A 112,548-nucleotide genomic window follows, 5' to 3' on the forward strand; every position below is an offset into this window, starting at 1 on the left:
CGGAACCTGGTTCAGGTCGACGGAGTACGGGCCGCTGACCGCCGGGGTGCCGTCGGGCGGGGTGACCTCGAAGATCTCGATGGCTGGGTAACCGGGCCGCAGATCGCTGTCCGCGACCAGCCCTTCGATCGGTTCGGGGCTGTCGTCTTCACCGAAGTGGGCGACTCGCTTGATCCCCGGCGAGCCTTCGACCGCCTGGTGCACGAGTATCGGTCTGGCCGAGCGCGACGTTTCGCCGTCGAGGTCGTTGCGCATCACCAGGTAGTGGATGCCCTGCCCCAGCAAGGTCTGTGCGAGGCCGTCCGACGGACGTCCGTCGGCGATGAGACGTTGCACCGAATCGAGCGCTCGGATGGCGCCGGGAGGGGTCAGCGGGACCGAGTCACGTACTGCCCACGGCGTACTCGCCAACGCCTGAAGCGGTTCGTCACGCGTCAGACCCCACACCTGGCTGCCGAAGGGCGCTCCCGGGACGACCAGGGCACGTTCGGCTTCCGATCCGGGGGAGGTGTTGTCCTCGAGCCACTGCGCCGCCTCGTTCCAGTACGAGGGGACGTCCGGATACGCACCGCGGGGAGCGAGCTTTCCCGTCCAGGCCAAGGCGGTCGAGAGGGTGAGGGCAACGAGGATCAGGCTGGTCAGTGCGACCATCGGTTCGCGCTCGGGATGGGCGAACGCGCGGCGCCATCGGGCGAGTGGAACCGATCCCGGCAGTGGCACTTTGGCCAGCAGGTGTGCGAGTCCGAGCACCAGCGGCAGACGGACCAACGGCTCGAGCTTGTGGACGTTGCGCAGCGGCGCGCCTGCCGAGTCGAGGAACAGGCGCACCGACTCCGACACCGGCGAGCTGAGTTCACCCAAGTAACCCGCGGCCAGGCCGGTGATACCGACGAACAGGATGAGCGTCAGCCGGCCGCGAGCAGGCATGGACCGCATGCAGAGCCCGGCGAGGCCGGCGGCGGCAACCAGGCCGGTGGCGACGACTGCTGCGGGTTGGGTGACCAGGACGGCGCCGGCAATGCGTTCGGGGGAGACGAACGGGGTCCAACTGTCCGTGCCGCGAAGTATCTCGGCGAGCGATGCCCACTGAGTGGTGACACCGGCGGACTCGATGTAGTCGAGAAACGGTGGGCTGATCTTGCCGAGCAGAAGTAGCGGCACGATCCACCAGAGGGTGCCGAGAGCGACGAACAGCGCCCACCACGCGGTGAACGTCAGCCATGTTCGGTTGGGTTTGTGCGAGAGCCACCAGATGATCGCGACCAGGCAGGCCGCGGCGGTGGCGACGGCGTTGATCGAACCCATGAGTGCGACGGCAAGTGCGGATTGTGCGGCCAACCGCCTCAACCCCCGTGAGTGGTCAGGGAGTCCAGGGACTCCTTTTCCACGCACAGGGCCGAAGGCCAAAACCACCGGCAACAACACCCACGGCGCCAACATCATCGGAAGGGTTTCCGAGGAAATCGAACCGAGCGTGGTCAGCACGCGGGGAGAAAGAACAAAGGCAACCGCTGCAATCACGCGCGAACTACGGCTGCCGATGCCGAGAGCCTCGGCAACTCGGATGATGCCCCAGAAACCTGCGATCAGAAGCAGCGCCCACCAGATGCGCTGGGTGACCCACGGCGGAACGTTCGCCAACTCGCCGAGCGCGAAGAACGGCCCGTGCGGAAAGAAATATCCGTAGGCCTGGTTTTGAACCTGGCCGAGCGGGGCCTGACTACTCCACTGATGCGAGGCGCGTTCGAGAAAACCGAACGGATTCTGCGTCAGGTCGTACTTGGTGTCAGCGGTGATCAGACCCGGCGATTGCAGAAAAGTGAGAAGAAACGCTACGACGGCGGCGCCGAACAGCCACCGCTTCGACAGGGGCTCTGCCGACGGGGCGGTGTCTACCGAAGACACCGCTGCGTCGGCGGAAGAACGGGAACTCGCGAGGCCTGCGCTCTCAGCGGCTGCCGTACTCAACCTGGTTCAGCACGGAAGAATCTGCGTTTCCGCTGCGGTCGATCTCGGGACGAGTGTTGTCCGACGCGGCGGCCGTGACACCGAAGATGACGCCGGCACCCAGAACGGCACCGATGACAGCGCTGGCCACACCGGGGACAAGGAACTTCGTCATCGCGGATCTCCCAATTGGTCGTTAGTCGGTCGTTCGCGGTCGGACGGACTTACCGGCCCGTACGAACTGCTCGGGTCAAGGTATCACCCGCACTCGAGAATCCGGACGATTACCCTCGTGACGTGCTGGTCAGTCGAGGGTTTCGGCACCAAGCGCGGTCAACAGAGTGCGCAGTTTCGTGGACGTCTCGTCGAGTTCGTCCTGCGGATCCGATTCGGCGACGATTCCGCCACCCGCGCTGGCCCAGGCAGTGAAGCCGTCTGCACCGATCTCGGCGCAGCGGATGGCAACCACCCAATCGCCGTCACCGGCCTCGTCGCACCATCCCACGGCGCCGCCGTAGAAACGCCGAGGTTCCTCGGTCTCGCGGATGACCTTCAGTGCCGTGTCAGTGGGTGTTCCGCACAGCGCGGGCGTCGGATGCAGCGCGATGGCGAGGTCGAGCGCAGTAGTGTCGTTTCGCAGCGTGCCGCGGATCGGGCTGGCCAAGTGCCAGACCTCGTGAGTATTGGTCAGTTCGGGAGTTGCCGGCACCGACAGATCACTGCACATCGGTTGCAGGACCTGGCGGATCCACGACGTCACGAAGGCGTGCTCGGCCAGATTCTTCGTCGAATGCAGAAGGCTTTCGCCTGCCTCGCGGTCTTGATCGGCGTCGGCGGATCGCTTGGTGGTCCCGGCCAACGGGCGACACGTCACGACGCGCCCGCGTCGACTGACCAATACTTCGGGCGTCGCGCCGACCAGGCTGTGGCCCTCGAATTCGGCTCCCGCAGCAGAGAGGTCGACGGCAAAGGTGTTGGCGACGGGATTGAGCGCCGCCATGCGTGCGGCGAGCGCGGTTGGGGAGATCGGGGTCTGCGTGCGAAGTTCCACAGTGCGAGCCGCGACAACCTTGTCGATCTCTCCACTGCGGAGGCGTCCGATCAACTTTTCCACTCGACGAAGATGCTCCGACGACGACGGGATCTCCCGGTCAACCCGGGTCGTGGGCAGGGCCTGGGGATCGCGCGGTTGCCACGGCCGCGACGCGATCGTCGCCTCGGCGGGTTCGTACAACGCCGTTGCGGCAGCGGGGTCGAAGGGGAGCGCTCCGACGATCAGCTTTGTCGTACCTGCCGACAGAGCGTTGGTGGCCGCGTCGGAGCTGTCGAAGCTGCGTCGTACGCCGCGGGTGACCACGCTGTGATCGGGGCGCGAGAGAACAAAACCGTCCATGGTGCTTTCGACACTAGTCGGCCACGGATCAGGAATGCGCGAAGGTCACTTCCCCGGAGGGACGATCAACACCGGCCGATGACTGTGACGCAGAACATGATCCGCGACGCTGCTCTGCAGTAGCGACCGCAAACCCGTGGTGCCACGGGTGCCGGTCACGATGATGTCGACGTCCAATTCGTCTGCGGTTTCGCAGATTGCAGACCAGATCGCGGATCGGCACTCGGCGCTTCTGCCTTCGACGGTCAGGCCGGCGGCCTCGGCCAATGCGACGCCCTCGGCGAGGGTGACTTTGGCGTCGGTGTACGCGATGTCCTCGACGTCGTCGTCGGGAACCCACTCCGGTTGCATCACCCCGGACAGGCCGGACATGCGAGCGGCCTGGCGAACCATGGGCTCCCAGGCAGTGACGAGAACAGCACGATTGGCGGAGAGGAAACGCCCCGCATAGTCGACTGCACGCTTGGCGTTGTCGGAACCGTCGTACGCGATGAGCATCAGACCTTGTGGCATCACGACCTCCTCGTCAGCGGGGGAATCGGTTCTCTTCCAGGCTACCGTCCCGATGTGCCCGTGAGGGAGTGTATGGGTACCGGGTCCGTTACGGTCGAGGTATGCGGATCAAGTTTCTGAAGGCTGCAACGACCATTGCATTGTGCGGAGGGTTGGTTGCGGGATGCTCGGGCGAAAACGGGACCGCCGATCCGGTTTCGAGCGCCCCGACCAGCACCAGCACCGAGATCACGTCGACGCCTGCGGCATCGAGCTCCGCACCCGTCGCCGCATCGTGCGGTAGCGACCTTCTAGCCTCGCTGTCCTTGCGTCAGAAACTTGCCCAGCTGCTCAACGTCGGCGTCACCGGGACCGACGACGCGTTGTCGATAGTGCAGAACGAGGAGATCGGCGGTATCTTCGTCGGAAGTTGGACCGATCAGTCGATGCTCACCAATCGCGAAGTGCCGCAGGTTGCTTCGGCGTCGAAGTTGCCGTTGATGGTGACGATCGACGAAGAAGGTGGACGGGTTTCGCGCGTCGCGGACATCCTCGGGCCCGATCCGTCGGCCAGGGAAACGGCGCAGACCATGACAGTGGAACAGACGTACCAGATGGCACTCGAGCGTGGACGCGGTTTGAAGGATCTCGGGATCACCGTCAACTACGCCCCCGACGTCGACGTCAGCAGCCAACCCGACGACTCCGTGATCGGGGACCGCTCGTACTCCGACGACCCCCAGACCGTGGTTGCCTACGCCGGTGCGTACGCGCAGGGGATGCGCGACGCCGGAATCTTCCCGGTGATCAAGCACTTTCCCGGGCATGGCAGCGCGTCGGGTGACTCGCACCGGGGTGAGGTGACAACGCCGCCGCTACAGGATCTGATCGCGTCGGACCTGATTCCCTTCCGTGAGCTGTCGGGAACCGGAGTCGGCGTCATGATGGGTCACCTCGAGGTTCCCGGTCTGACCGAGCCCGGTACCCCTGCCAGCATCAGCCCCGCAGCCGTTGCGTTGCTTCGCGACGGAGTGGGTTACGGCGCAGCGCCGTTCACCGGCCCGGTATTCACCGACGACCTCAGCGGAATGCAGGCGATCACCGACCGATACGATATTGCCGACGCGGTTCAGGCTGCGCTGGTGGCTGGAGTCGATCAGGCATTGTGGCTGACCACCGACGACGTTCCGCGGGTTCTCGATCATCTCGAGCAGGCCGTCGCGTCGGGTGAGCTTCCGCAGACGCGGGTCGATCAGGCTGTGGTCACAGTTGCCGCTGCCAAAGGTGCCGTGACCTGCTGAGTCGAAGTCAGGATTCGACGCGCAATCTTACCGTAGAGTAAGATCGACATTTACCCTGTGGTTGGAGGAAGCATGGCCGGCGGTACCAAGCGACTGCCACGCGCAGTGCGTGAGCAGCAGATGCTCGACGCGGCTGTGGACGTGTTCTCCGACAGGGGGTTTCACGAAACTTCGATGGACACCATCGCAGCCAAAGCCGAGATCTCGAAGCCGATGCTGTACCTGTACTACGGCTCGAAGGAAGAGTTGTTCGCGGCGTGCATTCATCGTGAAGGGCTCCGCTTCCTCGAGGCCCTCGCCCCGGCCGGCGCGCCGAACCTGACTCCGCGTGAACAATTGCGCGCCGCTCTCGAGGGCTTCCTCGGGTTCGTGGGCGCAAACCGCAAGTCGTGGATGGTGCTCTACCGTCAGGCCGTCGGGCAGCAGGCTTTTGCGGGAACCGTGCAGTCCAGCCGCGATCGGTTGATCGAGTTGACCGCGCATCTGCTCGAGTCCAGCACCAAGGATCCTGATGCCGCGCATGATTACGGGATCATCGCCATCGCGCTCGTCGGCGCCGGTGAGGCGGTAGCCGACCGGGTCGCGGGTGGGGAAATCGAAGTGGATGCCGCAGCGGATCTACTCGAATCCCTCGCGTGGCGCGGTCTGTCGGGCAAGAAGAAGTCCGAATAGCTCTCAAACCAATCTGAGCGAACGTACCTTTCAGCGCATCCAAGGCGCCGAAAGGTACGTTCGCTCAATTGGGGAGGGTGGGAACCCGACAAAACTCAGGTCAGCGCAGCGTCGCAGTGACGTGCGGGTAACCCTTCTTCGGGTGGCGCAGTGACAGATCCCAGCCGTCGTCGGTGCGATCAGCGTAGGCATTCAGCGTCGCCGGTAGCAGAATCGGCTTCCCGAAACGCACGCGGTAGGTGACCTTGTCCGCGACGGACCCCTCGACGGTCCGCAGAACTGCCGCGGCACTCCACATTCCGTGAGCAATGGTCTTCGGGAAACCGAAAGCCTTCGCGCCCAGAGACGAGACGTGAATCGGATTACGGTCGCCGGAGACAGCGGCGTACTTGCTGATCGTGGTCTGGTCGACGCGGATGGTGCTCATCGGCATCGGGGGGACCTCGTCGGCCTTGGGCTCCGGACCGGGCTGGCCGGACAGGGAGGTCTTCTGCTGGTTCAGGAAGCTCGAGGTCTGTCGCCAGACCAGTTCCCGTCCCACCCGAATTTCGGTGATCACGTCGATCAGCAGGCCCTTGCGGTGCTCACGCAGGTTCTCGGCATGCACCGAGAGGTCAAGCGGTTCGCTGACGGAGATGGGCCGCAGTGATTCGATGACGTTCTCGGCGTGAACGGAGCCGACGGCGGCGAAGGGGAAGTCCTTCGACACCATCAGCTTCATCACGGTAGGGAAGGCCAAGGTGAAGGGGTACGTGATCGGCAGAGTGTCGCCGAACCGCAGTCCGGTCACGCGGCAGTACGCCGCCAGATTGTCGGTGTCGACCTTCAATCCGGTGAGGGTGAAGGTCTGCTGTGGCACCGAGCGCGAGTTGGACTTGTTCCACGGCAACAATCCCAGTACCGCGCGGGAGTAGATGTCGAGGGTCTTCGGCTGCTCGGTGAGCGCGACGGTCTTTGTTGCCATCATGCGCCCAGGAGGCTCTGGCCGCAGACGCGAACGACCTGTCCCGTAACGGCATTGGAGGCCGGGCTGGCGAAGTATGCGACGGTCTCGGCGACGTCGACGGTCTCGCCGCCCTGCAGGAGCGAGCTCATGCGGCGGCCGGCTTCGCGGGTGGCGAAGGGGATGGCTGCGGTCATGGCGGTCTCGATGAAGCCCGGTGCGACGGCGTTGATGGTGATGTTCTTCTTCGCCAGGACGGGAGCTTCGGCGTGTACGAGGCCGATGACGCCGGCCTTGGAGGTGCCGTAGTTGGTCTGGCCGCGGTTGCCCGCGATGCCGGCGATGGAGGAGACGTCGACGACGCGGCCGCCTTCCTTGAGGGCGCCCTTCTCGACGAGGTGCTCGGTGATCTTCTGCGGTGCAAGAAGATTGACGTTCATGACCATGTTCCAGCGGCCCTCGTCCATGTTGGCGAGGGTCTTGTCGCGGGTGATGCCGGCGTTGTGGACGATGATGTCCGCTCCACCGTGACGCTCGAGGAGGTGAGCTGCGAGGACCTCGGCTGCGTCGGCTGCCGTGACGTCGAGGGCGAGGGACGTGCCGCCGACCTTGTTCGCGGTCTCGGACAGCGCTTCGCCGGCGGCCGGGATGTCAGCGCAGACGACGTGCGCGCCGTCGCGGGCCAGGACCTCGGCGATGGTGGCGCCGATACCGCGGGCTGCGCCGGTGACGACGGCAACCTTGCCTTCGAGCGGCTTGTCCCAGCTTGCGGGCGCGACGGAATCTTCAGCGCCGACGACGATGACCTGGCCGTCGACGAAGGCGGACTTTGCCGAAAGGAGAAAGCGCAGAGTCGATTCCACGCCGGAGAGTCCGGTGGATGCCTTGGGGGAGACGTAGACCAGCTGAGCGGTGGAGCCGCGCTTGATCTCCTTGCCGACGCTGCGGGTGAAGCCTTCCAGAGCGCGCTGCGCGACATGCTCGTCGACGCTCGACGTTTCTTCCGGCGTCGTGCCGAGAACGACGACGCGAGCCGACGGTGCGAGGTTGCGGATCACGGGCTGGAAGAACTCGAACAGCTGCTCGAGCTCGCTGACCTGAGTGATTCCGGTGGCGTCGAACACGAGTCCACCGAAGCTGCTGTCGTGTGCCTGAGCCGCCGGGTAGTCGGAGAGCAGTACGCGAAGTGGTTCTGCGAGCCGACCCTTGCCGCCGATGAGGACAGGTCCGGCGAGTGCGGGTTCCCCTGCTTTGTAGCGACGCAGGTTCTCGGGCCTGGGCAGGCCGGCCTTCGACGCGATGAATGCGCCGGGGGCGGACGAGAGGAACTGTGAATAGAGGTCGGGAGCTCCCTTGCTGGCTGCCACGGTCCTACCTTCTGTTGTGTTTCGGGTTGTCTCTCACCGGGCAATCGAAAGAATGCGGCGATAGACAAGTAACTTACTACTGAGTAAGAATAGTCTTCAACAGGTAATCGCACCATCCTTGGAGACGCAAGTGACAAGCAAAGCCCGTTCAAATGCAAAGCCCGCCGCACCGCGCACTGCACCGGCCGCAGCCGCTGCAAATTCTGCAGGTCAGCGCCGTCCGGTTGCGATCGTCGGCGGAAATCGCATTCCGTTCGCACGCTCGGACAAGGCGTACGCACAGGCGTCCAACCAGGACATGTTCACTGCGACGCTCGACGGTCTGGTGAGCCGATTCAATCTGCAGGGCGAGAAGCTCGGCATGGTCGTCGGCGGTGCGGTGCTCAAGCACAGCCGTGATTTCAATCTCATTCGCGAGTCCGTTCTCGGCAGCGCGCTGAGCCCGTACACGTCGGCGTACGACCTTCAGCAGGCGTGCGGCACGGGACTGCAGTCGATCATCGCCGTCGGCGACGCCATTTCGGCCGGCCGCATCGATTCCGGCATCGGCGGCGGCACGGACACCACGTCCGACGCTCCGATCGGCGTCAACGATCAGGCACGCGAGTTCCTGCTCTCCCTCAATCGCGCGAAGTCCACGGGCGACCGCATCAAGCTGCTCGGCAACGTCCGTGCGGGCATGCTCGGCCTGGAGATTCCGCGCAACGGCGAGCCTCGCACCGGCAAGTCGATGGGTGACCACGCTGCGATCACTGCCAAGGAATTCGGCATCAAGCGCGAGGACCAGGACGAACTTGCCGCTGCCAGCCACAAGAACATGGCAGCTGCCTACGACCGCGGCTTCTTCGACGACCTCGTCACCCCGTTCCTCGGCCTGACCCGCGACGACAACCTCCGTCCCGGTTCGACCGTCGAGAAGCTGTCGACGCTCAAGCCCGTCTTCGGTACCAAGCTCGGCGACGCGACGATGACGGCAGGCAACTCGACGCCGCTCACCGACGGCGCTTCTGCAGTGCTCCTCTCCACCGACGGTTGGGCAGCCGAGCGCAATCTTCCGGTTCTGGCGCACCTCGTCGATTCCGAAACCGCTGCCGTCGACTACGTCCACGGCAAAGACGGGTTGCTCATGGCTCCTACGTACGCGATCCCGCGTTTGCTGGCCCGCAACGGTCTGACCTTGCAGGACTTCGATTACTACGAGATCCACGAAGCCTTCGCTTCGGTGGTTCTGGCAACCCTGCAGGCCTTCGAGTCGGACGAGTACTGCAAGGAACGCCTCGGCCTCGACGGCGCATTGGGATCGATCGACCGAAGCAAGCTCAATGTCAACGGATCGTCCTTGGCTGCAGGTCACCCGTTCGCGGCGACCGGCGGACGTATTGTGGCTTCCCTCGCAAAGATGCTCGCGGAGAAGGGTTCGGGCCGCGGCCTGATCTCGATCTGTGCGGCCGGTGGCCAGGGTGTCACGGCGATCATCGAGCGGTAACCGCTCCACAATCTCCCCATGCGACTGAAAACTGCGCTCACCTGCAGTGATCGTCGCGAGGGGATGCGTAATCGGGGATCCGGCCACGAGGGGTGGCCGGATCCCCGAACTCTTTGCAAACTTTTTCGCGCAGGCGTGTAACGCTGCAGAATAGCTACCGATATTCATGACAGCCCCGTGTTGCTGCCTGACCCCCGACCTGGCAGCAGCGCGGGGCTCTCGTATGTCCGGATATCCTGTATTGAGTTGTCGGTGAGCGCCGCAGCGACGGTTGATGCAGCGAGGAGCCAACAGGTGAGTGACGAAGAGGGTCCGTCCGTCGAGAAGACGAACAGCGAGGACTCGTCCCTCCCGGAACAGGAACTCGAGTCGGTCGAGGAACCTCAGGCGGTCGAAGAGACCGAGTCGGTCGAGGAACCCCAGTCGGTCGAGGAACCCCAGTCGGTCGAGGAACCCCAGTCGGTCGAGGAACCCGAGGCCCCTGAGGACACTGAGGCCGTTGTCGAGGCTGAATCAGTAGAACCTGAACCAGCCGAAGCACCAAGACCTGTCGACGAAGAAGCAAGCGATTCCACGGAAGCGACAGTCGACGAATCGGCAAACGAGGTCACCACCGTCATCCCTGTCGTCCCAGCGGAGGACGCACCGTCGACGGAAGTAGTCAACTCGGCTCCGGCGACAGAAGCCATCGACGAGCAGACAGAGCAGTTCGAGCCCCCGGCAGTGGTGGTTCCCCCGAAGCCGCCGCGTCCCGAGTTCGTGCAGCAGTACGACACCCAGCAACTCGAACCCATCCAGCAGCAGTACGAGCCTGTTGTCCGAGAACCAGAGGTAGTTGCACCCCCGGCGCCGCAACAACCGGTGGCGCCCGCTTCGCAGTCTTCCCGCAAGTGGGTCAAACCGGCGATAGCAGTCGGCGCCATCTTTGCCGTCGCAGCGATTGCCTACGGAGTGGACATCTTCACCTCGTCCGGGAAGACACCACGCGGCACTCAGGTCGCCGGGGTGGACATCGGTGATCTCACGCCCGCCGACGCGGAAGCCACGCTGCGCGCCCAACTCGGCCCGAGGCTCGTCGAACCGGTAGCGGTACATGCAGGCGGCGTCGACTCCGAGATCGTTCCCGCGTCTGCGGGTGTGGACGTCGACTGGTCGGCGACGCTGTCGGGCGTGAACGCTCAGCCCATCAACCCGATCACCCGCATCACGTCGTTCTTCGGCTCCCGCGAGGTGCCCGTGGTGTCGGCAATCGACCAGGGTGCGTTGGATGCGTCGATGGCGCAGCTCGCGGCGAACAGCGATCGTGCGCCCGTCGAAGGTGCAGTCGTGTTCGAGAACGGGAAGGCGACTGGTGTTTCGCCCGCTGCCGGTCAGGCGCTCGAAACGCAGCAGGCGGGTTCGACCTTCGCCGCTGAATGGTCCGATGGTGGCGTCGTCGATCTTCCGGTCGACGAGGTTCCGGTGACGGTCACTCAGGCCGGTGTCGATCGTGCGCTGCAGGAGATCGCTATTCCAGCTGTCTCGGGTGACGTCGTGGTCAACGGCCGTGACGGCAAGGTCGCGACACTCGGCGTCGATCAGATCGGCGAGTTTCTGACCTTCACACCCGACGGCTCGGGTGGGCTGACTCCGCAGTACAACACGGATGCTGCGATCAAGATTCTGACTCCGCAGTTGGCGTCGACGGAAGTACAACCCAAGGACGCGTCGTTCACCTTCGCCGGTGGCAAACCGTCGGTTGTGCCCGGTGTCGTCGGTGATCTGATCAACTGGCCGGACACGGTCAAGGAACTTCCGGTTCTGTTGGGCAGCACGGCTTCTCGGGCAACGCCCGCCGTTTACGGACCGGTCCCGCCGGCGTTGACCACCGAAGCCGCGGAGGCCCTCGGCATCAATGAGGTGATCGGCGAATTCACTACCGGTGGTTTCGAATACGCGTCTGGTGTGAACATCGGCCTGGCCGCGTCGGAGATCGACGGGGCCGTGATCAAGCCCGGTGACACGTTCTCGCTCAACGAGTACACGGGCCCGCGCGGTGCGGCGCAGGGATACATCGAGTCGGGGATCATCAACAACGGTCGCCCGGACAAGGCTGTCGGCGGCGGTATCAGCCAGCTCGCGACGACGCTCTACAACGCGACGTATTTCGCAGGTATGGAGGACGTCGCGCACACCGAGCACAGTTACTACATCTCGCGGTACCCCGAGGCTCGTGAGGCGACCATCTTCGATGGTGCGATCGACCTGCAGTTCCGTAATCCGGCGAAGACCGGCGTGATGATCGAGACGATTGCGACGTCGTCGAACATCACCGTTCGGATCTGGGGAACCAAAACTGTCGATGTCACGTCGACGACCGGCCCGCGGACGTCGCCGACGTCGCCGAACACCGTGACCTTGCCGGAGGGGCCTGGCTGTGTGGCTTCGAGCGGTGCGCCCGGGTTCACGGTCAGCGACACTCGCGTGATCACCGACCACGCGAGTGGCGCCGAGATTTCCTCGAACACCCGGACCGTCAAGTACGACCCGGTGCCGATCGTGAAGTGCGAGTAGGGAACTACTTGCCGACGAGTGGGGCGAGGGTGCGGCCCGCGAGGTCGACGATGCCTGGCTCTTCGCCGTTCGTGATCAGGTTGATCACGACGCCGTCGATGCCGTGGTCGAGGATGCGCGTCTGGACCTGCTCGGCTACGTCGTCCGGGCTGCCGACGAAATGGCGTTCGGTGGCCTTGGCGACCACGTCTTCCGGCGCGGTGGTGATGTCGAGGCCACGCTCCGCGAGAAATGTTCGCTGATGCGCGCGAGCCTTGTCGCCGTCCTCGTCGATCATCATGAACGTCAGGAAGCTGGTTTCGAGGGTTGCGGGATCGCGACCGGCTTCGTCGCAGCGTGCCGCAAGTGCTTCCATCTTGCGGGGCAGTTCCGACGGGTCGCAGATGATGTTGAGGTGATCCGCGAAGCGAGCGGCGAGGCCGAACGTTTTCTTCTCACCGCCACCGCCGAGCAGGATCGGTAGGTCGTCGCGGACGCGAGGCTCGTTGATGGCGTCCTCGACGTGGTACCACTTGCCGTCGAAGGTGGGGCGATCACCGCGGAGCATCGGCGCGATGATCTGCAGGGCTTCGTCGAGTTTCTGGAAGCGCTCGGTGAAAGTGCCGAACTCGTATCCGAACGAATTGTGTTCGAGTTCGAACCAGCCGGCGCCGATGCCCAGGATGGCCCGACCGCCGCTCACCACGTCGAGGGTGGTGACGGTCTTGGCGAGCATGGGCGGATTGCGGTAGGTGTTTCCCGTGACCAGTGCAGACAACTGGATGGTCTCGGTGGCCGTCGCCAGCGCGGAGAGCGCGGAGTAGGCCTCGAGCATCGGGGCGTCCGGCGCTCCGATTCCGGGGAGTTGGTAGAAGTGATCCATCACGAATGCAGTGTCGAAGCCTGCGGCTTCGGCTTCGCGGGCCTGCGCTATGACGGTGGGGAAGAGGTCCTTGACCGGACCGCCGTAGCTGAAGTTGGGCATCTGGTATCCGAGGCGAGTGCTCACCGTTTCGACGTTACTCGCGATCGGTTGACCTGGCACGATTTTACCAACTCTATGGATTCCGTTGTGCTGGGCAGACTTCCGGAATTCAGAGAAGTTCTTCGGCCGCTTCGCGTCGCTTGGCGCGCTGCTGGTGAAGTTTGACGATTGCGATTGCGACGCCACCGCCGATGATGGCGCCTACCAGCGCGCCGACCCAGGTTGACGATTCTTCGTACGAATCGAATTCGAGACGGGCCATGATTCCGACAGCGGCCACGAGGTAGAGCGCGATGCTGATCACCACGCGAGGACGGCCGTAGGTGGACAACACGTACACATCGACGTCGCGACGCTTCGCATAGATGATCGTGATCAACGAGCCGAACAACGCAACGATCAGCAGCGCGAGCGAGATCCACGCCCCTGTTCGGCCGGCGACCCAGGGCAGAATCGCCGAGCTGACGAATATTGCCCAGAAGACACTCTGGAGTCCCACCGCCGAGGCTTCGTTCCAGACGTCGCGCTGACGCTCGTCCTTGTAGAAGTCGTCGTCCAGATCGCCGACGAACCGCATTGCCTTCATCATGGTGCTCATGCCGTCTCCTCTGGAATTTCTGTGGTGAGTTCCGATTCGGGTAGGGGAAAGAGCGCTTCGACGGTGGTCCCCAGTGCCAGTGCCAGGCGTAGTGCCAGGTAGACACTCGGTGCATAGTCGCCGCGTTCGACGGAGACGATGCTCTGTCTGCTCACCTGACCTGCCGTGGCCAGTTGCGCCTGGGTGAGGCCGGCGAGGCGTCGGTGCTCCCGCACGTTGTTGTCGCCGGCCTTTCCAGTCATGCAAAAAGTAAAGAATACTTGTCACTAGATGTCAAGTTTGCTTGTCATATGAGAGGCTGAAGAGCATGCGTGAACGATTTCTCGAGATCGCCCTGGCCAATCCGGTGGTCGCAACGATCGTGGATCGGGCACCGAAGCTGGGATTGCCGGAGTGGTACCTGACGGCGGGTGGGCTCTTCCAAACCGTCTGGAATCACATCGACGGCCGTGACCTCGGCGCCGGAATCAAGGACTACGACCTCTTCTACTTCGACGCCGGCGATCTGAGCTACGACGCGGAGGACCGTGTGATTCGTTCGGCGGCAGAACTGTTCGCCGATGTCGATGCCGATGTCGAAGTACGCAACGAAGCCCGCGTGCACCTGTGGTACGAGCAACATTTCGGGATTCCCGGCGTTCCGTTCACCAGTTGCCGCGACGCTATCGACCACTTCGCTTCCACAACTTGCTGTTTCGGGATCACCAAGGGATCAGACGGCACCGTCGACGTGTATGCCCCGCATGGCTACGACGACCTTTTCGACATGATCGTCCGCCCCAACCCGGTACTGGCGCCGAGAGAGGTGTACGAGGCCAAGGCGGCACGGTGGCGCAGGGAATGGCCCGCGCTGACCGTGGAGCCTTGGCCGGAGAACCTGACCTAGACTTCGATCGGCGGATGCAGCCTGTCCATGGTCCATTGCCGATTTCGGCGTGAGAGGCGTGTCTTCCCTGGTCGCAGTGCGTCCGCCACGGCCACGAACTGTGGCCGATCCGTGTCGACCCTGCTGTCTCGTCCGTCCGTGCATGGAGACAACCGGCCGGATTCAACGCATCCAGCTGTAGTTCTGGTAGTTGAACCCCCGCAAGACCTTGCGCCTTTCGGAATCGTCTGCGCTAATTTCACGAACTTTCAGTGTGCTGCGACGTTCATCCATGATTGTCTGGGTCCCCTCATGGTGAAAATCTCTTCCGATATTTGGTGGATTGTTTCTAATACTTTACGTCTAATTCTTTAGTGCTAATAAGGTTTCTCCAATGTGAATAGCAATCATCACTAACAAATGAACATTCTACGGTGAAAGTGTGGTTTGTCTATGTGACTTTTCGTGCAACGTGCGATATATCGGAATATTTTCTGCTCGACGACTGTCGTGGCTTTTCAAACTTCTCGACTATTTGGATTGTCGGTTTAAACGCTTTGCATTCGATGCTCGAAATTTCATTGAGAAAAATATCGAGGTTGGACGAAAAATTTCTAGAACCTGTTCCCGGATGGACGAAATGTGAGTACAGTGACTCACGTCACCAGAGCTTCGGGTCCTGTTCAATGCGAGCTCTCACCAGGGCATTCCCTTTTAGGGAAAGCTGTAGCCCTGCGAGCAGGGCCATAAATGCGAAGTTGGCGATAACCCCGAAGATAGCAGGTCGGTTGGTGATAAGAGATGGTCAGAACAGATCGGGTTGGAGCGTTAAGGACTCCGCGCTCTCGCCTATGAATTGAACGCCTGGGGTCTATCAATTCAACCGAAGGAAGAACTCGTGAAGTTGACTGCCAAGAATTCCGTCAGAGGTGTCCTGCTCGGTACCGCAGCCGGTGCGATGGTGCTCGCCGGAACCGGTATTGCATCCGCTGCCACCGTCGGCGCTGCTGGCTCCGCCGTAACTCTTTCCGCATCCTCTGCGTATCAGGTATGTGGCAATTTCTACGTCGGCCCGGACGCCCACGTGGCGGGCGTGCCTTCTGGTGCCAAAGCGGTAGTGGGCGCCCAGGTCACTGGCAAGCTATACAGCTCATCCTCCAGCACGACTCCGATCACGACCTTCACCGCCACAACGAATGCCGCGGGTGGATGGTGCATGCAGGGTGACTCGGCGATGGCTAGCACCGTGACGAGCGGTGGTGAGGTCAGGATGTCCACCGACACTCCGACCGTGTTGGACGGCACAACAACTCGCACAGGGCAGTGGTCGGGCGGCGGGGCGGACGCCGTCATCGATGCAGGGGAGTTCCTCCTCCATGGCAATGCGTTCATCTTTTCGGATAGGGCCTCGAAGGTGAACTTCTACTACCAGTAAGTCGATCGGCTGCAAGGTTGATCGTAAGAACCTGGACGGGTTGGAGTGCGGGTCTCCGTGCTCCAACCCGTTCGCCGTATGACGCCGTGTTGCGAGTTCGGGTGTGTGTTTCGGCAATTGTGACAATGGGCGCGGGTGTCGCCAGGGAGATGGCGAATGCTGCTTCGGCTGTGACGAATGCAGGCCTGTCTCTGCGGCTTTGTCTCGCAGCCTGCTCGATGTAATTCGGTCGTCCGGCACGGATTGGACGGCATCGGTATCGTCTCGAAGTCATGGCTTATGGGCAATCGCCGTAAGGTTGGCTCGCAATCAATTCTTGTGCCACTGAATAGTGTTCGTGAAGCCGTGATCGGGAAGTTGGCTGCGCGACCTGAATCCGTGATTCGGGTGGCTTTCTGATCCTGCAAGCGGTTCCATCTCGCTTTCGGTGCAAAATTTCTAGTCCTAAAGATTTAATGAACCGAACTATAGTACTAGGACTTTAGTGCTAACTAAATGAATTCCATCTATGGCAAGAAAAATTCCTAGAACGAGTTCCTAATTTGCAAATTTTGGGTACAGTTGTCGGCACCACGAGGAGTTGCGGGCTTCCCCAAAACCTCGCTTGGCAACCACTGTTGTGCCGGATAAACCGACCTGGCCCCGCGCCACAGTCAGAGCAATTACCTACTGGAAACGGAGTAACAAATGTTAGGTCAGTTCATGGCCCTCCTGCGGGCATTTATCCCGTCCTTTGCAACATCGTTAGGCGACGGGCTTGATGGATTGAACGCCATCTCGCTCGACATGTCCGCGAGTGGAGGAGAGGGCTGATGGGATCCGTGCAGCAAGGTACCGCGTCGCTGGGGCAGACCGTAGAACAGATGCTTCCGATGTTATTTACATATCTGATGGATATCCCGCTCCAACTGTCATTCGGTTACCCCCGGTGACCCTGTTCAATCTGAGGAGAAACTAGATGTCGCTCAACGCAATGAGCACGGACCTGGCTGAACTTGCAACCATGACGTTCTACGCCCTTAGGTTTCCGCTTCAACAATTCCTTGTCGGACTCTCGTAAAGAAGGGTGAACTCATGTCGTCTGATTTCTGGACCGGAAGTGTCAAGAACACGCTAGCGTTTTACGGGCTGACGTTGGTCGGGTTGTGGACCGCATCAATGGAAGGCGGCGGGTGGGCAAGCCTCGATCGATGAGCGCGAAATAGAATATTCGACGTGAGCTGATCGGCAGCTCCGACGATATCTGAGATAGCCGAATGCAGACCCTGTCGTAAAGGTTCCTGGCAGGGTCTGCATCACGTGCGAGGCAGCTTCAAAACATGATCGTCCGCCCCTCCCGGTGCTGGCGCCGAGAGAGGTTTACGAGGCCAAGGCAGCACGGTGGCGCAGGGAATGGCCTGCGCTGACCGTGGAGCCTTGGCCGGAGACCCTCGCCTAGACTTCGATCGGCGGATGCAGCCTGTCCATGGTCCATTGCCGATTTCGGCGTGCAGCAAGTGAACTGGCGCCGAGTGAGGCGACGAGAAGGCCGCCGAGGACGGCGATCGAGACCCACAGTCTCGAGTCGATACCGCCGACGGTGAGTTGTCGTAGCCCGTTCACCGCGTAGGTCATCGGGTCGAAGGGGTGGATGATCTGGAACGGTTTCGCGGTGGTTTCGACGGGATAGATGCCGCCGGCCGAAACCAGTTGCAGCATCAGGAACGCCAGGGTGATGACGCGTCCGACGGAGACTCCGAAGATGGCGTTGAATGCCTGGATCAACGCCATATACGTGGCAGTGATGAGCATCAGGAATCCGACGGTGCCGAGGGCGTGTGTGGGGTGCAGGCCGACGGCGAAGTGCACGACCAGGTACATCACGATCACCTGGCAGATGCCGATGAGCAATGCCGGCCAGTACGAGGCGAGGACCACTCGCAGCGCGCCGAGTCCGTTTGCGATGGGCCGGTTCTGGAGCGGCTTGAGCAGCATCCAGGTGATGATGCCGCCCACGAACAGCGCGAGGGGCAGGAAGAACGGAGCAAAACCGGTACCGAACGTGCTTGCCCGGTTCTCGTACGTCTCCTGTAGTTCGACCGGGCTGGAGAGGGTTTGAGCGGTTGCGGTTCGCTGCTGATCGCTCCAACTGGGGACCTGACCGGCGCCCTCGGTGAGTTTGGTCGCGAGTTCGGCAGACCCGGCACGGAGTTGCTCGGTGCCGTCTGCGAGTTTGGCTGCACCATCGGAGAGTTGAACGCTTCCGTCGGTGAGTTGAACCAGTCCACTACTGAGGGTTTGAGCGCCGTCGTTGACTTGCTGACCGCCGTCACGCAGCTGTACCAGGCCGTTGCGGAGTTCACCACCGCCGTTGGCCGCGGCGCTGAGCCCGGCTCGGAAGGTGCTCGACGGATCGTCGAGTTGGTAGGCGAGTTGTTGTGCACCGCTCTTGAGTTCGCCCAGTTGGCCCATGGTCGCTTCACCGAAACCCTGAGTGCGCAGCATGTCCTGGGCAGGCGCGAGGGCATTGGCGATCTGTTGGCTGACGGGATCCGGGTTCAGTCGAAGGCTGGCCACTGCCTGCCCGACCAGCTGTGCGACGTCTGCTTGTGTGTTCCCGAGGACACTCAGTTGGTCGACGACCTGGGTGACGCCACCACTGAGTTGGCTTGCACCGTCGCCAAGTTGGACGGCTCCGAGATCGAGCTGCCCCAGACCGTCGGTCAGTGCGAGGACGCCGTCCGTGGCGGTGTTGATACCGGTCGAGAGTTGCGCTGTACCGCCGGCAAGAGTGGCTGCACCGTCACGTGCGGTAACCATGTTGTCGGCCAGAGTTTTCGAGCCCGACGCCAATTCGCCGGCTCCGGCGTTGGCAGTGTTCACTCCGGCCGAGAGCTGGAGCGCTCCGTCGGCGGCCTGCTTCAAACCAGCACCCGCATCGGTCAATCCGACCAGAACTGTTTCGACGGACTGCGCGCCGATCTTGTCGCTGACCTGACTGAGGACCTGCTGGGCGGCGTTTTGGCCGATGATGGTGCCGAGGTAGTTGTTGACGTCGTTGAAGGTGAACTGCAACTGAGCTTTGTGGGGGTCCTTGGTCGTCGGGGAGGCGACGGCCTCGCTGAAATTCTCAGGCAATGTGAGAGAGAAGTAGTACGTGCCGTCCGAGACTCCCTGAGCGGCTTCCTGCTGCGAGACCAGGTGGAGATCGAGCTCACCGGAATCGAGCAGCGCTTGGCTTACCTCGTCGCCCGCGTTGAGCTCCTGACCCTGCACCATCGCGCCGCGGTCGGTGTTGACCAGCGCGACGGGGACCTTGTTGACCTCACCGAACGGATTCCAGAATGCCCACAGGTACATCGCGCCGTACAGCAGTGGCATCAAGATGATGGTGACGAGTGCGATCCTGGGCATCGCGCCGCGGGAGAACCGCTTGAGTTCGGTTCCGAGAGACATTCCAGCGAGCATCGCGGTTACCTCGCCCCTTCTTGGTCGGGATTGGTGACTTCTTGGAGCAGGGTGACGGCATCGATGGGTGATCCGTCTGGCAGCGGGTTGACGGTCGACGCGATGATGGTCTGGTAGCTCCCCATCTCGACGAGTCGCTCGACGAGGTATGCGCGTTCGGAGTCGCGCCGCACCTGTTCGAGATCGTCGACGACAAGCAGGGCCGGCTTTTTCGTGTTCGCGACGGCGATACGCAGCAGGATCGCCTCGAGTTCCCCGAGATCGCTGACGTACCGGCCGAGCGCAGGTAACGGATGATCGCCGAAGACGGGAGCGCACACCGCTTCGAGTTCGCGGTCTCCGGCGCGTCCGATGAGCTTGTACCAGGGCGCATCCCAGCGAATTTGTTCGGTGATCAGATCGCGGACGGTGACGGATTCGGCAAGCTCGTCGATGTCCTCGAACCCGGCGACCCCGGCGATCTCGAAGATCTCGCGGGGACGCGTTCGACCGAAGACGGACAGTGAGCCGGAACTGGCTTTCATTCGTCCGCTGAGTGTCAGAAGTAAGGACGTACGTCCTGAACCGGCCGAGCCTTCGAGGATGGTCACACCGCCCGCACGAATCTCGAGATTGACGGGTCCGAACACCGGCCCCCATGGGCCGTCGAGCGCCAAGTCCGTGGCGGTCAATGCCAGGTCAGGGGCGTAATCGGGTTGTGCGTGCTCTGGTGCGACCACGATGATCACCTGTCTGTTGATCTACTCGGCCTGCGAAAGAACCGAGTGCTGGTTCAGTGGACGTTCGTGCTCACCCAATCACATCGGTAGCGGGCGAGCGGTCCCATGAATGGGATGTGTCGGACACGTTCGACAACTTGAAGACCGAACGGTATGTATTCTGTTGGAAACGGAACGGGGGAGTCGAGGTGCCGGTTCGTAGACGCGGTATGTGTGCGTTACTGGTCATGGCCACCCTGTCGGTTGTCTCCTGTGCCGGCGAGCGCGAGTCGCCCCCGTTCGTGTCGAGCGAGAGGCTTTTCGAGTTCACCGGTCGCAATGTCGGACCCGTGACCGTTCCGCCCTTGCCTTCCGATCGGCACGAGTCCGAAGCAGCGCCGTACGGAGCCATCACCCTGTCCGGTGGGTGGAGCGGCGCAGCCAATGTCTCGCTGCCCGGATCCGTCACGTGTTTCGAGCACAACTGGGCGGATTCGCTGCCCGCCGGTCACCGCCAGTGGGCCTACGAGGTGCACACCAGTTCCTTTTACGAGTACGACGGCGGCGGCGAGTATCCGGGACGTGATTTCCAGTTGCAGGTCTACGTGAACGAAAAACCGGAACCAGGTCAGCACGGGTCGGCGATCATGAAGTTCTCGGATCAGAGCGGACAGTTCGTGTCCTTCGGGGGCGGTGACGACAAGTCCATCGAAATCGTCAGTTCTCCGGACCGCAGGCGCGTGGCGCTTTCCCTGGTGGGAAGGGCGGCACGGCCCGGCGAACAACCGACGACGTCCGTACTGTCCGCACAGATCAGTTGTCCGACCGTCGAGCGCAGATGACCTCGGATTCCATGGACTGCTGAGCATGAAAATGCCGGCCCCGAAACGTTCTCGGGACCGGCACTTTTCATGAATCAGGAACGAATCAGAATGCTGCTTCGTCGATCTCCATGATGTCGTTCTCGGTGTTCGCGATGATCTCGCGTGAAGCGGTGAGCTCGGGCAGGACGTTCTTGGCGAAGAAGGAAGCGATGGCGACCTTGCCCTCGTAGAAGCCCTTGTCCTTGTCGGAAGCGCCGTTGTCGAGTGCTGCGAGAGCGATCTCGGACTGGCGGAGCAGCTGCCAGCCGATGAGCAGGTCGCCGACGGACATCAGGAAGCGGACGGAGCCGAGGCCGACCTTGTACAGCTCGGTGGGCTGCTCCTGAGCTCCCATGAGGAAGCCGGTGAGCGTGGCGGCCATGGCCTGGACGTCTTCGAGTGCGGTGGCGAGCAGTGCGCGCTCCGCCTTCAGACGACCGTTGCCGGCTTCGCTGTCGATGAAGGTCTTGATCTGTCCGGCAACGTGAGCGAGCGCGACGCCGCGGTCACGAGCGATCTTGCGGAAGAAGAAGTCCTGAGCCTGGATGGCCGTCGTGCCTTCGTACAGCGAGTCGATCTTGGAGTCGCGGATGTACTGCTCGATCGGGTAGTCCTGCAGGAAGCCGGAGCCACCGAGGGTCTGCAGGCTGTCCGTCAGGTACTGGTACGCACGCTCGGAGCCGACGCCCTTGACGATCGGGAGCAGCAGGTCGTTGACGCGGAACGCGGTGTCCTTGTCTGCGCCCGAGACGAGCTGGGCGACAACCTCGTCCTGGTGAGCTGCGGTGTAGAGGTACACCGCGCGCAGGCCTTCGGCGTATGCCTTCTGCATTGCCAGGCTACGACGCACGTCGGGGTGGTGCGTGATGGTCACGCGCGGTGCTGCCTTGTTGGTCATCTGGGTCAGGTCTGCGCCCTGCACGCGCTGCTTGGCGTAATCGAGAGCGTTGAGGTAACCGGTGGAGAGGGTGGCGATTGCCTTGGTGCCGACCATCATTCGAGCGTGCTCGATGACGTCGAACATCTGGGCGATGCCGTTGTGGACCTCGCCGACCAGCCAGCCCTGTGCGGGGATGCCGTGGCCGCCGAAGGTGACCTCACACGTGGCGGAGACCTTCAGGCCCATCTTGTGCTCGACGTTGGTGACGAAGACACCGTTACGCTCGCCGAACTCTTCGGTCTCGAAGTTGAAGTGCGTCTTCGGGACGAAGAACAGGCTCAGGCCCTTGGTGCCCGGTCCGGCGCCTTCGGGGCGAGCGAGAACGAGGTGGAAGATGTTCTCGAACAGGTCGTCCGAGTCGGCCGAGGTGATGAAGCGCTTGACGCCCTCGATGTGCCAGGAGCCGTCGTCCTGCTTGATCGCCTTGGTGCGTCCGGCACCGACGTCGGAGCCGGCGTCGGGCTCGGTGAGGACCATCGTGGCGCCCCATCCGCGTTCGACGATGGTGGCTGCCCACTTCTTCTGCTCTTCGGTGCCGTTGTTGAACAGCACGTCCGCGAAGGCGGGTCCGGCCTGGTACATGTGCGCTGCAGGCTGTGCGCCCAGGATCAGCTCACCGATGGCCCACACGACGGAGCGGGGAACCGGCACGCCGCCGACCTCTTCGCTCAATCCCATGCGGTACCACTCGGCATCCCACAGAGCCTTGAACGACTTCTTGAAGGATTCCGGAAGTGCAACGGTGTGCGTCTCGGGATCGAAGACAGGGGGGTTGCGGTCCGCATCGGCGAAAGATTCGCCAAGCGGTCCCTCGGCCAGGCGTGCGACCTCTGCCAGCATGTTGCGGACAGTGTCGGCATCCAGGTCGCCCCAAGCGCCTTCGCTCAGTGGCTTCTCCAGTCCGAGAACCTCGAAGAGGTTGAACTCCAGGTCCCGAACGTTGCTCTTGTAATGGCCCATGTCTTCTGCTTCTCCCAGTGAGGTGGTGCGGTCCAGCACTCCTAGTACCGCCCGAAGTTTATTACTCGTCGGTAACTTAATACATGTTACTAGCCGTTCTTTGCATTGCCAACACCGGATTTGCGTCCGATGACAAGCGCGTCGACCGCGATTCCCGTTTCGGTGTGCCTGTGGGGATTTCCGGCGATCTCGAACTCGAGCTTTCCGTGGAACTCCTGCATCAATTCTTCTGGTGTGTAAAGGATTTCGGGATCTTGCGGCCCACCGACGCCGTAGTCGATGTTGCTTCGGTCGTGACCCAAAATCATGAGGATTCCGTCAGGTTTCAGAGAATTTATGGCACGGTTCACAACCAGGGTGCGTTGTGGTGCGGGCAGATGAAGGTAAAGAAGCAGGGCCAAGTCGTATCCCTGCCCGTTCCTCGAGGCGTAATCCGCGACGGTGACGTCGCCGCATCGGTAGTCGAGCCGGTCGAGAACCGATCGGGGCGAGCGGGCCGCGATCGTGCGGGCTTTCTCGATCGCGACGGCCGAGTAGTCGATCCCGGTGACCTCCCAACCGCGGGTCGCGAGCCACAACGCGTTACGGCCCTCGCCGCACGCCAGGTCCAGTGTCTGGCCGTGGGGGAGGGCCGTCGCGTATTCCACCAGCAGTTCGTTGGGAGGAGCGCCCCAGACGAGCTCGGTTTCTTCGTACTTCTTGTCCCAGGCCGCCGCATCCATAGATGACGACGGTAGTGCCACTCAGTGGTTACGCACTCCGTCCATCGGGTTCTTGCGTAGAGCGGCGCGCGTCGGGATCGCGATGGAGACAAATCCCAGAACAGCGGTCACCGCGACGATGGAACCGTAGATCGCCGGTGAAATCGCCGGGATCGGCTGCCCGGACACCGCTACGGCAATGCCCATCAGAGGCGGCAGGGCGATCAGTGATCCGACCACGATGGCGATTCCCACCACCATCAACGACTCGATGCGCATCATTGCTCGGACCTGCCTCGTCCGCGAGCCCACCAGTTGAAGGAGCGCGAACTCGCGGGAACGCTCGGCAGTGGCGGCGACCAGGGTGTTCACGACTGCGACTGCGAGATAGCCGAGCAGGACGAGGACGGCGAGGATGCTGACCCACGACTGCATACGACGCTGATCTTCGCCCGCGGCCCCGAACTGGTCCTGGTTCATCGCGGCGATCGAGGGGAACGAGCGCAACGACTGCTGGACTTCGGCCGACCGTCCGGGTTCGGCAACAACCAGAACGGTGTCGATCAGAGCGTCGGTGGAGTGCTGACGCAAAGTCTCGATCGGCATGGTCACGTCCCCGAATCCGAGGCCGCGACCATATTTTGCGACGACCATGGGATGTACCAGTGTTCCGTCACCCAGATAGAGGTCGACGCGCTGGCCTACCTTGGCTCCGAGGGTGAAGGCGCCGTCTTCGCTCACGGCAACGGTATCGCCGGTCAGAGCGCTGAGGTCGCCCTCGGTCACCGCGAGATCGAGGGTCGCGTCGGCGCTGGCGGCGTCGATGCCCTGGGCCGCGATCGCGCTGTCGGCTGAGCCGCCTTCCTCTCCGCTGGGTACCGGGAGGACTTGACTGCGGACCACCGGGTTTGCCGCACTCACTCCGGGCACCGATGCGATCGACTCGAGGAGCGAGGGAGCGATACCGGCTGGTGCGCCGACGATCAGGTCGGCGGTGACGCCCTTGATCGACTGGTTGGTCGCCTCGGCGGCGACGGTGCTCTGGCTGAAGAACTGCACCGAGCCGAGCGCGATTGCGAGAGCCAACGGAACAACCGCCGACGAGAGCCGTCTCGAATTGGATTCGGCGTTGGCGGCAGCGAGAACTTTGGACGCCGACCCACTGCGGCGCAGCGGACCGCCGATCACCTTGATGATGCCGCGCACCAACATGGGGCCGAGCAGCGCGACCGAGAAGATCAACAACAGTGCGCTCGAACCGGCTCCAGCGGCCGCCACGCTGCCGGGCAGGAAAGCAGGGAGGACGCAGGCGCTGAGGCCGGCGGCGCCGAAGATCAGCCCGGTGACGATGCGTCCGCGGCTCAGTTTCGCCGGGCCGCTTTCGGATTCGCGAAGCGCTTCGACGGGGTCGAGCTTCGCCGGTCGTCGTGCCGCGATCGCCGCTGCCGCGCGGGCAGTGAGTACGCAGATCACGAAAGCTGCGATCGCCGGAAGCGGGCTGTAGGCCAGCGCGAAATCGGTGGGCATGACCCCGGCGTCGGCGAACTGTGCGCCCAGCACTCGGGCGAGCAGGTATCCGGGCACCGCGCCGAGAGCTGCCGCCGCAGCAGCAACGAGCAGCACTTCACGTCCGATCATGACGTGCACTTGCCGCGTGGTGGCTCCGATTGCCCGCAACAGAGCGAACTCTCGGCGTCTGGCGTTGATCGAGAGCGACAGCGTGCTGGAAACGACGAACATACTGACCATCAACGCGAGACCGGCAAACGACGCGCAGAGCACGATCAACTGCGTCCGCGCAGCACCGGCGTCGAGGAATTCGATGCCTCCGCGTGCAGTGCCGGTCGAGACCTCCGCACCGTTTCCGGCGAGTGCATCGCGGGCGAGAGCGGCAGCATCCACGCCTTCGGGAGCGATCAATCCGACTGCGGTGACAGCGTTCTGGTGCGGCCACAACCGTTCGGCCTCTGCGTCGTCGAGGAAGACGAGTGCCGGACGGTCGGGTGACGGCACCGAAGCCGAATCAGCTGTGCCGACGACGGTGTACTCGTCCGTTACCGCGCCGTGAGCCAGCGTGATTCGCTCGCCGAGCGCGGCGCCCGTGGTCGAGACCACCTCGTCGCGGCTCTGCGGAGCGCGCCCCTCGATGAGCGAGTACGGCGCCAATTGTGCTGTTTCCCAAGGATGTGCATCGAGTACGACGCCCTCGGCGGTGCTGACGGGGACGGAGATGTCGGGAACCACGGTGACATCGAGTGCGTCGAGCTTGCGGACCGTATCGCCGGCGAGGAGAACTCGCTCGGCAAAGGGCTGATCGGCGTCTTCCTTGACCTCGAGCGCCTGTGGCGCACTCACGATGGCGTCGGCACCGGCGTAGAGATGTGGTGAGACACCGCCTCGCACTCCCGATTCCAGCAGCACACCCAGACCGCAGGTGAGGAGCGCTGCGCAGAATACGGAGACGAACACGGCGACGAAACCGGAGCGATGCGCTTTCAGGTGCGCAAAGGTGTGCGCTTTCATCATCACCAGTCCCCGAGGTGTGTCATGCGCTCGGCGATCTGCTGCGGGGTCGGGCGGTCGATGTGCCCGACAAGTTTCCCGTCGGCGAGGAACAGCACACGATCGGCGTACGACGCGGCCACCGGGTCGTGCGTGACCATGACGATGGTCTGGTCGAACTCGGCGGCTGTCCGGCGCAACAACTCCAGAACCTGCTTGGCGCTACGGGAGTCGAGGGCGCCGGTCGGTTCGTCGGCAAAGAGTGCGTCGGGGTGGGTGACGAGGGCGCGTGCGATGGCGACGCGTTGCTGCTGACCGCCGGACAACTCGGAGGGTTTGCGCTTGCGGTGCGATCCGAGTCCGACGGATTCGAGGACGAAGGTCAGGTACTGCTTGTCGGCTCGTCGCCCGGCGAGGAGTAGGGGGAGCGTGACGTTCTGCTCGACGTCGAGAGCGCCGAGCAGGTTGTAGGCCTGGAAGACGAAACCGATGTGATCGCGACGGAAGATGCTGCGGGCCTTCGGCTTCAGTTGTGAAATTTCGGTGTCGCCCAGCCACACCGATCCGCTGCTCGGTCGGTCGAGGCCCGCGGCGCAGTGCAGGAAAGTGCTCTTACCTGATCCGGACGGGCCCATCACTGCGGTGAAGGTGCTGCGCGGCAGAGTGAGGCTGACGTTGTCGAGGGCGGTCACGGCGCCGCGGCCGTTGCCGTAGACCTTGCTGACCCCTTCGAGTCGCACGGCAGATGTTCGAGCTCCCGTGGCACCAGGAGCCGGCGGGGCGAGGACCGAGTGTCGATTCTTCATGGGAAGAACGCTATGGAGATTCGCCATTCGTCGACATCCAGCAGAGTCCCGAATCAATGGTGTAGCCAGCTGTAGTGGATCGTGCGGTGTGGTGCGGCATGCTGGGGCAGTGAAGAAGAGAACCAGGGCTGCGGTGTACGTGCTCGTCGAGGGCGCGGCAGCTGTGGTTTCCCTGTTCTTGCTGATGGTCGGTCTCATTCTGTTGTCGCTCTCGATTCTGATCGTCGGCTGGTTGCTGTTGCCGTCGTACGTGCGAGTGCTCCGGTGGTGGGCCGGCCTGGCTCGCAAACGCACCGCTGCGTACACCGGACGCCCTGTTCTGCAGCGATACCCACCGATGCCCAGCAATCCGACATTCGGGGACTGGAGCCGGTTCCTCACCGATCAGTCGACGAGGCGCGACGCGGCCTGGTTGTCGATTCATGGTCTGGGTGCTTTCGTCGCGGCGATGCTGACCATTGCTCTGCCACTCGGTGCGCTCAATGCGATTGCCGTCCCGCTGTACTGGCAGCAGATGCCCGCGGGCGAACCCGTCAACAACCCGTACCCCGTGACGTCGTGGCTGGGCGCTGCCGGAATGCCGTTGATCGGCATCCTGTACTTCCTGATCGCGTGGTGGTTGATCCCCGCGATGGCGAAATGGATCAGCTGGTCGACCACGACTTTGCTTGCGCCGGATACGCGTTCGGACCTCTCGAAGCGCGTCACCGCCCTGACGGCCAGCCGCGCTGCGGCGCTCGACGCGCATTCGGCCGAACTCAAGCGCATCGAGCGGGATCTGCACGACGGAGCGCAGAACCGTCTGGTCGCGGTGGTGATGATGTTGGGGATGGCCGAGCGGTCGTTGCAGAACAATCCGGACCAGGCTCTGCCACAACTGCATCGGGCCCAGGATGCGGCCACCGAGGCGTTGAGCGAACTCCGGACGTTGGTGCACGACATCTACCCGCCGATCCTCGACGAGTTGGGTCTGGAGGGCGCGATCTCGGCGCTCGCCGGGCGCTCCGCCGTGCCCTGCGTACTCGAGATCGACGAGCTCCGCCGTGCCCCGGCTGCCGTCGAGGCTGCTGCGTACTTCGTCGTCGCCGAGGCCTTGACCAACGTCGCAAAACACAGCGGAGCGCGCAGGGTCACCGTCACGGCACGGACGGAGACGTCGGACGACCCGTCGGGTGAGACGATGCTCATCGACGTGATCGACGACGGTCACGGCGGCGCGAACGAACGCCCGGGCGGCGGCGTGGCGGGTATTCGACGCCGGGTCGAGGCTTTCGAAGGAACCGCAGTATTGGAGAGCCCGGAGGGTGGACCGACAACGATGAGGGTGGAACTACCGTGCGGATTCTGATTGCCGAGGACGACGCTCTCCTGCGAGAGGGGCTGGCCCTGCTGCTCCGCGGAGAGGGCTTCGAGGTGTCTGCTGTCTCCGACGCCGCGCAGTTCCTCACGGTGTTCGAGGAGACAACCCCCGACGCCGCGGTGCTCGACGTCCGGATGCCTCCTACTTTCACCAACGAAGGACTTCGAGCGGCGATCGAGGTGCGCAAGCTTCGCCCGGGCTTTCCCGTCCTGGTCCTTTCCGCTTACGTCGAGGATCGCTACGCCGGTGAATTGTTGGCAGGAGGCGCTGGCGGGGTCGGGTACCTGCTCAAGGAACGAGTCGGGAAGGTAGCCGAGTTCGTCGACGCATTGAACCGGGTCGTCGACGGTGGAACGGTGATGGATCCCGAGGTCGTATCCCAACTGATGAGCCGTCGACGCGCCGACGATCCGATCAGATCGCTGACTCCACGCGAGTCCGAAGTTCTCGGACTGATGGCGGAGGGGTTGGGAAATCAGGAAATCGCCAGGAAACTGGTCGTCAGCGACACTGCTGTGAGCAAGCACATAGGAAATATCTTCGCAAAACTCGGCCTGTCGGCTTCCGAAAGCGGGCATCGTCGTGTTTTGGCAGTTCTAGCTCATTTGCGCGCCTGATCATGGATCTGGACTACATACCTGACCGAAGCGTAATGTGAGCCAGCCTCATGTTGTTGCCGTGATCGAACGGTGACCTGAGAGGCAGGGGCTTATGTCCTGTACGTAACGTGTGATGTCGAATGCGCGTCATCACCAGAAACCAACGAGGAGATCGATCAATGGGTAAGCCGATTGCCAGTGTGGCCGGAGGTCGGCAGTCCGTCCTTCTCGGGCTCGGCGTTCACCGCCCGGAGCGAGTCGTGACCAACGACGAGATCTGTGAGCTGATCGATTCCACCGACGAGTGGATCCAGACGCGATCGGGTATCAAGTCGCGCCGGTTCTCCGGCGAGGGTGAAGGCATCCTCGCGATGTCGATCAGCGCGGCCCGTAAAGCACTGGACGTCAGCGGCATTGCCCCTGAGCAGATCGGCGCCGTGATCATCGCGACGTCGACGTGGGACCTGCAGACTCCCCAGGCTGCGTCCATCGTCGCCCACGAGCTCGGCATCAAGGGTCCGGCTGCTTTCGACGTCGCGGCAGGCTGCGCCGGTTTCTGTACCGCTCTTGCAGTGGCCAGCGACCTCGTTCGCGGTGGCACGGTTGATCACGTACTCGTCGTCGGCGTCGAGTTGATGAGCGAGGCCACCGAGCCCACCGATCGCAGCGTGCGCTTCATCTTCGGTGACGGCGCAGGCGCAGTTGTCGTCGGCCCGAGCGACACCGTCGGAATCGGCCCGGTCGAGTGGGGTTCGGACGGCAGCCAGTCCGACGCCATCGTTCAGGAGCCCAGCTGGCTCGACTACACCAAGAACCCGACCGGACCTCGGCCGTGGATCAAGATGGCCGGCACCGCGGTGTTCCGCTGGGCTGCCTTCGAGATGGGCAAGGTCGCCACTCGCACCCTGGAGAAGTCGGGGCTGGGTATCGAAGACATCGACGCTTTTGTGCCGCACCAGGCAAACCAGCGCATCAACGAGGTCATCGCTCGCAGCATGAAGCTGCCCGAGGGCTTCCCCGTCTCCAACGACATCGCCGAGACGGGCAACACATCCGCGGCCTCGATCCCGCTCGCCATGGAGCAGATGCTGCGCGACGGCCAGTGCAAGCCGGGCGACAAGGCATTGCTTCTCGCCTTCGGTGCGGGCCTGTCCTTCGCCGGTCAGGTTGTCGTCATGCCGCCGTTGGCTGGAGCAGAATCCGCCTGATTGTTCCTTTCGCAAGGGCGCCTCGAACCCACGGTTCGGGGCGCCCTTCCGTTTCCGTCCGGATCGTCGAACGTCTGCGATGTGGCACTCTGGCGAGATGGTCGAGAGTGTGGGGGAGTCCGAACGCAAGTCCGAACGTTCAGCTGAGACGGGCGGCAGCTTGGCAAAGATGGGTGGGCAAGTGGCGCTCGCCAGCACGGTCAGTCGGATCACCGGCTTCGTCCGCACCCTTGCCCTTGCCGCGGTCCTGGGCATTGCCCTCGTCAGTGATGCGTACAACGCGGCCAACAGCTTCCCGAACATGGTCTATCAGCTCCTCCTCGGCGGGATTCTCGCCAGCGTCCTGCTTCCGTATCTGACGCGGCAACGGAGCCGTGGGCGGACGCTCGAACGAGAGCAGACGCAGCGCGTTCTCACCGTCGGAGCGCTGGCTCTTGCGCTCGTGACGGTAGTGGCCGTGGTGTGCGCGCCGCCTCTGGTCTCGGCCGTGATCGATGATCCGGCTCAACGAGAGCTCACGACGCTCTTCGCGTACTTGCTTCTTCCGGAGATCTTCTTCTACGGCGTCACGGCAATGATGACGGCTGTGCTCAGCGTTCGATCGGTGTTCGGCGCGCCGGCCTGGGCACCGGTGATCAACAACGTCGTCCTTCTGGTGACGGTCGCTGTCTTCCTGTGTATCCCGGGACCGGTGGCTCTGACTCCCGAGTCGATGACCACCGCGCAGGTTCTGGTGATCGGTATCGGCACTCTGCTCGGGATCGTGGCGCAAACCGCCGTCGTTGCTCGAGCGCTGCACCGCAACGGGTTTCGGTGGCGCCTTCGCGTGCGCGTCGTACCGCACACCTGGCGCCCGGTGCGCGTCGGGGCGCCGTTGCTCGGCTGGGTACTTGTGTACGTCGTTGCCGGCCAGATCGGTGTGTGGGTGACGATGAAGGTCACTCTCTCCCGTCACGTCTACTCGATGTACACGCACGCGGATCTGCTGTTTCAAGTGGCGTACGGCATTCTCGGTGTGTCGTTGTTGACGGTGCTGATGCCGCGGATCGCCAGGTCGGTTGCTGCGGGTGACGACGTCGGCGTCGTATCCGATCTCGGCCGGGGAGCCCGGTATTCAGTGGTGGCGCTGATCCCGGTGACTGTGGCGCTCATGGTGTTCGGCCCCTCGTTGACCACCTTGATCTTCTTCGGCCGGGTCGACGGCAGCAGTGCCCGGTTGATCGGGACGGCCGTTGCGGTCAGTGCATTCGGGCTGGTGCCCTTTGCGATGGTCATGCTTCAGCTGCGAGTGTTCTACGCCGACAACAACACCCGAACTCCCGCGGTGATCGCCCTGGTGATGGTGGTCGCCAAGACTGCGCTCGTCCTTCTTGCGTCACTGTCGGCTAGTGACGAAAGGCTGGTCCTGGCCGTCTGTGCCGCCGGCTCGTTCTCCTACGTGTGTGGAGCGGTACTCGGCCACATCCTTCTTCGAAAGCGATACGGGCTGTTGGGATTCCGTCGCGTGCAGGCCACCGTCGGAAGGATTTCGGCGGCGGCAATTCTGGCAGGTGGTTGTGCGCTCGCTTTGGTGGTGGCGGTTCAGAACCGAGTTCCCGAGCCCAGGCTTGCTGCTGTTATTTCATTGTCGGCGGGTGCGGCCGTCGGTGCCGTCGTCCTGTTGGGTGCATGCAAGGTCGTCGGTGTTCCCGAGATTCGCCGGGCGCGAACCCTACTGCTGTCCTGAGGACAAGAGCGGTACCAGCAGTTCGTCCGGAGTGAGTGCGCCGTGCTGTCCACGGAGTCCGGACAGTCCCGATTCGACAGATCGACGTACGACGGCCACGTCCCCGGACGCAATGGCGATGACATCACCGATCCGGCCGTGATACTCGGAATGCACTGCAGGCCCGAACAATCCTGCGACTATGCCCTCGGACCTCGTCCCGATCCACATGCGGTCACCCAGTTCGGCGCGCCAGCGGTCCGCAACATCTTGTGCAGCGCCTTCTCGGGTGTGGATGTGACGACATCTAGGTTCACCGGCAAGAGCGAGTACATCTTTGGACAGAATCGGAGTGTTGTCGAAGTCGATCTTGTTCTCGTCCGACACGTCGACCATTCCGTGGTCTGCCGTCACCAGCAATCTCACGTCCGGACCGAGAGCCGCGGCGAGTTGCTCGACCAGTCGATCGACCAGCATCAGTTGGAAAATCCACGGCTCGGACTCGGGTCCGTAGACGTGGCCGAGTGCATCGATCTCGCTGATGTAGCAGTACGTGAACGTGCGGTCGGCAGATTTCGACGCCGCCACGGTGCGAGCGAGGAGGTCTCCGTATGCCTGGATTCCGGCGAACTGGGCACCGCGCATCCCGGCACGGGTGAGGCCGCTGCCGTCGAACTTCGACGGTACGACGGTTGTAACGGTGATGCCGGCTGCTGCGGCGCGATCGAACGTCGTGGCCTGCGGCTGCAGGGTTTCCGGGACGATGGAGTCGGTCTGAGATTCCTTCTTGCCCGCGCTGTGCCAACCCAGCCAGTTGAACACCGAATCGGCTTCTTCGACGTAGGACTGGTAGCCGGTGATGCCGTGCGCTCCCGAAGGCAGACCGGTCCCCAGTGAGACGATGCTGGTGGCCGTCGTCGTGGGGAAGCCTGCCCGGATGGGCGTTCCGACGAGTGAATTCAGGAATGGTGCGTGTTCGGCGTTGCGGGCGAGCAAGTTCGCGCCCATCCCGTCTACCAGCAGAATTACGGTCTTCTTGCTGGGCTGTAGATCGAGACGGTTCGCTTCGCCGCTCACTCCGAGAGAAGCGAGTACCGACGGCGCAAGCGTCGACAGCGTCGGCTGCGAGTACACATCGAGGAGAGGGGCGGGGGCGGGCATCCCATGAGATTAGGCGTTGGACGCAGAAAACTGCATACCTTCTGGGCGAGTGTTCAAATCTGTGCGGTCAAATCCGGACTTTCCAGATGATCAGCGCGCAGAGACCGCGGACCGGTGCGGCCTCCGCGCGGAGATTCATTCCATGATCGTGGAGATCTGGAACTTGGCACCTAGTGGATCGGCCACCGACGCGAGACGGCCGAAGGGCGTGTCCTCGGGATCGCGCAAGACGCTGCCGCCGAATTCGACGACCTTGGCGACGGCCGCATCGGTGTCGTCCGCCCCGAAGTACACCTGCCAGAACGACGGCGCCTCTGCCGGGAGGAACGAGCTGGCATCCATCAAACCGGCGACGACGGTGTCGCCCTGCTTGGCCTGTGAGTACCGGAACTCGTCGCTGTCACCGATCGACTCGTAAGTCCAGCCGAACACGTCGGTGTAGAACGGCAGGACCGCGGCGTAGTCCTTGGACAAGGTCTCGTGCCAGACCGGCGCTCCGGCCTCGCCGACCAAACCGAAGCCGTGGTGCTGATCTGCCTGCCAGATGCCGACGACGGCACCGGCCGGATCGCCCACGATCGCCATGCTGCCCTGAGGACCGACCTGCATCGACGGCATCATGATCATTCCGCCCGCGGCTTGGGCCTTGGACGCCGACGCTGCCGCATCAGTCGAGGAGATGTAGGTGGTCCACACGTTGCAGTAGGGGTTTCCCTCCTGCTGGGGTCCGAGCCCGGCGATGGGCTGCCCGTCTTTGCTGAAGATCGCGTAGCCGCCGTACTGCGGGTCGTCGTTTGTGTCAGCTTGCCAGCCGAACACGTTGGTGTAGAAGGATTTGGCAACCTCGGTGTCGGAGCTGGTGAGGTCGATCCAACAGGGTGTTCCGTCGAGCGCTGTGCGTGCGGGCATCTGAAAACTCTCCTTAACCGAAACGGATACACAAGCAGGGGACGCGGAAATGCTTGGCCGAGGAAGGCCTGAATCTCAAACTACGCGCGTACCCCGACACATTCCCAGGGTTCGAGAGCTTTGGGGTATGTGTCCGTTTCGCGTTCCCCGGTGGGCCGGACCTGCCAACGTAGACGACCGCCGAATCGTTCTTGCTACTCCGAAGTTGATGGGGCACTTGCTCGATCGGCAAGGGCGTTCCACCGGGGAGTGTTGGTACGTGTCAGCTCCTGATCAGCCCCGTGCGATCGAGCCACGCGAGCGCATGACGGGTGAACTCGTCCGGAATCTCCAATTGTGGGGTGTGGCCGGTGTCGCCGAGAATGATGGTGGTCCAGTGTGGATGTGCAGCAGCGGCTGCCCGTGCGGCCTCGACCGGGACAAGCCGATCGCGATCGCCGTGCATCAGGAGCGTCGGAGTCGTGATCTCTCGCAATGTCTTTCGATAGGAGGCAGGACGGGCGAGGGTCATCAGCAGTGACCGTGCCGCCTGAAGGAATTCGGCATCCTGGGTAGGTTCGTTGCGGCGAATCGCCGTCAAGGCAGCGCCCGCGTCGAGGACCGCGGGGTCGGCTCGCGTCGGATCGGCAAAACACAATCTGGTCATCTGAGCGGCCAACTGCCGGTCTGACATCTTTCGGCGTCCGAAGCCGAGAACCTGCTCACCGACGTACGGCATCGAGTAGAGCGCGAATTGGGCGGCGACGGTCAGATCGGGAAGTTGGACGGGCAGGGGGAGCGCCGGATCCACCAGCACCAGGCCGGCGACTGATTCGGGACTGGCATGGGTCGACATTGCCGAGACCATTCCGCCCATGGAATTGCCGAACAGGACGGCGGGCTCACCCACCACTGCGTCGAGAAAGCGATTCAGAAGTACTGCGTTGGCGTCGACGCCGGTGTGTCGCCCACGGGCAGAGGTGAGTCCGAATCCGGCGAGGTCAAGTGCGTACACGCGCGTGCGCGCCGCCAGCGCCGGTGCCACCCGCACCCAGTTCAGGTGCGAGCCGCCCAGACCGTGAACGAGCACGATGGGCGGCGCTCCGCTGGGACCGCCGAAGTCGATCCAGTGAACGTCACCGCCGAGATCGGTGATGTTGCTTGTCCCGCCCCACGGGTGTGTGAGGGTGCTTCCGTCGGTGAGTTGGGCCGAAACAGCGGATTCCATACCTGCCAGGATGCACCGAGGTGTCGTCGTAGTCACGCACTCGTTCCGGTTCGGGATCCGAATATGTGTCATCGATCACGGCTTCTCAAGAAGCTCAGGAAACGGGCAAAACGGAATTTGACTGGTGTTCAGCACTTTTCGAGGCTGTCGCCGCTTTCCGGCGGCCGTGGCGCGCGTCCGGCGGAGGTCGGTTCGGGCATACTGAAAACCATGTGGTGGATGGTCGGGCTCATTGTTCTGGCCGCCTTGGTTTTGGCATCCGTTCTGGTCGGTTTCGTTTTCCGCCGCCCGATCGCCGAAGCCAAGTCGGCGGTGCTTGCCTTCGACGACGCCAGCTCTCAGCCCCAGCGCGACTGACCACCGTCGAGCGGAATTGTTGCTCCAGTCAGATACGCGGCATCCGGGCCGACCAGGAAAGCCACCGCGGTTCCGATGTCCGTTTCGCAGTCGCCGATCCTCCGTAGCGGAATCCCGGCAACAAAGGCGGCAGCCTCCTCCGGGCGTGCATCTGCCCACCGCTGCAGCCCCGGCGACGACGCGTGGGGAGCAACCGCGTTGACCCGGATCCCGTCGACGCCCCATTCGCATGCTGCCGCGCGACTGAGGGCTCGGACGGATTCCTTCACGGCCGCGTAGCCGCCGTAGCCGGCAGCGTCCCAGCGGACGGCCACGGAGCTGACCATGTTGATGATTGCCCCGCCGCCGCGCTCCTTCATGAACGGGTAACAGGCTTGCATGGTTCGCAGAGTCGCGACGGGGCCGGACGTCAATCCGTCGGCAAGGCGCTCCGGAGTGAGGTCGAGGACGTTGCCGAGCGGGTTGAGGCTGGCGTTGTTGATCAGAATGTCGACGCCGCCGAACAGTTCCACCGTTCGCGCCACGGCTCCGGTGATGGAATCCGCGTCGGCGATATCCATGAGCACCGGTTCGGCACGGCCTCCGCGTTCGGCGATCTCGTTACATGTGACGACGAGTTTCGACTCAGTGCGGCCCGCGACCGCGACGGAAGCGCCCTCCTTGGCGAGCGCAAACGCAACTCCCTGGCCGACGCCTTGCCCTGCGCCAGTGATCAGGGCCACTTTTCCATCCAACTTGCCCACTGCTGTTCTCCTGCTCGTCATTCAACGGTTCCCGAAGCGTTGTCCGAATCGCGCATTGTTACTCGTGGGTTCCCGCTGGATGAGATGTGAGTTACGTCCCACTCAGCGGCACCGCTTCAAATTTCGGTCGTCTTACGTATATTGTGAGCGCCGTTACATACCGGGCGCGCGGACCGCGTACACATTCCATGATGAGGAGCTAGACATGGCATTCACCACTGGCAGCAGCAAGACGGACCTCGCAACTCTCGGCGACTTCCAGAAGATCATTGCAGGCCTGGGCGGCGTTCTCGTCGGCATCGGCGCAGTTGCAGGTCTTCTCGGCGCAATTGGTGGCGCAGGAAGCTCGCAGCCGAAGGCTTGATTGCTTCGCTGAACCGGATTTACGGCCCCCGGCCCGCATTCTGAAGGTATTGCCTTCGTGGATGCGGGCCGGAGGTTTGTCTGCAGATGAATACCTGTGTCTTGCAGGCACATTCATTTTTGTGATACGTCGATCTTTGCCGGCACATCCGCACCTTCTTCGTGGACCTGGGGTCCGAAGTTCGGCAGCGGAGTGTAGTCGAGCATCGCCTCCGAACCGCGGTAGTGGCGGAAGTAGTAGAGCGATCTGTCCGGTCGTATGAGGGTGTCGGGTCCTGTTGTCTTCCAGGCCCAGTGGACGTCTGCTCGCAAAATCTCCGACAGCCTGACGATGTTCTTGCAGCCGTGGCTTTGCAGTCCAAGGCATTTCAATTCCTCGACGTCTCGCAATTGCCCGTCGCGCGTCCACCTGGATTCGTAGACCAGAGCATCGAGAACGACGCGGTGCGAACCCGCTTGAGTAACGCCGGCAAGTAGAACCTCCCAGTCCAATCCTGGTGCGTGTTGGAGGTATTCGTCGGCGTCGATGAATGCTGCCCATGCGACGGTGTCGCGGTACCGGCTCACGTAATCGACGTACGCCTCTACCTGTCCGTGCACGATCCGACCGTCCGCGTCGCGCGGTTGCCAGTCGACGATCGTCACCGGAAGGTCGTGCAGTTCTTTGCGGAATGCGACCTGAACTTCACTGTCCGACATCGATCGGGTGAAGGCGCCGTAAGAGTTGCCTCTCTTGTCCTCGCTGCGGCCGTGCCAACGGTTGAGGCTGAATGCGCTTGTCTTGCGGGTGGACCCGACGGAACCGGTGTTGTCGTAGAGAACAACCTCCCAGCCTTGCTCGATGTGGTGCAGGCACCAGTCTCTGATGAAGGGGAGATGTTCGCGGGGGAGCAGGACCGCAACCACGGCGCGGCGCCCGGCGTCAGCGCTGTTCGGATGATTCTTCGGATCCGTGATCACCCGACACACGATAGTGCTCTGCGTGGATGCGAGTTACTCAATGCTGCTCGTAGGAACGGTTGATCGTAGAACGTTGACACATTCGGCCATTTGTCTCATAGTCGAGTCATGACAACTTCTGTGTCACATTCGCCACGGTTTGTACCTTCCACCGGGGAGTCCTGGCGTTCGCCCTGGGCCATGTACGACGCATTGCGCGAGAACGACCCGGTGCACAACGTTGTGCCGGAAGCTGCGCCGCAGGACGACTACTGGGTGCTCACCCGTCACGAAGACGTCTACAACGCCGCTCGCGACTACGAGACGTATTCGTCGGCAAAGGGATTGACCACTGTCTACGGTGAACTCGAACAGATCGGGATGCAGGACAATCCGCCGTTCGTGATGCAGGATCCGCCAGTGCAGTCGGAGTTCCGGCGCATGGTGTCGAAGGGTTTCACTCCGCGTCAGGTATCGGCGGTCGAGCCGATGGTTCGCGAATTTGTCGTCGAACGTATCGAGGCGCTGAAAGCGCGTGGCAGCGGCGATATCGTCGTCGAGCTCTTCAAACCGTTGCCGTCGATGGTTGTCGCACACTATCTGGGTGTGCCGGAATCGGACCGTGACCAGTTCGACGGCTGGACCGAAGCCATTGTCGCTGCCAATTCGGCAGGTGGTGTGGCCGCGGCAGCGACGACGGCGCAGGCCGCCACCGGTGAGCTGATGATGTACTTCGCTTCGCTGATCGAACGCCGCAAGGTCGAACCGGGTGACGACACGATTTCGCACCTACTCGCCGCTGGACTCGGTGAAGACGGCGACATGTCCGGCCTGCTGTCGATTCTGGGCTTCGCCTTCACCATGGTGGCCGGTGGAAACGACACCACGACAGGAATGCTGGGTGGTTCGGTGGCGATGCTGACCGAACGCCTCGACCAGCGTCAGATCCTGCTGGACGATCCCGCATTGATCACCGACGCGGTAGACGAGTTGCTTCGACTCACCTCGCCGGTCCAAGGACTGGCACGCACCACGACGCGAGATGTGGCCTTGGGTGGCAAAGTGATTCCGGCAGGACGTAAGGTTCTGCTGATGTACGGTGCGGCCAATCGTGATCCCGAGAAGTACGGACCCGACGCGGCGGAGTTGGACGTCTTGCGTCGACCGCAGAAGATTCTCACCTTCAGTCATGGCGCCCACCACTGTCTGGGGGCGTCGGCAGCTCGGATGCAGGCTCGAGTTGCGTTGGAAGAGTTACTCTCCCGGATTCCCGACTTCCATGTCGACATCGACGCGATGCAATACGCGCCGGGCAACTACGTGCGCCGTCCGCTCTCGGCTCCGATGTCGGTGACTCGGCCATGAGCAACGACTGGCTCGGCGAGGGGCGCGCCTTGGCGGCAGCCGAGAAGATCCTCGACAGCGCGGCACAATTGTTCGTCGCGAAAGGCGTCAACGCGGTCGGTATGGCGGAGATAGCCTCTGCTGCAGGATGTTCCCGGGCCACCTTGTATCGGTACTTCGAGAATCGGCAGGCTCTTCACATTGCGTTCGTTCACCGCGAAGCTCGCAGGCTGGGAACTGCGATCGCGGAATCGGTAGCGACCATCGACGATCCGAGTGAGCGTCTGGAGACGGCCATACTCACTGCAGTGTTCGCGGTGCGTAGCACTCCGACGTTGGCTGCATGGTTCACCCCGGGTGATGCGAGTCTTGCCGGTGAACTTGCCAATTCATCCGACGTCATCAACGGACTTGGTGTCGCGATGCTGGGTGAACTCGGAGCAGGCACAGCGTCGCGGGCGCGCTGGATCGTGCGAGTGATTCTCTCGCTGCTCATGGTGCCGGGGGCGGACGAGAACGACGAGCGGACGTTGGTGCGTGAGTTCGTCGTTGCGCTGTTGATTGCTGGACGGGCCACCTGATCATCCCTTCCGGGTGATGCGCGAGGGCTGCGTGGGGATCGAGGATGAACCGATATCCCGACACAGGTCACCGCGAGTTCCCGAGGAGCGTAAGAGAAGATGACTACACCGTCCGAACTCGACCCCAAGCCCGCCACCGAAGCGACTCGCCTGGCAAATGCCCAGGTTCTCCGTGACCTTCCTTTCGACGACACCTTCGACTTCGAACTGATTTCTCGAGGTCTCGTGGCACCGCTCATCGATGGCGGACTGGTCAAAGGTGACAAAGGGCAGTTCATCTTCTCGTACGACGCCTACGGGTTCGCCGACGGCGATGCACCGGATACCGTCAACCCGAGTCTGTGGCGCCAAGCCACTTTGATGGGAAAGGGCGGTGGACTGTTCAAGCTGGCTGATCGTCTGTACCAGGTGATCGGCCAGGACTTGTCGAACACGACGATCATCGAGGGCGACACCGGGTTGATCATCGGTGACACTCTGATGTCCGCGGAAACAGCCGCTCTCGCGCTGGAGTTGTACTACCAGCACCGCCCGAAGGTTCCGGTCAAGGCAATCATCTTCACGCACTCCCACGGCGATCACTTCGGCGGTGTCAAAGGATTTGTCACCGACGAAGAGATCGATTCCGGTGCCGTAAAGGTCTACGCACCAGACAGTTTCACGGAGGAAGCGATTTCCGAGAACGTACTTGCCGGCACGGCAATGACACGTCGCGGAATGTACATGTACGGATCGTTCCTGCGTCCGGGGCCACAAGGGCAGGTATCCGGTGGTCTCGGCCTGTCCACTTCGCACGGCACTTCGACGTTCGCCGTGCCTACCGACGTCATCACCGAACCGGTGCACGAAGAGGTCATCGACGGTGTGCGCGTGACGTTCATGCTCGCGCCGGGAACCGAAGCGCCATCCGAAATGCTCTTCTATTTACCAGATTTCAAGGCGCTCGGGTCAGCTGAGGACGTCACGCACACGATGCACAATCTATACACGTTGCGCGGCGCCAAGACTCGCGACGCCAAAGCGTGGTCGCACTACGTGCGTCTGGCAATGGAACTGTTCCCCGACGTCGAAATCATCTTTGCGCAGCATCATTGGCCCACGTGGGGTAACGACAAGATCTTGAAGCTGATGTCGGATCAGGCAGATCTGTACAAGTATCTGCACGATCAGACGTTGCGCCTTGCCAACAAGGGACTGACACCGGTAGAGATTGCCGACCAGATCGAGGTACCCGACGCGATCGGAAAGCAGTGGTACAACCGTGGGTACTACGGCTCGCTCAGTCACAACGTCAAAGCGATCTACACCTTCTATCTCGGTTGGTTCGACGGCGTTCCCGCTCACCTCAATCCCCATCCGCCGGTGGAGAACGGCAAGCGCTACGTCGAAGCCGTCGGCGGGCCGGACGCACTTCTGACCAAGGGCAAGCAGGCGTTCGACGACGGCGACTACCGCTGGGCCGCGGAGTTGGTGAACCATCTGGTGTTCGCCGATCCGAGTAATCAGAATGCGCGAGAGTTGTTGGCGGACACGTACGAACAACTCGGCTACCAAGCCGAGAACGGAACGTGGCGCAACTTCTACCTGGTCGGAGCGATGGAATTGCGGCATCCGCTGGCACCGATGCCGTCCAACAACCCCACCGGCCCGGCCGTGGTCGCAGTGATGCCGCTCGAACAGATGCTGGATTTCTGGGCAGTTCGCCTCGACGGTCCCAAAGCAGCCGATGTAGACCTGTCGTTGCGATTCGTATTGTCCGACACCGCGGACAACGTCCTGGTCACAGTGCGCAACGGCGTGCTGAACTACGACATGGACAAGGCAGATGCTTCGGCCGCCCTGACTCTGACCCTGACCCGTGCCGTGTTCAACGAGGTGTATCTGGGAACGACCTCGCTCACCGAATCCATCAAGGCCGGAACGGCAAAAGCTGTGGGAGATCAGTCCGAACTGGAGACGTTCATCTCGCTGCTGGAGGACTTCGATCTGTGGTTCGATATCGTCACGCCGTGACTGGTCGACTCCATGATGTGGCCCGGGCGGGGGATCATTCGAAACGAGAAGGATCTCCCGCGCCGACCCGCACGATTTCGGGAACACCGGACGAATAGTCGACGACTGTGGTGGGTTCGGTTCCGCAGTCACCCGAGTCGATGACGGCGTCGAGTTGGTGGTCGAGTTCTTCCTTGATCTGCCAGCCGTCCGTCATCGGTTCCTCGGCGCCGGGCAGGAGAAGGGTGCTGGAGAGGATGGGTTCACCCAACTCTTGCAAGAGTGCCCGCACTACCGGGTGGCTGGGGATACGCACTCCGACGGTCTTCTTCTTGGCGTGTGCCAGCCGACGCGGAACTTCCTTCGTGGCGGGAAGGATGAACGTGTACTGCCCAGGCGTAGCCGCTTTCACCGCGCGGAACGCCGAGTTGGTGACGTGGACGAAGTGCCCGAGCTGCGCGAAATCGGCACAGACCAGCGTGAAGTGATGGTCCGAACGCAGATGACGGATCTCGCGGATCCGATCGGTGCCCGAGTGATTGTCCATTCGGGCGCCCAGGGCGTAGCAGGAGTCGGTGGGGTAGGCGATGACCGCGTCGTTGCGCAGCATTTCGACGATCTGGCTGATCGCGCGCGGCTGCGGGTTTTCCGGGTGAACGTCGAAGTATCGGGCCATCAACTCAGCTTAGTTCAGCTTGCAGATCACGAATGCCGTTCACCGTTGAGACTGTGGTCGGCGAGCAAACCCGTCAGCTCTTCGGCGTAGGCGAGTTGCTTACGTAAGTGTGTGCAGCTTTCTTCCGCCCGGGTGTGGCAGTCGGTGACGAATTCGGTTGCAGCGGTGCGCGTTGACGCGTCCGAAGCTTCGTCGCCGAGCACTGTCAGAGAATCGAGAAGTTGTTTCATTTCTTCGAGACTGAATCCGAGCGGCTTCATTCGTCGGATTACCAGTAGCCGTTGGACATCGGCCTCGGTATAGAGGCGGAATCCTCCGGCGCTCCGCTCGGACGGAGTAACCAGACCGACCTCGTCGTAATGACGAATCGTCTTGATCGACAGTTCGGTGCGTTCGGCAACCTGTCCGATCTGCATGTTCGGCCCTTGGCCCGCATGTTCCGGCTCAGACATCACTCCCACTTTCCTCGCGCTGGGCCTCCATACTCTCAGTGACCGTCACCCAGGCGACCGGACAGGCGCAGGTGGCGCTCGGCCGATGCGTCGTCGAGCCCCACGATCTCGACATTCTTGCCTCTGGCCGCGTACTTGGTGGTGATGGCGTCCAGTGTCGCGACGGTCGACGCGTCCCAGACATGAGACTCGGACAGATCGATGACAATGTTCTTCGGGTCGCCGGCGTAGTCGAATTGGTAGATCAGATCGTTGCTGGATGCGAAGAACAGTTCGCCTCGAACCGCATAGACACGGGTGTCCTCGTCCGGATGCGCGACGTCGATCACTTCGGTGAGATGCGCGACGCGGCGGGCGAAGATGACCATCGCGGTGATCACTCCGATGATCACGCCGTAGGCAAGATTGTGGGTGGCGACGGTGACTACCACGGTGACCAACATGACCACTGTCTCGCCGATCGGCATGCGGCGCAGGGTCTTCGGATTGATGCTGTGCCAATCGAAAGTGCCGACCGAGACCATGATCATGACGGCCACCAATGCGGCCATGGGAATCAACGCCACCACATCGCCGAGGCCGACGACGAGTATCAGCAAGAACACGCCCGCCAGGAAAGTCGAGATTCGAGTGCGAGCGCCGGAGACCTTGACGTTGATCATGGTCTGGCCGATCATCGCGCACCCTCCCATGCCCCCGAAGAAGCCGGTGACGATGTTCGCGACGCCTTGGCCCCACCCTTCTCGGGTCTTGTTCGAGTGAGTATCCGTGACGTCGTCGACGAGCTTGGCCGTCATCAACGATTCGAGGAGTCCGACGAGCGCCATGGCCAATGCGTACGGCGCAATGATCGACAGTGTGTGCATGTCCAGGGGGACGTCGGGGAACAGTAGCGTCGGTAGGCTCGACGGAAGCTCGCCCTCGTCGCCGACGTTGGGGACATCGAACGCGAAAACGACTGTGGCGGTTGTCAGTAGCACGATTGCCACCAGTGGAGCCGGGACGGAGTTCGTCAGTTTCGGCAGGAATACGAGTATCAGAAGTGCGACTGCAAGGAGTGGGTAGACGAGCCACGGAACATCGATCAGGTGGGGGAGTTGGGCGATGAAGATCAAGATGGCGAGTGCGTTGACGAATCCCACCATGACGCTGCGCGGAATGAAGCGCATCAACTTTGCGACGCCCAGGAGGCTCAGCACGATCTGGAGAAGGCCGGCCAGAAGGACTGTCGCAATCAGGTAGTCGATTCCGTACTCGCGCGTCAGTGGAGCGACGACCAGTGCGACGGCGCCGGTAGCTGCGGAGATCATTGCGGGTCGTCCGCCGACGACGGCGATGGTCACTGCCATCGTGAACGACGCGAACAGTCCTACCCGCGGATCGACGCCCGCGATGATCGAGAACGAGATCGCCTCGGGAATCAGTGCCAACGCCACGACCAGTCCGGCCAAAACCTCCGTTTTGAGACGGTGAGGTGACCGGAGCGCGGCCCGAACCGAATTGTCGTTGGTGGATGAAGCGATGGTTATTGCCATGAGATTCCGTCCTGACGAGGTTCTCGTACTCTACCCTCCTGTAAGGGTAGAGTATGACCGGAGATCTCGCTACGGTGCGAACTTCTGTCGAATTGTGTTTCCCCGCAGTGAATCTCGAATCGCGAGATTGATCGAGAGGGGAAAGGTCTGCGGCGGCGGTCAGATGTGACGACCGGCAACTCTTACCAAGTATTTACCTACTGTGTGGGTTTTGTTTATTGAAAACGGGTCAACTCGGACGCTGGCTCCGTTACAGTTCGGCGGCAAACGTCAATCAGGTTGTTCCGAGAGGACATCATGTCAAAACGCCTACTGAGTGCTGCGCTCCTTACCGGCCTCCTTGCCGGTGGAACCGCTGCGGCCGTGATTCCGGCGACCGCGGCGCCCGTTGCAGAAACCACGTCAACAACGTTCCAGGTCACGTGCCGCGCAGTTCCGAGTGCGTTCTCCGGTCCTTCGTCAGACGGAAAGCCTGCTACGGTGCGGGTTTCGGCTCCGACGGTAGTCGCGCCAGGTCAGGTCTTCGACATCGACGTGGATCCGGGTAGCGTCCAGATCCCGAACGATGTGAGCGGCGCAAGCGTCAAGAAGATCTCGCGTCTGAAGATTGATCTGCCGATTCCGACCAACGCGGAGTTCGTTTCGGCGACGGTCACCGATCCGGGCAATGTTATTGCCGGGAAACCTGCTTCGGTGATTCGTGTCAACGAAGACGGCACTCCCGCAGCGGACGGTCCGATACTCCGGTTGTCCGGCGCAAACGAAGCGATCGGCAACAGTCCGTCATCGTCGTCGGGTGCGCACGGCGGGCTTGCGATCAATGCTCAGTCCGGAGTCGAGACCAACATCGTCTTTCCGAAGATCAGAATCACCGTAAAGGCCGGGCCGTCCGGCGCAGTCGAAACCAATGTCCGGACTTCGGGTGCTGCAGGTACTTTCGGCGGGCCCGAGTCATTTTTGACCTTCCTCCCTCAGGTCAGTCACTGGCTCGCGGGAACCATCTGGGCGCCCACATCCTGCTCGCCGCGCGACGCTGAGACCGGCCCCCTCAATGCCGGTGCCGGCGCCCTGGCATCCACGAAGATCGACGGGGACCTGGGGCCCGTTGATCCTGAGCCAGGCGCGGACATCGTGACTAAGCTCGAAGGACCGGCTACCGCCGCGACCGGTACCAAGGTGTCTTTTGCTTCTCACGTCGATCCGGAAAACACAACGGGAACAGTACAGTTCATGGTCGACGGCAAACCCGTCGGTGACCCGCGGCCGGTGGTTCGCGGTATTGCGCGCCTGGATCTCACCTTCGGTAAGGCGGGTACCAAGTCCGTGACTGCAGTATTCACCGCTACCGGAGACGAGGCGAAGTACACGTCGGCGGCACACGTACTCACGGTGACCGGTGACACCACAGGTCCGGTCGATCCCGACCCGACCGATCCGGGCACTCCGGGCGGTCTCGGCAGCCTCGAGTCCGTTCTGCCGCAGCTGCCAACGGGTTCGCTCGGTGGCAAGTGATCACGGTCCTACCTCACTGAACTTTCAATGGCCGAGTTCTTCTGAAAGGCAACACATGAACCCCCGCACTCTGGCAGTTTGCGCTGTCGTACCAGCACTCGCGGCCGGACTCCTCGCTGTGTCCGCGCCGGTGGCAGCGGCTTCCGATACCGTGACGCGGACAGTTTCCTTCGAACACAAGTGCCGGGTCGACGGCGCCACCGATTGGGATTCGTCGTTCTCCGACAACATGGAGGTAACGGCGCCCACGTCCGTGCGTCCCGGCGAACAGTTCACAGTGAAATTGCATCCAGGCACCATGCGTAGTTCGGATTCGGACACCGGTCGTATCAAGTACGACATCGCACTACCGCAAGGGGCAACCCTGGTTTCGTACTCCCTCGTCGGTGATTCGTCGTCCAACTTGACCGGCGAGACTGCGGTGCTGCTCCGGGTGGGCGCAGACGGAAACGCGAACCCGGCGGGTGAGTACCTGCGAATTACCGGTACCGGCAACAAGACAGTCAACGACGGTCCGAGCGCGAACGACAACAAGCCCAAGGAAGGGCTGCAAGTCAAGGCGAACACGGACTTTCGTTTGCCGGCAGTCGAATTGAAACTCGAAGCTCGGTCCGACGAGGGAAATGCGACGACGCACCTGCGCGCCGGGGCGACGAGCCCGAGCATCAAGATCAAAGACACGAGCATGAGTTTCGGTGAGTCCCGGTGGGTCAATGCCGCTGGGTATTGTGTTGCTGCGGGGGAAGGACGCAACGCCCTCTCGACTACCGAGGTCTTCACGACCAACCAGACCGAGACGATGGTCGCTGTCGCACTGGAGGCATTGACGGGCGAAGACGTCAAGATTGCGGCGAGTATCGACCCGAACCCGGGTGAGGGAACGGTCGAGTTCTTCGACGGCGATACGAAGATCGGCAGCGCCACAGTCGATTCCAATGGCCATGCAGAACTGGTCTGGCCGTTCCGCGACCAGGGCGAGCATCGCATCACCGCAAAGTTCCTGGGTACCAAGAAGTTCAGTTCTTCGGAATCTGCGGACAAGACCGTGACCGTCACCGTGCCTGGTGTCATCGTCGTCGAGCCGGTGGATCCGACGGAACCGGAAACTCCTGGTGGAACCGGAAGCCTCGGGGACATCTTCTCGAAGCTGCCGACGGGCTCACTCGGAGGCTGAGTCACCCAAACGGCAGGGGAGCGTCGACGTTTCGGCTCGAAGACGGGTGTGTGATCGAATACTGGAATGACAGGTTCGAATCATGCCGAGAGCCGCAACGCCGGCGTTCCCAGTTTTTCTCAATGGGAGTCTCTGTCACGTAAATCGGGCCAGAACCACAAAAGGTAGCTCACCAAAACTGGTGCCCTTTTACTACCGTTAGTTGAAGAACTGCGCGAACCGCGGGTTCTTACATCAACAAGCCTTCGAACTCGCCGCTGCGGTTCAGGTATGAACAAGGTAGGGAAAATGCGCAAGGTTAGTTTGCTCGCGTCCGCTGCAGCAGTAGCTGTCGGTGTGGCAATGATCGGGACGTCTGCGGCCTCAGCAGCGCCGGGAACGATTCCCGGTCACGGGCTGTTCGACGTGCCGTGGGAGGTGTTGCCGGGAACCTACACGACGTCTGGGCCCGTATCAGCTGACATGCCGTGCATATACGGCCGAGCAAAAGTCGACGGCGATGGTGAATTGAATGTACTCGAGTTCGAAAGCACCCTCGAACCGGCGACAGTCACGATTCTCTTGACGGATTCTCGCTTCACCACCGCATATTGCTCTGATTGGAAGCGAGTGTCGTCAGTCGGATCGTTGGATCTCGGATCACTTTTCGGGTCATAGACGTCGCCGCTCTGATTCCAGATGGGCCTCTGGCCGTGGCCACGGACCTCTGCTATCTCGGCTAACGCTCGCCTCGCGGATGTGCTCGTTCGTCTCGAGTTTCCGACCACTCGTCGCATGAGTCCATGACCAGGGACTTTAGCCCTCGGTAATTACCTACCAATCGGTATATTCTGCGAAGGTACGGACTTCGTGAACCGATGTGAGTTGGCTCCGGGGGACGTGCCGGCCTCGCAGGACCGCCCGCAAAGTCAGCCCGGTGAGGCCACCGGAGTTCGCGCATTTCGACAGATTGCCGCTGGGTCCGTCCGCTACGAGGGGAGCGGACGGACCTGACAGCACGAGAGAGTGCCATGCCTGAACGTGGTCAAAGCAGAGTGGACGCGGGGATCATTGCCGTCGTCGCAGTCATCACCGGTGTGTTCGTCGCACTGACCGGTCACGGTCTGGTTGCAGCGCTCGCCACCGTAGTGGGCCTCGCGCTCGGAATGGCGATTGTGCGGTATCTGATCAAGGGCCGCTGATCACCGCAAGAGTTCAGCAGGTCGCGAGAATGTCTGCGATGGTGTCGTGTTCGGCTTGGGTGACCCACAAACCGTATGCCGCTTTGACTTCCACTTGAGCAGTCACGTACTGGCAGCGGTAGGCCTTGTTGGGTGGCAGCCAGGTCGCCGCGTCGGAATCCGACTTCTTCTGGTTCGTGGGCCCGTCGACAGCGCGCAGGTTTCGAGGGTCGTTGGCCAGATTGGTTCGCGTCTGTGTATCGAGCTGTTGTGCGCCCTTCTGCCAGGCGTCCGAGAGTGCGACTACATGTAATCCGTAGCTAGTAGGTAGTGCCGTTGACATCATCCTGGGCTTCCTTCCACGGATTCGGGATATGTGGGCGACGGTGTTATCTGCAGGCAGCGAGGTACGCCGATGACACCGCCGACACGCACCGTTCGGGTGCATCGAATCAGGCAGGGTCGGGCGTAGCTTCGAGTTCAGGCGAACGGGAGCGGGCTGATGGCTACAGCGCAACGTGTCACTCTCAGCGACGGTGCAACGACCTGGACGGTGATCGACAGATCGTTCGGTCTCGTTGAGCCGGTCGAGGCATACCTCGAGTACGGGCGGCAAATCGACTTCCGGCCGAACACGACCCGCGCCTACGCACAGAGCCTGGCCCAGTGGTGGTCGTTCCTGGAAGTGACCGGCACATCGTGGGATGCGGTGAAGCTGCACGACTTCGGCGACTTCATCTCTGCCCTGCGCTACGGCGAGCTGGACTCGCCGGTCCGCGAACTCCGCCCCCGACCGACGCTCAGCGACAGCACGGTGAACCTCCGCATGCGCGCGGTGATGAGTTTCTACCGCTACCAGGCCGACAGCGGAACAGACGCTGCGCCGTTCCTGTGGAAGCAAGCCCAGGTCCGATCGGGCCGCTACCTCTCGTTCCTCGAGCACGTGGCCAGGCGAGCGCCGCAGAAGCGCGCAACTATCCGAATCCGCGCCGCCCGCAAGGCCATCCCGGTTCTGACGCCGACCACGATCGACGCCCTCCAAGATGCCGAGGCCAGCTACGACCCGGTGCTCGAGGAGTGGCGAGGTGACCTGCGATATCGGTTCCTGTGGGCAGTCCTGGCGGAATCGGGCATGCGGATCGGTGAAGCCCTCTCGTTGCAGCACCGCGACTGGATCACCGGGATCGGTGGCAAGAGCGCCCGGGTCGCGATCGTGAGCAGGGTGCACCCGCACGGCCTGTCCGCCAAGTCCGGGGAGCGCGAGGTCCACATCGGGTCGCGGCTCGATCGGCTCTACGCCGACTACGTGTGGTGGCTGTGCGATCGAGGCGCCGATGTGGCCCTCGATGATTGGGACAGCAGCTACATCTTCTGCAACGTGATGCGGAACCCGCTGTTCGCGCCGCTGCGCACCGAGTCGGTCTATGCGCACCTGCGCTCGATGAAGCACCGCGACAACGACTTCCCGAACCTGATGACACCGCACTGGTTTCGGCACACCCACGCCACTGCGCTGTTGCTGGCAGGGAGCCCCGTCCACACCGTCAGTCGCCGCCTCGGCCACGCGAGCGTGCAGACCACGATGAACATCTACGGCCACGTCACCGAGGACGCCGAGCTGGCCTCGGTAGCGAACTGGCGCGAATACGTCGCCGGATGGGAGTATCCGAATGCTTAGCCCAGCAACAGATCCCGCAATCACGTCCTGGTCGCGCAGCCCCAAGAGACTGCACCAGATCGATCCGGGCTTGGCACTAGCGGACATGTTCGACCTCACCATCGCCCGCAGGCTCTGGGACTCTCTGCCCGAAGAATGCCGCAGCGATCACTTCGACAAGAAGACGATGCCGGCGCACTACCGACCGGCGATCCGCGAAGTAAACGTCGGTGGGGGCTGGACCTCCTGCTACCTGAACTTCCGCGGTTTGCCGGAGCCGATGACCTGGGAAATCGCCTGGATCATTCATCGGCGTATCGAGCTGGGTCACTTCGTCCGCGTCATCGAGACGAATGCCGTCTTCACCCTGCTGCGCGCCGCGATGCATCACGACGACGAGTGCCGGTCGGCGCAATCGCTGCTGCACCGTTCGCCGGACGAGTGGGTGAGATCCGCACGGAAGGCTCAGATGCGCGGTGAGAAGATCGGCGAGTCTGCGTTCAAAGGCGGCACCTACCGCCTCGGGCACATGGCCGCCGTGCTCGGATACGCCTATCACCGCGGCCCGTGGTGGGAGCTGAACGTCTGGAACCCCAGCCTCGACCCGAGGGTGCCCCAACGCGACCACGAACCGCAAGGTCGCACGACCATGCACTTCACCAACCTGACCAGCATGTGGTTGCGCGAGGGAGCGAAGTACTGGCTCTCGGCGGGCCTGACCACGGAAAGGTACTCGTGGAGCACGATCAAATCGCGCCTGGACGCTCTGAAATGGCTGCAACGCTACATCGACACCACCGCCGATCAGGGCCCGTGCCTGACAACCGATCCACACCGCCTGCGGGGCTTCATCCGCGGCTTCTGCGACCTGCTCCTCGCACACCGCATCGAGTCCGGGGCGCGCGCGGGCAAGCCGCTGGCGACGAACCCACGCCGCCAGATCATGACCGCGATCGAACAGTTCTACCAGTTCATGTATGACCACCGGGACGAAGCCGCCACCGAACTCGGCATCAGCGCCTGGGCCACTCTGCGACCCGAGCACTGCGTGCTCTTCCGCCCCGAGGACAAGCCCCGCCTGGCCAACGTCAAGGCAGACGGCATGGTCCTCGAAGACGATGTCATGGCGCAGATCGCCGAAGGCAGCGGCCTGCTCGCACAGCCCGTGAACGAGGGCGGACTCGGCGACCTGCAAGCCTTCCACATCATGATGCTTCTGCTGCGCACCGGACGTCGCGCCAACGAGGTGCTGATGATGGACTTCGACCCACTCGAACCGATCCTGCGCACGCGCACAGACAGTGATCCTGACAGCGCGGGATTCGTCGCCCGGATGCGGTATCAACAGACCAAGATCGAATCGAACCTCGCACCCACGATCCCCGTGGACGAGGAGATCGTCACGATCATCCGAGCCCAACAAAAGCACGCCCGAGAAATGATGGCACACTTCGGAAACCCTGACGTCACGCCAAAATACCTGTTCCTTCGCACGACCCGAAACCGACTGGGCGACAAGCCTTACCCGCTTCCGACAATGCATCTGCGGTTCAGCAGACTCACCAGCCTGCTCAACATCAGAGACTCCGTCGGACGTCAGGTCGCGGTCTCCAAGACACACCGCTTCCGGCACACCGCCGCGACCAACCTCATCAACGCCGGAGTGCCGCTGCACGTCGTGATGCGCTACTTCGGACACATCTCTCCGGACATGACCTTGCACTACGCCGTGACCTCCGCTCAGACCATGGAGGAGGAATTCCTCCGATACAAGAAAGTCACCCGCGACGGCCGCACCGCCTCGATCGACAGCTCCGACCTCTACGACCTGATCCAGCTCGACAAGCGAGCCGACCGCATCCTCCCCAACGGCTGGTGCACGCTCCCACCGAAACAATTGTGCGATAAGGGAAACGCCTGCCTGTCCTGCTCGAAATTCGTCACCGACTCCACTCACGCCCCGCAGTTGCGGACCCAACTCACCGACACGGAAACCCTGATCGAACACCGGCAAGCAGTGTTCACCGCGAAGTACGGCGCCCCGATGGACGAGACGAACATCTGGCTGCACGGCCGCCAAATCGAGGTCGACTCGCTCAACCGGATCCTGCTCTCGATCAACGACGTCTCCGCCACCGACAAGGCCGTTCGCGGCCCCGGAACCACCATCTAGAGCAAGGAGAACCAGCCCGTGCCCGAACACCTCACCGCCGCAGCGCGAGCGCGCCACACCGAGACCAGAGCCCGCGCGGACGCGGCGCTGCTGGCACTCAGCAATGCAGGCGAGCCGGTCACCTTCGCGGCCGTCGCTCGCCGCGCCAAGGTCTCCACCGACTTCCTCTACAACCAGCCCGACCTGCGCACGAAGATCAACGACCTCCGCACCAGGCGGTCGCACCGCCGAACAACTCCGGAACAGATGACCGAACCCGGACAGCAGTCTGCACCGTCCGCAGTCAGAGCACTGTCCTCGCAGCTCAAGGAACTCAAACGGCGGCACGCCGAAGAGGTCGGCGAGCTGCGCACGGCGCTCGCGGTCGCCCACGGCGAGAACCTCGCGCTGCGGCGACGATTCACCGACTCCGGCTAGCGCCCTGCGGGTAAGCGATTTCGCCGCTCGTTCACGAAACACGACCCGCTGCCTCGGCATCGGCGGGAAGCGCCTGTCCGGGACACGTCGACAGGACGGTGGCGATCGCGTCTTTCTCCGCCTGGGTCACCCACAGTCGATACCGGAGTTTGACCGCGACCTGACGGGCCACATAAGCACAACGGAACGCCTTGTTCGGCGGCAGCCACGATGCGGCATCCGAATCACTCTTCGCCGAGTTCGGAGCCTGCGTGGTAGCGATGAGATTGAGCGGATCATTCGCCAGATCGATCCGCTCGGCGGCCGACAACTGCTGCGCGCCCTTCTGCCACGAATCACCAAGAGCGACGACATGCTCGATCGGGACGAGCGGCGAAGTCGTCTCCCCACGAACGAAATTCACCGTCGTCCCGGTATACGGATCGTGAAGAACTCCCGACTGCACCACACACGGCGGCGAGACCACACCCGAGCGGACCTTGCACGTGACGTCCACAAGGTCACGGGACAATATGTCCTCGCGAGTACTCAGCGAGTTCCCGCCCCACATAACGGTGTTCGTATCAGTCCACGCGACCCCGAACTCGCTGCGCGCATACCCCGTCTTCGGCGCACGCCCCTTCACCGCAAGCTGATCCAGCGCCGACAGTGCCTCATCGACCTGCACACCAGGCGCAGAAGTTCCCGACACCGGAGCGGCGAATACCGACCCACCATCAGCGGGAAGGACCGAGCAACCAGACACAGTGACAACGAACGCCGCAGCTACCGCCGCGACCCCGGTCACGCGCTGGCGCATCACAAGGCCACCACAGCAGTGAGCGGCATGTCATCGACATAGTGACCAGCAGAAAGAGGAAGACTCCTTGACAAAGCTGCTGATAACAGGTGATCGATCTGGACTGCAGAAGACGTGTCCTGGCCGCGGGCGAACGCGATGGTCTTGTTCGTGTACGGGTCACGGAGCGTACCGGTTTGGACCGAGCAGCTTTTGGAGCCGTCCTTGAATGTCAGGTCGGTGAGGTCACGCCGCAGGATGTCGTTGCGAGTTATCTCTAGCGCCGCATCAGGATGAAGGCACGGTAGGCACGGCGTGTCGGTCGCCCTGTCCCTCATGGTTATCTAATAGCGTCTATGCCACAGGTGGGACAGCCATAGGAGTGGCGATGTCGTGTGCTGTAGAGAAGGTCATTTCACCGACGACGGGGCAGTCGGGTTGGGTGATCGTGGACGAAGAATCCATGCGCCCGGTCGCGGAGGCTTCCGAGTGGGTGCTGTTCATGCAAGGCGCCGGAAGGTCACCTCAAACAATCCGCGCATACGTTCCTCGGGTCTGTTGGTTCTTGAACTGGACTGCCGGTCGCGGACTGGATTGGCACGAGATTCGTGTAGGTGAACTCACTCGTTTCAAATTCGCCGTCGAACACACCCCAACCGTCCACTACCGGCTGCGCTCCGGCAGATCGGTCAACGCAGTGATGACCGCTGTCGTCGAATTCCTCAGGTTCTGCGGAATGCGTGGATTGGTCTCCGCAGATGTTGTTTCTGGGCTGTCCCAGCCCAAGTACCTGGCCTACGCACCCCGCGATTTCCACGAAGGTGAATCCGGTCAGCATCGGCTGATTCGTGCCAGAACCCTCAAAGCGCCGGAAGTCGTAAAGCCTCCGGAAATTATTACTGAAGAACAGTTTTCGCATGCTCTGAACTCCGCGAACACCGAACGAGACCGTTTTCTGGTGCTGTTGCTGGTTCGTTCCGGACTCCGAATCGGAGAGGCATTGGGTTCGCGCCGTAGCGACCTGCATTTCCTTCCGACCTCGGTTCATCTGGGATGCCAGGAACGTGGACCTCATGTTCATGTTGTTCGGCGTGAAGGCAATTCGAACGGTGCCCGCGCTAAAGGACAATCCCGAGTCGTACCGGTCAGCGACGAGGTGGTCACTCAGTATCGCGAGTACCTTCTCGAACGAGACAGCGTGCCCACCGCAATGACCTCGGACTTCGTGTTCGTCAACCTTCTCGGGCATCACGCCGGTTCGCCGATGTCGTATTCGAACGCAAAACAGATTGTGGAAAGGATCGGCAACCGTGCCGGTTTCCGATTGCGGCCCCACATGTTCCGGCATACGGCAGCCACAATCTGGACGCGCAACGGCACCGGTATCGACGTGGTTCAGTCGTTGCTCGGTCATGTGAGCCGAGCATCGACCGCGATCTATCAACACCCCGACGCGGAGGACCTGAGGGCGGCAGTGGAAAGAGTGGGCATATGAGCATCACCGCTCTACCCGTCGAGTCAAGAGCCCTCTCGACTGGAAACGAACAGACCTGGAAAGCGTGGTTGATCGAACGAATCGACCCGCAATGGCGAGTCGCGGAATGGGATTCACGCCGACAGGTATTCACCGGAGACGTCGACAACGAAATGACAGCGGTCTATCTGTGCCGAGTCGACCGATGCATGACGGTCGTGGAAATCTTCGACCGCCGTTGCAGGCGGTGCGAACGCCACCGCAAGCTCAACGGGACCTCACCTTCATTCTTCGACCGGACATTCGACCCCGATTCGGTTCCACGAAGAGACGAAAAAGCCTTTTCGAAAGTCGATTTCGAACTCAGTGAGGTGAACGGCACTGTTGCGGCGGAGATTATTTACGGAGTGCAGCAGCGTGACCGTGATCAGATCATCTTGGTTCCGATGCGGATCCGCAGCATAGTTTCCCACCTCCCACCGGATTGTCGCTCACTGCTCGATGTCGCCGGAAATCGCCAGTTCGAGAAGGCACTCGGAGCTGCAGCCGGTGGTGTGTTCCGGTCGTTGGTCACACATCTGCAGCGGGCGCACGTCGTGTACTCCGGTACTGATCCCACCATGGCCGACGTGTGGAAACCTGCCGTCGTGGGCCTGCAAGCTGCTCCGGACCGGCGATACAGTGCGGCCGGTGGCGTTGTGGACTTCCGAGAGATCAGACAGCGATGGCTTCGAGAGATCACCAAACAATTCGGCCGCGAGGTACGCCCACCCGTGACGACACTGCGGCACACCGTTCATGCCGCCGAAATCGCTTCACGGCAACTCTCGCTGCGCACGAACGGCGATCACCCCGAACTACTCGACCACGGTGACATGAGCGCTGTCGTCGAGGGTTTCCGCACCAGCGCCGATCGAGAGGGCAAGCCCCATTCCTTCACCCATCGACGATCATTGCTCGGGTGGTGGCGCCGACTTCTCGAGTTCTCACGCCGCACGGGCGCAATGGATGACATCCCCGGCTCCTTCGCACTCGATCTGCGTTCGCACACAATTGCCCAGGTCGAGACCAGCGAGGACGACTTCGGACGCACGATCCCCGAACATGTCATCGCACAACTCGATCAACACCTCGAGCTGCTGGGTAGGCACTCCACGTACTCCGCGCCGGGCTGGAACCCTGACGACTACGCCATGATGTATCAGACGGTCTACCAGATCATCCGGGACACCGGTCGACGCCCGAGTGAGATCGTCGGGCTCAAACGCTCATGCCTGGACTGGGTCGACGGCAAGCCCACACTCGTCTACGACAACCGTAAACGTCGCAGAATGGGGCGTAGATTGCCGATCAGCACTGCAACGGCAACCGTGATCGACCAATGGCTCGACCACCTTCAATCGCTGTCTGTTCCGGACACACTGTGCGACTGGCTCTTTCCCACGCCGGGAACCCGCAACAACATTCGCCGCGGGCACTTGAGCGGTGCGCAGTTCGGGTCCCGGGCCTTCGCCATCTGGATCGATGCAATCCCGGAACTTGTCGACGAAAGACTCGACGATGACGGAAACCCAGCTCTCTACGACAGATCAATGATCACTCCTTACGGATTGCGGCACTCCTACGCTCAGCGGCACGCTGACAACGGCACACCGGTGGACGTCCTACGCGAATTGATGGATCACCGCAGCGTCGACACGACCATGGGATATTTCTCCGTCACACTCAAACGTAAACGCCAAGCCACCGAGGAGATTTCGAAGTTCGCGATCGACAGGCACGGACGACCGGCGGGATTCACGTCGGTAACGGAGTACGAGCGACAGTCGGTGGCCGTGCCCTTCGGAAACTGCACCGAACCCTCGAACATCAAAGCCGGCGGCCAACACTGCCCGATCCGATTCCAGTGCGCAGGATGCTCCTTCTACCGACCGGACCCGTCCTACCGGCCCGCAATCGAGCAGCATCTCGCAGAGCTGCGCACAGACAAAGAAACTGCAATCGCCACCGACTCCGCGTCGTGGGTGATCACCAACTTCGACGCCCAAATTCACGCGTTCACGGACGTCATCTCGTCGATGGACGCAATGCTTGCCGACCTGCCCGCAGACCAACGCGCGGTCATCGACAACGCCTCCCGCGAACTGAGGAAAGCGAGGACCGCAGCTGCCTTCATACCGCTCGAGTCCGTAACCACCCACACGAACGAGGACGAACAACGATGACTGCCGATGACCGTGACATACGAACCCAACGGCTCATCGCCTCCCGTCGACGTGACAGCGCTGACAAACAACGCAGAACGCTGACAGTCATCGCCGACCTCTCATCCGCTGGCGAACGCATCAACATCAGCGAAATAGCGCGTCGCGCAGGCGTTTCTCCATGGTTCATCTACAACACCGCAGCAATTCGAACCGCCGTCGAACGCGCCACAGAAGAGCACTCCCACACCGCCACCAGAAGCAGCGCCGGACGCACGTCCGCTACGGCGGACAGTCTTCACGCCGAACTGTTGATGGCGCGTGAGGAAGTTCGGGCGCTACGAACGGACCGAACCAAGCTCGAGACCAAAGTGCAACTACTACTCGGCAACCAACTCGAACACCTGCCGCACGACACACTGCTCGCCCGTATCCACGAGCTCGAACAGATAGCAGCCGAGCTGCGCTCGGACCTCGACTCCGAACGCAGACGCGCCGACACCATGACAACACGAACCGAAGAACTCCAGGACGAGCTCACCGCCGCCCGCGCCTCACTCAAAAGGATGGTTCAAAGCGTTTCTCCAGCACGACGAATCGAAGCAATCGGCACATAAGAACACACCCCAGCAAGCATCGGAATCTACGCGGAACTGTGAATCAACACGCGGACAATACGGCAGACATCGCATCCTTCTCTGCTTGAGTCACCCACAGGCGGTAGACCGACTTCACCGTGATCTGCTTCGAGACGTAGGTGCATCGGTACGCCTTGTTCGGGGGAAGCCAGGATGCGGCATCGGAATCAGACTTCTTCGCGTTCGTCGGTCCATCCACCGGGATCAGATTTCGGGGATCGTTCGCCAGATTCGTGCGCTCCTGAAGACTCAATTGTTGCGCACCCTTCTGCCACGAATCGCTCAACGCGACCACATGTAATCCGTAGCTAGTAGGTAGTGCCGTTGACATCATCCTGGGCTTCCTTCCACGGATTCGGGATATGTGGGCGACGGTGTTATCTGCAGGCAGCGAGGTACGCCGATGACACCGCCGACACGCACCGTTCGGGTGCATCGAATCAGGCAGGGTCGGGCGTAGCTTCGAGTTCAGGCGAACGGGAGCGGGCTGATGGCTACAGCGCAACGTGTCACTCTCAGCGACGGTGCAACGACCTGGACGGTGATCGACAGATCGTTCGGTCTCGTTGAGCCGGTCGAGGCATACCTCGAGTACGGGCGGCAAATCGACTTCCGGCCGAACACGACCCGCGCCTACGCACAGAGCCTGGCCCAGTGGTGGTCGTTCCTGGAAGTGACCGGCACATCGTGGGATGCGGTGAAGCTGCACGACTTCGGCGACTTCATCTCTGCCCTGCGCTACGGCGAGCTGGACTCGCCGGTCCGCGAACTCCGCCCCCGACCGACGCTCAGCGACAGCACGGTGAACCTCCGCATGCGCGCGGTGATGAGTTTCTACCGCTACCAGGCCGACAGCGGAACAGACGCTGCGCCGTTCCTGTGGAAGCAAGCCCAGGTCCGATCGGGCCGCTACCTCTCGTTCCTCGAGCACGTGGCCAGGCGAGCGCCGCAGAAGCGCGCAACTATCCGAATCCGCGCCGCCCGCAAGGCCATCCCGGTTCTGACGCCGACCACGATCGACGCCCTCCAAGATGCCGAGGCCAGCTACGACCCGGTGCTCGAGGAGTGGCGAGGTGACCTGCGATATCGGTTCCTGTGGGCAGTCCTGGCGGAATCGGGCATGCGGATCGGTGAAGCCCTCTCGTTGCAGCACCGCGACTGGATCACCGGGATCGGTGGCAAGAGCGCCCGGGTCGCGATCGTGAGCAGGGTGCACCCGCACGGCCTGTCCGCCAAGTCCGGGGAGCGCGAGGTCCACATCGGGTCGCGGCTCGATCGGCTCTACGCCGACTACGTGTGGTGGCTGTGCGATCGAGGCGCCGATGTGGCCCTCGATGATTGGGACAGCAGCTACATCTTCTGCAACGTGATGCGGAACCCGCTGTTCGCGCCGCTGCGCACCGAGTCGGTCTATGCGCACCTGCGCTCGATGAAGCACCGCGACAACGACTTCCCGAACCTGATGACACCGCACTGGTTTCGGCACACCCACGCCACTGCGCTGTTGCTGGCAGGGAGCCCCGTCCACACCGTCAGTCGCCGCCTCGGCCACGCGAGCGTGCAGACCACGATGAACATCTACGGCCACGTCACCGAGGACGCCGAGCTGGCCTCGGTAGCGAACTGGCGCGAATACGTCGCCGGATGGGAGTATCCGAATGCTTAGCCCAGCAACAGATCCCGCAATCACGTCCTGGTCGCGCAGCCCCAAGAGACTGCACCAGATCGATCCGGGCTTGGCACTAGCGGACATGTTCGACCTCACCATCGCCCGCAGGCTCTGGGACTCTCTGCCCGAAGAATGCCGCAGCGATCACTTCGACAAGAAGACGATGCCGGCGCACTACCGACCGGCGATCCGCGAAGTAAACGTCGGTGGGGGCTGGACCTCCTGCTACCTGAACTTCCGCGGTTTGCCGGAGCCGATGACCTGGGAAATCGCCTGGATCATTCATCGGCGTATCGAGCTGGGTCACTTCGTCCGCGTCATCGAGACGAATGCCGTCTTCACCCTGCTGCGCGCCGCGATGCATCACGACGACGAGTGCCGGTCGGCGCAATCGCTGCTGCACCGTTCGCCGGACGAGTGGGTGAGATCCGCACGGAAGGCTCAGATGCGCGGTGAGAAGATCGGCGAGTCTGCGTTCAAAGGCGGCACCTACCGCCTCGGGCACATGGCCGCCGTGCTCGGATACGCCTATCACCGCGGCCCGTGGTGGGAGCTGAACGTCTGGAACCCCAGCCTCGACCCGAGGGTGCCCCAACGCGACCACGAACCGCAAGGTCGCACGACCATGCACTTCACCAACCTGACCAGCATGTGGTTGCGCGAGGGAGCGAAGTACTGGCTCTCGGCGGGCCTGACCACGGAAAGGTACTCGTGGAGCACGATCAAATCGCGCCTGGACGCTCTGAAATGGCTGCAACGCTACATCGACACCACCGCCGATCAGGGCCCGTGCCTGACAACCGATCCACACCGCCTGCGGGGCTTCATCCGCGGCTTCTGCGACCTGCTCCTCGCACACCGCATCGAGTCCGGGGCGCGCGCGGGCAAGCCGCTGGCGACGAACCCACGCCGCCAGATCATGACCGCGATCGAACAGTTCTACCAGTTCATGTATGACCACCGGGACGAAGCCGCCACCGAACTCGGCATCAGCGCCTGGGCCACTCTGCGACCCGAGCACTGCGTGCTCTTCCGCCCCGAGGACAAGCCCCGCCTGGCCAACGTCAAGGCAGACGGCATGGTCCTCGAAGACGATGTCATGGCGCAGATCGCCGAAGGCAGCGGCCTGCTCGCACAGCCCGTGAACGAGGGCGGACTCGGCGACCTGCAAGCCTTCCACATCATGATGCTTCTGCTGCGCACCGGACGTCGCGCCAACGAGGTGCTGATGATGGACTTCGACCCACTCGAACCGATCCTGCGCACGCGCACAGACAGTGATCCTGACAGCGCGGGATTCGTCGCCCGGATGCGGTATCAACAGACCAAGATCGAATCGAACCTCGCACCCACGATCCCCGTGGACGAGGAGATCGTCACGATCATCCGAGCCCAACAAAAGCACGCCCGAGAAATGATGGCACACTTCGGAAACCCTGACGTCACGCCAAAATACCTGTTCCTTCGCACGACCCGAAACCGACTGGGCGACAAGCCTTACCCGCTTCCGACAATGCATCTGCGGTTCAGCAGACTCACCAGCCTGCTCAACATCAGAGACTCCGTCGGACGTCAGGTCGCGGTCTCCAAGACACACCGCTTCCGGCACACCGCCGCGACCAACCTCATCAACGCCGGAGTGCCGCTGCACGTCGTGATGCGCTACTTCGGACACATCTCTCCGGACATGACCTTGCACTACGCCGTGACCTCCGCTCAGACCATGGAGGAGGAATTCCTCCGATACAAGAAAGTCACCCGCGACGGCCGCACCGCCTCGATCGACAGCTCCGACCTCTACGACCTGATCCAGCTCGACAAGCGAGCCGACCGCATCCTCCCCAACGGCTGGTGCACGCTCCCACCGAAACAATTGTGCGATAAGGGAAACGCCTGCCTGTCCTGCTCGAAATTCGTCACCGACTCCACTCACGCCCCGCAGTTGCGGACCCAACTCACCGACACGGAAACCCTGATCGAACACCGGCAAGCAGTGTTCACCGCGAAGTACGGCGCCCCGATGGACGAGACGAACATCTGGCTGCACGGCCGCCAAATCGAGGTCGACTCGCTCAACCGGATCCTGCTCTCGATCAACGACGTCTCCGCCACCGACAAGGCCGTTCGCGGCCCCGGAACCACCATCTAGAGCAAGGAGAACCAGCCCGTGCCCGAACACCTCACCGCCGCAGCGCGAGCGCGCCACACCGAGACCAGAGCCCGCGCGGACGCGGCGCTGCTGGCACTCAGCAATGCAGGCGAGCCGGTCACCTTCGCGGCCGTCGCTCGCCGCGCCAAGGTCTCCACCGACTTCCTCTACAACCAGCCCGACCTGCGCACGAAGATCAACGACCTCCGCACCAGGCGGTCGCACCGCCGAACAACTCCGGAACAGATGACCGAACCCGGACAGCAGTCTGCACCGTCCGCAGTCAGAGCACTGTCCTCGCAGCTCAAGGAACTCAAACGGCGGCACGCCGAAGAGGTCGGCGAGCTGCGCACGGCGCTCGCGGTCGCCCACGGCGAGAACCTCGCGCTGCGGCGACGATTCACCGACTCCGGCTAGCGCCCTGCGGGTAAGCGATTTCGCCGCTCGTTCACGAAACACGACCCGCTGCCTCGGCATCGGCGGGAAGCGCCTGTCCGGGACACGTCGACAGGACGGTGGCGATCGCGTCTTTCTCCGCCTGGGTCACCCACAGTCGATACCGGAGTTTGACCGCGACCTGACGGGCCACATAAGCACAACGGAACGCCTTGTTCGGCGGCAGCCACGATGCGGCATCCGAATCACTCTTCGCCGAGTTCGGAGCCTGCGTGGTAGCGATGAGATTGAGCGGATCATTCGCCAGATCGATCCGCTCGGCGGCCGACAACTGCTGCGCGCCCTTCTGCCACGAATCACCAAGAGCGACGACATGCTCGATCGGGACGAGCGGCGAAGTCGTCTCCCCACGAACGAAATTCACCGTCGTCCCGGTATACGGATCGTGAAGAACTCCCGACTGCACCACACACGGCGGCGAGACCACACCCGAGCGGACCTTGCACGTGACGTCCACAAGGTCACGGGACAATATGTCCTCGCGAGTACTCAGCGAGTTCCCGCCCCACATAACGGTGTTCGTATCAGTCCACGCGACCCCGAACTCGCTGCGCGCATACCCCGTCTTCGGCGCACGCCCCTTCACCGCAAGCTGATCCAGCGCCGACAGTGCCTCATCGACCTGCACACCAGGCGCAGAAGTTCCCGACACCGGAGCGGCGAATACCGACCCACCATCAGCGGGAAGGACCGAGCAACCAGACACAGTGACAACGAACGCCGCAGCTACCGCCGCGACCCCGGTCACGCGCTGGCGCATCACAAGGCCACCACAGCAGTGAGCGGCATGTCATCGACATAGTGACCAGCAGAAAGAGGAAGACTCCTTGACAAAGCTGCTGATAACAGGTGGTCAATCTGAACTGCAGTCGAAGTATCCTGTCCCCGAACAAAATTGATCGTCTTTCCAGTGTAAGGATCAGCCAACGTGCCAGAGAGAACAACACATTGCTTCTTTCCTTCTTTGAAGACCACGTCAGTCAGCCGCGAAGCCAACAGATTATTGCGCGTATCGCACCCGTCATGCCCGAACTCCACATCGACATCATCAGACCATGCCTGACCGAACTGATCTCTGCTGTAACCAGTTTTCGGAGCACGCCCCTTCACCGGAAGCGTCTCCAACAGCGCAACGGAAGAAGCCACATCAACATCGTGCTGACCGACAGAGCTCTCCACAGACAACGATCCTGCTGGGATCACATCCGCCAACGTCGTACTGCAACCGGAAATCGACAACCCGACCAAGGCAGTGACGGCAACCAGGAGGGAACGGGAACGCACCAAGCGACTATGCAACGTGAAACTCCTAAATCATATGCAGTGCAGAGGATCTACACTCTTATCAACAAAACTCATGAGGATGATGTCGGGAAAACCCGACATCAGACCAGTCGTGCTACACATCCACCGAACCCAATCAACCGGCCACATGCGTGATTGAACATGCCATCGTCCCTATCCGTGCGGTCGAATCGGTCGACCGTCACACGACCTGACCATCGTCACTCACATAACTCACACCGTCGACATCGAACGATGGAGCCCCTACCAGCGAGGTTTTGAGATATGTCAAAACTGCGTGCAGATAATTCGGGTATCGCAGCCGTTGTGGCCGAATTCGACGGTGACGTCGTCGGTCCAGGCGGTACCGAACAGCGCGCGGTCGTATCCGGTCTTGGGTGCGCGTCCCTTGACGGGGATCTGTGCCAGCAGTTCAATTGCGGCGGACGAAGGAGCCGAGGCTTCGGTCACGACCGTCGTGGTGACACCGGATCCGATTCCCGAACCGAGAGAAGATGTTTCGGGCGCGTCGGCGTTGGAATTGGCGCAACCTCCCAGCACGATCACGGCAGCAATGCCGATGGTGACGCCGGTGATGCCGCGCCTGTGATGTGCCGTGCGTGCCATGTGTGAGAGTCCATTTCTGCGAGAGATGAACTACAAGTATGTCATTCACGACAATTCGGGCCTAACCGGCACTGTCTGTCAGTCTGGTCGAAGGAACCATCGAGTCACCGGGACCGAGACGAGGACCCGCGGACCGTCACGAGTTTCGTCTGCGGCATCCCAGCCGTCGTACTTCTCGCCGAAAAGTCTCAGGAGGTCGACGAATTCGCCGACATCGTGATGAATTGTCGCGAGGCCCTGTGCGACCCACGGGTCGCCAGCGGATCCGTCGACTGCCAACGAGACCCGAGGATCGTCCAGCAGGTTCCGAACCTTACGATTCTGCTCAGCGCTCGGTATCCAGAATGTGTTCTGATGCAGTAAGAACCAGACCGGAGTCGTGTGCGGCGAGCCGTCGCTTCGGAGGGTGGTCAACCACACGCAAGGAGCATCCGCGATAGTCACGGTCCCAGTATCGGCGCCGGCGCGAGGTTCACCAATCGAGTGTTCGGAACGAACAATGCCCGGCCCTCGCCGTTGGCGAGGACCGGGCATTGTCGGGAAGGGAGTGGAAGCGTCAGATCTCGATCTTGGGGGTCTGTTCGCCCAGCTTGTGGCGGGCCAGCGCCAGGTTCGCACGCGCACGGTCCAAAACGAGGTACACGAACAGCGTCGACAGTCCGGGCGTCTCGAGGACGCGAATGAGGTGGTACTGGTTGCTCAGGGTGATCAGGATGTCTTCCAGGGTGTCGGTAATCCCCAAGTTACTCATCGTGCGGAGCTTTGCTCGCACAACCTCGGAGTTGCCGGCGCCGGCGTACTCGAGGCTGAATGACGGGTTGCCGCTCATGCCGAGAACCATTCCGCTGTCGGCGTCGACGACGGCTGCACCGCTGGCACCGTCGATGCGCATCAGTTCGCCGAGGATCTTGTCGATGTTGCTCATTGCTTCTCCTTGGTAGGGCCGAGTCGCGCGGGGCGACTCCAGGTGATGCTTCGGTGGTGAAGTCATCGGTACATTTCGAGGTGGAATCGTTGGTTGCGGCGTCGGGAGTGGGTCGGGCGGCAACTTTTCAGTTTGTGAGATTTGTGGGCTCGTTCCGTTCGGTGCAGATGGGCGGCCATTCGACGACTCGAATTCGTCGATGCGGTCTGCGGGTAGCCAGCCGTCTCCGGCGGGTGCGTTGAGTGGCCGTCTCGTATCCGTCTCGTAGTCCGGGGCCGGCGGCTGGAGTTGCGGATACACCGGTGCGGTCAGCGGTCGCTTGTACGGAATCGGCTGACCACCCGCGTCGGCGACGTTCGCGAACCAGGCGGCGTACCCGGGGTCGCTGCGATCGAGGTTTTGCCCGCGATCGTCGTCTTCCTCGCGGGAACCTCGTCGACGAAAAAGTCCCACTCGTTCCAGCCCCTTATAGACGAACTATTTCCGATCGGAGCGTTCCGGATGAACGCGGCAGACCGGACAATCCCACCCGTAGTTATTTTGCAGTTAAGTCACCGTAGCATGGGTTCGCGAACGGGGCATACAGTCCAATCCCGCAGTCGGGAGGGCGAGGCGCTCGGATTCGGCAGGATGCTCGGGCAATTGGCGCTGACGGGCGACGCCGGTCCGTTCGAGCGCCAGTGGCCCTCTGGCATCCTTGAGGGATGAAGAAAACGATCACCGGGTTCATCGGTGCCTGCTCGCTGGTGGCGCTGGTTGCCTGCGGTTCTGACGGAGACAAGCCGACCGAGGTCGGAACACTCACTTCCTCTGCTTCGGCGACCACCACGGCGACGTCGACGACGTCATCCGAGGCTCCGGCGACGTCGTCGGAAATACCTACCGAGACCCCTTCGGTCGACTCGAGTGCTCCGGCTGAGGTCCCGTCCGACCCGAATGTGAGTTCGGCGCTGCCACGGACCTACGCGCAGGCGTGCTCCGACGTTCTCCGGTACCTCGACGCATACCAGCCGGCCATCGACGAGTCCGGAGAGGAAATGGGCATGACGCGTGAATCATTGGCAAACGACATGCTGACCTCCATCCAGGCTTATCCCGAATGGTCGAGCCTGTCTGCCGACGAGCAGGCCGAGGTCACTCGCGGATTCGCCGCAGCGACCGCGGGAAGTTGCTGACCTACTTTCAGAACAACGATTCCTGAATCGCCACGCCAGGGGACTCGAACTCGCCGACGGTGATGGTTCGACCGACCAGTCCGGACACATCCGCGACGAAGCGTGGCGATTCAGGATCGGGGTCGATCCGCAGCGAGGCGATCGAACCGGCAAGGCCCTCCAGATACAAGGAATGTTCCCCGGACTCGAAAGTGTGCGGATACGCGATCAACGGTGCCGCATCGAAGACCACGTCAGCGCACGCCGGCGCCGTCCATTCTTCGGGAGCCTCCAGGATCTCGATTCCGTCGATGTCCGATCCGATGTCATTCAGCTCGTCTTTGATCGACGATACGAAGTGGTGCAACGACTTTCGTAGTTTCTCTCGATCCAAGGGACCTGTCAACGCTTCGATCTTCCGAGACGTACGTATTGCCTGGCTCAAGTGGAAGTGCTCCGAAACTCGGGCTTCGAGGGCGCGAATGCTGTAACCGTCCGTCGACCGCGCTACGAACAATGCGCAGACTGCCCCTTGTTCGGCGACTCGCGGATGCTTGCGGAACTCGGACGCCGTCCCCACCTTCATCTGGCCGCCGGCGAATACGTCGACGTAGAGCCATTGTGGTTGTGCGAGGTAGGTACGCACATTCGGATGAATGTGCGCGCCGCTGACGTGTGCCTGATGAACCGTGGTGAACCCCTCACGATTTCGGCATCGGTCGCATTGGCGTCCTGCGGTGACCGTCGCCCCGCGGTCGCACGGCGAGTGTCTTGGACCTTCGGCGGTGAGATCTCGCCAGCCGAGGCAGCGGCGGCCCTTCGTCTCGTCGACGGAGAATCGCAGCACCGAGTCGTGAGTGAAGAAGGTCGTAGCGGAAGTGGTGTCGTCGACGCATCGGATCCGCGGTGCTGTCGGGTTCGACCAATCGATTCCGCGAACAAGCAGGGTCATGATGAAGTGTCGATTCCTTCTGTAGTTCGCAGGTCGACACCTATGGTAGTCACTGGACATGCGGGTCAGTGCAGTGGTTGTGCCCCACGTTGTTCGAGCATCAGTGTCATCAGCCCGGATTCCTGACTCTGGGTGTTGATCATGTCGCGGGCGGACTGTTTCACCGGCCCGCTCTCGAGCAGGGCATCGGCGGCCTGCGCCATGGCGATCCCGCCACGGTGGTGGCGTTCCATCAGTTGAAGGAAAAGGACCTCGGCGTCGAGCCCGCGAGCGCTGCTCAGTTTCTCGAGTTCTTCGGTCGTAGCCATACCCGGCATGGAGTCGGTCTCGGTGTCCAGCGTTGCCGGGTGATGACGAGAGTCGCCGGCGCCGCTCGGCGACGCCTCCATCCACGCCATCGGCGTTCTACTGTTCGGCGGGACACCGGCCAACCTCAGCCAACCGAGCATGACACCGATTTCCGTTCGTTGAACATCGTCGATCTGCTGGGCCAGTCTCGTCACCGCCGGGTCCACATCGGGACTCAGACGCGCGAGAATGAAGAGGGCCTGTTGATGGTGGGCCGCCATGTCGTGCACGAATCCGATTTCGGTTTCGCTCAGAACAGCTCTCTGCGTGTGGTTCTCGGGTGCGAACAGCGGACGTAGTGCTGCGCCGAGTACGAGCAGCATCAGTGCTGCAGCCACGAGTGCGACGGCTTTGACCGCTCGCGGTGCCGTCATGATCCCACGGTCGTCTTCTGGTCAGCCGGTGGTGTGTAGACACCGTTTTCGAGTTGCATGGCAACAAAGCCGTTGTCGGCGCACGTCGCCCACAACGTGGTCCCGCGCCATTCGGGCGGGGAGAAGCACCAATCGGTCGAGATGTCGCCGAGAGCGACCATGCCCGACCGCGAACTCAGTGCTTGGCCGGGGTCGAACTGGCCCTGCGCGATCGACTGCGCGATTGCCGGGGTGCTGAGAACGGGTACCCCGATGAGCGACGCGAGAGCGTGTGGCGAGTTGGCGAGTTCGAGATTGCCGCCGGTCCGAGCAGGTGGGTTGAAGTACGCAATTTCGTGGACGTCGAAGGGATCTCGAACATCGAAGACCCGAATCCCGCTCGAGATCCATCCACATGCCAGCGCCGTCGGGTCGACCGGGCGATCTGCCGAACAGTAGTGAGATTCGTACGCGAACAGCGATCCGCCGGCAGCAGACGCCAGCGCAGCGTCTTGATTCTCCGGCAGATTGATTTCGAGCTTCACTGAATTGACGACCGACGGTTCGTCGTCATCGGAGACGTCGATCAATTTGACTCCGCCGGAACCACCTTCGTCGACGGTGAACAGGTACGGCGAACCGTCGTAGGTGACCGGAATGCTGTGTTGGGTGGCCCACCCGTCGGTCCACGAGAGCTGGGACAGTTGGCGCACCCGAGGATTCGGGACGCGGCGCTGAACCTCACTGATGTCGAGGACATGTATTCCGCCGAGATTGTTCGACAAGTACATGCGATTTCCGTCGGGACTGATTCCGAAGCCGTGCGTCGACAACCCGATGAGGTCCTGCCAGACGACGCGCGGGTTGGCGGGATCGGTGAGATCGACGGCGCTCACCACGCCGGGAGCGGTGCCGGAAGACCAGTAGGTGTTCCCGTCCGGTGAAAATCCTCCCTCGTGATTGGTGATGGGCAGCAGCATCCCCAGATCGGTTCCTGGTCCGGGGTTGAGTAGTTTCGGGTGCGCGCAATCGGAGATGTCGTAGACCGACATCAGGCCGACGCCGGTCAAGAGCGGAACGCCCGTGCCCACCAGCAGCTTTCGCGCGGTGTTGACCTTGAGGCTCTCCCACGTTCCGGCCAGCATCGCGGGTTCGGTCAGCGTGGCGGTGAGAGCAGGATTGGCAGGATCCGATACGTCGAGAACTTGGACGCCCTGGGCGGGGCCCAGGAGGTTCCCGGGGAAGAAACTGCCGACGCACGAGCAGTGTTCGAAGTTGGTGGACGTGATCCCGCCGCCGCGACCCGAGTAGCCGCCGATCTGAGACATGTTGCAGCTGTAGCCGTCTCGGCTGCGTCCGCTGTTTCGGTCCTCGGCCGGAACATCACCCTGCAACCCGGTCTCGGGCATCGATCCCGGGCCGCATTCGGCGCGGCTTGCGGCGGTGGAAGCGACACCCGGGTTCTCGTGGATCGAGCCCGGGGCAGTGGCGGGCTCAGCCGACGCGACGCACACGGGAAGGACGGTGATCAAGGCGACGAGTGCGATGGCAGATCTGGTTCTGATGGTCGTGAACGATTTCATCGAGTCCAACTCCCGGTGCGGGATTGCCTTTCGTATCTCACGGGCAGACGTATCTCACGGACAGGCAGCACGGAGGGCAGGCGCGTGTTCGAGCGCTCACGACGATCGGGTCGGGGTGTGAACCGGTGTCGGGCCGCAACCAACCGGACAATGCTGTCCGGTTGGTATCGTAGTGTGCGTGACATCGTCTGGCCGCGTCAATAGCGGATCTCTCAACAGAGGGCCGAGAGATGCGGCGCGCAATCGTGCGGCACTCGTCTCAGCAGCTCGTGAGGTGTTCGCCACTCAGGGTTTTGCTGCTCCGCTCAGCCTGATCGCCCGCACGGCCGGCGTCGGTCAGGGCAGCCTCTACCGGCACTTTCCCACTCGCGAAAGCCTCGCACTCGCGGTGTTCGACGAGAACATCGTCGAGCTGCAAGATATGGCTGCCGATCCGGATTCGACTCTCGACGATCTTTTTCGATTGTTGGTAGACCAGATCACCACCTCCATCGTGTTCGTGGAGGTCATCAAGCCCGTCTCCTTCGGCGACTCACGACTGAATTCGGCAGGCACCCGCCTGACCGATCTCCTCGAAGGACGCCTCGAGGAGGCGCGTCGAGCTGGGAAGATACGCGAGTCCGTGACTGCTGAGGACGTGATTCTGGCGATCGCGATGTTCGCCGCGATCATGGAACGGACTGCCGAGAGCTCGCGAAAAGAAGTCGCGCACTCGGCCTGGAACCTACTTGTGCAGGGACTGGCCGGGCCGGCAGCGGCGGGCTGAGTCGCGTTCGCCTCGCGCCTCGAGGTGATCGCCTAGGCTCGTGGCATGGCTATTGTCTGGACAGTTCCTCGCGCTATCGGCTCCACCTTGCTCGTTGCTCCGTTGATCAAGGAGTTCCTTGTCGAGGGTGACGGCACCCTCGATGCAAAACTGACTGCGGTCGGTACGGTCTCTGCCTCTCTCGAGAAGCAAGTCGGCCGCACGTTCACCTCGATCAGCGCTGCTTCGGCGGCAATCTTTTCCGGTGCTGCCGGTTCCACCAGCGTGCCAGACGCACTACGTCTGGCCGTGATGCGCACTCTGTCCACCGAGGTCGTCGTCAGGAAGCCCGCTCCGCAGCCGTTCTCCGAGAAGGTCGGGAAGAGGCTGGGGCAGTATGTCTTTGCTTTGCGTGACCCGCGTAACGACCAGGTGTTCCATGTCGGGCACGGCACGGGAAATCAAGTATTCGCGCCGGTGTTCGAAGCGCTCGGTGAACTCGCGAACCTCGAAGGAGCGGACGCTCCGGCCGAGTCGAATGGTGCTGTGACGGCAGCCAAGATCGCTCGGATCCGCGAGATCTACGACGCAGGTTCGGCGGTGGAGCACTTCGTACTCCTCCGCTCGGTCTCTGCCGCCACGGATTCGGCCGCCACTACCGATGAGGTCGTCCGAGGCATCGTGGAAGCCTTGCGGATCACCGACGCGGGAGAGGGTCTGACCAATCTCGCAGGCGATACCTCGGACAAGGACGCCCGTGCGACCCGCGTCGAGGAACTCGCATTGCGCTACTCGGCTGATCCCGCGCCGGAACTCCCGACGCCGAGCATCGTCCTCCACGTACCGGCCTCCGCCCGTCCGGGAGCAACGCCGGAAGAGATCTACGAACTCGCGCGCGCCGAGTGGTCTGCCGGTGCGGCTGTTCGTGCCGAGATCGGAATTCCCGTTCTGGTGTTTGCCGACAGCATCATTCGTGGTGCCTTCCGTGCTCAGTCATGGGAGGTGTCCACCCGCAATGCCGACGGAAGCCAACTGTGGCGGTTCAACGGAACCGTCGACGACGAGCTTGCTGCCAAGTACGTCGGAACCGAGGTCACCCCACACAACGTCGGCCTGAAGAAGTGGCCCGCCAGTGGGTGGGTCACGAGGTTGACTGCCGCCCGTCCAGGTGCGGTCATGCCGGGACCTCGTAAGTCCAAGTAACGCAACAACTTCAGGTAGAAGTCATTGTGGGGGCGGGATCCGTTCGGATCCCGCCCCCACAATATCGTTGCCCGGGGTTGTTAGCCGAGCAATCCGCTTCCCAGATAGTCGTTCTCGGTGCATCCCGGCGGAATGAGATACACCGCAGAACCGATCGGCGTCGTCCACTCGTTGAGTGCGTCGAAGTCACTCAATCGCTGTTGGACCGGTAGATATTGCTCGGCGATGTCCCGTTGGAATGCTGCGAAGATCAATCCCGAATTCGAGGTCTGCCCGCTCTCGGGTGCGTCGTCGTAGTTGTATGCCCGACGGAAGAACTGCTCCTTCTCATGCGTCTGGTGGGCTCGCGCGATGTGTGATCCTGGCGGGATCACCGGAATCCCGAACTTGTCCGTGAGTGTGAAATCCGCTTCGTCGAATTCGTTGGTTCCGTTGAGCGGAGCGCCATTGGACAACGTGCGCCCCATCGTGAGTTCGCGCCCCGAACGGTCGAGTTCGTCCCAGGTATCCATTTCCATGCGAATGCGTCGCAGTACCAACGAGGTTCCGCCCGCCAGCCACGACTGACCCGCGCCGTCGTGCCAGATCAGTGAATCGAAATCCACTGTTCCCGGAGCAGGATTGACGGTCCCGTCCACTTGGCCCATGAGATTGCGCATCGTGGTTCCCTCAGGCGTGGTGCCGCGAGCGTTGCGGAATCCCTTTTGCGTCCACCGGATGGTCGTCAGTGATCGGACGTTCTTGGTCAGAACTCGCACAGCATGAGCAATGGTCACCGGATCGTCGCCACAAATCTGCAACAACAGGTCCGATCCGCCCCATCGATCGTCAAGTCGGTCGATCGCGTAGCTCGGCAACGGCTCGAACCAGTCCGGTTGACGTGCTTGCAATCCCAGCTTGGTGAACAGGCCAGGGCCGTAGCCGACGGTCACTGTCAAGCGTGCCGGATCCACGGCCAGTTCCCGTTCGGTGTCCGCCAACGCCGGGTTGCCCGCGGTGAGCCGTGACGCATCCTCGGACCACATCTTCATGATTCCGACGACGACTGCTCGATCGGTTCCAGGCAAGAGGTCGAACCCGATGAACGTGCCGTGCGCTTGCGGAGTGGTGGCGATCCCAGCTTGGTGGACGCCGTAGAACGGTTCCACCAGCTTGCCTGCTTGCTGCTCGTGTTCGCTGCGCTCCACCACTGTGGTTGCGCCCCAAGTTATTCCCGCGACGCCGAGCGCGGCGGCGCCTCCTCCGAGAAGGCGCCGCCGGCTGAGTGCTCGGCTGGGCGGGTTCGTGTTCTCAGCCACCGTGATTCGGGTCGTAGTTCTCCTGATTACCGGAGAAGTCGCGAATCTGGGCTGTGAACGTGGTGCTGGAACCGTCGTCGTAGATCAAGGTGAGGTCGGTTTCTGCGCCTGGGAGCAGCGGCGCGGACAGGTCCATGAACATGAGGTGGTCACCGCCCGGGGTGAGGGAGGCGGACCCGTTGGCAGGGACCAGGAAACCGCCGTCCTTGGGACGCATCGTCATCGTTCCGCCGTCGCCGGTCACGACTTCGTGCAGTTCGAGTCGAGACGACGCGGGGCTGGTGGCCGAGACCACGCGTACGTCCTTGTCACTGGAGTTGACGAGTTCGGCGAACGCCGCGCTCATTCCTTCCGGCGCGGCCTTGACCCATTGATCCTGAACTGTGATGGATTGTGCAGCTTCGGTTTCCTTGTCGGAGTTGGAAGAACAGCCGGTCAGGGCGAGAGCTGCGGACAGTGCAACAGCTGCGAATATCTTTGTGCGAACAGTCATGTGTGTCTCCGTAATTCGTGAAGTGTCAGGTGGTGGCACGGCGTTTGAACGCCGCAATGCACAGGTCGATCAGCAGGAATGCGAGAAGGCTGATGCCGAGTAGCGGAACGAACCAGCCGACCAACGCCGTGATCGCGACGAGAGCAACGAGGCCGACCGGGGAGAGGTTGCGGATTCCGCCGCGGGCAGGAACCCGGCCGACTGCCCAGTCGGGGCCACGAGTGGGGCGTCGGCGCCACCACATGATGTAGCCCCGAATGACCACGCTGACCAGTGCGAGTGCCAGTGCGGCGAGTGCGATCTGGTTGGCAAGACCGAACAGCAGGCCCATGTGGAGTTGGATTCCCCAGGCCGAAAGTTTGGCTGCGAGTGGCCAATCCGAGAACCACAACTCGTCGGTGACCTTTTGCGTCGCTCCGTCGATTGCGATGGTGTTGTTGCTGTACACCCAGGGCTGACGTGTCTGGGCGACGGTGAACGCCGTCTCGGCGTTCGCGGGTATCGATACTTCGACAGGACCGGTGATCCCGTTGTACCTGGCGATACCGAGGACGGTGTCGACGCGTCCGACGTTGGTGTCCGTCAGCGTGCCGGTGGCGGCGGGGGCCATGTCGTGACCCTCGTGCCCGCCTGTCGCCGGAGGGGGAGCGTCGCCGAGAGTTTTCACAACTGAGGGCGTCGTCCAACTCAACGCGGTTCTCAGATTGCTGACGTTCTCTCCGGCGTAGGTCGACCACGTGAGGCCGGTCGCCGAGAGGAAGACCAATGCAACTGCTATCCAGATGCCGACGACACCGTGCCAGTTCAGGGTCCGGCTTCGTCCGGTGGATGCTCGGTCGATCGTGAGCAGTCGAGCGTTCCGGGCGGTGCGGTAACGACGGAACCAGAGGTAGACACCGCCGAGTGCGACCACCCACATCCACGACGCGGCCAATTCGCTGTAGAGGCGGCCGGGTTCGCCCAGATGAAGGTGGCGATGCAGTTGGGAGATCCAGGTTCGCAGCGGCAGCGAACCACTGCTTCCGTAGACCGCCAACTCGCCGACCGGCTGTGCGAGTACCGGATCGACGAAGACGGCGAGCCTCTCCGATTCGCCCAGCGACGGATCGGTGAACAGGACTCGGGTGGTTTCGCCGGCAGCAGGGGACGGACGTACTGCCGAGACCGTCAAGTCGGGGCGGTACTGCTGAGCGGAACGGATCTGATCGTTCAGTGACGCGATCTGTCCGGTGGTGTCGGTCTGGAGGTAGTCGCTGTAAACGAACTTCTCGATGGTGGGTGCCATCGCGTAGAGGCCGCCGCTCAAAGCGGCGATGAGGATGAACGGTCCGATCAGGACGCCGGCGTAGAAGTGCAGACGCAGGATCAGTGGTCTGGCGCCGCCAACCTGCTTCTTCGGCGGAGAACTGTCGTTGGACGCGCGCGTCTGTGCGCGCTCCAATTCGGGTGCGGACATGCGTGTACTCGATCCCGCCGTGCGCCTTTGTTAACCGCGGGCGGTTAATAAAGGCGCACAGCAAAGTGGCGCACGTAATCACGTGCGTGAAAGGAAAGGGGAGGTGAGTTACACGAATGCCGGTGGGCCGCGAGTGCCCAGGCCTGAGGTGAGAAGTTGACGTAGAACAACTTTGGCGCGGTATCGAGTACGTGCAGCGAACGGTGACGGTTCAGCTGCCCACGGGCGCAATAGAACGGCGACGATTGCCGCTACCGTCGATGCGGCCACGACGTATCCGCGTTCTGCGCCGCGGATAAGCACTGCGCACACTCCGACGGCAGCGATGTGTGCCGCGAGCATCGGAAGGGACAGGAGCAGGCCGTGTTGATGATCCGAAGCGATGGTCAATGTCGCGTGACCGATGGCCTGACCCGCAGCGAGCATGAGGGCGAGCAAGAGCGCGGGGGAGCGACGGGTGTCGATGGACGTGACCACCGCGCCGACGCTCGCGCAGGCGAGGATCAGCAACACGACAGCGCTTTCGGACGGGGCCATGCCGCCACCACCGAGCGCGTGGGCTGCGACGGAAACCGCGCCGGAGGTGCCGCCCACGAAAGCGCCGCGCAGCTGCGCGACATCTTTCGGACCCGGCGTCATACGCGAAAGGATACAGGCGCCTACTACCGGGCTTAGTAGGTGATCGGTCGGGATCGTTTCGGTGGCCGACCGACGAACGCATTAGGTGGGGGATTTGTCCGATTCGCCAAACTTTGCCGAGGACCGGGTGAAACAAACGTGACGGTCATTTTCCGGTGCCAGACTTGGCTCTGGTCGCCGGCAACGGGTCGACGGCAGGGCAAACACATAGGAGAGTTTCATGAGGCGTCGATTCTTTGCGATATTCGCCCTGATGGGTGCGTTCGGTCTCTTCCTGTCCTCGGTGGCCTCGGCGGACCCGGTCACACGCTCCGTGTCGGGCACCCTTGTCAACTCGTGTAGCGATACTGGCGATCCGGGCGGGATATGGATGGTCGTATGGGATGGCTCGACGCAGATATCCTCGGCCACTGTCGGGGTGGGTGGCGCATACACGATCACGAACGTTCCTCCGGGCAATTACACGGTCAGTCCATACTCGCCGGCTGGATGCGGATCCGTACCCGACAGGACGGCGGTAGATCTGACGACGTCCGACGCGACCGGGATCGACTTCGAGTTGGTGAAGGTGTTCAGCATCGTCGGAACTGTCACTGGGTGTCCGGGTGCTGACGGGGTCGGGGCGTCTGACGTGACGTTGAATCTCCTCGATGCCGGCACGCAAATCGCGACGACAACGACGGATGATTCCGGTGACTACTTCTTTCAGTACAAGCCGGCCAAGGACGGCTATTCCGTAGAAGTGGTTCCCGGCAGCGGATGCGGTGCCGATCCAGCAGTAATTCCGGTGAATCTGAGCACGAATGACGTCACCGGTGTCGACTTCGCGCTCACTGCCGACGGCTGCGATACGGGCAGTTCGTTCGGAAGTGTGGATCTGTCGACGATTTTCGGAAGTCTCGGTAGTTCGGAATTCTGCAGCAGCTGAACACTTGTCCATAAGGGGAGGGTGATCGCCGAGGCGATCACCCTCCCTTTTCTCGTTTGTTACCAAGGGATTTGCCCTGACATTGCGGAAGGCTGTTTCTGGCGGCAGATGAAGATATCTGTGCCGCATATCGTTACGACGTTCGTATTTGCTGAGATCGGCACAGGCGTGGGGACCAAAGTCATCGAAGTGCGGGTGTAACGGTCTGTTGTGCCACGACGGTATTGAGCAGAGAACGGCAAGCCCGCCAGAGTGATAGCGTCCGAGAGGCTATGTCCGAAATGATTCCGAACTCGACCTAGGAAAACGGTGCGCAGCGATAACAACGGTTCGAATAACGGAGTCCTGGGGAACAACTCCGGAACGACTCAGGGCGACGGCCATTTCGACGCGTCCGACGACGGCTATGCAACGTCGATTCGAACCGTCACCTTCACACCACAATTCGACGAGCCTGCAGCAAAACCGTTGCCCAGTCAGCGGATGCGCCAGCAACGTCGTGAAGAGCCGACTGATTTTCGGACCTCGACGCCCAGGCCAATGACCTCCGTCGACGACCTGGACATCATCAAGCGGGCGAAGCGTCCACCCGAACGCGGTTTGGGCAGTGTGTTGTTCAAACTCACCGGGGGCCGGATCAACACTGGGCAGTCGGCTGCCGAACTCGAACACCAGGCTCTCGTGCGCCGTGCCAACCGAACGGTGCGCGGCGTGTACAAGATTGCTTTCATCTCACTCAAGGGTGGAGTGGGGAAAACCACGGCGGCCAAAACTGTCGGTTCGACGTTCGCATCGATCCGTGGGGATCGAATCGTAGCCATCGACGCCAATCCCGACCTGGGGACTCTGGCTGATCGCGAACGACGTGAACATCACCTGACCGTTCGTGATCTGTTGGCCGACGGTGACATTCGTACGTACAGCGATGTTCGTTACTACACCTCGCAAGGCGACAGCCGACTCGAAATCCTTGCGAGTGAGGCAGATCCGGAAACTTCGGAGTCGTTCAACGAGCAGGACTACCTCGATACTCTCCGAATTCTCGAGGTGCATTACAACATCGTCATCACCGACTGTGGCACCGGAATCATGCACTCGGCCATGTACGGAATTCTCGACGAAGCAGATGCTTTGGTTGTCGTCAGCCCGACAGCTCAGGATGGTGCCCGTAGTGCTGCAGCAACGCTCAGTTGGCTGACCAAGCACGGATACGCAGATCTGGTGAGCAGGTCGGTCGTGGCGATCAATTCGACGCGGCCGGGTTCGTCTTCGCTCGACCTCGATCAACTCGAGGACGTTTTCGCTCAGCGTGGAGTGCGAGCGGTCAAGACGTTGCCCTACGACGATCACCTGGGCGAAGGCGGTCCGATCGACTTGAAGTTGTTGAACAAGCGCACGGCACGGGCATATCTGGAACTCGTCGCAGCAATTGCCGATGGTTTCCCGGACTCGGTGGGCAAGCACGCTTCTCGATAGAACGTGCTCGCCACCGAATCTGATCAGCAGGCTCTGGCGTTCAAGGGTGCCGAAGTATCGCGCCGTATCCGTCGGCGAGAACGAGGCGTTCGTCGATCTGTACCAACTCGGTGCCGGTCCCGATTGCGATGTAGGGGAGTACGCGATCGGCGGGCCCGATCAACTCTCCACTGGTGACTTCCTTGTCGTCAGGATCGGTGAGCAGCAGCGTCTCGACCTTGCCCTGTTCGAGGGCGTCGAGGACGCGTGCGGTCCCGTCGATGGAGAGGCCGGAGTCCCGGCCCTGCTCTGCGACGTAGCGTTCGGTTTCCACATCCATTCTGCGCAGTCGCTGCGTGTCGATCAGTTCACGAATCGACTTGGACACCTCGGCGGGTGTGGAACCGACTGAACGCGAACCCTTTTCGACGTCCACCACCCGTAGCGTCGACGGCAAAAGCTGTGCAAAAGCTTTGCGGGATTGTACTTCTCCGATGACAACTACCAGCGCGACCTTGTGTTCACGGGCGAGCGCCGCCGCGCGCTCCACAGCCTGAGTCAGGTTCTTCCGGATATTCTCCTCCACGAGGCTTTGGCTGTCGGTGTATCGCTCCTGACCGCCCACGTGTGCCTTGTGGACCGGGAAGCCGTCTCCGTCTACCGTTTCGCCGTACACGTCACGCCCGCGAGCATCGCGCACGCACAGGTCCGCGCCGGTGTGGTCGACCTTGGCGATGAGGAACGGTTCGGTGTCGTATCCGTGTGCGATCAGTGGAATCAGGTAGGGCAGTTCGCCCAAGGTCGCGATAGTGGAGCCGGCAGGTTCGAGCAGAATATCGTCGATCAGCACTGCCTCGGAAGTGGCGACGATCGCGCGTCCGGCGCGACCTGAGATGCCGTGATGGTTGTCCTTCACCTCGTCCAGTCGTGCGATCAGCGATTCCGATGCTCCCTGTTTCGTGAGTTGATTGCGCATCGAGCGCCATTCGAGTTCGAAGCGCTCGCGCGCATCTTCCCGGTTACGGACGTCTTCGAAGTACACGGAGGCAAACGGGCCGTCACTCGAACCGACCTTCTTCAGTCGCCCAGCATGCATGTCGGCTCCCTTCTGTAGTGGTCCTATGCCGCGTACCCGACAACCGGTGATTCGACACGACCGCTTTCAGTTCGCACGTTTGTTCGACTGCTGGTACTGTCTGTGAACGTGAGGGTGGTGCAGAGGGAAGCCTGCATCACCTTCACGCCAAGAGCCCGGGACCTGCCGCCGACTGCCTTCGGCGGCAGGTCCCGATTCTGCTTACTCGGCGTCGTCAGTGCCCTTCGACCTGTCGGAACTCTTGCGCCAGTGGGTGAATCGTTCCTTGATATCCGACGCTACATCGCCGACGCCATTCCCCACGGCGCCCACCGCACCGCCCAATCCGCTACCTATGTCGCGCACCATGCGGATCAAAGGGTCCTCCGACTCGTCGAAGTTCTGCTTGTAGGTCTTGGCTGCATTCTTGAACTCGTCGCTGATCTTCGCTCCGTCGTCATCGCCGCGACGGGGGTAGTTTCCGCGCAGAATCGCGGCGTAGTCTCCGCTGTCCACCCACTTCTTGAGCTCGGCGGCGCGAAGCACCGAGAACGGGTGAGAGAGCAGTTCGATGTTGAGGAGCTTGAGTACACCGTCGCGGAGGTCGCCGCTGGCGTCGTACTCGGCGGCCTGGGCAAGAAACGCGTCGACGTCGATTTCACTGACTCGGGATCCGCCCGCCAATTTCATCTGGACGCGAATCGCGGTGTGTACGTCCTGCCCGCACAACAGTCCGGCACGATCACCGGACAGTTCTGACTTGCGCTGCCATTCCATGAGGGCGGCGATGATCGCGCGCAATGCCCACCCGCCGACGGGCAGCCATCCGATGGTTCCGGCCAGTCGCATCAAATGCATCAGGATGGTCCGATACACAGCATGACCGGACAGCGCGTGGCCAAGTTCGTGGCCGATGATGAACCGCTGTTCCTCGTAGTTCATCACGTCCAATAGGCCGGTAGTGACCACCATGAACGGCTTGTCCATGCCGATGGTGAAGGCGTTGACCATCGGGGTCTGGAGTACGAACAGCTCGGGTGTCTCGTCGGCCTGCAGGATGTCGACGCAGTCACGGCGCAGGTCGTTCAGGTCGCTGAACTGGCGTTCGTCGACTCGCACCGACGTGGCGAGGTACATGAGGCGGTGCTGACGTTCTTGGAGCAGTCCGGACAGCGTCCGCAGGACAGTGTCGAACCCCCGAAGCGTCCGGAGCGTCACCAATGCAGCCCGATCGGCTGGGTGTTCCCACGCACGCGAGCTGATGTCCGGGAACTCGATTCGGGTGCGATCTGGTGCAGTGGTCATGGTGGCCCCTCACTTCGATGTGTGTCGACTCACCTCCAGGGTAACGACTAGTCGGTTTAGCGTGGATTTCCGGCAGCTCACTCGGTGGGCTGGGGGAGCGTGCAATCGGTGACTTTGGGGTTGACGCCGAAGTAGTTCAGCGGACCCGCGATGACCGTGAGCGCGATGGTCCCGACGCCGGCGCAGTTGGTCGGCGAACTGCTGTAGTAGCCGCGTTGGCCGGCCGCGACGGCCCCGACTATCAGCCAGATCAGAACGATCAGAGTCACAATTCTCATCATGGCGGGCTCGATTCTTCAAATATTATGGTGCCCAGCGAAATACCCGGTCAGAGTGGGTATGAAACGCTCTGCCGACGGGTATCCGCGGTGTATGCGGCTCGAGGCGGGCGTATCCGCCCGAGTGAACGCACTGAAGGAGCTTGTGATGATCATCCTCGGCGTGATCCTGCTGATAATCGGTTTCGTGGTGAACATTCCGATCCTGTGGACGATTGGTGTCGTCTTGCTGGTGATCGGAATCATCCTGTACGCGCTGGGCGCGGCCGGGCACGCCATCGGTGGTCGGCGGCATTACTACTGATCCGTTGTCGGCTCGTCGTGCGTATCCGTGCCAGTCGGCGCGGTCGGTACGGTGCGCTGAACGGCACGCGCAATCAGTTCCCGAAGGCAGACCTGGCGCAGCGTCCGCTGTTGCCAGTCGCTGCCGTTGCCTGTGACTGACTTGAGCTGCAGCGCCGACTCCACGCTCGAGTACTCGCCTCCCTCGTCGAGGGAGTCACGGACATGGATCAGGAGCCGGTGCAACAGTTCCGTGGCTGAAATTCTTTGTGAGGTAATCGGATCGATCGACGCTCCCAGGACGCCTTCCTTCGCGGACACCCAGGTTGCGAGGCGGAGGCTCTCGAGGGAAATGTTCGGAGCCTCGATGCCCCGGTCTATCGCGCGTAACGCAGTTGCCACCAGAGCCCGTCCAAGGGTTGCAAGTAGCGCTGCATCCTCTGCTGTCGGCTGAACGTCGCAGACTCGGATCTCGACGGTCGGTAGGTGGCACGAAGGTCGGATATCCCAGTAGGCCATCCGCTTGTCGAGCATCACGCCGCAATCCACCATCTTCGCAACCGCGGTGTCGAAGTCCCCGGTGGTCTCGAAGTACGGCGGCGGCCCGGCGACTGGCCACCTGGACCATTGGATCGCCCGCCAACTCGCGAAGTCGGTGTCGACTCCTTGGTGGACACGGGAATTGGCGCTCAGTGCCAACAAGGCGGGCAACCAGATGCGCACGTGATTGCAGACCTGCACGGCCTGTACTTGATCAGCGACGCCCACATGGATGTGGCAACCGCAGATGCTTTGTTCGGCAGCGAGGGCGCCGAAGCGTTCGCCCATCCGGCGGTAGCGAGGCGAGTCGCTGATCTCGAAACGCGAAGGCCCCGAAAGCGGTGCGCCGACGGCCAACAGCCTGCAGCCGTTCAACTCGGCAGCTTTTGCCGCGAGCCGACGCATGTCGATCAAGTGGGTTCGGAGTTCGTCGATGCCATGGCACACGGGAGAGTTGGTCTCGACTTGGCAGCGGGACAACTCGAGCTGAAGATCCAACCCCAGTGTCGACGCGGTTTCCGCAACCGCGGCATTGTCGGTGGACGGCAACCAGGAGGTCGGGTCGACGAGGATGAATTCTTCTTCGACGCCGACGGTCGGGGTCGTCGATTCGTGGCGGCCAGCGGTGGATTCGGTCGAGCAGGTGGCGCCCATGCTCGCGTCTACCCGGTCGGTCGAAGGCGGAAACCGACCCGAGGAAGCCCCGTTCTCGTCGGGAGAACGGGGCCTGTGGTCGGCCTTGCCAACATCTCGGAAGCGTCAACGAGTCCTTGCACACCGTATGAATCTGGGGACTGGCGTGCCTGGGAAAACGTACTGTGTCGGACTCGGTAAAACGAGACCCCAAGGCATGTCTCACCCCCTATTTCACCCTCGTGTGGACTTGTCCGCACGCCCTTCGCCGAGTCGCGGATCATGACCTGGCGGCCTGCGGTGGTGCAGTCTCGGTTTTATCCGTGGGGCCGCCGTTATCGAGCAGATTCCGAGAATACGAACCCATCTAAACTAACGTCCAGCATTCGGATGTGACGTTCTGGCGGAGTGTGTGGGTTCGATGAGTCAACAGATATTTGATCAGTTAATCGCGTGCACAGCATCCGGAGAAGTTGTGGAACTTTCGAACTGGTATTGCGTTTCACCAGCGCAAATCTTCAGTGGTCATGGGTGAAAGTCAGAAGATGGGAGAAAGTGCCTGGGATTGTGTTGCTACCGGTTCGTTATCGTAGACGAATGTCCACTATGTGCGTGGATGACGACTCTTGAAGGCGGGCAAAACTGCGTGTCAGCTGTGTCGGAGCTTCCTCTGCCTTTGTGTTCTTGGATTGAGAGTTTCACCAGGAATATCTTTCGTGATCGACGCGCCGGGAAATTTTTCTCAAGATTTACCCACTTGCTAATTGGGGAATTCAGCGGGTTGCAGAAGACTGAAATATTGCGGGTGGGAGCTGTTATTTCCGGTGATTTGCCCATATCTTGCTGAGTGGCGTATTTGCGACCGAAGTGTCGCGCGGTCGAGAAATAATGCTTTTCATGCTTTACATTGGAAATTGCAAGATGCACGTTTCATCCTCAGTGTTAAACGAAAGGACGAACGCAATGGGTAGCTTGGAAGATTTCGACATCGCGGCACTTCTTCAGAAGGTCATCGCATTCTTCGACGGATTCTCGTCGGACGAGACCGAGACCCCCACGGGCTAAGACTTAGCGAAGCCGCTGTGCATCCGGATGACACTGGATGTGCAGCGGCTTCTCTGTATCCGGCGCCTTCATCGGCGAAGGCAATGAATCGGCGTGCGTGGTTTCGGCCCGGCACTGGGCACTAACTGGTTGCATCCGTCTGGATCAAGAGCATCGCGTCGTCGACCGGATCGAAGTACAGAGCCGGGTCGGCAACCAGTGCAGCGTCGTCACCATGAGTTTGCATGGTGACAACCCAGGCACGATCGTCGTGTTCCACGTAATAGGCACCCGCGAGGACCCCGATGGAACTGCCGCCCTTGAATCCGCCGTAAGTGAACCATTTCGCGGACTCGTCGCTGAGCGCCGGATCCTCGGCGAGAATGTCTCGAACCGGTGCGCCGCTCTCGGTCTTCGCCTTCTCTTGCAACGTGACCAACGCGGCACGCAGGTCGGCGGGCGAGGCGAACCAATCGATGTCGAAAGGCCATGCGGGGGTGGTGAATGCTGACGCCGGGATGTCCACCAGGCCGCCAGGTAGTGCCGCGAGTATCGCTCGACGCTTGTCCGGAGTTCCGTCGCGCCAAGCGATACGTTGTGCGCCTTGGTCACCCCAGCCGAGTTGGAACAGTGCGCGGGTCGGCTTGAGCGGGATGTTGAGCGAAGGATTTGCCATGCCCATCGGGGCGAATTCGGCTTCTACCTGCTCGCGCCCGACAGCGGCGATCAGCATGTCGGTGGCGGTGTTGTCGCTGATCGAGATCATCTTGCCGGCGGTATCTCGGACCGTGACTTCAGTTTCCGATGGCAGGTCCTGCATGGTCCCGCCGGGCATCGATTTGAGGTCGTCGGTGATGGTGAGCTTCTGATCCCAGGAGAGTGTCCCGTTCTGGACGGCCGTCGCGACCGCGCCGAGAACGTACAGCTTGATCGTTGACCCTGTGGGCTGTGGTGAGGTGTCGCCGACACTGAAGACTTCGGCGTTCTTTCCTTCGGTGACCTCGGTGACGGTCAGATTGGTCGGCGCGGGAAGCGCTTTGACAGCTGCCTCGAGTTCTTGCCAAGATGCGGCCGGCACATGAACGTCCTTGGTCGGTGTGATCGCCATTCCGAGGATCAGCCCGTTGCCGTCGACGACGACGTTGACGTCGAACGCACCGCCGGTGGTGCTGGTGATGGAAACTGTGCCGTCGGAGTCGCCTCCCTTGTAATTCACTGTTGTCCAAGGCTGTCCGGCTCGGATGGAGTCGAAGTCCGGAGGTGTCAGGACTACGGGTGCAGTGGGTCCGAAGTGTTCGGCGATTTCTTCCTGGGTCAACGGCGTGCTCGTGTTGAACGCACTGAGAAGCCAGGTGATCTGCTTGCCGACGGAGCTGTCAGGGATCGTGACCGTAACGGGTGCCGCGGTGGGGGAGGTCTTTGTGTTGTTTTCAGAGGTTTGTGCGGAATCAGTCCCGGAAGTACATGCGGCGAGGGCGAATACCGCTGCGGAGGCAAGTGCTACCAGCGCGAGCGGGCGGCCCTTCCTGCGTGTGTGTTCGAGTTTCATGGACTCATTTCATCAGCGTTCTCTTCGGCGCGCGTCCGTCTGAGGTGTAGACGTACTCAGCCTGAGGTACTGAATCGCTTCATCCTGGAGTACCGTCGACCACTTGTAGTGGTGACACGCGCCTTGCCGCTGGACAAATGGGAGAAAGGCTGCACTCGAAGAACTTTCGGGATGACTGCGAGAGCTAGTTCTTGGTCGCGGCCAAAAAGGACGGTTGCGTTGACAGCGCTGCGATTTCTTCGGGGAGTTCGGGGATCCGACGATCGTACAGTTCTGCCAACTCGACCGAGCTGAAGCGTCGGACAGTCCAATTGTGTTCAGCCAACCACTGGCCCGGATCGGATCGCTTGTCGCTGTAGAACAGTTGCGAAATGTCCAGGTCTCCGAACGGGTCCTTGGCGAAGTACTTGGATCTGATGGCCGCAAGCTTGCTCGGGTCGGTTCCGGCCGGAAAGTCGTTCACCGCCAAGCGACTACCGGTGGCCGAGAGTTCGTCGATCCGCTCGAACAGGGCGTCGTGGGCCGGGCCGGGGAGATAGGCGAGCAGGCCTTCCGCCGACCAGGCCGTGGGTTCGTTCGGGTCGAAACCAGCCTCCTCGAGTGCGGCCGGCCAGTCGTTTCGCAGATCAGTAGGCACAGTGCGTCTATCGGTCTTCGGCTGGGCGTCGTGCGCCGCGAGCACTTCGGCTTTGAACTCCAGCACCTTTGGCTGATCCACTTCGAATACCGTCGATCCTGAGCTCCAATCCAGCCGGTACGCACGCGAATCCAACCCTGCTGCAACGATTACCGCCTGCCTTACTCCGGATTCGGTTGACGACGAGAAGAATTCGTCGAAGAACCTGGTTCGCAACCCCATGAAACCGCCGAAGGGGGTGTCCTCGAGGAGCGTGGGATCTTTCAGAAGAGCTGTGAAATGCGGCTCGGCTGCAGCTTCTACGAACCACGATGCGAACTTGTCTTCGATGATCGCGTCCGGACGGGTGCTCTCCAGTGCTCGGAACGTTGCCACTGCCAGCGCAGTAAGTCCGACGCTACTGACGATGTCCCACGTATCTCCATCGCTCCGCATTGTCTGGGTGTCCTTCCGCTCTTGACGACTGAGCCGAACTCTCTCGACCCTACGCCCGTGTGACCCCTCGTCGCCTGGAACGGAACGGTCGGACTTGGAGCAGCAAATACACGCTGACCGGATCGAAAAATTCTGCAGTGCAAGGCGTTCGGTTCGAATCAGCATCCTGCCAGGAATTTGCCAGGTCAGTGCCAGTGAGCGGCAAGGATGCAGGACTTCACTGGTGCGTGCCTCAGGGCTGAGAGAGAGCCTCGAGAATCCTTCGGGCAGGGGATTGATCGTGGCATGACCATCCGCCGGAACCACTTCGTGGGACCGTTCGGTTCCAGTTGATCTCTCGGACCGCACAACGAATGTCCCGTCGAGAAAGAGAGATGTGAGCCCATGTTGCAGGAAGGCTCGCTGGATGTATTGGCCGCCGCGGCGCGGAGCGGTAGCCGTGAGTCCATGGCCAGTTTGTATGCGGCGTTTCGTCCGATGGTTGTGCTGCGGTGCCGCGCCGAGCTTGATCAGGCCGTTTCCGATTCCGCCGCGGATGCCGCGTGCGTCGCCGTTCTCACGGCAGTGTGCGACGGATCGGAGACGTATCAGCCTTTTCTTCGCGTGCTGTACGCGAGTACAAGCATCGCGATTGCTCGGGCGGCATCCGACGGGATCCGCGGTGGACCGCTCCCGCCTCCGACAACGCTCCCGGTTGTCGAACGCGATGTCCTGGTGTTGCGGCTGATCGTCGGGCTCGATACAAAGGCGACCGCAACGTCGCTTGCCCGTACGACAGACGAGGTGTCGCTCGACCTGCATCGGGCGCTGCAGCGACTGCGAAAGTTGTCTTCTCCGAATGCAATCAGAGAGAGTTTGGTATTCACCTGAGGGCGTTCGGAATGCGCAGATTCGGGCGGGAACGGATCCCCGCCTTACTGGCCGGCGATGTATTCGATCGACGGGCCGGCAGTCCAACCGCCGTCGACGGCGATCTCGGAACCCGTTGTGTACGAGGCATCGTCGGAAAGCAGGTAGGTGACCGCGCCGACCAACTCCTCCGGGCGACCGACACGGCGATACGGATTGTTGGGGAATGCGCCCTCTTCGAGGCTGATACCCGTCGGTGCAGTCATGGGCGTCAGGACCATACCGGGGTGAACCGAGTTGACCCGGATCTTGTCGCGACCGAGTTCGACCGCGGCGATCTTGCTCAGCCCACGCACGCCCCACTTGGCTGCACCGTAACCGCTGGTCAGGGCCATGCCCATCAGGCCGGCGGCCGAGGAGATGTTCACGATGGATCCGCCGCCGGCTGCCTTCATGAACGGCACCACCGTGTGGATACCGGTGTGCACGGACACCAGGTTGATCTGGATGATGCGCTGGAACGTCTCGAGTGGTTCCTCGGCGACTGTCTGGCCGGACGCCGAGATTCCGGCGTTGTTGACCAAACCGTTGATCGCGCCGAACTCGGATACCGCGTACTCGGCGGCGGACTTCCAAGACGCTGGATCGGTGACGTCGAGGTGAACGTAACGCGCTGCGTCGCCGAGAGATTCGGCCACTGCTCGACCGTCGTCGTCGAGTAGGTCGCCGATGACGACGCGGCCGTTGCCCGCGACGATGCCGCGGGCAAACGCCTCGCCCAGGCCGCGTGCGCCGCCAGTGACGAGAACGACTTTTCCGGAGAGATCCTGAGTCATGATTGTTCCTTACCTGTTGGTGTTGCGAGATATGGCTTCGAGAACGCCCCGAGCGCGCGGGTGATGGCCTCGGGTGCGGGCGTCCGGAGGTCTGCCATCTCACGCAGTGCGGCGACTACCGCAAGTGTTGCCTGGCCCGAAGCCGCTGTGGTGTCTAGCGAGGTTTCCGGACGGTCGATCAGGCGTGCGACTTCTGGGCGAATCAGTTCCATCGTCTCGAAAGTTGCTGATTCCCAAACTCTCCGGAGTGCCGCATCACCGAAGATGATGGGCATCAGTGACCGGGTCATCGGCTCGAAGGACTCGCCGACCGATGCGATAAAGGCATTCTTCACAGCCGCTGCGAGCCCGAATTCGCGGGCTTGCGCGCTGAGTGCGGTGGCCAGACTGCGGTTTCCCTCGTCGAGCATCGGCCAGATGCTCTCCTCTTTGGTGGCGAAGCAACGGTAGAACGTTCGCTCGGAGATTTCTGCCCGCTCGGCGAGCTCCGCGATGGTCGTCGAAGTGTCGCCGCGTTCGACGAAAGCGGCAGCACAACTCTGCGAGACGCGGAGAAGTAGTGCAGTGCGGCGGGCTGTTGCCATATCCGCACTGTACCAAAAGTGGCAGAAACTGCCACAAATGGTGTCGGCCGGTCAGCCGACGTTACCTTCGATTCCGGAAACCTCCTGCTCAACTGCGTTCTTGAGGTTCAGGAGCGTCTTGCGGATGTTGCCGCGCTGAAAGTCGGCGAAGGTCTTTCCTCCGGTGGCAATTTTGTCGAACATGTCGGCGGCGAAGTCCGGCCAGCCGCGCCTGTCGTCGGTCCACGTTTCGGTAACTCGGGTTCCGTCGGGCACCGGCGAGAATCGGTACTGCCAGGTTGCGATAGAGGCGGGGATCCGGGGAGTACCGAGGCCGATCTTGTGAACACGGAATTCGAAGAGCTTCCCGGCCTCGGCAGCGGTGACTGTGCATCGCGTGGTCCACTGCGCGCGCCCACGCTTGTTGTGCCCGTCGAACTCCATGCCCAGGAAAGCGCTTTCGCGGTCTCCCCGCAAGGTTGCGCCTATGTTTTCGGGACTCCAGGCACCCATACGAGTGGGATCGCTGATGACCTCGTAGAGGGAAAGCGCGTCGGAGCTGACGACGATGCTGTCGGAGACGGTAAGTTCGCGAGCCATTTCGGTTTCGGGTTCTTTCTGTCGAGCGTGTGTGAGGTGAGTATGACGATCGGTGGTTTCGCGAACAAGATGCGGACGTGGCGGATGAACCGTCGAACTGATCGGCGTTGAACTACAGGTGCGGTTTCAGTTGGATCTTGACCGCGCCTTCCTGCTTCTTCTGGAAGATCTCGTAGGCGTGTGGCGCCTGATCGAGCGGCAGCTGATGGGTGGAAAAGGTGTCGACGCCGAGTGGGTCGTCGTCAGTGAGCAGGGGCATGATGTCCTCTACCCACTTCTTGACGTTCGCCTGGCCCATCCTGAGCTGAATCTGCTTGTCGAACATGGTCATCAGCGGCAGCGGATCAACCATTCCGCCGTAGACACCGATCAAAGAAATGGTTCCGCCGCGCCGAACGATGTCGATGGCCGAATAGACAGCGCCAAGGCGATCGATTCCTGCGTTACGCATCGCAGGTGCGGCAAGAGCATCGGGAAGGAGTCCGACGAACTGCTGCGCGAGCTTTCCGATCGGAGACCCGTGCGCTTCCATACCGACAGCGTCGATCACCGAATCGGTTCCGCGGCCGTTTGTCGCGTCTCTGATGGCATCGCCGATCTTGCTGCCGTAGTCGTCCAGGTTGAGGGTCTCGATACCGCGTTCGGCAAGGCGCGCAAGGCGTTCGGGTACACGGTCCACACCGAATACTCGAAACCCTTTGTGGTGGGCGATACGAGCCGCCATGTCACCGATCGGTCCGAGGCCGAGGATTGTCACGGACCCACCCGGCGGGACGTCGGCGTATTCGACCGACTGCCAGGCTGTGGGGAGCACGTCGGAGAGGTAGACGAATCGCGAATCCGCTGGACCTTCGGGAACTTTGATGTGTGTGAAATGTGCTTGCGGTACTCGGAGGTACTCAGCCTGCCCGCCTGGCACCGAGCCGTAGAGCTCGGAGAAGCCGAACAATGCTGCGCCCGTTCCCTGATCGCGGACCTGCGTCGTCTCGCACTGTGTGTAGAGGCTCGAATCGCACATGAAACAGTTGCCACACGAGATCTGGAACGGAATGACGACGCGGTCACCTATCTCGAGATTCGTGACTTCCGAACCGACTTCTTCGACGATGCCCATCGGTTCATGGCCGAGAATGTCGCCGGCATTCATGAACGCACCCAGAGTCTCGTACAGGTGCAGATCGGATCCGCAGATATTCGTCGTGGTGACCTTGATGATTGCGTCGGTGGGTTCGACGATCTTCGGGTCCGGAACCGTATCGACGCTTACTTTCCGTTTGCCTTGCCAAGTCACTGCGCGCACTGGGATCGACCTCTCATCGTGGAAATGCTGTTCGCAGTCACCTGCCCGAAAGCACTGAAATGCAAACAAAATCGGTGAGGGTTGCGAGAAGTCCTGAGCGCGTTAGATTGAGATGGAGCTGGGTCCCGGTCTCTTTGCGCCGGCTCCAGGACCAAGACGACGAGATGATGAGGACGATCGCATGACCGACAAAGACGACAACGACCAGTCGCCCAAGGGCGGGCACCCAGGACCCGTGGACAAGGGCGGCGACGGGGGAATGGCAACGCGAGAACAGGCGCCTGAACTGGTCGAGGAGACCTCCGACGAGAAGTCTGACGACGAGTAGTTTCCTTTTACTCCGCGTTGGGTAACAACGGGGATAGGCCGCATCGGACCGTCCCGGAATCAATGCGGGCGAGGTTCCTCGAGGTTGAGCAGCCAGCCACGGGAACCGCCTTGAGCAGATCCCTCAACCCTGTTGTCATTCAACCCTGTAACAGCACGTGATCGAATCGGGTCCGCAGTAGTGTCGGGACCCGGAAGTCGTCAAGCGTTCGAACTATCAACTGTTCGGCAACATCCCGGAGTTTCACGTTGGTCTCTTGAGAACGCCACACGAGGATGTCGAAGGCGCGATCGGCCGAAATGCCGTAGATCACCATGAGCATGCCTTTGGCTTGCTCGATTACTCCGCGAGAAGCGGTGATTTCGTTGACCAGCACGTCGACAGACGCTTTCACCGTACTGTCGAGGGTTTCGGTGACGTCGATGTAGAAGCCTGAGCTGCCGACCACGGCACCCGACTCGTCCACGACGCTGTCGCCGACGACGATTACCGAGTGAGTGTCCCCTGCAGTGTCGATGATGCGGTGGCGGCTGCTGAACGGTCCGCCTGAAGTGCGGATGGCGTGCAGTGTTTGAGCAACGTGTCTTCGGTCGTCGGGATGCTTGTGCGAGAGCATCAATTCTGTCGTCGGAGCTACTTGGTCGGGTTCGTATCCGTGAATCCGTGCAACTTCGTCCGACCACTCCCACCGATCGCCGTTGCGGTGATAGAGAAAGCCGCCCACCCGGTGTGGAGCCCCCGATCCTGACGTTCGCCCCAACCCGTCCTCGTTCACCACACACGCCCCCTCGTTCTCGACCTCGTCCCAACCGGCGTACTCGCCAGTTAGTTATATCGGACAAATCCGGCGGAGGTGGTGTCGGTCCCATATTTCGGAGCATCGTCTGGATCGCTACCGCATGGGTCGGGGAAACCGGCCCTCAGAGTACTTGGCGACGGTCCCACGTCACTCGCGGTTGAAACAGTGTTGCCGCTGTGTCCATTCGGTGATCGCCGCCGCGATGGCCGCAGGCTGATCCTCGGGGGCGAGATGTCCTGCGGGACCGCACTGTTCCACCTCGAGATTTGCGATATTCGATCGGCTCCACGTGACTTCGTCAGGTCCGATCATGAGAAGTTCTGCGGGGCCGCTGAAGGTGAGAAGAAGTTTGGGTACGTCGGTGCTTTCTGCGAGCCAATCGCTGTACGCCGCCACACGTGCATTCACGTCACCGGGAGTTCCTTCGATGGGGAAGGATCGTGGCCACTCGAGAAGGGGTCGGCGACTCTCTCGTGACGGATAAGGGGAGCGATAGGCCTCGGCATCGGTTTCGGTCATTTCACCGAGAACCGTTCTGTGAAGCGCTATTTCGAGAAAGAAGTTCTCGTCGAGTACCTTCGTCTCTCCTGTGTCGGAGTCCCTCAGAGCTTCGACCCGTGCCCGTGCCTCTCCCGGGAAGTGTTCGTCCCAGGTCATCGGACGAAGGATCGTTTCGAAGAAGGCCACACCTCGGACGTGATCGGGGTGGCGGGCAGCCCAGTCCAGTGCAAGCGCCCCGCCCCAGTCGTGTCCGACGAGTACGACGTCGTCGAGTTCCATCTGGTCGAACCAGGCGTCGAGGTAGCGGGCGGTGTCGAGGAAGCCGTAGTTGATTGGCGGTTTGCCTGACCGCCCCATTCCGATGAGGTCAGGGGCAAGTGCGTGGCCCAGATTTCCTATCTGCGGCAGGATGTTTCGCCACAAGTGCGAGGATGTGGGGTTTCCGTGGATGAGTACGAAGGGTGGTCCTTCACCGCGCGAGCGGTAGGCCATGGTCGAGTCGAGCACGGGAATTGTGGGCATTGCGACTCCTCAAATAGTTTCCATATACCCTAATTGAGATAGTAGCCATGTATTCTATTTGTATGCAAGATCGAGAAACATGGACGACAGGGTCGCTGGTGTGGCACCTTGGCTTGCGCTGGCGGGCGGGGGTTGACCGAGCGATCGCGCACCTGGGGTTGACTCACGCCCAGTATTCAGTGCTCGCGTCTCTGCATGGTCTGGTGAGCGCGGGGGAGAGGCCGAGTCAGCGAGAACTCTCAGCGCACACAGGATTGCAGCGAATCTACATATCCAAGCTCGTGCGAGCGTTGGAGAAGAGCGGGTTTGTTGTCAGTGAACGCGATAGTCGCGATGCGCGAGCCGTTCGCCTCGATCTCAGTGACGAGGGCAAACGAGTCATAGAGCTCGCTAAAGACATTGTCCGCCAATTGGATGCAAAGAATACGGAAGTGCTGACGAAAACCGGAGGGCGGGAACTCGCCGAGCTCCACCGCGCCCTTGGCGCGTTACTCGACGCCACCGAAGCAGGAGATGGATAACGCGCCGGTCCGCTTCGTGGCGTAACCGAAGGCGATCGTGTGCGGACCCGGTCCACAGGACGTTCGTTGGGGGAGCGACGGAAGCGTCGATCCCCCAACGAGCCTATTGTCTAGCTGTCGATCGTTACGGCGTCACGTTGATCGGCGAGGCCGACGCGAACTGCAGTGTGCCGGACATGGTTGCCGTGCCAGTGGCTGCGGCGGGGCAGACGGGCCCGGTGCCGGTACGCGTGTAGTTCACAGTGCCGGTGTTGCTGGCCACGACGCGCTGGTTGGGAATATCGAATGGCAGCGGTCCGATAGTGCTGGCCCCGACGGTGACTGTGCACGTGGATCCGGGCATCGTCACGACTGCGCCTCCTGCAGGAATGACCAGGGATCCCTGAGCCGATCCGGTGTCTGCCGAGACGTTCAATAGCCACGAGCCGGAGGTGGTGACCACAGCGGGTAGGCCGTTAGCCTTGCACCCGGTCAGGCTGGGGGTGCCGATATTGACGTTGACTCCGCCGGTGCCGGTGTTGGAATTACCCGGCGCGGATGGGATGGTCCCGGAGCCCGTCGTACTGGAGCAGGTAAGTGTGATCGTTCCTGTCTTGATACTGAGATTGCTGCTCGAAGCAGTCACGGTTTGACCCGCTGGAGTGACGACGGTCGAAGCCAGAGCGGTGCCGGCTGCGACTGCAATCGCGGCTGCGGCGGCAGCTGTGACGATGGTGGTGCGGCGAACTGCATGGGACATCGATATCTCCTTGTTGTCGGTGATACTTCGTGAGTCGCCGGTGCTTGCTCTACTGCGTCCGCAGGCTGTCGGCGCCGATGTTGAACACATCGCTTGTGGTGGTCAACGAGTTGTGACCACTCGAAGACGGAACGTTGGCGCGAAGATTGACTGCCCAATTCAATGCGCCGAACAGTCCACATCCAGATGCGCCCGGTACCGCGAACGTCTGGTCGGCGTGCGTCACGTTTCTGACGGCGGCGGTATCCGGAAATCCTGGAACTTCTTCCAGGACACCATTCTCGGACACTCCGAGTTTGAACATGATCGGGTTGCTCGCAGAACCCAGATAGCAGTTGCCGCCCAGCAAGGGGTTGGAGATCTTCAATCTTGCCGGAAGTGTGACACCGAGTTGGAATGCGTCGACTGTTGGCAACGCGACCGGTTCGACTGTTGCCTTGATGGTGGTCAAGCCGCCGGGGAACGGTATACCGAGCCCGAAGATTCCTCCTGGTACCTCGATGGGGCTGGAATAGACGCCTTTGGTGCCGTCAGTGGGAGGAATGAAGATCTGGTCGAACCCGAATTCTGCGTCGGGGTTCTCGCGATAGGCGACACCGCCGGCGATATTCAACGAGCCGGAAGGAATCGGTACTTTGAGCCCGTTGATGTTCATTTCGCCGCCTTTGACGACGACGTCGACACAGGTGCTTGTCTCCGGATTGGCTATCGGGCATTTTCCCCAGCCCCCGAACGGCGCATTGGGCAGCGGGGCCGCCGTCGCGGTTGACACCGCCCCGAGAGTGAGGACTCCCGCTGCGACGACAGCGAGCGCGGCTCTGAATCGTATTGTGCGCATGGACAAGTGAACTCCGTTTCGAGGTGGCAATCTGTCGTCGATGACGGTTCTGTGGCAGTGGGTTGGATTGCTAGTTGGCACTACGTTCGGCAACGACGGTAGCGGGTTCGGGTGAGCCGGCCGGCTGGGGCCTGAGGCTGTCGGCACCGATGTTGTAGACGTCACTCGTCGTGGCGAGGGAGTTGGACGTGGTGGACGAGGGAAGCCCGGCGCGCCAGTTGACGATTGGATTCAGAACGCCGAACGGGCCACACCCGGAAGCTGTCGGGACCGCGAAGGGCTGTCCGGTGTGCCCGGTGTTTCGAACGACGGCAGTATCCGGGAAACCTGGAACCTCTTCGAGGACACCGTATTCGGTCACATCCAAGTTGAGTTGGACGGGGTTGTTGTCCGAGCCCAGGTAGCATTTGCCGCCGAGGAGAGGGTTCGCGATCTTCAATTTGACGGGTAGCTTCACACCAAGCTGAAATGCATCCACGGTGGGGAGTGCAGACGTCGACTCTACGGTGGCCGAAGCCTTGTTCAGTCCGAAGAGATTGTTGAATGGCAGGTCGATTCCGAGTGCGCCCCCGGGGATGTCGATGGGTTTGGCGTAGATCCCCCGACTGTTGTCGTTCGGCGGGATGAATACTTGGTCGAATCCGAATTCAGCCTCTGGATTCTCCCGGTATGCAACTCCGCCTGCGATGCGCATCGCCCCGGCGGGAATGCTGACGGAAAGCTTGCCGATCTTCATGTTTCCGCCGGTGACCGTGACGTCCATACAGGTGCTGGTCTCGGGATTGTCGATCGGACATGAATCCCAACCGCCGAAGGGGATCTCCGCTGCCGGGGCGGCTCCTGCAATGCTTGCTGACAAGCTTCCCACCGCAGCGGCGGTGGCGAACACAGTTGCGGTGGCGAGTGCGCCGAAAAGCCCACGCGACGTCGAACGTCGGGACATGTATTTCTCCTTTGGGTACAACCGACCAGTCGGGATTGTGATGATGAGTGACGGTAGTCACGTGTGACTTGGATGTACAGACAATTTGAAACAATTCCGACAAAAGTATTACTGCGATCGCCTCCGCTACTACTTGTGGCTGTGAGGATTGAAATTTGTTGCAGTGCTCTGTGTCTCGTCATTCACCCACGAATCGCTGTGAGGTGCTTCGACCCGAAAAGGCGTTCGTCGACGGGAATATCGGACTCCTGTCGAAATCGAGGGGGCAATGTTTTGTCGGAGTCGCCAATGAGGGAAGTCAGGGCGAGTAACTTTGTCGAACAGCGGCTGATCGGTACTCCGGGCAGCTGCCCGAGAGAACGGATCGCCATGACGCTGATGCTGCCGCTCGACTCGATGTTCCTTCTGATGGAGTCACGGGAGCATCCCATGCACGTCGGTGGCCTGTCGCTTTTCGTTCCGCCGGAAGGGGACGACGGCGAATTCGCAAGATCGCTCTACCGTTCGCTCACCGACGTCGACTCGATTCGCCCACTCTTTCGCCGCAAGCCGGTGCAGTTCTTGTCGAACTTCGCGCCGGTGCGTTGGACGGAGGACGAGGACGTCGATCTCGAATATCACGTCCGGTTGCTCGCGCTGCCCAAGCCGGGGCGAGTCCGCGAGTTGCTCGAGCTGACCTCCATGCTCCACGGCACGCTGCTCGATCGGCATCGGCCGCTGTGGGAGGCGTACGTGATCGAAGGTCTCGCCGACGGCCGAGTTGCCGTGTACATGAAGACGCACCACGCGCTCATGGATGGTGTGTCTGCTGTTCAGGCGTGGTACCGCAGCCTCTCGTCGGACCCGCTCGATCGAGAATCGATGCCTCCGTGGGCGCAGCGACCTTCTTCGGGGCGGGTTCGTGCCGGTCGCGGGCTGGACCTGCAGAGGCGGGTGGGCTCCGTGATCGAGACTGTGCAAGATGTGGTCGGGGTCGGCCCTGCGATAGTGAGCGCCGCTGCCTCGGCAGTGAAGGACCACGTCGCACCGTTGCCGTTTGCTGCCCCGAAATCTATCTTCAACGTCCCGATCACCGGAGCGAGGCGTGTCGCCGCGCAGTCGTGGCCGATCGAGCGCCTGCGCAAGGTCAGCTGCGTTGCAGACGTGACGCTCAACGATGCGGTGTTGGCAATGTGCGCGGGTGCGCTACGGCGATACCTGATCGAACTGGACGAGTTGCCGGACAAACCGTTGATCGCGATGGTGCCGGTATCCCTTCGCAAAGGTGAAGAGGGTGAGGCTTCCGGCAATGCCGTAGGTGCGGTGTTGTGTGATCTGGCAACCGAATTGGCAGATCCGGCGGCCCGACTTCAGAGAGTTCACGACTCGATGAGTAGCGCCAAGTCTCTGATGTCGGGCCTGACGCCCCTGCAGATCACGGCGCTCAGTGCATTGAACGTCGCGGGTCTCGGGCTGCCGCTGATCCCTGGTTCATCCCGACTGATCACTGGGCGTCCAGTCTTCAATCTGGTGATTTCCAACGTCCCCGGCCCGACAACGACGCGCTATTGGAATGGCGCGAAGCTCGAGAGCTGTTACCCGGCATCGATTCCGTTGGACGGGCAGGCGATGAACATCACCGTCATCGGCTACGCGGCCACCATGCAGTTCGGGCTCGTCGGCTGCCGCCGCAATGTTCCGCACTTGCAGCGGCTCCTCGGCCATCTCGAGGAATCCTTGAGTGAGCTCGAAGCCGCCGCAGGTTGAATGCGTGAGGAAACCTCAGCTGACGGGGACCGCTCCGCGAGCGTTCGATACCAAGTGAGTGCCGATCTGAAGGAACGCGGGTACGAAGTTCGGGGTGTCGATTGCAGGCGAAAGGATGTGGGCTCCGAAATGCGCGACCACAAACTCCAGGTCGCGAGAGATCAAGAGCCTCTGGCCATGGATTCCGCTTGCCATGAACGATCCGAACGGATCATTGAGGATCCACCAGTAGTCGTGGTAGCTCATCGTCGCGGGGGAATCGACAGGGGCACGCGGGCTTCTGACCTCCGAAGGATAGCCTGCGGGCACTCCCGCGGTCATCGATCGCGCGATGTGCGGTGGGATCACCTGACGATCCTCGACGGCACCGTCACAACGAATCATCTCACCCACTCTGGCCACGTCTCGAAGGGTCGCACTGAATCCGCCCGCCGCCATTTCCGTTCCAGCGGAGTCGACTATGTAGAACGCATCTTCTTCGGCTCCGATTCTTGACCAGACCAGCTCACTGAGTAGTTCGGCGAGTGAAGTTCCGGTCACGCGGCGCAGTATTTCTCCGACAGTCTCGACATTGCCGTTCTCGTAGCGGAATTCGACGCCGGTCGGGCCCGCAGTGCGTGCCGTGGCGAGGTGCTCGAGAATGGTCTCCGGGCCGCGGTAATTCATGGGGCGCAGCTTCGGGGCGACTACGGCCCAGAAACGGCTGGCTTCGATGGTGCGATGGAACGGCCGACCGCCGTACGTTACATCAGTGCCCATGTGAAGAAGGTCCTGAATCCGATTGTCTCCGAACGCAGTTCCTGCCAACTCGGGAATGAATTTCGACGCCCGATCGTCGCGGTCGAACAATCCTTGTGCTTCGACCAGTGCAGCCATCAAACCGACGTAGGATTTCGCCATCGATGCATTGAGGTGCGGTTCGTGCGGTTCGCAACCGTGCAAGTAACTCTCGTACACGATGCGTCCCCGATGTAGCACTGCGATACCGTCACTGTGCGCACCCGCGAGGAACTCGGACACCGTCTGCTTCGGCTGATCCGGAAGGTTCAATGTGACACCGGACAGATCCGTGTAGTCGGTCGGGAGGGTCCATTTGGGTCCGTCGCCGCGCCACACACGGCGAGTCGCAACCATCTCTCGTATGGTTGTGGCTTGTTGGCGCACGTCGGCCGGGTCGGTGAATCCGCGCGCCCAGGGGATGTCATCCGTTGCGATGTTTCGTGCCATCTGAGGTCTGCTTCCGTCTTGATTGCCGAGTTGGAGTGTTGATTGCCGCGTTCGTAGTTGATGAACTGAATTGCCTAGTGCCGAAGCGCATTCTGTTCATGTAGGGGGTTGGCGGATGGCCCGGAGAGTAGGGCCGCACTGTCGCGGGCGTAGGGGCGATACAGTGCGCCTGAAGCGACCCCGTTGACGGTGGTCAGCACTACGGTGACGATGAAGAGCGCGCCTTGCAATCCGATTCTGTCGCCGAGGGTTCCGACCAAGACAGCGTATCCGGCGTAGGCCAGCGCTTCGACTGTCGAGACGGAGACGGCAAAGGCCAGGGCTCGCAGTTCCGGACGAACTACGGCCATGATAATCGGCCGATTGACCACTGGGACCTGACCTTGAAGGACGCCGACGATCCCGAACAAGACCGCGTAGACGCCGATGCTGTTCCAGGAAATCTGCGTAGCGATCAGTGCTGCGGCCGCGAATCCGAGTTGGCTGGCCTGAAGCATGATGATGCGGCCGTTTCGGGGTCGTTTGACGTGTACGGCGTCGTTGACTCGTCCGCCGACGAACGTGCCGAGCAGGTACCCGATTGCGAAGGGCGGTGCGATGATCGAAGCAGTTGCGGTCGTGAATCCGTGCTCCTCGACGAGAAATACGATGCTGAAGCTCATGATGACGTTCTGGCCCGAGAATGCGCGTTGTACGAGTAAGTATCGGAATGTCTTGATAGCGAGTAGCTCTCGTATCCCTTCGCGCCAGAATCTTGCTTTGGAGCCGAGATCGTCGGTGGTCGTCTGTGCGGGCGCATCGGCGGATTCAGGATCGTCGAGGAAAAGCATGATAAGCACACCGATGGCGATGCAGATTGCACCGGTGATGATGTATCCGTAGCGCCATCCATCTTCGAAGCGAGACAAAAGCCCGAATATCGGGGCGGTCGCGCCGGTGATGACGGCGACGCCGCCGTATACCAATCCCGTTGCGCGGCCCCTCCGGGCGTCCTCGTACAGATCTCCGAGGATGGACAATGCAATCGAGCCGGCGCCGGCGAAACCTGCGGCGCCGATCGCATAGAGGACGAGAAACTGAGTGAAACTGCCGGACAATCCGGCCAGGATTACCCAGACACCCCAGAACCCTGAACAGATGGCAAGTACCGACTTACGAGAATATCGTCGGGCAAGGAACGCCCAGGGGATTGCCGTGAAGACCCCGACGGCCTTGGCCACTGCAACGATCGTGCCGAGCGCCGCCGATGACAATCCCATGGCCTCGCGCATGAGCGGGAAGAGCACGGACGTCACGCTGCTTTCGGCGTTGTCCATTGCCGTGGAGCCGGTCAGGAGTGCGAGGTTCTTACCTCGCCGACTGCGTGGAAACTGAGTAGGTGCCGCAAGTTCTGTGGTCATTGTTCCCTCTCGAAAAATGCCGATGATTGCTTGGGCGCGGTGGGCAGCGCTCGGCGGTCGACTGTGCACTGAGTCACAGTGAGCATTAATGGAGACAATATACATAAATAGACATACTGTCTATCTCTTTGTTCAAAGTTGGATGGCAGTGCAGGTGCCGAGTCCCGCAACCGTGAGGCCTACGGCCAAAGTCGCCATGACAATGAACGGTATTTCTCGAGAATCCTTGTCGTCCAGACTGAGTCGACGATGACGGATTGTCGTGCCCACGATGACTCCGGCAGTCGTAATGATGAGCGTGGCGAACACTGCGATTCGTAGAACGGACGGATGCAAAGCGATTTCGCGACCGGTGATCACTGACACAGTCACAGAGGAGAGGGCAGTTCGTCGCCAGGCGAGCACGGTTCGCTCGGGTTGCAGTCCGGGCGGCTCGTTTTTCGTCACAACACGGTCATCCCTACGCCGAGACCCGCAACGACACACACCCCACCGACGAGAAGCGCGATCATCGGTGACGTGGGTAAGGGAAGATCACGCCTCATCGCGGTTTGGACGGCCTTCCAGTGTCTGAGCGCGCCGAGCGCTACAGCCGACGCCACGACGGTGCACACGACTCCGAGCATTTTGTACATATTGTTGTCGTTTTCGGATACGTAGAACTGACCGACTGCGACGCCGCCTGCCAACAACCCCAACGCAGTTCGTATCCAAGCCAGAAATGTTCGTTCGTTCGCAAGACTGAATCTGTAGTCCGGTTCGTGATCGATCACGGTGATTGCCTCTGAAATGTCGAGTGCCCGCCAGGCCGTCACGTCGAGCGTATGACGACCTGGCGGGCGCGAAATTGGATACGACTGTCCTTGAATGATCTTCAGGTGGTGAGTAATTGACGCGCGATTCCGTTCTTCTGAATCTCGGAGGAGCCGGTGAGGATTCGGAACATCCTCAACCGCTGGAACAGTGATTCGACCTCCGAACCACGGATGACCCCGGCTTTTCCGTGAATCTGAACTGCGTGGTCGGCGATGGTGAAGGCCTTCTCGGCAACGAACAGCTTGCACATGAATGCTTCGGTACGCGGACTCCCACCGGCATCGAGTGTGGCGAGTGCGTCGTAGGTCATCGAGCGCGCAGCGTAGTAGTCGGTCGCCATGTCGGCGAGTTTGTGTTGGATGGACTGCAACATCGCAAGAGGAGCGCCCTGCACCTGGCGAGTCTTGCTGTACTCCAACGACAATTCCAGTGCTCGGCGGGCTCCGCCGAGGACGGTGGGGCAGTGCAACAACCGGTTGACTGTGACTCGACCGAGTCCGATTCTCAAGCCTTCGCCCACATTTCCGAGAAGCTGTTCCGGCCCCACGTAGCAGCCGTCGAGGATGATGTCCGCTTCGATGTGCTGACCGGACATCGGGACGTCACCGTCCGCCACTGTGCAGCCAGGAGAATCCAAGTCGACCAGGAAGGCCGAGTACGAATCCGGTCCGTCGCCGTCGGATGCCATCTTTGCGATCAGTACCGAAAAGTCGGCGAAGGGGCCCGCGGACGAGAACACCTTGTGGCCGTTCAGGCGCCATCCGGCACCGTCCGGGGTAGCTGTGGTGAGCATGCCGCGAACATCGGAACCTGCGTCGTTCTCGGTGAGAGAAAAGCAGCACGCCTTCTCTCCTCGCAGCACCGGAATCAAGTACTTTTCCAACTGGTGCTCGGTGGCGTATTGAAAGATCGATCCCGCGCGGAGTGGGCCACCCATGTCTCCGAGCACGGACGTCGCGAGGACCCGCGGCGATGCACCGACCTCTTCTTTGAGTGCGGCGAGTTCGGTATAGGTGAGGTTCTGGCCGCCGAGTTCAGTGGGGAGGTGTATTCCGTAGAAGCCGAGTTCGCGGCTGCGTCTCCACACTGGCTCGAGCGTCTCACGGATGTAGTGGGATTCTTGAGTGAGACCCAATTCGGCTTCGTACTCGGCTAGTTCGCCGTCGAGATAGTCGCGTAGACGCTCGACGAGCGATTGAAGTCTTGGATTGTCTTCGTAGGTAGGGGTGAGAGCGAATGACATGTCTATTTCCTGTCAGTTGACGTGACGGTCAGCGGTGGTCCAGTAGGTCGCGCGAATCGCGCGGCGATCGATCTTGCCGTTTCGGTTGACAGGCAACGAATCTGCGAAGTCGACCGAACGTGGCTTCTTCATGCTTGCCAGACGCGTCGAGCAGTGCGCGATCAATTCCATTGCGGTGGTGTCAGTTCCATCTCTGGTCACGACAACAGCCTTGACTGCTTCGCCCCACTTCGGATCGGGAACTCCCACTACGCAGACTTCGGAAACGGCAGGATGTTCGTACAAAGCGGCCTCCACCTCGCTGCAGTAGATGTTGAATCCGCCCGAGATGATCATGTCCTTCTTGCGGTCGACGATGAACAGGTAGCCGTCTTCGCGGAAATAGCCGACATCGCCCGTGTGGACCCAGCCGTTCCTGAACGTCTCAGCCGACAGCTCGGGTTCGTGGAAGTATTCGCGGACACAGTCCGGACCACTGGCTACGATCTCGCCGATCGTGCCGGCCGGGACCTGTACGCCGTTGTCGTCGACCACGCGAACATCGGTGTCGTATGCCGGCCGGCCGCACGAGAGAAGAAGCTCAGGGTCGGATTCGATACCGCGCACCACGTCTTCAGCGGTCAAGACAGTGACGACGCTGGTCGTTTCGCCGAGCCCGTATCCCTGAATGACGATGGGACCGAACACCTTTACCGCGTCGCGCAACCGTTGTGGAGAAACCGGCGCTGCGCCTACGCCGATGCAGCGCAGAGAGCTCAGGTCGACGTCGGTAACCGACGGATGGTCCATCAGCAAGTTGAGCATCGTCGGGACCACCATGGTGGTGGTGATCCGCTCACGTTCGATGGTCTGCAGGAACGTCCTCGTGTCCCATGCCGGCAGGATCACCACTGCGGCGCCCCTGGCGAACATTCCGAGCATCACCATGCCGGAAGCGTGTGTGATCGGGCCGGGGGCGAGGTAGCGATCACCAACAGTCGGCGCGCCTTCGGGGCTCATCAGTCGCTTGCGCATGTTCGCCAAGCGGTTGCCGTGACTCTGGACCGCAGCCCTGAGCTTGCCGGTGGACCCGGATGTGTAGTTGAGGACAGCCGGGGCGTCAATGTCGACGTCCACCTCGACGTTGTCTTCGCTGCCCCTTGTCGTCAGTTCGTGATAACTGTCCGCGCCGGGAGTCGAAGTGCTGTAGTCGATCACCCTGCAGTTCAGCCCTGCGTCGGCGACGACCTTCAGTGCCATCTCGGCATGGGCGGGGTCGACGAAGAGGACACGCACATCGGCGTCGGCGAGGATATGCCCGAGTTCGTCGGCGCCCAGTCGTGCGTTGATCGGCACCCTGACGAATCCTCCCTTGTACAAGGCCATTTCGGTCACTACGAGTTCCCCGCAGTTTCCGGCAAAGGTTCCGATCATGTGTCCGGGCCGTGTCCCGGTCACTGCGAGAGCGGACGCGAGACGGTTTGCGGCCGTATCGAGCTCGCTGTAGGTCCACCGGCCTTCGCCGCAGACAAGGGCTTCGAGATCGGGGTAGTAGCTGGCGCTTCGGGCGAGATAAGTACCGAGGTTCATGGACATCTCCAGAGAAAATCGACATCACGAATGTTAATGGACAGTCTGTCTATATTCGATCGTCCTGTCAATGTTGAACTATGCTTCGTACAACAGTGCGAAGGAAGGGAACCCAATGCCTCCAGAAGACAGACGTGTCCGGCGTACCCGACGATTGCTGCGGGATGCCTTGGTCTCGCTCGTTCTGGAACGGGGATATGCCGGGATCACCGTCGAAGACATCACGGACCGTGCAGATTTGGGTCGGGCGACGTTCTACAGTCACTACACCGACAAAGACGATTTGCTCGGTCAAGTCGTGTCCGATCTGGCCGATGACCTGCAAGAGCGGCTCGGTCCACTCATTCCCGCCTCTTCGATCGGATTCACCGGCAAGCCTGTGCTCGAGATGTTCAGGCATGCCGCTGAGGAACGTGACGTCTACCGTGTGATCCTGCGTGGTGAGGGGGATGGCAAGGCGCTGCGAAAGTTCGTCGAAGACCGCAGCGTCGCCGCTGTGCGGATATTTTCCGCACGGGCAGAAGCGCTCGGGGTTACTCCGCGAATCGACATCGAAGTACTCTCGCGGGCATGGGTGGGTGAACAGATCGCGGTCATGCAGTGGTGGCTCGAGTCCGACCCGCCACCGCTGACGCCGGAAGAAGTCACCGAGATGCTGCTCGAACTTTCGTTGCGGGGACGCTACTGGTCTTCGGGTTTCGACGGCGAATTGAAATCCGAATAGCCGCTGTCACGTCTCGCCGTTGCCGCGGCGGCTTCGTCGAGAACCGACTCGGTGTGCTCGCCCACGTATGGAGTCGGAAGTCGAAAACTGTTCAGTCCCAAGCTGAATTGCGCCGGGAATCTCATCTGGGGCCAGCTTTCTCCGTTTTCGGTCGCGACCTCGCTGAACAGGTTTCGAGCGACGACATGGGGATCGCTCATCAGCTGTCCGGCGTCGGTGAACACCGGCGCCCATGGGGCATTGATCGCAGTCAACGATCTTTCCCACCACTCGTATGTGTGCGTACCGAAGGTGGTGACCAGGAGTTCCCGCAACTCAGCCTTGTGCTGTGTTCGGGTCCATCGATCGTCGTAGCGCAGTGTGTTCAGTGCTGGAAACTCAGCGCTGAATGCTGTGCGGAACTCGATCCAGAACCTGTCTTCGAAAGTGGCAAGTGAAAGCAAGCAACCGTCGGAAGTCTCGAAAATGTCGTTGTCTCCCTGGACGGTCGGTGAATCGGTAGGGTTCTCGATATCGCGGATCATGAGCGCGAAAGGCGCGCACCACGCGGTTGCAGCCTCGGCGAGGGAAATGTCTATGTGTTGTCCGCGTCCGTGCTTGTCCACGCTGGCGAGAGCAACCGAGATGGACAGTGCTGCGTACATCGAACCCACCAGATCACCGGCCCGGATACCAGGGCGAGTGACGACTCCGTCGGTGCACCCGGGAACTGCGAAAAAGCCGGAAAGGCCGAGGAAGTTCAATTCGTGCCCCGGCTTGTCGGCATAGGGTCCGGACTGCCCGTAACCGGTGATCGAACATAATACGATGCGTGGGTTGGCTTTTCGAAGTACGTCGTAGCCGAGTCCCATGCCTGCCAGTACCTGTGGCCGGAACCCCTCGACCACTGCATCTGCAGTCTCGACCAGTCGAAGGAACGTCTCGCGATCGGATTCGAGACGGAGATCGAGCGCGATCGATCGCTTGTTCCTGTTCAACGAGGCCATCCGTTCACCAGCTGCCCGCGTGGGATCAGGTCGCTTCGGGTTCTCGACCTTGACCACGTCGGCGCCCAGATCTGCGAGCAGTGTCGTCGCAAACGGGCCGGGCAGAAGGCGAGAGAGGTCGAGAACGCGCTTGCCGTGTAAGAAACTCCATTCCGACGTGTTGTCACTGTCCATGTTCACACTCCGAAGGCTGTCGAGGCAGTGGCCGATAGCGCCAAACCCTCATCGGCATGGCGTTGTCCGTAGCTGCTGGATCCCAGGATGATCAACCTGATCGATAATTGGCAGACTATCGATTAATGAACAGGATGTCTACGAATTGATTGCGGCGAGGTTTTGTTCTGCTTTGTCGACGCGACGCTCAGCAACACGGAGTTCCTTCTCGGATTCTCGAACCGCAGCGTCACTGGTCTTCTCGGCGTTCCGTGCGAACTGCCGTTGCTGCTCAGCGTGCTCGAGTTCGGTGCGCAGTTCTTCAACGCGCCGTTCGACGTCGGAAAGCGTCGTTCTGGCTTCCTGGAGTTCGGCGGTCTCGGACTTCACCCGGCGGCGGATCTCGTCGGCCTGCGCCGTGGCTTCCTTCAATTCTGCTTTTGCTCTGGCTTGTTCGGCCTTCGGTTCCGGAGTTTTCGACTTCGGAGTCGTCGGCTCTTCAATCGCGGCGTGCTGCGGTGATTTCTCATTCACCACGGCGAGCCCGGCGGGTCCGAAACCGCTGTAACTCGCCGCGGTCACGACCCGTCCGAGTCGAACCTGCGCGGCAGTCTCCTCATCGGCCAGAGCGGCATTGAGGGTCTGCGCGACATCACGTAAAGCATCCTCGCCGACGCTTTTTCCCCGTGAAGCCGCGATATCACCGGATTTGTGGGCGAGACTCCGCACCACCTGCTGCCTCTGTGTCGTCAGCCGTCGCAAGTCCGGGCCCGAGAGATGGCGTTGAGCGTCGCGTAGCGATTCGCCAAGCGCGAGAAGTGCATCCAGATCCTCTGGTGCATCGCGCGAGATGAGATTGACCAACCACCCCACGGTGGTCGGCTTCCGAAGTTTGCCGATTTCCGCGGCCAATGTGCGGTCGTTGTCCTCCCGGGCGGCCTGCACATGATGTGTACGTGCCTCGACGAACTCGCCGGGGTCGAGCCCGTACAGTTCGTTGGCGACATCATCGAGGGTCACGTATCCATATTGGCACTCGGAACGGTTACATGTGGCAAGGCGGAAGGTAGCGCACGGTAGGTACTCCGCCGGGACCGTCCAGGCGAACCTCGGCGTCGACCTGGTAGACCTCGGCTATCAGGTCAGCGGTGAGGACCTCGGTCGGGCTTCCGTGGGCAACGATGGATCCCCGGTTCAGCATCACTATCGAATCGCAGAACATGGCGGCCAGATTCAGATCGTGCAACGCCATGATCGTGGTGGTGGGGAGGCGTCGCACGAGCGCGAGCAATTCGAGTTGATGGTTGATGTCCAGGTGATTGGTCGGCTCGTCGAGTAGCAACTCATGAGGTTCCTGAGCGAGGGCGCGCGCGATCTGGACGCGTTGGCGCTCCCCGCCGGACAGGGTGTGCCACGACCGGTCCAGCATGCCGGCGAGATCGGTGTGTTCGATCGCTGCCCGGACGGCGTCGCGATCGGAATCCGACTGCCCACCCCACAGTCCGCGGTGCGGTGTGCGTCCGAGTTCGACTACCTCCGCGACCGTCAGATCGATCTCGGTGTTGCTGTGCTGATCAACGGTCGCGATCCGACGCGCGACGTCGCGGCGTTTCCAGTCGGACAACGGGGTTCGGTCCAGGGTCACGACACCGGACGTCGGACGATTGTGCCCGGCAAGCAGTTTCAGCAGCGTCGATTTCCCCGAACCGTTGGGGCCGAGAAGCCCCACCGTACTTCCGGTTGTAGGCGAGACGTCGAGGTCGTCGACTATGAGCGCCCCGCCGACCCGCCAACTGACGCCGGTAGCTTCGAGTGTCATGGCCTGGCCTTCCGTCTCCAGAGGATGACGGCAAACGCAGGCACACCGACCAGCGCGGTCACCACACCGGCCGGGAGTTCCTGCGGCGCAATGGCTGTGCGTGCCACAGCGTCGACCCAGACAAGGAAGATGGAGCCGATCAGTGCGGACGCGGGCAGGAGTCGGCGGTGGTTCGAACCGACGAGAGCCCGCGCCGCGTGCGGGAGGACCAGGCCCACGAAGCCGATGGCACCTGCGACGCTCACGATCACCGCGGTCATCAAGGCCGTTGCCAACAACAGGGTCACACGCACCCGCCACACGTTCACCCCCAGCGACGACGCCGCGTCCTCGCCGAAGGCAAAGGCGTCGAGTGCGCGGGAGTGAGTCAGACAGACCGCGAGGCCGACTGCGACCACCGCAGCGCAGAGTGCGACGTCGAGCCAGTCGGCGCCGCCGAGTGAGCCCAGGAGCCAGAACATCACGCCGCGGGTCTGCTCGGGATCGGCCGAGGTGATGACGATGAACGAGGTGAGCGCGGAGAACAGTTGGGTCGCGGCGACACCGGCCAGGATCACCCGATCCGGCGTGCCGCCGGCCGCATGGGCGAGCAGCAACACAAGGGCGAAGGAGATCACCGCGCCGATGAAGGCGCCGCTCGACAGGCCGATCACTCCCGACCCGACTCCGAGGATCACGATCAGTACGGCACCGGTCGAGGCGCCGGACGAGATACCGAGGACAAACGGATCGGCCAGCGGATTGCGAAGCAGCGACTGCATGATCGCACCGCACAACCCGAGACCGGCACCGCAGAGCGCGGCGAGCAGGGTACGCGGCAGACGGAGGTCCCACACGATGCCGTCACGGATAGGGGTGACGTCCGCCGCGGTACCGCCGAGATGGCCGACGACAATCGAAGCCACCTCACCGACCGACAGACCGGCCGGCCCCAACGTGATGGCAACGGCGGCTGATCCGGCCAGCGTGACAACACCGATCACCCACAGCAGGGTGACGGTCGTCGGGTTGTCACGCAGCCGAACTCTTGTCGTCATCTCACGCCGTAGACCACGTAGTCGTCGAACAGTTGCCAGACCGTCCCCGACTCCCGAAAACCTGCTTGCGCGAGCGCCGCCAACTGGAAGTCGACGGCTGTGGGCGCGGTGGCGTCACGTCCGGCGAATCTACGCTCACGCTCGTCGGTCAGTGCCCCGATGCCGTGAGTGGCCCGCAGCTCGTCCCACCAGCTGTCCCACTCGGGAGCGCCCGCAGCAAAGGCGGAGCGTTGCGTCTGCTCGTCGTGAGCGTTCGCCCATCGCCCGATGACAGGGAAGCGGCCGTCGAAACGAAAGTGATCACCATTGAGCAGAACGCCGGCAGGGCTCAGCAGTTCGCGGCACTGCCGATACACCTCGACGAGCTGCTGCGGTTGCAACCAGTGCAGCGCGGTTGTCGACACTATCGCCTGAACCGGCGCAGCCACCGAATTCGGCCAATCGGCTCCCGCCAGATCTGCGTCGATCAGCTGCAGTCGGTCACCGAAACGCGTCGACGACTGGCGGGCGAGCTCCAGCAGCATCGGGTCGTAGTCGACCCCCACAACGCTCGCATGCTCGAACTTCTCGAGAATTCGGGCGCTCAGTGAACCCGGCCCGCAGGCCAGGTCGACAACCGTGAACGGGGTGTGCGCGTGCTGCAATTCGAGAACGTCGAGAATCACGTCGAAGCGCTTCTCACGGTCGGCGATGTATGCCGCCTGCTGGTCGTCCCACCGACGCACCAGTTCACAGATCTCCGCGGACATCTAGACCACACCCAACTGGCGCAGCCCGTCGGAGAGCTGTTCGATGCCACCGACATTGCGGATCGAGGGATCCATCGTCGTTCCTTCGAGGATGATGTAACGCTTGTTCTTCACTGCGGTGAGCTTGCTGGCGACCGGGTCCGATTCGAGGAACGCGATCTTGTCTGCGGCACTGTCGCCGTCTCCACCGCGGTCGAGATCTGCGAGCACCAGCACGGTCGGGTCTCGATCGAGGACACTCTCCCAACCGATTTCGGGCCAGTACTGCTTGTTGTCGTCGAAGGCGTTCTTCGCACCCACCGCGTCGGTCATGATTCCCGGTGTACCGCAGCACCCGGCGAAGTACGGAGTCTTCGTGGCTGCGTACCACCACGCCAGCGTCACGTTCTCAGCTCCCAGTGCCGCCGTGGCGGTGGCCGCGCGATCCTTCAAATTCTCGGTGAGCTCGACACCTTTGTTCTTGACATCGAACAGTGTTGCCACGTCGTTGATTTCGTTGTACAAGTCGTCGAGCGTGAGGGCCTTGCTCTGCTCGGCATCCTGACCGGTGCACTCGCTGGGTGACTGATATGTCGCGACACCGAGGTCGGTGAACTTGATCCGGTCGGCGATGCCCTCCGAGGTGAACGTGTAGTTGAACGTCGTGTAGACCATGTCCGGTTCGCGTTCGAGGACACTTTCGAATGACGGGAACTCGGTGTCGAACGCCTGGACCTGACCACGCGCCTCGCGCAGTTCTGGGAGGACATCGTCATCGCTCATGGCGTACCCGGCCATCCGGTCCTGCACTCCCAGCGCGAACAGCATCTCTGCTGCAGGTTGATTTACCGCGATTGCCCGTTCGATCGGTCGCTCCACCGTGACGTCTCGGCCACAGTTCTGGACTGTCACGCGCGATTGTTCGGAAGAGTTGGATTGTCGGGCAGCACTGTCGTCGGAGGAGCAGGCAACCAACGACGCGCTCAACAGGGCAGCGACGGCGGCGGCGGGTAGGCGAAGTCTGGACAGACGCATGGAATCTCGTTCTCGCAGGGGCTCGTTCGCGGAGCCCGTTACCGTGTGAACAGGCGCCTGTTGACCCCTGCTGCCAGCCGGTATTCGGACTCGAGATCGCCCCACCCGAGCGCCTTCCCAGATTCTCATCCAGTGGCGTAAGCCCGGGCGGTCACCCTCACCGCTGCGCGTCAGTTCCGGATTCACACCGGATTCCCTGACCCCCTGTGTGGAGGTCCGCTGGCACAGAGGAACTTATCACCGCAGTGCACCGCCGGTCAGGTCGGCTGGTGTGAGGCAATCAGATCTCGATGGCCAGGTCGTCGATGTCGGTGAGGGTTCCGCCGTCGGCGAGGATGCGCTCGTAGTTCTCGCGTCGACGGAGGTCGATTTCGGTGTTGCTGACGCCCTCCTTCCAATATCCGAATATCGCGACGTCGTTTTTGTCGAGTCCGACGGTCGATCGAAAGTGCTTCCGGATTGCGCGCATCTCGTTGCGTTCACCGGCGCCCCACACGACGTAGCTCGCGGGATTGGCGAGCTCGCGTGCTCGTACCGCCAGTGGGCCGTCGGGCTCGGCCGGATCTGCGCTCACGCGGTGAAGCTCCAGGCCGGGGAGGGCGGGCAGTTCGGCGAAGGCGACCTCGTCATCTGTTGTGACCCAGCCGATTCCGACGACGTCGGTAGGTAACTGCTCGATGATCGAGTGCAATGCGGGTATTGCGGTGCCGTCCAGAAAAAGTGCGATACGTCGACCAGGAACATCAGGGATCAAGAAGTGTGGCCGCGGACCGGTGAGGCCGAAGGTGTCACCGACGGCCAACGCTGCTGCCCACCTCATCATCGGACTGGTCTGTCCGTGCAGGACCACATCGACGACGATCGATCCGCTCGCTGAATCGTAGGAACGCACCGTGTACACGCGCGAAGCGTCGTCGAAGGCCGGCCCGAGATTCATGCGTACGGTCACATTCGGGCGTGACCAGGTCGGATCGTCGGTCGACTCCGTCAAACGAGCCGTGATCCGCAGCAGGTGATCGCTCGGTCGCTCCAGTGCTTCGACGATCGCGAGAACGTCGTTGAGTCCGCGATTGTGGTCAGCGGTCCGTAGGACGGTCGTCGGGGGAGTTGTTGTGCGCGAGGCGTCTGCATGTGTCATCGACTGTGCTCCTGGATCGGGTTTTCGGGATGCCGCCAGGTTAGTGCTACCTAAGTCGAGCGAGTTGTCCAGAAGTGACATCTGATTACCTGAATGATTCGGGTCTCGAAACGACGCGGTTGAGCGAGTGGTGCCGGCGCTGCTACCGTGCCTGTGATGTCCATACGCCGCTGTTCTCTCGCTTCCGGCCGTGCACTGCGCACGGCCCGATTCGGCGTAGCGACTTTCCGACGTGGGCGTAAGGCGATCGACCGCCGCCCGTCCGGTCTTGTCTGGATCGAAAGAGCCTTGGCCGCACCGGCCGGATCCGTCTGACATTCGCCACTTCGGCGAGCATTGCCTCGCCGAGATTTCGCAGTGCCACACCTGTTGCAGTGCTGCGCATTTCCCGTACCTGAGATTTCTCGCGGGTGAGTTGTGAGTGTCGGCGCCACCGAGCCTGGAATGCCAGCCAACTCGTTTTCGTGAAAGGTACACAGCAATGAATCGTTTCGAAGGTCGTCGTATTCTCGTCACCGGCGCAGGATCTGGAATCGGGCAGGCCACCGCGCTGCGGTTGCTCGCCGAAGGTGGCCGCGTGGTCGCTGCCGACATCTCCGAGCAGGGTTTGGCGAACACCCGGAAATCGGCAGAACATGCTTCGACGGAGGATCGCCTCGACACCCTCGTCGTCGATATCGGTGACGAGGGTTCCGTCATCAGGGTTGTGGGTCAGGCGATTTCGTCCCTCGGGGGATTGGACGTACTGGTCAACGCCGCCGGGATACTGCGTGGTGGGCACACCCACGAGACCTCGCTGGACCTGTGGAATCAGGTGCTCTCCGTGAATTTGACGGGCACTTTCCTCGTTACCCGCCAGGCACTGCCGGCTCTCCTTGCCACCGGCAACGCAGTCGTGGTGAATTTCAGTTCCACCTCCGCTGCCTTCGCGCACCCGTACATGGCCGCGTATGCCGCAAGTAAGGGAGGAATCCAGTCCTTCACTCACGCACTGGCTCTCGAATACGGCAAGCAGGGTCTGCGTGCCGTCGCGGTGGCTCCGGGCAGTGTGAAGAGCGGGATCACCGACACTACGGCGTCGTACTTGCCGGAAGACACCGACTGGTCGCTCTTCGGCAAGTTGTCACCGATTCTGAGCACTGATCTGGAGTCCGGTGGTGCCCCCATGGCCGGGCCGGAAAGTGTTGCGGGAGTTATCGCGATGTTGGCATCCGACGATGGTGCCTTCATCACTGGCACGGAGATCCGGATCGACGGCGGCACGCACGCCTGATTCTGCGTCCGTCTGACGGCCCGCACAGGCAGGCCGTCAGACGCGAGCCGTCATTCTCGCGAGCGAGTGATGGCGGGGACGACGTAGGACTGATCGAGCACGGCGGGCGAAGGTTCGTACATTCTCAGTACCGGTCGGAAATCCCCGCGCGGTGCGGGCAGCCAGTTTGCCTTCGCCGTGGGATCTTTCGGCTCCTCGTAGCTGATCGTGATCGTCAACGCACCGTCGGCGTCGTGGACGATTCCTGGAGTGCGGTCGCCGATCGAGTATCGGTCGACGGGGTTCGCCACGAGGAAGAAGTCCGGCACCGAGTACATCGTCAGCGACCAGAAGGCGCTCACCGGCGGAGTGGGGTCGAGTCTTATTGTGTAGGTGTGAGTTCCGTTCAACTGCTCGCCCTGATCGTCGACGTAGGTCATTATGTACGCCGCTTCGTAAGGGTGGTTGCCCCACAGCCCGCCCTTGGCAGCCGCGGCGCGTTCGACGATGCGCAACTTGGGATCGGCGATCTTGAATTGTGGATCGTCGATTGTGCCGACCTCGAAGTAGTCGAGGTTGTAGTCGAAGGCGTGGAATGTGAGCTTCCATCCGTTGACTTCGGGGCTGGAGCCTTTCGTGAGGGCCTCGAGCAGGTTCTTCTCACCGATCGTCAATCCGTCAGCCAACGCGGCTGCCCCGTCGGCAGAGAGTGAAGCGGCAGAGCGTGAGCTATAGGGAGAGGCCCCGGGCTCGTCGATTCCGATCGGGGAGAAGGAATCCTGGAGTTCTCGATCGCGTGGGGCCGGCGGAAACGCCTGTGACCAGATGCGGAGTTTCTCGAGGAACAGGAGGTCCTGGCTTACCCCGGGTTCGGGCACTGGGAGACCCGCCGAGTTTCCGGTGGAGTCGACGACGGTCAGCGTGGTGGCGTCCTGCAAGGCGTGCACCGCAGGGAGGTCGTCGTCGCCACCGCATGCCCAGCGGCCCACGATCGACGCAATGTTCGTGGGAAATCTGATCACCGTGGTCTGGTCCGCCGGGGTTCCCGTCCAGGTGGGTGGGACGAGAAGGAAGTCTCCGCTCTTCGTGCCGGTGGCCCGATGCCCGACGTAAGCGAAATTGTTTGTCCAGGCGTCCACGAACTGGAGGACGTAGTAACGGCCATCGGTATCGGGGACGTGCAGCGCAACGGGGCCGACAGAGAGGTCGATCTGCGCCATGGAGTACACGGTGTCGTTGTTGATCGTGACGAAAGTGTCTGCCGGCCCGGCCAGTGTGCGGGCGTGGCTGAAGGTGTTGAAAGGTGCGGCGGGGTTCGCTCCGACACCGTTGTGAACATACCGATGGACCTGGTCGAGATTGAAAACGAGGGGAAATCCGTAGATATACGCCTGAGCTGCAAGCTCGGTGCGACTGGTGTCTGTCATCTCTGCCCTCTCGTCGTGCACGTCGGTTCGAAGTCCACCCTGCGGGAACCCTGCCGTCGGGGCATCACCCGCCGAGGGTGACGACGGTAGAGGGAGAAGACATGTCGGATCAGGAGAGTGCGGCATTGGTCGCTGTCGCAGACGAGTGGAACGTCGCGATGTG

General features: G+C 61.8%; 108 protein-coding genes, 3 pseudogenes and 1 riboswitch (2 of these 112 cut by a window edge). Of the genes and pseudogenes, 43 read left to right on the plus strand and 68 right to left on the minus strand.

Annotation, left to right across the window (positions count from 1 at the left end):
- The 4 genes from RHP72_RS05535 to RHP72_RS05550 all read right to left on the minus strand — a co-directional run.
- Positions 1 to 1,905, minus strand: partial view of an alpha-(1->3)-arabinofuranosyltransferase gene (locus RHP72_RS05535; protein ID WP_311094846.1) — the beginning only. 2,430 nt of this gene lie to the left of the window's left edge; the window shows 1,905 of its 4,335 coding nt (coding positions 1-1,905); the start codon lies at positions 1,903 to 1,905; its stop codon lies beyond the left edge, outside the window.
- A gap of 43 nt (positions 1,906 to 1,948) precedes the next feature.
- A complete protein-coding gene (locus RHP72_RS05540; RefSeq protein WP_003945488.1) occupies positions 1,949 to 2,122 on the minus strand; it encodes a DUF2613 domain-containing protein in 174 nt (57 codons plus the stop codon).
- Between the two features lie 129 nt (positions 2,123 to 2,251).
- Positions 2,252 to 3,340: an isochorismate synthase MenF gene (locus tag RHP72_RS05545; RefSeq protein ID WP_118602748.1), complete on the minus strand. Its 1,089-nt coding sequence runs from the start codon at positions 3,338 to 3,340 to the stop codon at positions 2,252 to 2,254.
- Positions 3,341 to 3,385: 45 nt separating this feature from the next.
- Positions 3,386 to 3,853 (minus strand): universal stress protein, encoded by a 468-nt coding sequence (locus RHP72_RS05550; protein ID WP_003945900.1) that lies wholly within the window; start codon positions 3,851 to 3,853, stop codon positions 3,386 to 3,388.
- A gap of 101 nt (positions 3,854 to 3,954) precedes the next feature.
- Here RHP72_RS05550 and RHP72_RS05555 point away from each other — a divergent pair, with 101 nt between their 5' ends.
- Positions 3,955 to 5,133: a glycoside hydrolase family 3 N-terminal domain-containing protein gene (locus RHP72_RS05555; protein WP_058039141.1), complete on the plus strand. Its 1,179-nt coding sequence runs from the start codon at positions 3,955 to 3,957 to the stop codon at positions 5,131 to 5,133.
- A gap of 72 nt (positions 5,134 to 5,205) precedes the next feature.
- Positions 5,206 to 5,805: a TetR/AcrR family transcriptional regulator gene (locus RHP72_RS05560; RefSeq protein WP_003945885.1), complete on the plus strand. Its 600-nt coding sequence runs from the start codon at positions 5,206 to 5,208 to the stop codon at positions 5,803 to 5,805.
- Positions 5,806 to 5,905: 100 nt separating this feature from the next.
- Here RHP72_RS05560 and RHP72_RS05565 read toward each other — a convergent pair whose 3' ends face one another.
- Positions 5,906 to 6,769 carry a MaoC/PaaZ C-terminal domain-containing protein gene (locus RHP72_RS05565; protein WP_063314950.1) on the minus strand — a complete coding sequence of 288 codons (864 nt, stop codon included), beginning with the start codon at positions 6,767 to 6,769 and terminating at the stop codon, positions 5,906 to 5,908.
- Positions 6,769 to 8,115 (minus strand): 3-oxoacyl-ACP reductase, encoded by a 1,347-nt coding sequence (locus tag RHP72_RS05570; protein WP_003945596.1) that lies wholly within the window; start codon positions 8,113 to 8,115, stop codon positions 6,769 to 6,771. The genes RHP72_RS05565 and RHP72_RS05570 overlap by 1 nt, the downstream gene beginning before the upstream one ends.
- A 130-nt stretch (positions 8,116 to 8,245) precedes the next feature.
- Here RHP72_RS05570 and RHP72_RS05575 point away from each other — a divergent pair, with 130 nt between their 5' ends.
- Together RHP72_RS05575 and RHP72_RS05580 are read left to right on the plus strand one after the other, a co-directional pair.
- Positions 8,246 to 9,601: an acetyl-CoA C-acetyltransferase gene (locus tag RHP72_RS05575; protein WP_311094442.1), complete on the plus strand. Its 1,356-nt coding sequence runs from the start codon at positions 8,246 to 8,248 to the stop codon at positions 9,599 to 9,601.
- 294 nt (positions 9,602 to 9,895) lie between these two features.
- The gene (locus RHP72_RS05580; protein WP_311094443.1) at positions 9,896 to 12,154 is read left to right on the plus strand and encodes a VanW family protein; all 2,259 of its coding nucleotides are present in this window, start codon (positions 9,896 to 9,898) and stop codon (positions 12,152 to 12,154) included.
- Positions 12,155 to 12,158: 4 nt separating this feature from the next.
- Here RHP72_RS05580 and RHP72_RS05585 read toward each other — a convergent pair whose 3' ends face one another.
- From RHP72_RS05585 to RHP72_RS05595, 3 genes are all read right to left on the minus strand, one after another.
- The gene (locus RHP72_RS05585; protein ID WP_172403486.1) at positions 12,159 to 13,142 is read right to left on the minus strand and encodes an LLM class F420-dependent oxidoreductase; all 984 of its coding nucleotides are present in this window, start codon (positions 13,140 to 13,142) and stop codon (positions 12,159 to 12,161) included.
- A gap of 85 nt (positions 13,143 to 13,227) precedes the next feature.
- Positions 13,228 to 13,716 carry a hypothetical protein gene (locus RHP72_RS05590; protein WP_050655513.1) on the minus strand — a complete coding sequence of 163 codons (489 nt, stop codon included), beginning with the start codon at positions 13,714 to 13,716 and terminating at the stop codon, positions 13,228 to 13,230.
- Positions 13,713 to 13,958, minus strand: a complete 246-nt coding sequence (locus RHP72_RS05595) for a helix-turn-helix transcriptional regulator (RefSeq protein WP_007734566.1) — start codon at positions 13,956 to 13,958, stop codon at positions 13,713 to 13,715. Before RHP72_RS05595 ends, RHP72_RS05590 begins: the two co-directional genes overlap by 4 nt.
- A gap of 65 nt (positions 13,959 to 14,023) precedes the next feature.
- Here RHP72_RS05595 and RHP72_RS05600 point away from each other — a divergent pair, with 65 nt between their 5' ends.
- Positions 14,024 to 14,602, plus strand: coding sequence for a nucleotidyltransferase family protein (locus RHP72_RS05600; RefSeq protein ID WP_063314946.1), 579 nt, complete (start codon positions 14,024 to 14,026; stop codon positions 14,600 to 14,602).
- Between the two features lie 877 nt (positions 14,603 to 15,479).
- Entirely contained in the window at positions 15,480 to 16,016 is a 537-nt protein-coding gene (locus RHP72_RS05605) for a hypothetical protein (protein WP_054781872.1), read from the plus strand.
- Between the two features lie 1,434 nt (positions 16,017 to 17,450).
- Here RHP72_RS05605 and RHP72_RS05610 read toward each other — a convergent pair.
- Positions 17,451 to 19,463 carry a YhgE/Pip domain-containing protein gene (locus tag RHP72_RS05610; RefSeq protein ID WP_007734572.1) on the minus strand — a complete coding sequence of 671 codons (2,013 nt, stop codon included), beginning with the start codon at positions 19,461 to 19,463 and terminating at the stop codon, positions 17,451 to 17,453.
- 5 nt (positions 19,464 to 19,468) lie between these two features.
- On the minus strand, positions 19,469 to 20,191 hold the full coding sequence (locus RHP72_RS05615; protein WP_007734574.1) for an ATP-binding cassette domain-containing protein: 723 nt from the start codon (positions 20,189 to 20,191) through the stop codon (positions 19,469 to 19,471).
- Between the two features lie 179 nt (positions 20,192 to 20,370).
- Here RHP72_RS05615 and RHP72_RS05620 point away from each other — a divergent pair, with 179 nt between their 5' ends.
- Positions 20,371 to 21,003 carry a hypothetical protein gene (locus RHP72_RS05620; protein ID WP_230359540.1) on the plus strand — a complete coding sequence of 211 codons (633 nt, stop codon included), beginning with the start codon at positions 20,371 to 20,373 and terminating at the stop codon, positions 21,001 to 21,003.
- 85 nt (positions 21,004 to 21,088) lie between these two features.
- Here RHP72_RS05620 and RHP72_RS05625 read toward each other — a convergent pair whose 3' ends face one another.
- The 4 genes from RHP72_RS05625 to RHP72_RS05640 form a co-directional block, all read right to left on the minus strand.
- A complete protein-coding gene (locus RHP72_RS05625; protein WP_007734578.1) occupies positions 21,089 to 22,924 on the minus strand; it encodes an acyl-CoA dehydrogenase in 1,836 nt (611 codons plus the stop codon).
- 89 nt (positions 22,925 to 23,013) lie between these two features.
- The gene (locus tag RHP72_RS05630; RefSeq protein WP_311094444.1) at positions 23,014 to 23,646 is read right to left on the minus strand and encodes a class I SAM-dependent methyltransferase; all 633 of its coding nucleotides are present in this window, start codon (positions 23,644 to 23,646) and stop codon (positions 23,014 to 23,016) included.
- A 21-nt stretch (positions 23,647 to 23,667) separates the two neighbouring features.
- The gene (locus RHP72_RS05635) at positions 23,668 to 26,151 is read right to left on the minus strand and encodes an ABC transporter permease (RefSeq protein WP_311094445.1); all 2,484 of its coding nucleotides are present in this window, start codon (positions 26,149 to 26,151) and stop codon (positions 23,668 to 23,670) included.
- Positions 26,151 to 26,933: an ABC transporter ATP-binding protein gene (locus RHP72_RS05640; RefSeq protein WP_051649487.1), complete on the minus strand. Its 783-nt coding sequence runs from the start codon at positions 26,931 to 26,933 to the stop codon at positions 26,151 to 26,153. Before RHP72_RS05640 ends, RHP72_RS05635 begins: the two co-directional genes overlap by 1 nt.
- A gap of 109 nt (positions 26,934 to 27,042) precedes the next feature.
- On the opposite strand from RHP72_RS05640, the gene RHP72_RS05645 reads away from it, so the two are divergent.
- The 4 genes from RHP72_RS05645 (at position 27,043) to murJ (ending at position 31,826) form a co-directional block, all read left to right on the plus strand.
- Positions 27,043 to 28,281 carry a sensor histidine kinase gene (locus RHP72_RS05645; RefSeq protein WP_231917215.1) on the plus strand — a complete coding sequence of 413 codons (1,239 nt, stop codon included), beginning with the start codon at positions 27,043 to 27,045 and terminating at the stop codon, positions 28,279 to 28,281.
- On the plus strand, positions 28,269 to 28,910 hold the full coding sequence (locus RHP72_RS05650; RefSeq protein WP_042452561.1) for a response regulator transcription factor: 642 nt from the start codon (positions 28,269 to 28,271) through the stop codon (positions 28,908 to 28,910). Before RHP72_RS05645 ends, RHP72_RS05650 begins: the two co-directional genes overlap by 13 nt.
- Positions 28,911 to 29,071: 161 nt before the next feature.
- Entirely contained in the window at positions 29,072 to 30,100 is a 1,029-nt protein-coding gene (locus tag RHP72_RS05655; RefSeq protein WP_003945837.1) for a beta-ketoacyl-ACP synthase III, read from the plus strand.
- Positions 30,101 to 30,197: 97 nt separating this feature from the next.
- The gene (gene murJ / locus RHP72_RS05660) at positions 30,198 to 31,826 is read left to right on the plus strand and encodes a lipid II flippase MurJ (RefSeq protein WP_311094446.1); all 1,629 of its coding nucleotides are present in this window, start codon (positions 30,198 to 30,200) and stop codon (positions 31,824 to 31,826) included.
- Here murJ and RHP72_RS05665 read toward each other — a convergent pair.
- From RHP72_RS05665 to RHP72_RS05675, 3 genes are all read right to left on the minus strand, one after another.
- Positions 31,812 to 32,966 (minus strand): alkaline phosphatase family protein, encoded by a 1,155-nt coding sequence (locus RHP72_RS05665; RefSeq protein ID WP_007734589.1) that lies wholly within the window; start codon positions 32,964 to 32,966, stop codon positions 31,812 to 31,814. The two genes, murJ and RHP72_RS05665, sit on opposite strands and share 15 nt — an antisense overlap.
- Before the next feature lie 135 nt (positions 32,967 to 33,101).
- Positions 33,102 to 33,875: a VOC family protein gene (locus RHP72_RS05670; RefSeq protein ID WP_311094447.1), complete on the minus strand. Its 774-nt coding sequence runs from the start codon at positions 33,873 to 33,875 to the stop codon at positions 33,102 to 33,104.
- 262 nt (positions 33,876 to 34,137) lie between these two features.
- Positions 34,138 to 35,082, minus strand: a complete 945-nt coding sequence (locus RHP72_RS05675; RefSeq protein ID WP_065456078.1) for an alpha/beta fold hydrolase — start codon at positions 35,080 to 35,082, stop codon at positions 34,138 to 34,140.
- A 219-nt stretch (positions 35,083 to 35,301) separates the two neighbouring features.
- On the opposite strand from RHP72_RS05675, the gene RHP72_RS05680 reads away from it, so the two are divergent.
- Positions 35,302 to 35,439, plus strand: a complete 138-nt coding sequence (locus tag RHP72_RS05680; protein WP_003945592.1) for a hypothetical protein — start codon at positions 35,302 to 35,304, stop codon at positions 35,437 to 35,439.
- On the opposite strand, the gene RHP72_RS05685 is transcribed toward RHP72_RS05680, so the two are convergent.
- Positions 35,421 to 36,182, minus strand: a complete 762-nt coding sequence (locus tag RHP72_RS05685) for an SDR family NAD(P)-dependent oxidoreductase (protein WP_042452547.1) — start codon at positions 36,180 to 36,182, stop codon at positions 35,421 to 35,423. The genes RHP72_RS05680 and RHP72_RS05685 overlap by 19 nt on opposite strands.
- Positions 36,183 to 36,387: 205 nt before the next feature.
- Between RHP72_RS05685 and RHP72_RS05690 the strand changes: the two genes are divergently transcribed.
- Positions 36,388 to 36,546, plus strand: coding sequence for a hypothetical protein (locus tag RHP72_RS05690; RefSeq protein WP_156423205.1), 159 nt, complete (start codon positions 36,388 to 36,390; stop codon positions 36,544 to 36,546).
- 113 nt (positions 36,547 to 36,659) lie between these two features.
- Here the strand turns inward: RHP72_RS05690 and RHP72_RS05695 are convergent, their stop codons facing one another.
- Positions 36,660 to 37,505: a glycosyltransferase family 92 protein gene (locus RHP72_RS05695; RefSeq protein WP_231782989.1), complete on the minus strand. Its 846-nt coding sequence runs from the start codon at positions 37,503 to 37,505 to the stop codon at positions 36,660 to 36,662.
- 108 nt (positions 37,506 to 37,613) lie between these two features.
- Here RHP72_RS05695 and RHP72_RS05700 point away from each other — a divergent pair, with 108 nt between their 5' ends.
- The 3 genes from RHP72_RS05700 to RHP72_RS05710 all read left to right on the plus strand — a co-directional run bounded on the left by RHP72_RS05700 (position 37,614) and on the right by RHP72_RS05710 (position 41,422).
- Positions 37,614 to 38,849: a cytochrome P450 gene (locus RHP72_RS05700; protein WP_042920218.1), complete on the plus strand. Its 1,236-nt coding sequence runs from the start codon at positions 37,614 to 37,616 to the stop codon at positions 38,847 to 38,849.
- On the plus strand, positions 38,846 to 39,409 hold the full coding sequence (locus RHP72_RS05705) for a helix-turn-helix domain-containing protein (RefSeq protein ID WP_311094448.1): 564 nt from the start codon (positions 38,846 to 38,848) through the stop codon (positions 39,407 to 39,409). Before RHP72_RS05700 ends, RHP72_RS05705 begins: the two co-directional genes overlap by 4 nt.
- Positions 39,410 to 39,508: 99 nt before the next feature.
- Positions 39,509 to 41,422 (plus strand): alkyl sulfatase dimerization domain-containing protein, encoded by a 1,914-nt coding sequence (locus tag RHP72_RS05710; RefSeq protein ID WP_311094449.1) that lies wholly within the window; start codon positions 39,509 to 39,511, stop codon positions 41,420 to 41,422.
- 34 nt (positions 41,423 to 41,456) lie between these two features.
- Here the strand turns inward: RHP72_RS05710 and RHP72_RS05715 are convergent, their stop codons facing one another.
- From RHP72_RS05715 to RHP72_RS05725, 3 genes are read right to left on the minus strand one after another with little or no spacing between them, the layout of a single operon-like run.
- On the minus strand, positions 41,457 to 42,077 hold the full coding sequence (locus tag RHP72_RS05715; protein ID WP_003945756.1) for an L-threonylcarbamoyladenylate synthase: 621 nt from the start codon (positions 42,075 to 42,077) through the stop codon (positions 41,457 to 41,459).
- A 26-nt stretch (positions 42,078 to 42,103) separates the two neighbouring features.
- The gene (locus RHP72_RS05720; protein ID WP_311094450.1) at positions 42,104 to 42,529 is read right to left on the minus strand and encodes a MerR family transcriptional regulator; all 426 of its coding nucleotides are present in this window, start codon (positions 42,527 to 42,529) and stop codon (positions 42,104 to 42,106) included.
- Between the two features lie 35 nt (positions 42,530 to 42,564).
- Positions 42,565 to 44,064 (minus strand): SulP family inorganic anion transporter, encoded by a 1,500-nt coding sequence (locus RHP72_RS05725; protein WP_311094451.1) that lies wholly within the window; start codon positions 44,062 to 44,064, stop codon positions 42,565 to 42,567.
- A gap of 297 nt (positions 44,065 to 44,361) precedes the next feature.
- Here RHP72_RS05725 and RHP72_RS05730 point away from each other — a divergent pair, with 297 nt between their 5' ends.
- The 4 genes from RHP72_RS05730 (at position 44,362) to RHP72_RS05745 (ending at position 47,931) form a co-directional block, all read left to right on the plus strand.
- Positions 44,362 to 45,576: an Ig-like domain-containing protein gene (locus RHP72_RS05730; protein WP_283543210.1), complete on the plus strand. Its 1,215-nt coding sequence runs from the start codon at positions 44,362 to 44,364 to the stop codon at positions 45,574 to 45,576.
- 55 nt (positions 45,577 to 45,631) lie between these two features.
- Positions 45,632 to 46,750, plus strand: coding sequence for an Ig-like domain-containing protein (locus tag RHP72_RS05735; protein ID WP_042452525.1), 1,119 nt, complete (start codon positions 45,632 to 45,634; stop codon positions 46,748 to 46,750).
- Between the two features lie 288 nt (positions 46,751 to 47,038).
- Complete coding sequence (locus RHP72_RS05740) at positions 47,039 to 47,407, plus strand: hypothetical protein (RefSeq protein WP_003945774.1); 369 nt, start codon at positions 47,039 to 47,041, stop codon at positions 47,405 to 47,407.
- A 353-nt stretch (positions 47,408 to 47,760) separates the two neighbouring features.
- Positions 47,761 to 47,931, plus strand: coding sequence for a hypothetical protein (locus RHP72_RS05745; RefSeq protein WP_007734610.1), 171 nt, complete (start codon positions 47,761 to 47,763; stop codon positions 47,929 to 47,931).
- 16 nt (positions 47,932 to 47,947) lie between these two features.
- Here the strand turns inward: RHP72_RS05745 and RHP72_RS05750 are convergent.
- Positions 47,948 to 48,220: pseudogene (locus tag RHP72_RS05750) on the minus strand (HNH endonuclease family protein); the annotation flags it as partial.
- Positions 48,221 to 48,412: 192 nt separating this feature from the next.
- On the opposite strand from RHP72_RS05750, the gene RHP72_RS05755 reads away from it, so the two are divergent.
- The 3 genes from RHP72_RS05755 to RHP72_RS05765 are packed head-to-tail and all read left to right on the plus strand — an operon-like array spanning position 48,413 to position 52,157.
- Positions 48,413 to 49,588 carry a tyrosine-type recombinase/integrase gene (locus tag RHP72_RS05755; protein WP_021334719.1) on the plus strand — a complete coding sequence of 392 codons (1,176 nt, stop codon included), beginning with the start codon at positions 48,413 to 48,415 and terminating at the stop codon, positions 49,586 to 49,588.
- Positions 49,581 to 51,740 carry a site-specific integrase gene (locus RHP72_RS05760; RefSeq protein ID WP_080656790.1) on the plus strand — a complete coding sequence of 720 codons (2,160 nt, stop codon included), beginning with the start codon at positions 49,581 to 49,583 and terminating at the stop codon, positions 51,738 to 51,740. The genes RHP72_RS05755 and RHP72_RS05760 overlap by 8 nt, the downstream gene beginning before the upstream one ends.
- Positions 51,741 to 51,758: 18 nt before the next feature.
- On the plus strand, positions 51,759 to 52,157 hold the full coding sequence (locus RHP72_RS05765; protein WP_021334717.1) for a DUF6262 family protein: 399 nt from the start codon (positions 51,759 to 51,761) through the stop codon (positions 52,155 to 52,157).
- A gap of 31 nt (positions 52,158 to 52,188) precedes the next feature.
- Here RHP72_RS05765 and RHP72_RS05770 read toward each other — a convergent pair whose 3' ends face one another.
- Positions 52,189 to 52,956 (minus strand): HNH endonuclease family protein, encoded by a 768-nt coding sequence (locus RHP72_RS05770; RefSeq protein WP_021334716.1) that lies wholly within the window; start codon positions 52,954 to 52,956, stop codon positions 52,189 to 52,191.
- 80 nt (positions 52,957 to 53,036) lie between these two features.
- Positions 53,037 to 53,207 (minus strand): annotated as a pseudogene (locus tag RHP72_RS05775) (HNH endonuclease); the annotation flags it as partial.
- 116 nt (positions 53,208 to 53,323) lie between these two features.
- On the opposite strand from RHP72_RS05775, the gene RHP72_RS05780 reads away from it, so the two are divergent.
- From RHP72_RS05780 to RHP72_RS05790, 3 genes are read left to right on the plus strand one after another with little or no spacing between them, the layout of a single operon-like run.
- On the plus strand, positions 53,324 to 54,430 hold the full coding sequence (locus tag RHP72_RS05780) for a tyrosine-type recombinase/integrase (RefSeq protein WP_047269064.1): 1,107 nt from the start codon (positions 53,324 to 53,326) through the stop codon (positions 54,428 to 54,430).
- The gene (locus RHP72_RS05785) at positions 54,427 to 56,634 is read left to right on the plus strand and encodes a site-specific integrase (protein ID WP_058037609.1); all 2,208 of its coding nucleotides are present in this window, start codon (positions 54,427 to 54,429) and stop codon (positions 56,632 to 56,634) included. The genes RHP72_RS05780 and RHP72_RS05785 overlap by 4 nt, the downstream gene beginning before the upstream one ends.
- Positions 56,631 to 57,230, plus strand: coding sequence for a DUF6262 family protein (locus RHP72_RS05790; RefSeq protein ID WP_047269065.1), 600 nt, complete (start codon positions 56,631 to 56,633; stop codon positions 57,228 to 57,230). The genes RHP72_RS05785 and RHP72_RS05790 overlap by 4 nt, the downstream gene beginning before the upstream one ends.
- A gap of 43 nt (positions 57,231 to 57,273) precedes the next feature.
- Here the strand turns inward: RHP72_RS05790 and RHP72_RS05795 are convergent.
- A pseudogene (locus RHP72_RS05795) lies at positions 57,274 to 57,549 on the minus strand (HNH endonuclease family protein); the annotation flags it as partial.
- A gap of 192 nt (positions 57,550 to 57,741) precedes the next feature.
- Here RHP72_RS05795 and RHP72_RS05800 point away from each other — a divergent pair.
- From RHP72_RS05800 to RHP72_RS05810, 3 genes are read left to right on the plus strand one after another with little or no spacing between them, the layout of a single operon-like run.
- Positions 57,742 to 58,917: a tyrosine-type recombinase/integrase gene (locus RHP72_RS05800; protein ID WP_021334719.1), complete on the plus strand. Its 1,176-nt coding sequence runs from the start codon at positions 57,742 to 57,744 to the stop codon at positions 58,915 to 58,917.
- Positions 58,910 to 61,069, plus strand: a complete 2,160-nt coding sequence (locus tag RHP72_RS05805) for a site-specific integrase (protein ID WP_080656790.1) — start codon at positions 58,910 to 58,912, stop codon at positions 61,067 to 61,069. The genes RHP72_RS05800 and RHP72_RS05805 overlap by 8 nt, the downstream gene beginning before the upstream one ends.
- Before the next feature lie 18 nt (positions 61,070 to 61,087).
- The gene (locus RHP72_RS05810) at positions 61,088 to 61,486 is read left to right on the plus strand and encodes a DUF6262 family protein (protein WP_021334717.1); all 399 of its coding nucleotides are present in this window, start codon (positions 61,088 to 61,090) and stop codon (positions 61,484 to 61,486) included.
- 31 nt (positions 61,487 to 61,517) lie between these two features.
- Here RHP72_RS05810 and RHP72_RS05815 read toward each other — a convergent pair whose 3' ends face one another.
- The 5 genes from RHP72_RS05815 to RHP72_RS05835 form a co-directional block, all read right to left on the minus strand.
- Positions 61,518 to 62,285: an HNH endonuclease family protein gene (locus RHP72_RS05815; RefSeq protein ID WP_021334716.1), complete on the minus strand. Its 768-nt coding sequence runs from the start codon at positions 62,283 to 62,285 to the stop codon at positions 61,518 to 61,520.
- Positions 62,285 to 62,809 (minus strand): hypothetical protein, encoded by a 525-nt coding sequence (locus RHP72_RS05820; protein ID WP_397517606.1) that lies wholly within the window; start codon positions 62,807 to 62,809, stop codon positions 62,285 to 62,287. The genes RHP72_RS05815 and RHP72_RS05820 overlap by 1 nt, the downstream gene beginning before the upstream one ends.
- 288 nt (positions 62,810 to 63,097) lie before the next feature.
- Positions 63,098 to 63,436 (minus strand): hypothetical protein, encoded by a 339-nt coding sequence (locus RHP72_RS29390; RefSeq protein ID WP_230691590.1) that lies wholly within the window; start codon positions 63,434 to 63,436, stop codon positions 63,098 to 63,100.
- A gap of 78 nt (positions 63,437 to 63,514) precedes the next feature.
- Positions 63,515 to 63,880 carry a pyridoxamine 5'-phosphate oxidase family protein gene (locus RHP72_RS05830; RefSeq protein WP_047269305.1) on the minus strand — a complete coding sequence of 122 codons (366 nt, stop codon included), beginning with the start codon at positions 63,878 to 63,880 and terminating at the stop codon, positions 63,515 to 63,517.
- A 112-nt stretch (positions 63,881 to 63,992) separates the two neighbouring features.
- Positions 63,993 to 64,361: a hypothetical protein gene (locus tag RHP72_RS05835; protein WP_020906454.1), complete on the minus strand. Its 369-nt coding sequence runs from the start codon at positions 64,359 to 64,361 to the stop codon at positions 63,993 to 63,995.
- 704 nt (positions 64,362 to 65,065) lie between these two features.
- On the opposite strand from RHP72_RS05835, the gene RHP72_RS05840 reads away from it, so the two are divergent.
- The gene (locus RHP72_RS05840) at positions 65,066 to 65,536 is read left to right on the plus strand and encodes a hypothetical protein (protein ID WP_003945723.1); all 471 of its coding nucleotides are present in this window, start codon (positions 65,066 to 65,068) and stop codon (positions 65,534 to 65,536) included.
- A gap of 7 nt (positions 65,537 to 65,543) precedes the next feature.
- Here RHP72_RS05840 and RHP72_RS05845 read toward each other — a convergent pair whose 3' ends face one another.
- From RHP72_RS05845 to RHP72_RS05855, 3 genes are all read right to left on the minus strand, one after another.
- A complete protein-coding gene (locus tag RHP72_RS05845) occupies positions 65,544 to 66,467 on the minus strand; it encodes a DUF2797 domain-containing protein (protein ID WP_311094453.1) in 924 nt (307 codons plus the stop codon).
- A gap of 65 nt (positions 66,468 to 66,532) precedes the next feature.
- Positions 66,533 to 67,189, minus strand: a complete 657-nt coding sequence (locus tag RHP72_RS05850; RefSeq protein ID WP_007734614.1) for a DUF305 domain-containing protein — start codon at positions 67,187 to 67,189, stop codon at positions 66,533 to 66,535.
- On the minus strand, positions 67,186 to 68,751 hold the full coding sequence (locus RHP72_RS05855) for a hypothetical protein (RefSeq protein WP_311094454.1): 1,566 nt from the start codon (positions 68,749 to 68,751) through the stop codon (positions 67,186 to 67,188). The genes RHP72_RS05850 and RHP72_RS05855 overlap by 4 nt, the downstream gene beginning before the upstream one ends.
- Positions 68,752 to 68,929: 178 nt before the next feature.
- On the opposite strand from RHP72_RS05855, the gene RHP72_RS05860 reads away from it, so the two are divergent.
- Both RHP72_RS05860 and RHP72_RS05865 read left to right on the plus strand, forming a co-directional pair.
- Entirely contained in the window at positions 68,930 to 69,517 is a 588-nt protein-coding gene (locus tag RHP72_RS05860) for a TetR/AcrR family transcriptional regulator (protein WP_223304676.1), read from the plus strand.
- A gap of 45 nt (positions 69,518 to 69,562) precedes the next feature.
- Positions 69,563 to 70,699 (plus strand): GIY-YIG nuclease family protein, encoded by a 1,137-nt coding sequence (locus RHP72_RS05865; protein WP_311094455.1) that lies wholly within the window; start codon positions 69,563 to 69,565, stop codon positions 70,697 to 70,699.
- Between the two features lie 80 nt (positions 70,700 to 70,779).
- Here the strand turns inward: RHP72_RS05865 and RHP72_RS05870 are convergent, their stop codons facing one another.
- The 4 genes from RHP72_RS05870 to RHP72_RS05885 form a co-directional block, all read right to left on the minus strand.
- Positions 70,780 to 71,997: a Dyp-type peroxidase gene (locus RHP72_RS05870; protein WP_003945580.1), complete on the minus strand. Its 1,218-nt coding sequence runs from the start codon at positions 71,995 to 71,997 to the stop codon at positions 70,780 to 70,782.
- Positions 71,990 to 72,490, minus strand: coding sequence for a copper chaperone PCu(A)C (locus tag RHP72_RS05875; RefSeq protein ID WP_003945769.1), 501 nt, complete (start codon positions 72,488 to 72,490; stop codon positions 71,990 to 71,992). The genes RHP72_RS05870 and RHP72_RS05875 overlap by 8 nt, the downstream gene beginning before the upstream one ends.
- A gap of 25 nt (positions 72,491 to 72,515) precedes the next feature.
- Positions 72,516 to 73,946: a PepSY domain-containing protein gene (locus tag RHP72_RS05880; RefSeq protein WP_192712012.1), complete on the minus strand. Its 1,431-nt coding sequence runs from the start codon at positions 73,944 to 73,946 to the stop codon at positions 72,516 to 72,518.
- A gap of 108 nt (positions 73,947 to 74,054) precedes the next feature.
- Entirely contained in the window at positions 74,055 to 74,585 is a 531-nt protein-coding gene (locus tag RHP72_RS05885; RefSeq protein ID WP_007734626.1) for a hypothetical protein, read from the minus strand.
- A gap of 220 nt (positions 74,586 to 74,805) precedes the next feature.
- On the opposite strand from RHP72_RS05885, the gene RHP72_RS05890 reads away from it, so the two are divergent.
- Entirely contained in the window at positions 74,806 to 75,513 is a 708-nt protein-coding gene (locus RHP72_RS05890) for a collagen-binding protein (RefSeq protein WP_081557445.1), read from the plus strand.
- Between the two features lie 309 nt (positions 75,514 to 75,822).
- The gene (locus RHP72_RS05895) at positions 75,823 to 76,989 is read left to right on the plus strand and encodes a MinD/ParA family protein (protein WP_003945525.1); all 1,167 of its coding nucleotides are present in this window, start codon (positions 75,823 to 75,825) and stop codon (positions 76,987 to 76,989) included.
- A gap of 40 nt (positions 76,990 to 77,029) precedes the next feature.
- On the opposite strand, the gene RHP72_RS05900 is transcribed toward RHP72_RS05895, so the two are convergent.
- The 3 genes from RHP72_RS05900 to RHP72_RS05910 form a co-directional block, all read right to left on the minus strand.
- Positions 77,030 to 78,064: a hypothetical protein gene (locus RHP72_RS05900; RefSeq protein ID WP_007734628.1), complete on the minus strand. Its 1,035-nt coding sequence runs from the start codon at positions 78,062 to 78,064 to the stop codon at positions 77,030 to 77,032.
- 201 nt (positions 78,065 to 78,265) lie between these two features.
- Complete coding sequence (locus RHP72_RS05905; protein WP_311094456.1) at positions 78,266 to 79,348, minus strand: M48 family metallopeptidase; 1,083 nt, start codon at positions 79,346 to 79,348, stop codon at positions 78,266 to 78,268.
- A gap of 77 nt (positions 79,349 to 79,425) precedes the next feature.
- The gene (locus RHP72_RS05910) at positions 79,426 to 79,629 is read right to left on the minus strand and encodes a hypothetical protein (protein ID WP_003945456.1); all 204 of its coding nucleotides are present in this window, start codon (positions 79,627 to 79,629) and stop codon (positions 79,426 to 79,428) included.
- 145 nt (positions 79,630 to 79,774) lie between these two features.
- Between RHP72_RS05910 and RHP72_RS05915 the strand changes: the two genes are divergently transcribed.
- Positions 79,775 to 79,930, plus strand: a complete 156-nt coding sequence (locus RHP72_RS05915; RefSeq protein ID WP_003945912.1) for a DUF6131 family protein — start codon at positions 79,775 to 79,777, stop codon at positions 79,928 to 79,930.
- On the opposite strand, the gene RHP72_RS05920 is transcribed toward RHP72_RS05915, so the two are convergent.
- From RHP72_RS05920 to RHP72_RS05930, 3 genes are all read right to left on the minus strand, one after another.
- Positions 79,924 to 81,102, minus strand: coding sequence for a glutamate--cysteine ligase (locus tag RHP72_RS05920; protein WP_007734629.1), 1,179 nt, complete (start codon positions 81,100 to 81,102; stop codon positions 79,924 to 79,926). The two genes, RHP72_RS05915 and RHP72_RS05920, sit on opposite strands and share 7 nt — an antisense overlap.
- A gap of 1,165 nt (positions 81,103 to 82,267) precedes the next feature.
- Entirely contained in the window at positions 82,268 to 83,674 is a 1,407-nt protein-coding gene (locus RHP72_RS05925; RefSeq protein WP_311094457.1) for a serine hydrolase, read from the minus strand.
- Between the two features lie 184 nt (positions 83,675 to 83,858).
- Positions 83,859 to 84,746 (minus strand): class I SAM-dependent methyltransferase, encoded by an 888-nt coding sequence (locus tag RHP72_RS05930; RefSeq protein ID WP_047269285.1) that lies wholly within the window; start codon positions 84,744 to 84,746, stop codon positions 83,859 to 83,861.
- Between the two features lie 384 nt (positions 84,747 to 85,130).
- Between RHP72_RS05930 and RHP72_RS05935 the strand changes: the two genes are divergently transcribed.
- Positions 85,131 to 85,616: an RNA polymerase subunit sigma gene (locus tag RHP72_RS05935; RefSeq protein WP_311094459.1), complete on the plus strand. Its 486-nt coding sequence runs from the start codon at positions 85,131 to 85,133 to the stop codon at positions 85,614 to 85,616.
- Positions 85,617 to 85,660: 44 nt separating this feature from the next.
- Here RHP72_RS05935 and RHP72_RS05940 read toward each other — a convergent pair whose 3' ends face one another.
- From RHP72_RS05940 to RHP72_RS05955, 4 genes are all read right to left on the minus strand, one after another.
- Positions 85,661 to 86,431, minus strand: coding sequence for a glucose 1-dehydrogenase (locus RHP72_RS05940; RefSeq protein WP_007734653.1), 771 nt, complete (start codon positions 86,429 to 86,431; stop codon positions 85,661 to 85,663).
- Positions 86,428 to 87,015 carry a TetR/AcrR family transcriptional regulator gene (locus tag RHP72_RS05945; protein ID WP_007734655.1) on the minus strand — a complete coding sequence of 196 codons (588 nt, stop codon included), beginning with the start codon at positions 87,013 to 87,015 and terminating at the stop codon, positions 86,428 to 86,430. The genes RHP72_RS05940 and RHP72_RS05945 overlap by 4 nt, the downstream gene beginning before the upstream one ends.
- A 51-nt stretch (positions 87,016 to 87,066) precedes the next feature.
- On the minus strand, positions 87,067 to 87,594 hold the full coding sequence (locus RHP72_RS05950; protein ID WP_007734657.1) for an SRPBCC family protein: 528 nt from the start codon (positions 87,592 to 87,594) through the stop codon (positions 87,067 to 87,069).
- A gap of 112 nt (positions 87,595 to 87,706) precedes the next feature.
- The gene (locus tag RHP72_RS05955; protein ID WP_217018449.1) at positions 87,707 to 88,894 is read right to left on the minus strand and encodes a zinc-dependent alcohol dehydrogenase; all 1,188 of its coding nucleotides are present in this window, start codon (positions 88,892 to 88,894) and stop codon (positions 87,707 to 87,709) included.
- A 181-nt stretch (positions 88,895 to 89,075) separates the two neighbouring features.
- Here RHP72_RS05955 and RHP72_RS05960 point away from each other — a divergent pair, with 181 nt between their 5' ends.
- Positions 89,076 to 89,222 (plus strand): hypothetical protein, encoded by a 147-nt coding sequence (locus RHP72_RS05960; RefSeq protein WP_003945804.1) that lies wholly within the window; start codon positions 89,076 to 89,078, stop codon positions 89,220 to 89,222.
- A 139-nt stretch (positions 89,223 to 89,361) separates the two neighbouring features.
- Here the strand turns inward: RHP72_RS05960 and RHP72_RS05965 are convergent, their stop codons facing one another.
- Both RHP72_RS05965 and RHP72_RS05970 read right to left on the minus strand, forming a co-directional pair.
- Complete coding sequence (locus tag RHP72_RS05965) at positions 89,362 to 90,000, minus strand: PAS and ANTAR domain-containing protein (RefSeq protein WP_037132380.1); 639 nt, start codon at positions 89,998 to 90,000, stop codon at positions 89,362 to 89,364.
- A 168-nt stretch (positions 90,001 to 90,168) separates the two neighbouring features.
- The gene (locus RHP72_RS05970; protein WP_311094460.1) at positions 90,169 to 91,044 is read right to left on the minus strand and encodes a haloalkane dehalogenase; all 876 of its coding nucleotides are present in this window, start codon (positions 91,042 to 91,044) and stop codon (positions 90,169 to 90,171) included.
- A gap of 62 nt (positions 91,045 to 91,106) precedes the next feature.
- Between RHP72_RS05970 and RHP72_RS29395 the strand changes: the two genes are divergently transcribed.
- The gene (locus tag RHP72_RS29395) at positions 91,107 to 91,565 is read left to right on the plus strand and encodes a MarR family winged helix-turn-helix transcriptional regulator (RefSeq protein WP_397517607.1); all 459 of its coding nucleotides are present in this window, start codon (positions 91,107 to 91,109) and stop codon (positions 91,563 to 91,565) included.
- A gap of 124 nt (positions 91,566 to 91,689) precedes the next feature.
- Here RHP72_RS29395 and RHP72_RS05975 read toward each other — a convergent pair whose 3' ends face one another.
- The 3 genes from RHP72_RS05975 to RHP72_RS05985 form a co-directional block, all read right to left on the minus strand.
- Positions 91,690 to 92,304 carry a hypothetical protein gene (locus tag RHP72_RS05975; protein ID WP_054827310.1) on the minus strand — a complete coding sequence of 205 codons (615 nt, stop codon included), beginning with the start codon at positions 92,302 to 92,304 and terminating at the stop codon, positions 91,690 to 91,692.
- A 49-nt stretch (positions 92,305 to 92,353) separates the two neighbouring features.
- On the minus strand, positions 92,354 to 93,142 hold the full coding sequence (locus RHP72_RS05980; protein WP_021333197.1) for a hypothetical protein: 789 nt from the start codon (positions 93,140 to 93,142) through the stop codon (positions 92,354 to 92,356).
- Positions 93,143 to 93,212: 70 nt separating this feature from the next.
- Positions 93,213 to 94,085, minus strand: coding sequence for a hypothetical protein (locus tag RHP72_RS05985; RefSeq protein WP_311094461.1), 873 nt, complete (start codon positions 94,083 to 94,085; stop codon positions 93,213 to 93,215).
- Positions 94,086 to 94,454: 369 nt separating this feature from the next.
- Here RHP72_RS05985 and RHP72_RS05990 point away from each other — a divergent pair, with 369 nt between their 5' ends.
- Complete coding sequence (locus RHP72_RS05990; protein ID WP_311094847.1) at positions 94,455 to 95,831, plus strand: wax ester/triacylglycerol synthase family O-acyltransferase; 1,377 nt, start codon at positions 94,455 to 94,457, stop codon at positions 95,829 to 95,831.
- 15 nt (positions 95,832 to 95,846) lie between these two features.
- Here RHP72_RS05990 and RHP72_RS05995 read toward each other — a convergent pair whose 3' ends face one another.
- From RHP72_RS05995 to RHP72_RS06020, 6 genes are all read right to left on the minus strand, one after another.
- Entirely contained in the window at positions 95,847 to 97,058 is a 1,212-nt protein-coding gene (locus tag RHP72_RS05995; RefSeq protein ID WP_081557456.1) for a serine hydrolase, read from the minus strand.
- A 74-nt stretch (positions 97,059 to 97,132) separates the two neighbouring features.
- Entirely contained in the window at positions 97,133 to 98,458 is a 1,326-nt protein-coding gene (locus RHP72_RS06000; RefSeq protein ID WP_064074089.1) for an MFS transporter, read from the minus strand.
- 132 nt (positions 98,459 to 98,590) lie between these two features.
- Positions 98,591 to 98,905, minus strand: coding sequence for a DUF202 domain-containing protein (locus RHP72_RS06005; RefSeq protein WP_311094462.1), 315 nt, complete (start codon positions 98,903 to 98,905; stop codon positions 98,591 to 98,593).
- Entirely contained in the window at positions 98,902 to 99,273 is a 372-nt protein-coding gene (locus RHP72_RS06010; RefSeq protein WP_081557457.1) for a YidH family protein, read from the minus strand. Before RHP72_RS06010 ends, RHP72_RS06005 begins: the two co-directional genes overlap by 4 nt.
- Positions 99,274 to 99,332: 59 nt before the next feature.
- The gene (locus tag RHP72_RS06015; protein ID WP_063314921.1) at positions 99,333 to 100,517 is read right to left on the minus strand and encodes an acyl-CoA dehydrogenase family protein; all 1,185 of its coding nucleotides are present in this window, start codon (positions 100,515 to 100,517) and stop codon (positions 99,333 to 99,335) included.
- A 12-nt stretch (positions 100,518 to 100,529) separates the two neighbouring features.
- Complete coding sequence (locus RHP72_RS06020) at positions 100,530 to 102,086, minus strand: long-chain fatty acid--CoA ligase (protein ID WP_311094463.1); 1,557 nt, start codon at positions 102,084 to 102,086, stop codon at positions 100,530 to 100,532.
- 115 nt (positions 102,087 to 102,201) lie between these two features.
- Between RHP72_RS06020 and RHP72_RS06025 the strand changes: the two genes are divergently transcribed.
- Positions 102,202 to 102,810 carry a TetR/AcrR family transcriptional regulator gene (locus tag RHP72_RS06025; protein WP_007734687.1) on the plus strand — a complete coding sequence of 203 codons (609 nt, stop codon included), beginning with the start codon at positions 102,202 to 102,204 and terminating at the stop codon, positions 102,808 to 102,810.
- Here the strand turns inward: RHP72_RS06025 and RHP72_RS06030 are convergent.
- The 7 genes from RHP72_RS06030 to RHP72_RS06060 all read right to left on the minus strand — a co-directional run bounded on the left by RHP72_RS06030 (position 102,768) and on the right by RHP72_RS06060 (position 109,706).
- On the minus strand, positions 102,768 to 103,970 hold the full coding sequence (locus RHP72_RS06030) for a CaiB/BaiF CoA-transferase family protein (protein WP_063314920.1): 1,203 nt from the start codon (positions 103,968 to 103,970) through the stop codon (positions 102,768 to 102,770). The two genes, RHP72_RS06025 and RHP72_RS06030, sit on opposite strands and share 43 nt — an antisense overlap.
- A gap of 138 nt (positions 103,971 to 104,108) precedes the next feature.
- Positions 104,109 to 104,969 (minus strand): hypothetical protein, encoded by an 861-nt coding sequence (locus RHP72_RS06035; protein WP_311094464.1) that lies wholly within the window; start codon positions 104,967 to 104,969, stop codon positions 104,109 to 104,111.
- A gap of 25 nt (positions 104,970 to 104,994) precedes the next feature.
- Positions 104,995 to 105,768, minus strand: coding sequence for an ABC transporter ATP-binding protein (locus tag RHP72_RS06040; RefSeq protein WP_075832411.1), 774 nt, complete (start codon positions 105,766 to 105,768; stop codon positions 104,995 to 104,997).
- The gene (locus RHP72_RS06045) at positions 105,765 to 106,805 is read right to left on the minus strand and encodes an iron ABC transporter permease (protein WP_063314918.1); all 1,041 of its coding nucleotides are present in this window, start codon (positions 106,803 to 106,805) and stop codon (positions 105,765 to 105,767) included. Before RHP72_RS06045 ends, RHP72_RS06040 begins: the two co-directional genes overlap by 4 nt.
- Complete coding sequence (locus tag RHP72_RS06050; RefSeq protein WP_311094465.1) at positions 106,802 to 107,554, minus strand: class I SAM-dependent methyltransferase; 753 nt, start codon at positions 107,552 to 107,554, stop codon at positions 106,802 to 106,804. The genes RHP72_RS06045 and RHP72_RS06050 overlap by 4 nt, the downstream gene beginning before the upstream one ends.
- Positions 107,555 to 108,568: an ABC transporter substrate-binding protein gene (locus RHP72_RS06055; protein WP_311094466.1), complete on the minus strand. Its 1,014-nt coding sequence runs from the start codon at positions 108,566 to 108,568 to the stop codon at positions 107,555 to 107,557.
- A 57-nt stretch (positions 108,569 to 108,625) separates the two neighbouring features.
- Positions 108,626 to 108,807: riboswitch (cobalamin riboswitch) on the minus strand.
- 41 nt (positions 108,808 to 108,848) lie between these two features.
- Positions 108,849 to 109,706, minus strand: a complete 858-nt coding sequence (locus RHP72_RS06060; RefSeq protein WP_217018460.1) for a siderophore-interacting protein — start codon at positions 109,704 to 109,706, stop codon at positions 108,849 to 108,851.
- Between the two features lie 156 nt (positions 109,707 to 109,862).
- On the opposite strand from RHP72_RS06060, the gene RHP72_RS06065 reads away from it, so the two are divergent.
- Positions 109,863 to 110,021: a hypothetical protein gene (locus RHP72_RS06065; RefSeq protein ID WP_155419158.1), complete on the plus strand. Its 159-nt coding sequence runs from the start codon at positions 109,863 to 109,865 to the stop codon at positions 110,019 to 110,021.
- 166 nt (positions 110,022 to 110,187) lie between these two features.
- Positions 110,188 to 110,979: an SDR family NAD(P)-dependent oxidoreductase gene (locus RHP72_RS06070; protein WP_007734701.1), complete on the plus strand. Its 792-nt coding sequence runs from the start codon at positions 110,188 to 110,190 to the stop codon at positions 110,977 to 110,979.
- A 50-nt stretch (positions 110,980 to 111,029) separates the two neighbouring features.
- On the opposite strand, the gene RHP72_RS06075 is transcribed toward RHP72_RS06070, so the two are convergent.
- Entirely contained in the window at positions 111,030 to 112,385 is a 1,356-nt protein-coding gene (locus tag RHP72_RS06075; RefSeq protein ID WP_165639145.1) for a DUF1254 domain-containing protein, read from the minus strand.
- Positions 112,386 to 112,486: 101 nt separating this feature from the next.
- On the opposite strand from RHP72_RS06075, the gene RHP72_RS06080 reads away from it, so the two are divergent.
- Positions 112,487 to 112,548, plus strand: partial view of a nuclear transport factor 2 family protein gene (locus tag RHP72_RS06080; protein WP_165639146.1) — the 5' end (the start) only. It continues 340 nt past the right edge of the window; only the first 62 of its 402 coding nucleotides appear in the window; the start codon lies at positions 112,487 to 112,489; its stop codon lies beyond the right edge, outside the window.

The sequence above is a fragment of the Rhodococcus sp. SG20037 genome (assembly GCF_031763325.1).
GTDB classification, from domain to species: Bacteria; Actinomycetota; Actinomycetes; order Mycobacteriales; family Mycobacteriaceae; genus Rhodococcus_F; species Rhodococcus_F qingshengii.

Bases quoted from the DNA above. Each gene is read 5' to 3' on its own strand.
- RHP72_RS05565 (WP_063314950.1), bottom strand. From the start codon at position 6,769: ATGGCAACAAAGACCGTCGCGCTCACCGAGCAGCCGAAGACCCTCGAC.
- RHP72_RS05635 (WP_311094445.1), bottom strand. From the start codon at position 26,151: ATGATGAAAGCGCACACCTTTGCGCACCTGAAAGCGCATCGCTCCGGT.
- RHP72_RS05790 (WP_047269065.1), top strand. From the start codon at position 56,631: ATGACTGCCGATGACCGTGACATACGAACCCAACGGCTCATCGCCTCC.
- RHP72_RS05770 (WP_021334716.1), bottom strand. From the start codon at position 52,956: ATGCGCCAGCGCGTGACCGGGGTCGCGGCGGTAGCTGCGGCGTTCGTT.
- RHP72_RS05725 (WP_311094451.1), bottom strand. From the start codon at position 44,064: ATGGCAATAACCATCGCTTCATCCACCAACGACAATTCGGTTCGGGCC.
- RHP72_RS05815 (WP_021334716.1), bottom strand. From the start codon at position 62,285: ATGCGCCAGCGCGTGACCGGGGTCGCGGCGGTAGCTGCGGCGTTCGTT.
- RHP72_RS06020 (WP_311094463.1), bottom strand. From the start codon at position 102,086: ATGAACCTCGGTACTTATCTCGCCCGAAGCGCCAGCTACTACCCCGAT.
- RHP72_RS05840 (WP_003945723.1), top strand. From the start codon at position 65,066: ATGAAGAAAACGATCACCGGGTTCATCGGTGCCTGCTCGCTGGTGGCG.
- RHP72_RS05550 (WP_003945900.1), bottom strand. From the start codon at position 3,853: ATGCCACAAGGTCTGATGCTCATCGCGTACGACGGTTCCGACAACGCC.
- RHP72_RS29390 (WP_230691590.1), bottom strand. From the start codon at position 63,436: ATGGCACGCACGGCACATCACAGGCGCGGCATCACCGGCGTCACCATC.
- RHP72_RS05975 (WP_054827310.1), bottom strand. From the start codon at position 92,304: ATGTCCCATGCAGTTCGCCGCACCACCATCGTCACAGCTGCCGCCGCA.
- RHP72_RS05730 (WP_283543210.1), top strand. From the start codon at position 44,362: ATGTCAAAACGCCTACTGAGTGCTGCGCTCCTTACCGGCCTCCTTGCC.
- RHP72_RS06045 (WP_063314918.1), bottom strand. From the start codon at position 106,805: ATGACGACAAGAGTTCGGCTGCGTGACAACCCGACGACCGTCACCCTG.
- RHP72_RS05760 (WP_080656790.1), top strand. From the start codon at position 49,581: ATGCTTAGCCCAGCAACAGATCCCGCAATCACGTCCTGGTCGCGCAGC.
- RHP72_RS05600 (WP_063314946.1), top strand. From the start codon at position 14,024: ATGCGTGAACGATTTCTCGAGATCGCCCTGGCCAATCCGGTGGTCGCA.
- RHP72_RS05885 (WP_007734626.1), bottom strand. From the start codon at position 74,585: ATGACGCCGGGTCCGAAAGATGTCGCGCAGCTGCGCGGCGCTTTCGTG.
- RHP72_RS06025 (WP_007734687.1), top strand. From the start codon at position 102,202: ATGCCTCCAGAAGACAGACGTGTCCGGCGTACCCGACGATTGCTGCGG.
- RHP72_RS05670 (WP_311094447.1), bottom strand. From the start codon at position 33,875: ATGCCCGCACGCACAGCGCTCGACGGAACACCCTGTTGGATCGACCTC.
- RHP72_RS05705 (WP_311094448.1), top strand. From the start codon at position 38,846: ATGAGCAACGACTGGCTCGGCGAGGGGCGCGCCTTGGCGGCAGCCGAG.
- RHP72_RS05890 (WP_081557445.1), top strand. From the start codon at position 74,806: ATGAGGCGTCGATTCTTTGCGATATTCGCCCTGATGGGTGCGTTCGGT.
- RHP72_RS05940 (WP_007734653.1), bottom strand. From the start codon at position 86,431: ATGACTCAGGATCTCTCCGGAAAAGTCGTTCTCGTCACTGGCGGCGCA.
- RHP72_RS06000 (WP_064074089.1), bottom strand. From the start codon at position 98,458: ATGACCACAGAACTTGCGGCACCTACTCAGTTTCCACGCAGTCGGCGA.
- RHP72_RS05745 (WP_007734610.1), top strand. From the start codon at position 47,761: ATGCCTGAACGTGGTCAAAGCAGAGTGGACGCGGGGATCATTGCCGTC.
- RHP72_RS05850 (WP_007734614.1), bottom strand. From the start codon at position 67,189: ATGACGGCACCGCGAGCGGTCAAAGCCGTCGCACTCGTGGCTGCAGCA.
- RHP72_RS05700 (WP_042920218.1), top strand. From the start codon at position 37,614: ATGACAACTTCTGTGTCACATTCGCCACGGTTTGTACCTTCCACCGGG.
- RHP72_RS06040 (WP_075832411.1), bottom strand. From the start codon at position 105,768: ATGACACTCGAAGCTACCGGCGTCAGTTGGCGGGTCGGCGGGGCGCTC.
- RHP72_RS05675 (WP_065456078.1), bottom strand. From the start codon at position 35,082: ATGGAATCCGCTGTTTCGGCCCAACTCACCGACGGAAGCACCCTCACA.
- RHP72_RS05720 (WP_311094450.1), bottom strand. From the start codon at position 42,529: ATGTCTGAGCCGGAACATGCGGGCCAAGGGCCGAACATGCAGATCGGA.
- RHP72_RS05880 (WP_192712012.1), bottom strand. From the start codon at position 73,946: ATGTCCGCACCCGAATTGGAGCGCGCACAGACGCGCGCGTCCAACGAC.
- RHP72_RS05590 (WP_050655513.1), bottom strand. From the start codon at position 13,716: ATGAGCACCATGATGAAGGCAATGCGGTTCGTCGGCGATCTGGACGAC.
- RHP72_RS06055 (WP_311094466.1), bottom strand. From the start codon at position 108,568: ATGCGTCTGTCCAGACTTCGCCTACCCGCCGCCGCCGTCGCTGCCCTG.
- RHP72_RS05835 (WP_020906454.1), bottom strand. From the start codon at position 64,361: ATGAGCAACATCGACAAGATCCTCGGCGAACTGATGCGCATCGACGGT.
- RHP72_RS06060 (WP_217018460.1), bottom strand. From the start codon at position 109,706: ATGACACATGCAGACGCCTCGCGCACAACAACTCCCCCGACGACCGTC.
- RHP72_RS05900 (WP_007734628.1), bottom strand. From the start codon at position 78,064: ATGCATGCTGGGCGACTGAAGAAGGTCGGTTCGAGTGACGGCCCGTTT.
- RHP72_RS05930 (WP_047269285.1), bottom strand. From the start codon at position 84,746: ATGCGGAGCGATGGAGATACGTGGGACATCGTCAGTAGCGTCGGACTT.
- RHP72_RS05560 (WP_003945885.1), top strand. From the start codon at position 5,206: ATGGCCGGCGGTACCAAGCGACTGCCACGCGCAGTGCGTGAGCAGCAG.
- RHP72_RS05755 (WP_021334719.1), top strand. From the start codon at position 48,413: ATGGCTACAGCGCAACGTGTCACTCTCAGCGACGGTGCAACGACCTGG.
- RHP72_RS06075 (WP_165639145.1), bottom strand. From the start codon at position 112,385: ATGACAGACACCAGTCGCACCGAGCTTGCAGCTCAGGCGTATATCTAC.
- RHP72_RS05540 (WP_003945488.1), bottom strand. From the start codon at position 2,122: ATGACGAAGTTCCTTGTCCCCGGTGTGGCCAGCGCTGTCATCGGTGCC.
- murJ (WP_311094446.1), top strand. From the start codon at position 30,198: ATGGTCGAGAGTGTGGGGGAGTCCGAACGCAAGTCCGAACGTTCAGCT.
- RHP72_RS05865 (WP_311094455.1), top strand. From the start codon at position 69,563: ATGGCTATTGTCTGGACAGTTCCTCGCGCTATCGGCTCCACCTTGCTC.
- RHP72_RS05980 (WP_021333197.1), bottom strand. From the start codon at position 93,142: ATGCGCACAATACGATTCAGAGCCGCGCTCGCTGTCGTCGCAGCGGGA.
- RHP72_RS05985 (WP_311094461.1), bottom strand. From the start codon at position 94,085: ATGTCCCGACGTTCGACGTCGCGTGGGCTTTTCGGCGCACTCGCCACC.
- RHP72_RS05925 (WP_311094457.1), bottom strand. From the start codon at position 83,674: ATGAAACTCGAACACACACGCAGGAAGGGCCGCCCGCTCGCGCTGGTA.
- RHP72_RS05990 (WP_311094847.1), top strand. From the start codon at position 94,455: ATGACGCTGATGCTGCCGCTCGACTCGATGTTCCTTCTGATGGAGTCA.
- RHP72_RS05690 (WP_156423205.1), top strand. From the start codon at position 36,388: ATGGCATTCACCACTGGCAGCAGCAAGACGGACCTCGCAACTCTCGGC.
- RHP72_RS05780 (WP_047269064.1), top strand. From the start codon at position 53,324: ATGTCGTGTGCTGTAGAGAAGGTCATTTCACCGACGACGGGGCAGTCG.
- RHP72_RS05625 (WP_007734578.1), bottom strand. From the start codon at position 22,924: ATGGGCCATTACAAGAGCAACGTTCGGGACCTGGAGTTCAACCTCTTC.
- RHP72_RS05915 (WP_003945912.1), top strand. From the start codon at position 79,775: ATGATCATCCTCGGCGTGATCCTGCTGATAATCGGTTTCGTGGTGAAC.
- RHP72_RS05735 (WP_042452525.1), top strand. From the start codon at position 45,632: ATGAACCCCCGCACTCTGGCAGTTTGCGCTGTCGTACCAGCACTCGCG.
- RHP72_RS05555 (WP_058039141.1), top strand. From the start codon at position 3,955: ATGCGGATCAAGTTTCTGAAGGCTGCAACGACCATTGCATTGTGCGGA.
- RHP72_RS05630 (WP_311094444.1), bottom strand. From the start codon at position 23,646: ATGGATGCGGCGGCCTGGGACAAGAAGTACGAAGAAACCGAGCTCGTC.
- RHP72_RS05710 (WP_311094449.1), top strand. From the start codon at position 39,509: ATGACTACACCGTCCGAACTCGACCCCAAGCCCGCCACCGAAGCGACT.
- RHP72_RS06015 (WP_063314921.1), bottom strand. From the start codon at position 100,517: ATGTCATTCGCTCTCACCCCTACCTACGAAGACAATCCAAGACTTCAA.
- RHP72_RS05905 (WP_311094456.1), bottom strand. From the start codon at position 79,348: ATGACCACTGCACCAGATCGCACCCGAATCGAGTTCCCGGACATCAGC.
- RHP72_RS05800 (WP_021334719.1), top strand. From the start codon at position 57,742: ATGGCTACAGCGCAACGTGTCACTCTCAGCGACGGTGCAACGACCTGG.
- RHP72_RS05950 (WP_007734657.1), bottom strand. From the start codon at position 87,594: ATGGCTCGCGAACTTACCGTCTCCGACAGCATCGTCGTCAGCTCCGAC.
- RHP72_RS05855 (WP_311094454.1), bottom strand. From the start codon at position 68,751: ATGAAATCGTTCACGACCATCAGAACCAGATCTGCCATCGCACTCGTC.
- RHP72_RS29395 (WP_397517607.1), top strand. From the start codon at position 91,107: ATGCAAGATCGAGAAACATGGACGACAGGGTCGCTGGTGTGGCACCTT.
- RHP72_RS06050 (WP_311094465.1), bottom strand. From the start codon at position 107,554: ATGTCCGCGGAGATCTGTGAACTGGTGCGTCGGTGGGACGACCAGCAG.
- RHP72_RS06030 (WP_063314920.1), bottom strand. From the start codon at position 103,970: ATGGACAGTGACAACACGTCGGAATGGAGTTTCTTACACGGCAAGCGC.
- RHP72_RS05655 (WP_003945837.1), top strand. From the start codon at position 29,072: ATGGGTAAGCCGATTGCCAGTGTGGCCGGAGGTCGGCAGTCCGTCCTT.
- RHP72_RS05920 (WP_007734629.1), bottom strand. From the start codon at position 81,102: ATGGGCGCCACCTGCTCGACCGAATCCACCGCTGGCCGCCACGAATCG.
- RHP72_RS05805 (WP_080656790.1), top strand. From the start codon at position 58,910: ATGCTTAGCCCAGCAACAGATCCCGCAATCACGTCCTGGTCGCGCAGC.
- RHP72_RS05665 (WP_007734589.1), bottom strand. From the start codon at position 32,966: ATGCCCGCCCCCGCCCCTCTCCTCGATGTGTACTCGCAGCCGACGCTG.
- RHP72_RS05715 (WP_003945756.1), bottom strand. From the start codon at position 42,077: ATGGCCCGATACTTCGACGTTCACCCGGAAAACCCGCAGCCGCGCGCG.
- RHP72_RS05640 (WP_051649487.1), bottom strand. From the start codon at position 26,933: ATGAAGAATCGACACTCGGTCCTCGCCCCGCCGGCTCCTGGTGCCACG.
- RHP72_RS05680 (WP_003945592.1), top strand. From the start codon at position 35,302: ATGGTCGGGCTCATTGTTCTGGCCGCCTTGGTTTTGGCATCCGTTCTG.
- RHP72_RS05740 (WP_003945774.1), top strand. From the start codon at position 47,039: ATGCGCAAGGTTAGTTTGCTCGCGTCCGCTGCAGCAGTAGCTGTCGGT.
- RHP72_RS05910 (WP_003945456.1), bottom strand. From the start codon at position 79,629: ATGATGAGAATTGTGACTCTGATCGTTCTGATCTGGCTGATAGTCGGG.
- RHP72_RS05945 (WP_007734655.1), bottom strand. From the start codon at position 87,015: ATGGCAACAGCCCGCCGCACTGCACTACTTCTCCGCGTCTCGCAGAGT.
- RHP72_RS06070 (WP_007734701.1), top strand. From the start codon at position 110,188: ATGAATCGTTTCGAAGGTCGTCGTATTCTCGTCACCGGCGCAGGATCT.
- RHP72_RS05995 (WP_081557456.1), bottom strand. From the start codon at position 97,058: ATGGCACGAAACATCGCAACGGATGACATCCCCTGGGCGCGCGGATTC.
- RHP72_RS05595 (WP_007734566.1), bottom strand. From the start codon at position 13,958: ATGACTGGAAAGGCCGGCGACAACAACGTGCGGGAGCACCGACGCCTC.
- RHP72_RS05875 (WP_003945769.1), bottom strand. From the start codon at position 72,490: ATGACTGTTCGCACAAAGATATTCGCAGCTGTTGCACTGTCCGCAGCT.
- RHP72_RS05935 (WP_311094459.1), top strand. From the start codon at position 85,131: ATGTTGCAGGAAGGCTCGCTGGATGTATTGGCCGCCGCGGCGCGGAGC.
- RHP72_RS05845 (WP_311094453.1), bottom strand. From the start codon at position 66,467: ATGACCCTGCTTGTTCGCGGAATCGATTGGTCGAACCCGACAGCACCG.
- RHP72_RS05610 (WP_007734572.1), bottom strand. From the start codon at position 19,463: ATGCTCGCTGGAATGTCTCTCGGAACCGAACTCAAGCGGTTCTCCCGC.
- RHP72_RS06065 (WP_155419158.1), top strand. From the start codon at position 109,863: ATGTCCATACGCCGCTGTTCTCTCGCTTCCGGCCGTGCACTGCGCACG.
- RHP72_RS05960 (WP_003945804.1), top strand. From the start codon at position 89,076: ATGACCGACAAAGACGACAACGACCAGTCGCCCAAGGGCGGGCACCCA.
- RHP72_RS05785 (WP_058037609.1), top strand. From the start codon at position 54,427: ATGAGCATCACCGCTCTACCCGTCGAGTCAAGAGCCCTCTCGACTGGA.
- RHP72_RS05545 (WP_118602748.1), bottom strand. From the start codon at position 3,340: ATGGACGGTTTTGTTCTCTCGCGCCCCGATCACAGCGTGGTCACCCGC.
- RHP72_RS05970 (WP_311094460.1), bottom strand. From the start codon at position 91,044: ATGCCCACAATTCCCGTGCTCGACTCGACCATGGCCTACCGCTCGCGC.